103 protein-coding genes (2 of these 103 running past the window's edge) are annotated in these 115343 nt (G+C 44.5%); 30 read left to right on the top strand and 73 right to left on the bottom strand.

What is annotated here, in order from left to right; genetic code table 11:
• From QNO02_RS14600 to QNO02_RS14555, 10 genes are all read right to left on the bottom strand, one after another.
• Positions 1–1069, bottom strand: the 5' portion of a protein-coding gene (locus QNO02_RS14600) for an RICIN domain-containing protein (protein ID WP_249910694.1). It extends 635 nt beyond the left edge of the window; the window shows 1069 of its 1704 coding nt (coding positions 1–1069); it begins with the start codon at positions 1067–1069; its stop codon lies off the left edge, out of view.
• A gap of 274 nt (positions 1070–1343) precedes the next feature.
• Positions 1344–2291: a carbohydrate ABC transporter permease gene (locus QNO02_RS14595; RefSeq protein ID WP_289392560.1), complete on the bottom strand. Its 948-nt coding sequence runs from the start codon at positions 2289–2291 to the stop codon at positions 1344–1346.
• A 17-nt stretch (positions 2292–2308) separates the two neighbouring features.
• Positions 2309–3154: a carbohydrate ABC transporter permease gene (locus QNO02_RS14590; protein WP_289392559.1), complete on the bottom strand. Its 846-nt coding sequence runs from the start codon at positions 3152–3154 to the stop codon at positions 2309–2311.
• Positions 3155–3207: 53 nt separating this feature from the next.
• Positions 3208–5784, bottom strand: coding sequence for a DUF5696 domain-containing protein (locus tag QNO02_RS14585; protein WP_289392558.1), 2577 nt, complete (start codon positions 5782–5784; stop codon positions 3208–3210).
• Positions 5785–5801: 17 nt separating this feature from the next.
• Positions 5802–6437: a YIP1 family protein gene (locus tag QNO02_RS14580; protein WP_036670948.1), complete on the bottom strand. Its 636-nt coding sequence runs from the start codon at positions 6435–6437 to the stop codon at positions 5802–5804.
• A complete protein-coding gene (locus QNO02_RS14575; RefSeq protein WP_091030516.1) occupies positions 6421–7884 on the bottom strand; it encodes an NHL repeat-containing protein in 1464 nt (487 codons plus the stop codon). Before QNO02_RS14575 ends, QNO02_RS14580 begins: the two co-directional genes overlap by 17 nt.
• Positions 7885–7899: 15 nt before the next feature.
• Positions 7900–8775, bottom strand: coding sequence for a carbohydrate ABC transporter permease (locus QNO02_RS14570; RefSeq protein WP_026081082.1), 876 nt, complete (start codon positions 8773–8775; stop codon positions 7900–7902).
• Between the two features lie 2 nt (positions 8776–8777).
• Complete coding sequence (locus tag QNO02_RS14565) at positions 8778–9734, bottom strand: carbohydrate ABC transporter permease (protein ID WP_124114701.1); 957 nt, start codon at positions 9732–9734, stop codon at positions 8778–8780.
• A gap of 19 nt (positions 9735–9753) precedes the next feature.
• Complete coding sequence (locus QNO02_RS14560) at positions 9754–12651, bottom strand: extracellular solute-binding protein (protein ID WP_289392554.1); 2898 nt, start codon at positions 12649–12651, stop codon at positions 9754–9756.
• Positions 12652–12756: 105 nt separating this feature from the next.
• Complete coding sequence (locus QNO02_RS14555; RefSeq protein WP_289392553.1) at positions 12757–14112, bottom strand: extracellular solute-binding protein; 1356 nt, start codon at positions 14110–14112, stop codon at positions 12757–12759.
• A gap of 274 nt (positions 14113–14386) precedes the next feature.
• Between QNO02_RS14555 and QNO02_RS14550 the strand changes: the two genes are divergently transcribed.
• Positions 14387–15154, top strand: a complete 768-nt coding sequence (locus QNO02_RS14550; RefSeq protein ID WP_036670943.1) for a helix-turn-helix domain-containing protein — start codon at positions 14387–14389, stop codon at positions 15152–15154.
• A 124-nt stretch (positions 15155–15278) separates the two neighbouring features.
• Here QNO02_RS14550 and QNO02_RS14545 read toward each other — a convergent pair whose 3' ends face one another.
• The 5 genes from QNO02_RS14545 to QNO02_RS14525 all read right to left on the bottom strand — a co-directional run bounded on the left by QNO02_RS14545 (position 15279) and on the right by QNO02_RS14525 (position 23584).
• The gene (locus QNO02_RS14545; protein WP_289392551.1) at positions 15279–16904 is read right to left on the bottom strand and encodes a response regulator; all 1626 of its coding nucleotides are present in this window, start codon (positions 16902–16904) and stop codon (positions 15279–15281) included.
• Positions 16889–18655, bottom strand: a complete 1767-nt coding sequence (locus QNO02_RS14540) for a sensor histidine kinase (protein WP_502921883.1) — start codon at positions 18653–18655, stop codon at positions 16889–16891. Before QNO02_RS14540 ends, QNO02_RS14545 begins: the two co-directional genes overlap by 16 nt.
• Positions 18656–18703: 48 nt before the next feature.
• On the bottom strand, positions 18704–20383 hold the full coding sequence (locus QNO02_RS14535; RefSeq protein ID WP_289392548.1) for an extracellular solute-binding protein: 1680 nt from the start codon (positions 20381–20383) through the stop codon (positions 18704–18706).
• Between the two features lie 125 nt (positions 20384–20508).
• A complete protein-coding gene (locus QNO02_RS14530) occupies positions 20509–22059 on the bottom strand; it encodes a glycoside hydrolase family 43 protein (RefSeq protein ID WP_289392546.1) in 1551 nt (516 codons plus the stop codon).
• Between the two features lie 7 nt (positions 22060–22066).
• On the bottom strand, positions 22067–23584 hold the full coding sequence (locus tag QNO02_RS14525; protein WP_289392545.1) for a glycoside hydrolase family 43 protein: 1518 nt from the start codon (positions 23582–23584) through the stop codon (positions 22067–22069).
• A 163-nt stretch (positions 23585–23747) separates the two neighbouring features.
• Between QNO02_RS14525 and QNO02_RS14520 the strand changes: the two genes are divergently transcribed.
• Positions 23748–24617 carry an AraC family transcriptional regulator gene (locus tag QNO02_RS14520; RefSeq protein WP_289392544.1) on the top strand — a complete coding sequence of 290 codons (870 nt, stop codon included), beginning with the start codon at positions 23748–23750 and terminating at the stop codon, positions 24615–24617.
• 119 nt (positions 24618–24736) lie between these two features.
• On the opposite strand, the gene QNO02_RS14515 is transcribed toward QNO02_RS14520, so the two are convergent.
• The 4 genes from QNO02_RS14515 to QNO02_RS14500 form a co-directional block, all read right to left on the bottom strand.
• The gene (locus QNO02_RS14515; protein ID WP_289392543.1) at positions 24737–26431 is read right to left on the bottom strand and encodes an ABC transporter substrate-binding protein; all 1695 of its coding nucleotides are present in this window, start codon (positions 26429–26431) and stop codon (positions 24737–24739) included.
• A gap of 275 nt (positions 26432–26706) precedes the next feature.
• On the bottom strand, positions 26707–26982 hold the full coding sequence (locus QNO02_RS14510) for a barstar family protein (RefSeq protein WP_091030540.1): 276 nt from the start codon (positions 26980–26982) through the stop codon (positions 26707–26709).
• 14 nt (positions 26983–26996) lie between these two features.
• Complete coding sequence (locus QNO02_RS14505; protein ID WP_091030542.1) at positions 26997–27431, bottom strand: ribonuclease domain-containing protein; 435 nt, start codon at positions 27429–27431, stop codon at positions 26997–26999.
• Between the two features lie 263 nt (positions 27432–27694).
• A complete protein-coding gene (locus QNO02_RS14500; protein ID WP_289392541.1) occupies positions 27695–28456 on the bottom strand; it encodes an alpha/beta hydrolase in 762 nt (253 codons plus the stop codon).
• 138 nt (positions 28457–28594) lie between these two features.
• On the opposite strand from QNO02_RS14500, the gene QNO02_RS14495 reads away from it, so the two are divergent.
• From QNO02_RS14495 to QNO02_RS14485, 3 genes are all read left to right on the top strand, one after another.
• On the top strand, positions 28595–29206 hold the full coding sequence (locus QNO02_RS14495; protein WP_133384760.1) for a TetR/AcrR family transcriptional regulator: 612 nt from the start codon (positions 28595–28597) through the stop codon (positions 29204–29206).
• Between the two features lie 28 nt (positions 29207–29234).
• Complete coding sequence (locus QNO02_RS14490) at positions 29235–30116, top strand: AraC family transcriptional regulator (RefSeq protein WP_249910708.1); 882 nt, start codon at positions 29235–29237, stop codon at positions 30114–30116.
• 108 nt (positions 30117–30224) lie between these two features.
• Entirely contained in the window at positions 30225–31505 is a 1281-nt protein-coding gene (locus tag QNO02_RS14485) for a glycoside hydrolase family 27 protein (protein ID WP_289392539.1), read from the top strand.
• Positions 31506–31572: 67 nt separating this feature from the next.
• Here the strand turns inward: QNO02_RS14485 and QNO02_RS14480 are convergent, their stop codons facing one another.
• The 7 genes from QNO02_RS14480 to QNO02_RS14450 all read right to left on the bottom strand — a co-directional run bounded on the left by QNO02_RS14480 (position 31573) and on the right by QNO02_RS14450 (position 40005).
• A complete protein-coding gene (locus QNO02_RS14480; RefSeq protein WP_502921870.1) occupies positions 31573–32946 on the bottom strand; it encodes an MFS transporter in 1374 nt (457 codons plus the stop codon).
• A gap of 67 nt (positions 32947–33013) precedes the next feature.
• Positions 33014–33604, bottom strand: a complete 591-nt coding sequence (locus QNO02_RS14475; protein ID WP_133385963.1) for a TetR/AcrR family transcriptional regulator — start codon at positions 33602–33604, stop codon at positions 33014–33016.
• Between the two features lie 117 nt (positions 33605–33721).
• Positions 33722–34756: an NAD(P)-dependent alcohol dehydrogenase gene (locus tag QNO02_RS14470; protein WP_289392537.1), complete on the bottom strand. Its 1035-nt coding sequence runs from the start codon at positions 34754–34756 to the stop codon at positions 33722–33724.
• Between the two features lie 131 nt (positions 34757–34887).
• Positions 34888–35250 (bottom strand): hypothetical protein, encoded by a 363-nt coding sequence (locus QNO02_RS14465; protein ID WP_289392536.1) that lies wholly within the window; start codon positions 35248–35250, stop codon positions 34888–34890.
• Positions 35251–35388: 138 nt separating this feature from the next.
• Complete coding sequence (locus QNO02_RS14460) at positions 35389–36117, bottom strand: amino acid ABC transporter ATP-binding protein (protein WP_091030560.1); 729 nt, start codon at positions 36115–36117, stop codon at positions 35389–35391.
• The gene (locus QNO02_RS14455; protein ID WP_289392533.1) at positions 36110–37555 is read right to left on the bottom strand and encodes an amino acid ABC transporter substrate-binding protein/permease; all 1446 of its coding nucleotides are present in this window, start codon (positions 37553–37555) and stop codon (positions 36110–36112) included. The genes QNO02_RS14460 and QNO02_RS14455 overlap by 8 nt, the downstream gene beginning before the upstream one ends.
• Before the next feature lie 344 nt (positions 37556–37899).
• The gene (locus tag QNO02_RS14450; RefSeq protein ID WP_289392532.1) at positions 37900–40005 is read right to left on the bottom strand and encodes a serine hydrolase domain-containing protein; all 2106 of its coding nucleotides are present in this window, start codon (positions 40003–40005) and stop codon (positions 37900–37902) included.
• A 283-nt stretch (positions 40006–40288) separates the two neighbouring features.
• On the opposite strand from QNO02_RS14450, the gene pdxR reads away from it, so the two are divergent.
• Complete coding sequence (gene pdxR / locus QNO02_RS14445) at positions 40289–41719, top strand: MocR-like pyridoxine biosynthesis transcription factor PdxR (protein ID WP_289392530.1); 1431 nt, start codon at positions 40289–40291, stop codon at positions 41717–41719.
• Positions 41720–41764: 45 nt separating this feature from the next.
• Positions 41765–42385, top strand: coding sequence for an NAD(P)-dependent oxidoreductase (locus QNO02_RS14440; RefSeq protein ID WP_133384754.1), 621 nt, complete (start codon positions 41765–41767; stop codon positions 42383–42385).
• Positions 42386–42522: 137 nt separating this feature from the next.
• Here the strand turns inward: QNO02_RS14440 and glyA are convergent, their stop codons facing one another.
• The 10 genes from glyA to QNO02_RS14390 all read right to left on the bottom strand — a co-directional run bounded on the left by glyA (position 42523) and on the right by QNO02_RS14390 (position 52481).
• Complete coding sequence (gene glyA / locus QNO02_RS14435; RefSeq protein ID WP_289392529.1) at positions 42523–43767, bottom strand: serine hydroxymethyltransferase; 1245 nt, start codon at positions 43765–43767, stop codon at positions 42523–42525.
• A gap of 25 nt (positions 43768–43792) precedes the next feature.
• On the bottom strand, positions 43793–44998 hold the full coding sequence (locus QNO02_RS14430; protein ID WP_289392781.1) for a benzoate/H(+) symporter BenE family transporter: 1206 nt from the start codon (positions 44996–44998) through the stop codon (positions 43793–43795).
• A gap of 19 nt (positions 44999–45017) precedes the next feature.
• A complete protein-coding gene (locus tag QNO02_RS14425; protein WP_289392528.1) occupies positions 45018–45761 on the bottom strand; it encodes a YggS family pyridoxal phosphate-dependent enzyme in 744 nt (247 codons plus the stop codon).
• A gap of 323 nt (positions 45762–46084) precedes the next feature.
• Positions 46085–47017, bottom strand: a complete 933-nt coding sequence (gene rbsB, locus QNO02_RS14420; protein WP_091030579.1) for a ribose ABC transporter substrate-binding protein RbsB — start codon at positions 47015–47017, stop codon at positions 46085–46087.
• A 13-nt stretch (positions 47018–47030) separates the two neighbouring features.
• Complete coding sequence (locus QNO02_RS14415) at positions 47031–47993, bottom strand: ABC transporter permease subunit (RefSeq protein WP_371129067.1); 963 nt, start codon at positions 47991–47993, stop codon at positions 47031–47033.
• Positions 47994–48003: 10 nt separating this feature from the next.
• A complete protein-coding gene (locus QNO02_RS14410) occupies positions 48004–49485 on the bottom strand; it encodes a sugar ABC transporter ATP-binding protein (RefSeq protein WP_091030581.1) in 1482 nt (493 codons plus the stop codon).
• Between the two features lie 14 nt (positions 49486–49499).
• Positions 49500–49901 (bottom strand): D-ribose pyranase, encoded by a 402-nt coding sequence (gene rbsD, locus QNO02_RS14405; RefSeq protein ID WP_091030583.1) that lies wholly within the window; start codon positions 49899–49901, stop codon positions 49500–49502.
• Positions 49901–50779: a ribokinase gene (gene rbsK / locus QNO02_RS14400; protein ID WP_289392525.1), complete on the bottom strand. Its 879-nt coding sequence runs from the start codon at positions 50777–50779 to the stop codon at positions 49901–49903. Before rbsK ends, rbsD begins: the two co-directional genes overlap by 1 nt.
• A complete protein-coding gene (locus tag QNO02_RS14395; protein WP_289392524.1) occupies positions 50772–51761 on the bottom strand; it encodes a LacI family DNA-binding transcriptional regulator in 990 nt (329 codons plus the stop codon). Before QNO02_RS14395 ends, rbsK begins: the two co-directional genes overlap by 8 nt.
• Positions 51762–52073: 312 nt before the next feature.
• Positions 52074–52481: a cupin domain-containing protein gene (locus tag QNO02_RS14390; protein ID WP_289392523.1), complete on the bottom strand. Its 408-nt coding sequence runs from the start codon at positions 52479–52481 to the stop codon at positions 52074–52076.
• Between the two features lie 200 nt (positions 52482–52681).
• Between QNO02_RS14390 and QNO02_RS14385 the strand changes: the two genes are divergently transcribed.
• Together QNO02_RS14385 and QNO02_RS14380 are read left to right on the top strand one after the other, a co-directional pair.
• Positions 52682–53242: a TetR/AcrR family transcriptional regulator gene (locus QNO02_RS14385; RefSeq protein WP_289392780.1), complete on the top strand. Its 561-nt coding sequence runs from the start codon at positions 52682–52684 to the stop codon at positions 53240–53242.
• A 157-nt stretch (positions 53243–53399) separates the two neighbouring features.
• Positions 53400–54374 (top strand): DMT family transporter, encoded by a 975-nt coding sequence (locus QNO02_RS14380; RefSeq protein ID WP_289392522.1) that lies wholly within the window; start codon positions 53400–53402, stop codon positions 54372–54374.
• A gap of 97 nt (positions 54375–54471) precedes the next feature.
• Here QNO02_RS14380 and QNO02_RS14375 read toward each other — a convergent pair whose 3' ends face one another.
• From QNO02_RS14375 to QNO02_RS14365, 3 genes are all read right to left on the bottom strand, one after another.
• Entirely contained in the window at positions 54472–55614 is a 1143-nt protein-coding gene (locus QNO02_RS14375) for a DUF4309 domain-containing protein (RefSeq protein ID WP_289392521.1), read from the bottom strand.
• A 304-nt stretch (positions 55615–55918) separates the two neighbouring features.
• Positions 55919–57052, bottom strand: coding sequence for a serine hydrolase domain-containing protein (locus QNO02_RS14370; RefSeq protein ID WP_289392520.1), 1134 nt, complete (start codon positions 57050–57052; stop codon positions 55919–55921).
• Positions 57053–57268: 216 nt separating this feature from the next.
• The gene (locus QNO02_RS14365) at positions 57269–57463 is read right to left on the bottom strand and encodes a hypothetical protein (protein WP_017688524.1); all 195 of its coding nucleotides are present in this window, start codon (positions 57461–57463) and stop codon (positions 57269–57271) included.
• A gap of 166 nt (positions 57464–57629) precedes the next feature.
• On the opposite strand from QNO02_RS14365, the gene QNO02_RS14360 reads away from it, so the two are divergent.
• Positions 57630–58301 (top strand): cyclase family protein, encoded by a 672-nt coding sequence (locus QNO02_RS14360; RefSeq protein ID WP_289392519.1) that lies wholly within the window; start codon positions 57630–57632, stop codon positions 58299–58301.
• Positions 58302–58375: 74 nt separating this feature from the next.
• Here QNO02_RS14360 and QNO02_RS14355 read toward each other — a convergent pair whose 3' ends face one another.
• Positions 58376–59248, bottom strand: a complete 873-nt coding sequence (locus QNO02_RS14355) for a YitT family protein (protein ID WP_036670902.1) — start codon at positions 59246–59248, stop codon at positions 58376–58378.
• A gap of 90 nt (positions 59249–59338) precedes the next feature.
• Entirely contained in the window at positions 59339–59695 is a 357-nt protein-coding gene (locus QNO02_RS14350) for a MerR family transcriptional regulator (RefSeq protein ID WP_036670900.1), read from the bottom strand.
• Positions 59696–59806: 111 nt separating this feature from the next.
• Between QNO02_RS14350 and QNO02_RS14345 the strand changes: the two genes are divergently transcribed.
• On the top strand, positions 59807–60580 hold the full coding sequence (locus QNO02_RS14345) for an SDR family NAD(P)-dependent oxidoreductase (RefSeq protein WP_289392516.1): 774 nt from the start codon (positions 59807–59809) through the stop codon (positions 60578–60580).
• Between the two features lie 184 nt (positions 60581–60764).
• Here QNO02_RS14345 and nspC read toward each other — a convergent pair whose 3' ends face one another.
• The 4 genes from nspC to QNO02_RS14325 form a co-directional block, all read right to left on the bottom strand.
• Entirely contained in the window at positions 60765–61892 is a 1128-nt protein-coding gene (gene nspC, locus QNO02_RS14340) for a carboxynorspermidine decarboxylase (RefSeq protein ID WP_289392515.1), read from the bottom strand.
• 1 nt (position 61893) lies between these two features.
• Positions 61894–63132, bottom strand: a complete 1239-nt coding sequence (locus tag QNO02_RS14335; RefSeq protein WP_289392513.1) for a saccharopine dehydrogenase family protein — start codon at positions 63130–63132, stop codon at positions 61894–61896.
• A 939-nt stretch (positions 63133–64071) separates the two neighbouring features.
• Positions 64072–65331 (bottom strand): cytochrome P450 family protein, encoded by a 1260-nt coding sequence (locus QNO02_RS14330; RefSeq protein WP_289392512.1) that lies wholly within the window; start codon positions 65329–65331, stop codon positions 64072–64074.
• Positions 65332–65548: 217 nt separating this feature from the next.
• Positions 65549–66442: a TetR/AcrR family transcriptional regulator gene (locus QNO02_RS14325; RefSeq protein WP_091030609.1), complete on the bottom strand. Its 894-nt coding sequence runs from the start codon at positions 66440–66442 to the stop codon at positions 65549–65551.
• A gap of 236 nt (positions 66443–66678) precedes the next feature.
• Between QNO02_RS14325 and QNO02_RS14320 the strand changes: the two genes are divergently transcribed.
• On the top strand, positions 66679–67326 hold the full coding sequence (locus QNO02_RS14320) for a TetR/AcrR family transcriptional regulator (protein WP_289392511.1): 648 nt from the start codon (positions 66679–66681) through the stop codon (positions 67324–67326).
• A 20-nt stretch (positions 67327–67346) separates the two neighbouring features.
• Positions 67347–69671: an MMPL family transporter gene (locus tag QNO02_RS14315; RefSeq protein WP_289392510.1), complete on the top strand. Its 2325-nt coding sequence runs from the start codon at positions 67347–67349 to the stop codon at positions 69669–69671.
• A 107-nt stretch (positions 69672–69778) separates the two neighbouring features.
• Here the strand turns inward: QNO02_RS14315 and QNO02_RS14310 are convergent, their stop codons facing one another.
• On the bottom strand, positions 69779–70534 hold the full coding sequence (locus QNO02_RS14310; RefSeq protein WP_289392509.1) for a gamma-glutamyl-gamma-aminobutyrate hydrolase family protein: 756 nt from the start codon (positions 70532–70534) through the stop codon (positions 69779–69781).
• 217 nt (positions 70535–70751) lie between these two features.
• Complete coding sequence (locus QNO02_RS14305) at positions 70752–71951, bottom strand: MFS transporter (protein WP_289392508.1); 1200 nt, start codon at positions 71949–71951, stop codon at positions 70752–70754.
• Positions 71952–72196: 245 nt separating this feature from the next.
• On the opposite strand from QNO02_RS14305, the gene QNO02_RS14300 reads away from it, so the two are divergent.
• Positions 72197–73069 carry a helix-turn-helix transcriptional regulator gene (locus tag QNO02_RS14300; protein WP_249910725.1) on the top strand — a complete coding sequence of 291 codons (873 nt, stop codon included), beginning with the start codon at positions 72197–72199 and terminating at the stop codon, positions 73067–73069.
• Positions 73070–73149: 80 nt separating this feature from the next.
• Here the strand turns inward: QNO02_RS14300 and QNO02_RS14295 are convergent, their stop codons facing one another.
• From QNO02_RS14295 to QNO02_RS14285, 3 genes are all read right to left on the bottom strand, one after another.
• Positions 73150–75135 (bottom strand): methyl-accepting chemotaxis protein, encoded by a 1986-nt coding sequence (locus QNO02_RS14295; RefSeq protein ID WP_289392507.1) that lies wholly within the window; start codon positions 75133–75135, stop codon positions 73150–73152.
• Between the two features lie 243 nt (positions 75136–75378).
• Positions 75379–76905: a response regulator transcription factor gene (locus QNO02_RS14290; protein ID WP_289392506.1), complete on the bottom strand. Its 1527-nt coding sequence runs from the start codon at positions 76903–76905 to the stop codon at positions 75379–75381.
• Between the two features lie 16 nt (positions 76906–76921).
• Positions 76922–78685, bottom strand: a complete 1764-nt coding sequence (locus QNO02_RS14285; RefSeq protein WP_249910728.1) for a sensor histidine kinase — start codon at positions 78683–78685, stop codon at positions 76922–76924.
• Between the two features lie 206 nt (positions 78686–78891).
• On the opposite strand from QNO02_RS14285, the gene QNO02_RS14280 reads away from it, so the two are divergent.
• From QNO02_RS14280 to QNO02_RS14270, 3 genes are all read left to right on the top strand, one after another.
• Complete coding sequence (locus QNO02_RS14280) at positions 78892–80205, top strand: ABC transporter substrate-binding protein (RefSeq protein WP_289392504.1); 1314 nt, start codon at positions 78892–78894, stop codon at positions 80203–80205.
• Positions 80206–80272: 67 nt separating this feature from the next.
• Positions 80273–81145 (top strand): carbohydrate ABC transporter permease, encoded by an 873-nt coding sequence (locus QNO02_RS14275; RefSeq protein ID WP_036670879.1) that lies wholly within the window; start codon positions 80273–80275, stop codon positions 81143–81145.
• A 1-nt stretch (position 81146) separates the two neighbouring features.
• The gene (locus QNO02_RS14270) at positions 81147–81977 is read left to right on the top strand and encodes a carbohydrate ABC transporter permease (protein WP_017688542.1); all 831 of its coding nucleotides are present in this window, start codon (positions 81147–81149) and stop codon (positions 81975–81977) included.
• Positions 81978–82094: 117 nt separating this feature from the next.
• On the opposite strand, the gene QNO02_RS14265 is transcribed toward QNO02_RS14270, so the two are convergent.
• Positions 82095–82799, bottom strand: a complete 705-nt coding sequence (locus tag QNO02_RS14265) for an SDR family oxidoreductase (protein ID WP_289392503.1) — start codon at positions 82797–82799, stop codon at positions 82095–82097.
• A 222-nt stretch (positions 82800–83021) separates the two neighbouring features.
• The gene (gene helD, locus QNO02_RS14260; protein WP_289392502.1) at positions 83022–85436 is read right to left on the bottom strand and encodes an RNA polymerase recycling motor HelD; all 2415 of its coding nucleotides are present in this window, start codon (positions 85434–85436) and stop codon (positions 83022–83024) included.
• 367 nt (positions 85437–85803) lie between these two features.
• Here helD and QNO02_RS14255 point away from each other — a divergent pair, with 367 nt between their 5' ends.
• The 3 genes from QNO02_RS14255 (at position 85804) to QNO02_RS14245 (ending at position 88387) form a co-directional block, all read left to right on the top strand.
• Positions 85804–86121: a winged helix-turn-helix transcriptional regulator gene (locus QNO02_RS14255; protein ID WP_017688544.1), complete on the top strand. Its 318-nt coding sequence runs from the start codon at positions 85804–85806 to the stop codon at positions 86119–86121.
• Positions 86122–86267: 146 nt separating this feature from the next.
• Complete coding sequence (locus QNO02_RS14250; protein ID WP_133384728.1) at positions 86268–87146, top strand: SDR family oxidoreductase; 879 nt, start codon at positions 86268–86270, stop codon at positions 87144–87146.
• Positions 87147–87406: 260 nt separating this feature from the next.
• Positions 87407–88387 carry an aldo/keto reductase gene (locus QNO02_RS14245; RefSeq protein WP_249910731.1) on the top strand — a complete coding sequence of 327 codons (981 nt, stop codon included), beginning with the start codon at positions 87407–87409 and terminating at the stop codon, positions 88385–88387.
• Between the two features lie 72 nt (positions 88388–88459).
• Here the strand turns inward: QNO02_RS14245 and QNO02_RS14240 are convergent, their stop codons facing one another.
• The 3 genes from QNO02_RS14240 to QNO02_RS14230 all read right to left on the bottom strand — a co-directional run bounded on the left by QNO02_RS14240 (position 88460) and on the right by QNO02_RS14230 (position 90654).
• Positions 88460–88831, bottom strand: coding sequence for an iron chaperone (locus QNO02_RS14240; RefSeq protein WP_133384726.1), 372 nt, complete (start codon positions 88829–88831; stop codon positions 88460–88462).
• 128 nt (positions 88832–88959) lie between these two features.
• Positions 88960–89433 (bottom strand): HIT family protein, encoded by a 474-nt coding sequence (locus QNO02_RS14235; protein ID WP_249910732.1) that lies wholly within the window; start codon positions 89431–89433, stop codon positions 88960–88962.
• Between the two features lie 180 nt (positions 89434–89613).
• On the bottom strand, positions 89614–90654 hold the full coding sequence (locus QNO02_RS14230; RefSeq protein WP_249910733.1) for an NAD(P)-dependent alcohol dehydrogenase: 1041 nt from the start codon (positions 90652–90654) through the stop codon (positions 89614–89616).
• A gap of 192 nt (positions 90655–90846) precedes the next feature.
• Between QNO02_RS14230 and QNO02_RS14225 the strand changes: the two genes are divergently transcribed.
• On the top strand, positions 90847–91260 hold the full coding sequence (locus tag QNO02_RS14225) for a MerR family transcriptional regulator (RefSeq protein ID WP_091030638.1): 414 nt from the start codon (positions 90847–90849) through the stop codon (positions 91258–91260).
• A 98-nt stretch (positions 91261–91358) separates the two neighbouring features.
• On the opposite strand, the gene QNO02_RS14220 is transcribed toward QNO02_RS14225, so the two are convergent.
• Positions 91359–91937 carry a TetR/AcrR family transcriptional regulator gene (locus QNO02_RS14220; protein ID WP_091030641.1) on the bottom strand — a complete coding sequence of 193 codons (579 nt, stop codon included), beginning with the start codon at positions 91935–91937 and terminating at the stop codon, positions 91359–91361.
• Positions 91938–92227: 290 nt separating this feature from the next.
• Here QNO02_RS14220 and QNO02_RS14215 point away from each other — a divergent pair, with 290 nt between their 5' ends.
• Positions 92228–93151, top strand: a complete 924-nt coding sequence (locus tag QNO02_RS14215; protein ID WP_091030644.1) for an AraC family transcriptional regulator — start codon at positions 92228–92230, stop codon at positions 93149–93151.
• A gap of 131 nt (positions 93152–93282) precedes the next feature.
• On the opposite strand, the gene QNO02_RS14210 is transcribed toward QNO02_RS14215, so the two are convergent.
• From QNO02_RS14210 to QNO02_RS14190, 5 genes are all read right to left on the bottom strand, one after another.
• Positions 93283–94305, bottom strand: a complete 1023-nt coding sequence (locus QNO02_RS14210; RefSeq protein WP_249910734.1) for an NADH:flavin oxidoreductase/NADH oxidase — start codon at positions 94303–94305, stop codon at positions 93283–93285.
• Positions 94306–94417: 112 nt separating this feature from the next.
• Positions 94418–94762: a rhodanese-like domain-containing protein gene (locus tag QNO02_RS14205; protein ID WP_091030648.1), complete on the bottom strand. Its 345-nt coding sequence runs from the start codon at positions 94760–94762 to the stop codon at positions 94418–94420.
• 51 nt (positions 94763–94813) lie between these two features.
• Positions 94814–95458 carry an SDR family oxidoreductase gene (locus tag QNO02_RS14200; RefSeq protein WP_091030651.1) on the bottom strand — a complete coding sequence of 215 codons (645 nt, stop codon included), beginning with the start codon at positions 95456–95458 and terminating at the stop codon, positions 94814–94816.
• Positions 95459–95597: 139 nt separating this feature from the next.
• Complete coding sequence (locus tag QNO02_RS14195) at positions 95598–96023, bottom strand: MarR family winged helix-turn-helix transcriptional regulator (RefSeq protein WP_017688556.1); 426 nt, start codon at positions 96021–96023, stop codon at positions 95598–95600.
• Between the two features lie 184 nt (positions 96024–96207).
• Positions 96208–97236: an ABC transporter substrate-binding protein gene (locus tag QNO02_RS14190; RefSeq protein ID WP_289392498.1), complete on the bottom strand. Its 1029-nt coding sequence runs from the start codon at positions 97234–97236 to the stop codon at positions 96208–96210.
• A gap of 211 nt (positions 97237–97447) precedes the next feature.
• Between QNO02_RS14190 and QNO02_RS14185 the strand changes: the two genes are divergently transcribed.
• Positions 97448–98260 (top strand): undecaprenyl-diphosphate phosphatase, encoded by an 813-nt coding sequence (locus tag QNO02_RS14185; RefSeq protein ID WP_036608062.1) that lies wholly within the window; start codon positions 97448–97450, stop codon positions 98258–98260.
• An 87-nt stretch (positions 98261–98347) separates the two neighbouring features.
• Here QNO02_RS14185 and QNO02_RS14180 read toward each other — a convergent pair whose 3' ends face one another.
• Positions 98348–99526, bottom strand: coding sequence for an MFS transporter (locus QNO02_RS14180; RefSeq protein ID WP_289392496.1), 1179 nt, complete (start codon positions 99524–99526; stop codon positions 98348–98350).
• 138 nt (positions 99527–99664) lie between these two features.
• Positions 99665–100522 carry an arginase family protein gene (locus tag QNO02_RS14175; RefSeq protein WP_289392495.1) on the bottom strand — a complete coding sequence of 286 codons (858 nt, stop codon included), beginning with the start codon at positions 100520–100522 and terminating at the stop codon, positions 99665–99667.
• A gap of 105 nt (positions 100523–100627) precedes the next feature.
• On the opposite strand from QNO02_RS14175, the gene QNO02_RS14170 reads away from it, so the two are divergent.
• Positions 100628–100993 carry a winged helix-turn-helix transcriptional regulator gene (locus QNO02_RS14170; RefSeq protein WP_026081085.1) on the top strand — a complete coding sequence of 122 codons (366 nt, stop codon included), beginning with the start codon at positions 100628–100630 and terminating at the stop codon, positions 100991–100993.
• Positions 100994–101135: 142 nt separating this feature from the next.
• Here QNO02_RS14170 and QNO02_RS14165 read toward each other — a convergent pair whose 3' ends face one another.
• Positions 101136–101606, bottom strand: a complete 471-nt coding sequence (locus QNO02_RS14165) for a GNAT family N-acetyltransferase (RefSeq protein ID WP_074095010.1) — start codon at positions 101604–101606, stop codon at positions 101136–101138.
• Between the two features lie 218 nt (positions 101607–101824).
• On the opposite strand from QNO02_RS14165, the gene QNO02_RS14160 reads away from it, so the two are divergent.
• The gene (locus QNO02_RS14160) at positions 101825–102490 is read left to right on the top strand and encodes an MBL fold metallo-hydrolase (RefSeq protein WP_091030660.1); all 666 of its coding nucleotides are present in this window, start codon (positions 101825–101827) and stop codon (positions 102488–102490) included.
• Positions 102491–102557: 67 nt separating this feature from the next.
• Here QNO02_RS14160 and QNO02_RS14155 read toward each other — a convergent pair whose 3' ends face one another.
• Positions 102558–103181, bottom strand: coding sequence for a DUF8426 domain-containing protein (locus QNO02_RS14155; RefSeq protein ID WP_091030664.1), 624 nt, complete (start codon positions 103179–103181; stop codon positions 102558–102560).
• 16 nt (positions 103182–103197) lie between these two features.
• Positions 103198–103428 (bottom strand): DUF3888 domain-containing protein, encoded by a 231-nt coding sequence (locus QNO02_RS30290; protein WP_353959122.1) that lies wholly within the window; start codon positions 103426–103428, stop codon positions 103198–103200.
• Between the two features lie 286 nt (positions 103429–103714).
• On the opposite strand from QNO02_RS30290, the gene metE reads away from it, so the two are divergent.
• The gene (metE, locus tag QNO02_RS14150; protein ID WP_289392494.1) at positions 103715–106009 is read left to right on the top strand and encodes a 5-methyltetrahydropteroyltriglutamate--homocysteine S-methyltransferase; all 2295 of its coding nucleotides are present in this window, start codon (positions 103715–103717) and stop codon (positions 106007–106009) included.
• Between the two features lie 166 nt (positions 106010–106175).
• Here metE and QNO02_RS14145 read toward each other — a convergent pair whose 3' ends face one another.
• From QNO02_RS14145 to QNO02_RS14115, 7 genes are all read right to left on the bottom strand, one after another.
• The gene (locus tag QNO02_RS14145; RefSeq protein ID WP_289392493.1) at positions 106176–106718 is read right to left on the bottom strand and encodes a TlpA family protein disulfide reductase; all 543 of its coding nucleotides are present in this window, start codon (positions 106716–106718) and stop codon (positions 106176–106178) included.
• 11 nt (positions 106719–106729) lie between these two features.
• Positions 106730–107443 carry a heme ABC exporter ATP-binding protein CcmA gene (ccmA, locus tag QNO02_RS14140; RefSeq protein WP_091030676.1) on the bottom strand — a complete coding sequence of 238 codons (714 nt, stop codon included), beginning with the start codon at positions 107441–107443 and terminating at the stop codon, positions 106730–106732.
• The gene (locus tag QNO02_RS14135) at positions 107436–108257 is read right to left on the bottom strand and encodes an ABC transporter permease (protein WP_289392776.1); all 822 of its coding nucleotides are present in this window, start codon (positions 108255–108257) and stop codon (positions 107436–107438) included. Before QNO02_RS14135 ends, ccmA begins: the two co-directional genes overlap by 8 nt.
• Positions 108258–108285: 28 nt before the next feature.
• A complete protein-coding gene (locus QNO02_RS14130) occupies positions 108286–108867 on the bottom strand; it encodes a nitrous oxide reductase accessory protein NosL (RefSeq protein ID WP_289392492.1) in 582 nt (193 codons plus the stop codon).
• Positions 108864–110252: a right-handed parallel beta-helix repeat-containing protein gene (locus QNO02_RS14125; protein WP_289392491.1), complete on the bottom strand. Its 1389-nt coding sequence runs from the start codon at positions 110250–110252 to the stop codon at positions 108864–108866. Before QNO02_RS14125 ends, QNO02_RS14130 begins: the two co-directional genes overlap by 4 nt.
• Before the next feature lie 317 nt (positions 110253–110569).
• Positions 110570–111244 (bottom strand): bacillithiol biosynthesis deacetylase BshB2, encoded by a 675-nt coding sequence (bshB2, locus tag QNO02_RS14120; RefSeq protein WP_289392490.1) that lies wholly within the window; start codon positions 111242–111244, stop codon positions 110570–110572.
• A 23-nt stretch (positions 111245–111267) separates the two neighbouring features.
• Positions 111268–111612 (bottom strand): YojF family protein, encoded by a 345-nt coding sequence (locus QNO02_RS14115; protein WP_289392489.1) that lies wholly within the window; start codon positions 111610–111612, stop codon positions 111268–111270.
• 266 nt (positions 111613–111878) lie between these two features.
• Here QNO02_RS14115 and QNO02_RS14110 point away from each other — a divergent pair, with 266 nt between their 5' ends.
• From QNO02_RS14110 to QNO02_RS14095, 4 genes are all read left to right on the top strand, one after another.
• Positions 111879–112664 (top strand): DUF817 domain-containing protein, encoded by a 786-nt coding sequence (locus tag QNO02_RS14110; RefSeq protein ID WP_289392488.1) that lies wholly within the window; start codon positions 111879–111881, stop codon positions 112662–112664.
• Positions 112665–112889: 225 nt separating this feature from the next.
• Positions 112890–113477 (top strand): TetR/AcrR family transcriptional regulator, encoded by a 588-nt coding sequence (locus QNO02_RS14105; protein ID WP_289392487.1) that lies wholly within the window; start codon positions 112890–112892, stop codon positions 113475–113477.
• Position 113478: 1 nt separating this feature from the next.
• Positions 113479–114177 (top strand): ABC transporter ATP-binding protein, encoded by a 699-nt coding sequence (locus QNO02_RS14100; protein ID WP_289392486.1) that lies wholly within the window; start codon positions 113479–113481, stop codon positions 114175–114177.
• Positions 114178–114207: 30 nt separating this feature from the next.
• A protein-coding gene (locus QNO02_RS14095) for an ABC transporter permease (protein ID WP_289392485.1) crosses the window boundary here: on the top strand, positions 114208–115343 show its 5' portion. It continues 1114 nt past the right edge of the window; only the first 1136 of its 2250 coding nucleotides appear in the window; it begins with the start codon at positions 114208–114210; its stop codon lies off the right edge, out of view.

The raw sequence follows: 115343 nt of genomic DNA, 5'->3' as shown, positions 1-115343 counted from the left end.
TGCCTGCGGCGTTGAAGATTGTTTTGGTATTCGTCCCAAAACCTTCATTGCTGCCATTAAACAAGTTCCAATAGGCCGAATCGCCAGGTTTGTTTTTGAACCAGGTTACCTCGGTAATGTTAATCGGATATTTGTCAGCGGCTGCCTTCACGTTGGTATTCCACTGGTCTTGCAGGATGGAGAAGTTATCATATGCGCCATAACCAGGGTACCAGTGAACCGCATACCCATAGTTGTTGAGCGGGTCAGTCAATGGATGGCTTGCCGTCAAGCTGTAAAATTGGTTGTATCCCAGACCTGCCGCCCAGATGACATTGTCCGCACCTTTGCTGCGAATTGTTGAAATCATGGAATTTTGGAAATTACGCAAGTCATTCCAGTGATCCACAAAGTCATTTTCCCCGTTGTATCCACCCCAATGTCCATTGGCATAGGATTTCACCGGTTCGTTGATCAGTTCGAAGTGAACGTTGTCTGCACTTTTGATCTCCGGGCGTGAAGCGAGATAACCCCAGATTTCGTTGAATTTTTGCAGGTTGGCAGGTGTTGTCGCCTGATCATCCTTCAATGTGAAGTCTAGTCCCAGGACAACATAGACACCTTTTGTTTTGGCATATTGAATGTACGGAATAATTACATTTTGCGTAACGGTCTGCACACCGGCAAAGTTATATGTACCAGCAGCCACATCTCCCATGTCCTGACGATCGATGAACAGACGTACCTGATTCATATTCCAGCCATGATTGCTTCCGTACTTCGCGCTGGTGTCAGCAAAAGTATCGGTAATGTCTTTCAGATAAGCCAGTGTAGCTGCATGACGGTTATTTCCATGCAGATTGAGATAATAATTGCTGTCCTGATATGTCCAGTAGGCACCTGAGGGTTGATGCCAACCGTTCAGTAGCACAGGCTGGTTGTTGCTGTTCACCAGGTTTTTGCCGTTTACGTGAAGCTTGCCCATCGGCATGCCCACCCATGCTTCGGCACGGCTGCCTCCCCATGGAGCAATTGTGATCAATAAAGCCAGAATGAGTAAAAGTTTACAAGATGTCATGAACTTCTTCACTTTAATTCCTCCTGATCTGATATATTGCCTTGCAATAATGCGAGGTAAGCTCCGTCAGAATATCTCTGATCAAACAGATCGCTCAGGTCGGCGCCCGCTCCCGCAGCCCGTTCCACACCAGCAGGGGGATCCTGCGCAGGGAAGGATCGCGGTTCTGCTGTGAGCAGACGTTCATGAGATCGTTACATGCCCCTTTTCACAGATGGAATGTTGCATGAAGTTCCTCCTCCCTCTTCCAGACTGATCCCACTCCAAACGTACAGGAGAAATTAACTTAACCCACGATTCCCGTACGCTCTACACTCTCTACGAAATATCGTTGCACAAACAAATAGATGACGATCAAAGGCAGAATGGCAAGAAGGATTCCTGTATCCTGGATCATGCTCAGATAGAACGGATCGGCCTGGGAAGCTGCACCGTCAGTAACCTGCTGGGCCAAATTATACGGAAGGGACGATAACTGGGTCGACATGACTTTACTTGAAGTCAGATAAGTCGTCGTATAGAAGCTATCGTTCCACTGCCATACGAAGGAAAACAGCATGACTGTTACCATGGACGGAATGGCATTGGGCAACATGATTCTTGAAAATGTTCTTCCGATGCCCGCGCCGTCCACATAGGCCGCCTCCTCCACTTCCTTCGGAATACCCCTGAAGAATTGCCGGAAGATAAAGATGTACAAACCGGCTTTAAGTGAATTGGCCGTAATCGCCGTCAGAATAAACGGCCAATAGGTATTAAGCAAATTAACAGGTTTGCCGGCTATGAGCGTCATAAGCCCCATGAGATCAAAGCTTTTCAGATTCAGGTATACCGGAATGAGAATGGTCGTTGGCGGTACAAGAATCGTCAGAATTACACCAGCAAACAGCAAGTTGCTTCCCCTGAATTTCAGTCTGGCGAATCCGTATCCTGCAAGTGCACAGGATGCTGTAGTCAGCAGTGTAGTCGTTGCAGACAGGGCAAACGTATTAAACAGCGTTGCCCAGTAATCCATGACGCGTATCGCCTCTTTGAAATTGTTGATGGAGAAGTTCTGTGGAATCCACACCACCACTGCCGAATACAGATCACCTTTAGCTTTGATGGATGTGGAAACCTTCTGAAATATGGGAAACAGGATAACGAAGGAAAGACCGGTAATCAGAACGAATCGGATCATGGCCCACAGCCAGCCTTTCCAATGCTCCAGCGATAATAATCGTGATGTTGTCACGTGGGACACCCTCCTTTCTAATCTTGATAGAAGACTCGCTTCGAGAAAATGATGGATACGATAACCAGAATGATGGCAATGGCCAGAAAGTAGACCCATGCCATGGCAGAACTTAATCCAAAGTCAAATTTGACGAAGCCGGTATCCCGGATCAGTTCCGTCATGGCGTTATTGGCAAACGAATCAATGATCGTATAGATCGCATTGACAAAAATAAGCGGGCTGACCATCGGGAACGTAATTTTCCAAAAGGCTTCATAACCCGTCGCCCCTTCCATCTTCGAAGCCTCATACAGTTGAGGGGAAATCGTCTGGATCCCTGCCAAAAAGATCAAAATCTGTACACCGGATTGACTGACGATCTGATAGATCCGATCTACGGCGCTGCTCAGATACGTGACGATCCAATCGCTCACTCCAGCGTTAACCATCAGATTTTCGAGTTCAAATGTCCCGAGTGAGCTTCCACCTGTGCTGCTCTGATTAACCGCTTCAATCAGGCTGGTGCTCTCCAGTGTCATAATCACTCCCGATGCCAGAATAACGGGCAGGAAAAAGATCGACCGTGCTACAGCCCGGCCCCTGAACTTCTGATTCAGGATGACGGCAAGGAACAGACTGAATATAACGATAAGCGGTACGTTGATGAGTACGTCTGTAATCGCCTCAATTAACGCACGGTTAAAGCTTGTATTGACGGTTAGCGCCTGAATGTAATTCGCAACACCGTTGAACTGAATCGCTATGCCTTCCGCGTTAGCTTGAATTGTACTCATGCTGTATCGCAGAGAGGCTAACAGCGGGATGAAGAAAAACAACACAAAACCAATGAGCCAGGGAAGCACGTAGATTACGCCCCACATGGCTTTCTGCTGAGCATACGTACGACTTCCCCATTTCCATTTCAGGAGCGTCTTCAGAGCTGCTCACCACCAGTCACATAGCTTTGGGCTTCCACTGTATCGTTGTTAACTTCTACAGGGAAGTCGTTATAATTGACGATTACGAACCCGCCACCTTCATATGTTGTCCGGAAGACGCCCTCCTCCAGGGATTCATGAGATATCATGGAACGTCCGGCAAACGGTTGGTTCACCTGGTTCACCTCGTTGTAGATTTCGGCAGCCAGATCGATCCATTGTTCATAATTCGCCGCGTAGAGATCATCATAATCCGTTTCTTTCACAACATGGTTTGGCGCATTGAACCATGCAAAGTAAGGGCTGGCTCCATATTCAATCAGCTTCAGCACATATTGCCTTGCATTGGTATATGTGGAGAGATTGTATGGCGTCCCCGTATAACCGATGCTGCCGTGTACAACGAGCTGATAGAACGGAATCTCTTCATCCTCCAGCTTGAAACGACTGCTGGTCATCGGTGCATCTGTCAGACCAGTTACATACGGCAGGGCATAAGCGTTCCCGCCTTCAGCAACAAGCGAGCCAGCCTGCTGCCCGATCTGTTCCAGTGCCTTCTTCACGGAGCCGAGCGCTTGTGTTCGGTCCACCAGCTTTTTCGGATTCATATCGCTGTTTAACTGAGCTGCCAGATCATTCAGGCTTAGCGACAGTCCATCCTTTTGAAGGGACCTCAGCTCATCTAACATGTCTGCCGTCACGTCCTCCAGCATGTTGGGCGAAAGCACATAGGATGGTGAACGATCCCGGTCCCGCCGCTGGATGGCCTGGTTCATCGGATACAAGACCGCCGGTTCCTGAGTTAATGTGCGTGAAGCTTCTTTGGACGGTTTAAACCCTTTTTTGGATTGCACATTCAGCAGAGCGATATCGGGATAGAAACCGATGCCCGCTTCTTGTGTGTATGCGCTGAATTCCCGCAATCCCTTTTTCCCGCCTACCGCGCCGTCTACTTGGATGGAATCCGGCAGTCGATGATGAAGTCCGCCGTTAAGCCATCCTGCATAGCGCACCTGAATATTGGATACCTTCTTCTCCGTCAAGGCGGAGAGAATGTTTTTGGCTTCATCAAATGTGGTCAAAGCCTCCGTTGAATCATACGGTATGCCCAACATATGCTGTCTTGTTGTCATGCCACCGAACAGTTGCAGATAAAAGGGAACGTTACTCTGCTCCTTGCTGGCGTTCAACTCGGGAAGTCCGCCGTTTTGCATCAGATAATCCCGATAGAGAGATGCAAGCCCGGAGTATGAGGCCTTATCCGCCCCGACAAAAGCATATCGAACGACGAAATCAGACACGGTCGGTTTCTTCTGGAATTTCGGAAGTGTACGAACCATATCACTTGCCTGAAGCGTCACATCGCTCTTGTTCACCACATAGAAGCTGGGATATACGTTGTTGTAGCTGTTCAGCTTGCCGCTGATATCGGCATTCACAACTGCAACGGCATCCCCTTCTTCAATAATGCCCAGGAAAGCTCCCTCTTTCCGAATCAGTCCAAATACCGGCAACCTGGCTCTGGCTTCATTCGAACTTGCTTCCCGCAGTTTCATGGTCATATCCGGTCCATATATATCTTGTTGATAGGCAGGATACTGCAGCTTGCCATTGTTAAAATGGATCAGCGCTCCCGAACCGTCCGGCACCAGTATGGAGCCCTCTTCTTCTGAACCCCCGGCCCCGAAGTAATCCATTACAGATATGCTGTTGATCGGATATTCCTCCGGAAAATGAATGCCTGAGGACGGAACACGCACGAGCAGATCCTCTCCATCCAGCTCATATTCCATCGTAAGCATAAACAGCCGTGGTCCACTTCGTTCCTCTTCAATGCCAAACTCGGCATGATCCTGAGCCAGATCCTCCGATGTGTAACCGGCTGTGTCAAAAGCCTTCAAGGCCCGGGACAATTGCAATCCTTGCATCGCCTTATCAATCCGGACGTAAGCGCCTTCATCCTTATCTTCCGCATAACCGACCTTCAAGGCCCGCTGCCCGGCCTTATCTAGCTGTGCAAGCAGCTTTTGTTCAAATCGCTCCTTGCTGATCTTCATCGGCAAGTCTTCTATGGATCGCTCAGTGCTTCCAAACTGGTAGTGGACCCGCACGCCGCTTGGCAGCACCTCGTAGCTTATCTGCTTGTGTGCAACACTATCCGTGAAGGAATTCACGGTGCTGCTCTGTCCAAGGCTGTTGAAGAAGCTGAGCTTCGTTTGTGATGACAAAAGGTCTTTGTTTATCCCGGCCGCAACCCCATCCTGCTCACGATCTGCAGGATTGCTGCGCCAGATCTGGCCGCTCTGCGTGTGAATCACTGCAATCTCGGCAGTCTCTTCGTTAATGAACAACTGCAGCGCAGCATTCTGCGCAATGCCTACCATGCCGGGAAGGCGGACATCGCTGAAAGATGATTTCAGTTTCTCTCCGGGAGGCAGGGAGGGAAAGTCCGTCGGATCAGCGGCAGTCACTGTCTCGTGAGCGAGCGGTGTTGGCGAGAATTGACAACCGCCAAGAAGCAGACTGCCTGCGAGCAGCATTCCTGTTATTTTTTTGGCTACGGTATAATTCATAACAATTTCCTCCTCCCTTAGCCCCGAAGCACTAATTCCTGATAGATGGTTACGACAAACGATACAATCTGCTGTACAAGACTGAAGAATAACAGGCACAGAAATGCCATAAATGCCATTGCTACAAGTGTCAGCAGCATCGTGAGCACCGTTTTGGCTGGTGTGTACTGATGAACCGTCATATTCCCCACAAATAACAGATATACTGTCCACGCAACGGCGAGTGCATTGGAGAAATAATAAAAGGCAGTTTCCTGCGCAGAGATCACAAGACTCAGCCAGATCCATGGAAAATGAATGAGTAACAACGGTACCAGTGCAAAACACGTTGACATGAAAATTTCGGAGAACTTGCCTTCCCCGTCCATCAATGTGGTTAACGACCAGTTAGCCACACACCAAAACAGTACCGGTATAATGACATATAGCATTTCGAGCAGACTGTTCAGGTACTTTGGATTACTGAGATTAATGAGAAAACCGCTGTACTGGGCATGCAAAATTTTGGTGATGACCAGAAGCACCAGGATCATGAAAGCAATCAGCAGTGAGTTTCTCTGGTTCCGTTCATATTTCAATTCCCAGTATCCGTCAAACGGATGAAAAATCAGATGCAGCGGGTACTGGTATAGTTGCTTACTTGATGCCTGCATTCGTAGTCCTCCTTTTCTGCCTGCGAACAATGACGACGGTGACAATCGCAGCGACAGCCAGGAATATACCGGACATCATCCATGAAAAATGCTCACGCATCAGCTCTTTGCGGTACAAAAGAAAAGCTTTGGAATACCCTTTGGGCTCCATGCTGCGCTTGAAATATTTCGCAGACTCGGCGTATTCCTTCTGACGAAGCAATGCTTTGCCAATTCCCGCATACGCATATTCCAAGTTAGCGTTCATCTCGGCAGCTTGGGCAAACAGCACCGAAGATTGATCTTCATCACCGTTATAGTAGCTGCGCACCGCTTCGTGGAGCGTACGTCCGTATTCAGTTGTTTGAAAAACGGTGATTTCACCCAGCGCTTTATCCAGAACTAACATCCGGTCTCCCGCACGTTCCAGAGCAACAGGTGTATTAAATTGGCCCAGCCGGTTCCCGATGCCGCCATAAATATGGAGCAGGTATCCGTCTCCATTGTAGGTGAAGATTCGGCCCTTGCTGGAATCCAGTACGGAATACATGTCACTGTCACCCACATCGACATCAATCAGGCGGGATGGCCCTGCTTCCTGGGTATACAGCAAATCCCCCTGCGGAGTCTGATAGCCTTCTCTGCGCAAAATGTCTGTACCCTGGGCATTCAGCTTCTTGACCGGATCTTTGCCTCGATCCCCGCTAGTGGCGTAGATAAAGCCCTCTTCATCCATATCCAGATTGGTAAATTCCGTTGGAGTGAACATCACCATCTGACTGCGCTGCTCCCGTGTTGCAAACCGCTTCCACAGATATTCCACCGGGTCCACCTGAACTCTGTTTGCTCCAATGAAGGAAGAGAACGTACCATCGGCGCTGAACTCCATGAATCCATCAAATACGCCTTCGGCCATGACGTAGATACGCTCCCCCTTGTCCATAACAATCCGCATCGGTTTAAACTGGAAGTCTGCTTTTAAAAGATCCGATTTCGGTTCAGACACGATCTTGACCAGCTTCCCCTGTTCATCCAGATGCACCACCCGGTGATTATCCGAATCAGCGACCAGCAGATGGCCTTTTTCCGTGACGTACAATCCCTGTGGATTTTTAAAATGATCTTCCTTGCCTTCCTGCTCAAATGAATCAATCGTACGTACCAGCTTGAAGTTGCGATCCATCTCAATGATGCGGCCATTGCCCGAATCGAGCACAAAGACGTGCTGATTGGAGGTAACATGCATGTCGCTTGGCTCTTTCATAGGAGTTGTGTTCAGCTTCTTACCGGTGATAATGGTTGTTGCCTCATATGCCGCCGGTGCCGGAACTGCGTCACCCCAGAATGAATAATGATACGCATCCGTTTTACCGTCTGCACTCACGTAGGGCGCCTCTTGAACGAACAACAGGAGGCAGATCATGCCCATGATGATCGATTTACGTTTTTTCCATGTGCTTCTCCGCACCTCGCTGCCTCCTTTCTATTCTTTCATGCCCGAAGTGGCCATCGTCTGCATAACACTGCTCTGAGAGATGATAAACAGGGTGATCGGTACGATCATCAGCAGCAAGGCAACAGCCGCACCTACACCGGCTCTTGCAATCCCTCCCTGCACAATCTGACTGAGCGCATAATGCAGCGTTTTGAGATTTTCACTGTAAATGAAACTCCCGCCATCCGTTCCCCATAACGCTGGAAACTGCAGGATCATGAGCGTGAGCCATGCCGGCTTCACATTGGGCATCACAATGCTCCAGAATATCCGGTATTCATTGGCTCCGTCGATTTTGGCTGCCTCCAGCAAAGCATCGGGAATCTGCTCCATGAACTGTTTCATCAGGAAAAGTCCCAGCGAGAACGCAAGTGATGGCACAATAATGGACGCATGTGTGTTAATCCAGCCAAGCCAGGACATGACCATGTAGTTCGGAATCGCCGTAACATGCGGCGAGAACATCAGGGACAGAATGACAATGGTGAACAACACTTTGGAACCCGGAAAACGATATTTCGCCAGCGGATAAGCTGCTGCAGATGCAAGAAGGATATGCCCCGCTGTGCCAAGTATCGTAATGAGCAATGTGTTGGCAATATAGCGGGATAACGGCACCCAAGAATTGCCCATGAGGTTGATCAGATCGGCAAAATTCTCCGTTGTCGGATTGTTCACCCAGAAGCGCGGCGGGAAAATAAACAGCTCATCCAGCGGCTTGAATGCATTGTTGACAGCATAGATGAGCGGAAGCACCATAAAGGAGCCGAACACGCCCAGCAATGCAAATAACATCAGGCTGACGGTAAATGACCGATTAAGCCTTTTTGGCATGCCAAACACGGCACGTACTTTGCTGGTCATCGTCATTCACCTATCTTTCTAAGCATTTTTTGCGTGAAAACGTTTGTACCCAGCATCAAGGCAAACAGGACTGTTGCGATGGCCGAGGCATACCCCATCTCGAAACGAATGGTTCCGAAGTCCATCAGATGCGTGACAACTGTGTGTGCCGCATAGTTTACGCTCGGGAAACCTGCCAGTGCGATGGAGATCTCAGCCACGGCGAAGGAAGCAGTAATCTGCATTACCGCACCAAACATCAGCTGCGGTCTCATCGAAGGCAAGGTGATGTACCAGAGCTCCTGCCAGCGGTTTTTGATCCCGTCTACGGTTCCTGCTTCAACCAGAGAACGATCAATGGTTTGCAGTCCTGCAATAAAGGCCAGGAAGCTGGTTCCCAGGCTCAGCCACAGCTGTACAATAATGACGATTGCCAGTACATACTTCTCGTCTGCGAGCCATTGGATCGGTTCCAGTACGACGCCAAGGCGCATCAGGAAGCCGTTCATATACCCGTAGCTGTCACCAGAGAAGATGATCAGCCAGATGAAAAAGACGTTGCCCGATATGGATGGAGCATAGAAAACCAACGTCATGACCGCCCGAATTTTAGGAGACAGCTCATTGATGATCCACGCAAACAAAAAGCAGGCAATATAACTGATAGGGCCTGTAATTACGGCAAAAAGGAGCGTGTTTTTGAGCGCGATCAGAAATACGTCATCGTTCAGGAAAAGCCGGGAATAGTTCTGCCAGCCGACAAATCGCGGCAGCTCCAGCATATTGAAGTGAAAAAAGCTGAGCCCGAGTGAAATGCCGACCGGAATGACAGTAAACATGAAAAAAATCAGCATAAACGGTGCCATCAATACATAATAATGCCTGCTGAGATACAGATCCCGCTTCAATAGGGACCACCAGCCGACCTGGCGGGTATGGACGGCAGGAGCGGCGGCTGTCTTGGTAGTTTTAGCTTGCAACCGTTACCCTCCCTTTCCTCTATTTCAGATTAAATTCCTTGCGTTTTAACTCAATTTCATCATCAATGTACAACACATAGTCCGATAAGGCTTCACGCGGATTTTCATTTGCATTGACCACCTTGCGGAAGGCGTTGTCCAGATGTCGTCCCGTGAAATAACCTCCAGGAAGCTGCGGGATTCCCTGCACCCATTCCCATTGTTTCTCCAGATTTTGATAATCCTTCACAGGCCAAGGCAATTGCTTCAAGGCTTCGATATTGGCCGTCGGGTAACGGGCAGCCGCTCCCATAAGACCTTCCATTTCTCTCCCGTATTCAATCTGGGTCTGATCATCAGTCCACCACTTCATGAACTTCCACGCCGCTTCCTTGTTGTCGGCATTTTCGAGCATCATCACCGCGCTCGTAGCGCTGGCCACTTCATGCCGTATGGACCCATCCGGAAGCTGTGTACCCGGAACAATCGTAAAGTCCCAGAGATTGCGGATTTCCGGAGCCATAACCGTCAGCATGTTATACGTGGTGTAATCAGCAATCCCGATCGGCATTTCGCCGGTACGGAAGCGGTTCGGAAAGTCGGCTTTGAGCGGAAACTTGTAATTGGTATAAAATTGCGTCCAGCGCTTGAACGCGTCCATTGAAATCTCCGAATCCAGCGCACTTTTCTTCTGGTCTTCGGTGTAGAACGTTCCGTCATTCTGATATAACAACATCGCAAAGGTTGAATTCGGAACCAGGTTGGCATTGTTCAGCGTATCCTCTATCGGCAGATAAAACTCCATGTTATGCTTCTGCAGCACGGCGATGGCGTTATATACGTCTTGCCACGTTTTCGGCGGTTCGAGGCCCAGTTCATTCAGAATATCTTTGCGGTAAAAGAGCATTGGAAAATGCTGCTGCTCCGGAAGGGCATATACCCCGTCGTTGTAGCGGTAAGGCGTCAATCCGCTTTCACGGAACCTGCCCGAAATTTCCTCGAAATCGGGGAACTGGCTCAGATCCGCTGTTGCATTCCTCATCGCATAGTTCACCGGAATGTCTTCGCCCATCTGCATGGCAACATCCGGTCCTTCCCCCGAAAGTGTTGCGGGCAGCAAAATATTAGGCGGAACGAGACGTAACTGCACGGACACATCCGTATCCGGGGTAAACGAATCGTCGATCATACCTTTCAGTACTTGGGCCTGATCTCGTCCGGTTGTGATCCATACGGTGATGGCATCCTTCTTTTGTTCCACATTCCCAATGCTGTCGTAATCTTCGGTATACGAGGCAACATATGCACCCAGTTCGTGCTTCACCTGCTGGATGGTGCTCGCTTCCGCTTTTGGCAGCGATTCACCCGGCGGAGATACGACAAGGTAATCCAACGTAATCGGCTGTTCACGTACCGATAGAATCCATGTGCCGAGACCGCCTACGTTAATTTTGAACGTATCCAGCCGTTTGGGAACCGTCTCTGGTCTGGCCGCCATATCTTCAAGCTGCAATACCATGGCGTGCAGTACAGCCACTTTGTCACTTTGCTCACCCGTGGCCTTTTCCAGGTAATCTGCAACGGAGCGCAAGGTGTCAGCTTGTCGTTCAAACACCTCCGTCATCTCCGGAATACGCCGTTCCAGCTGGTAATCCCGCAGTGGGTCCGGACTGTTGGAGGTGATCATTAATATTTTGCGATACATCTCATTCAGTTCCAGCACGCTGGATTCCACGGTCCGCAGCAGCGGAGCGATGTCGCCAAGTGTAACCGTCATTCGGATTCGGTGTTTTCCTTTTTCCAGATGAAACTGATATGGCTGATCTTCTCCCGATCCCAACACCTGAGTTTGCCAGGCAGGGCTGTAGTTAAATCGAATGCGTTTCATTTCCTTAAACGGAACTTCGCCGTTAATCGTCAGACTGCGGGTGGCATAGATGCCACGCAATTGATCCTGCTTCACCTTAAGCGCCAGTTGATACAGTCCGTCTTCAGGCACGTCTATTTCCCATTCAATCCATTCGCCCGGCAGTTTCCAGTTAATGCCCCCGATGGCGTTCATCCGAATTTTCGATACATTATAAGGCTCCAGTGAAGGGCTTGATCGGTCCGAGATTGGTGCCAGTGTAGGGGAAGATTTGCTGACAGCTTCCTCCCCCTGTACTTTCAGCATGACAGGAGCCGCTTGTTTCAAGCCAAGTGAGGCATAGGTCTGCTCCAACTCTGCATAGGAAGGAACTTCGCCTTCTTGGTACAGCTCGATATAATCAATCGCCATGCTCTCTCTTAATGAAGTGAGCGATAACTGCTGACTGCCTTTTTCAAAATAAAACTGAAACGGTTCCTCGAAGTACCCTGCACTGTCCTTGAAGGAAGTCAGTTGCCATTCGGGCTGTTCCACTTGTCTTGGTCTAAGCTCGTTGCCACGATCGTCCTGCCGGACGTTATCCTCGCGATTCCCCCATACCCTGTCAAACAGAAGAATATCGGCCCCTCTGAACGGGACCTTACCGTTAAGCTCAAGCCTGCGTTCGATCCCGGAGCTTTTGCCTTCTACGGGATAATAGTGAATGCGAATGTTGTACAAACCGCTCACTTGAACGGGAACATCCCAGCGAATGGTTCCAGTTTCCGGCGTAATTACGGCACTTCCGTCTAATCCGGCGTACCCTTGCACAATTTCAAATTCCCCATCCTCTGCCTGAACATAAGATTCGCCTTCGATGCGTACAATTTCATCCGGTTTGGCCGTATTGTCATGAGCAGTCAGATAATGCTCATAACTGAATGAATCCTCGGTTCCCGATACCGCCTCAAAATCCTCAAGCGCATGTACGGTTCCCGGATTACGATCCCGCGATGGATATAGTGTCCATATGGAGAGCACCAAGGCCAGGACAAGCACCAGGATTAGTCCCTTTTTCTTACGTGACCGCATGTTTGAATGTATCCCCTTTCCTGTAAGCGTTGAGAGAACTGAACGATTGACTAACCCGGACAGACCGCACCTTCACTGGTGCGTTCTGCCCGTGTAACGTAATACTTATTTGTAAACCTCATCAATCGCAGCCTGGAAAGGAGCCTTGTATTTCTCGATCAGCGTAGATACGGATACCCCTTCTTTGAGTTCCCCATCAAAGTCCCAGAACGGCAAGGACGGGAATGTGTTATGGTCGAGAACCAACATACCTTCCGCGACCTCTCTGGCGTTGTTGATATCTGCTTCATCGGTCAGATGTGTCTCCAGTGTGGATTGTCCCGGATACTCATAGATCGAATCGATCTCGTTAATTTTCTCCCAGATGTACATCAGTTGTTCCGGATTCTCGACCGCTTTTGGAATTGTTATAGCCTGGTAACGTGACTCACCGGAGTGATACGCTGTTGCACTTGGACCTTTTGGAAACGGTACAAAACCAATATCGTAGTCCTGCATATCCGTCATAATACCTTCGACTTCGTACATAGCACCTGAATACATCAAGGTGTTGCCTTGACGGAAGAACGTGGATGGCTCTGTCCAATCGCCGCCCTCAGAAGCTCTGCCGACCTTCTCGGTAGCCAGTTTGGACAGGAAGTTCAACGCTTCTTTTGTTTTTGGATCTTCCAGGTTCTGCTTATCTTCTTTGGTCAGAGAAGCCTCGTTGGAATACAGAATCGGTTCCAGCAAGCCCGTTTGAGCGAGTCCCCAAGTATCCAGCTTGCCATCATTGTTTCGATCCTTGTTCGCTTGCTTGGCAACACTGATGAACGTATCCCAGTTCCATTCATCGGCATCGACATACTCTTGAAGTGGCTTCAAGCCGAGCTCTTGCATGAGTGTGCGATTATAGAAAATTCCGTTGATAAACGAGGACTGGTCCTCAGTAAAGCCGTAACCTTTACCTTCATACTGCATGTATTCCTTGGTTGTTTTCTGGTTGAATACCTTGTCGTTTTTAATATAATCATCCACCGGCCATAACAGATCCTGTTTGGTCAATGCCGGAATCGCATAGTTTTTGCCCAGTCTCACCAGATCGCCAAGCGGTTCACCGGCCATCAGGGAAGCAACTACTTTTTCCTGATATTCACCGAAATCGATGGAAACATATTCAATATTAAAGTTGTGTTTTTTCTTCAGCGCTTCGAGATTCTCAAGGCGTTGAATGTTGTCCGGGTTGTTCCCCTGTATTTCCATGTCCCACCAAGCAACAACCTTGATGGTTCTGCCGCCCATGTCAAAGTCCATTTCTGGCGTGGAGTTTTCATTCTTTGGCTCGGCTTCCGCGGGTTTTTGTTCCTCCTGTGGTGTTGTCTTTTCCGGCTCGGGTTGAGCAGTAGGTGCAGAACTACATGCAGCAATCACCAACAAGACCGCAAATACCAGGCTTAGTAGCATGAACTTGTTTTTTCTCATCGTCTTCCCCCCTGATTGTCGTTTGCTATCACAGTGTATCGTCCAAATGAAAGCGCAAACAACCTGCCAGAATACAGATGTTTACCCGGGCTGAATATAGATTTGCGTAATTTTACTCAAGCAAATTGCATTATAGGTTTTAATTGGTAAAGAAATGCACTGTCTACAAAAATATGCACATTGTATGCGCTTTCTTTTATTACCATAATGAAATTAAGTCAAATTTCAGTTAACCTAGCGCATTACAATTCAGCAGAAGGTGAGGTATTGCTTCATGTATGATATTTTACTTGTGGATTTCAGCCGTCGTTTGTGCGGGGAGTTGCAACAGATGTTGCTACGGAGCAAAGCTCAATATACTATCGCAAATTGTGTGTTCTCATCGGCCGAGGCTTTGACCGCATTGTCAGAACGAGACTTTTCCCTTGTTATGGTACATACAGAGAGGTTTGATACCGCGGGGCTCTGGTTATGCAACGACATTCGAAAAAAAAGTCAGATACCTATTCTCCTTATGGGTGGAAGAGATCACTTCAGGTTCGTACGCAAAGCCTTGACGTATCAGGTAAATGATTATCTCCCGTATCCTGTTAGTCCCTCTTCTTTACTTAACAGTCTGCATGCACTTAGATCTCACCTTGAAACCGACCCGGCACACAAAACGTCGTCGTTCTTCAAAACACCCGTTCAAATGAATGGTAAACCCATGCACTCCAGTCATGTTATTCGTATCGTCAAGGCCTATGTACGGGATCATTTGAGTGATGAAATCACGCTGAAGAAGATCTCTGACATGCTTCATTTTAACTGTGCGTACCTTGGACAGAAGTTCAAGCTGGAAGAGAAGATGTCTTTCAATGATTATATGCTCCAGCAACGTATGGAAAAGGCCCAGCAGTTGTTGTCTTCTACGAATTTGCGAATATATGAGATTGCTATTGAGGTAGGTTATAAGGATATTGACTGGTTCTATAAAAAGTTCAAAGCGTATGCCGGATCGAGTCCCAATGCTTATAGAAGACAAAAAATCCACACGGCCTAAAGGTGGATTGCCAAATCGGTTTGTTTATCAATTAGATAATAACCACAAAAAAACGCAGGATGTATTCTTCTTCCTGCGTTTTTTTGTGGTTGTTTGGGTTTGGTCAATTCCAGAGTATTCACCATTAACGTACCAAAAGGGATTCCCGGTATTCTTGGGGAGTCATTCCCGTTATTTTCTTAAAAAGTCGGGTAAACGAATGTGCAGCCTCATACCCCACTTGAAGTGCGACCTCACGTACCATAAGATTTGTGTTCTGAAGCAATTCTTTGGCTTTCCGTATTCGGCAGTCGTCAATGAACTCTGACACGTTTATTCCCATTTCCTGCTTAAAAAATCGTGACAGATAGGATGGATTAAAATGATGAAGTTCTGCCAATCTCACCAGAGAAAGATCTTTCTCCAGGTTCTCCTTGACGTAACTGCATAAGGAATGAATTACAACGTTAGCGCGTTCCTGTTCATTTGATCTTTTGTAGCGTACCAGTTCATCGGCAGCACGATATAGAAATTGTACTGCATCCTTCATGCATGTATACTCCCCTAAGTGCAACAAGCTTCGTTGATCCGGGATCTTCTGTTGAAGACCCCAGCGATTGATCGTTGAATGCAATAATAAGGCCAGATTGTAGTATGTCTCCATAGCACGTTCCATCGTAATATCCTGTTGCAGCAGTTCGCCTGCAAGCTCCTCAAATATATCGTAAAATGGCTGAATTCTTCCCGTTTCCAAATATCCTGACATAATCTCGATCCGGTTTGAGATCCGCATGGATTCTTTGGGTACATCAGATGAGAGATCATTACGATGATCCGTGAGTACCATGGATACACCATCCCCAATTTTCATCCACTGGAGTAATCGCAGACGTTCATATTGTTTGGTTAACTCGGACCAATTGCAGCTTCGACTACTTAATGAAAAAGCAATGGATACGCCAAGTGATACCATGCATGCTTCCTGTACCAGTTCCAGTGTACCTTCTAGAAATCGCACAAGTTTATCATTTGGCAACTCTTCCTCCTGCTTCGGCTGCAGCAGCCAGATCGTATCCCCATAATGGTCCGTTACACTTGCACACACTGTACGCTCATTCATCAGAGAAGAGCCGATAATACGAACAGAGTCCTGGACTTGTGTGAGGTCCGAACCTTTTTCTGGCGGATTATTAAACCGACCCAGTATGAGATAAACAGGCGAGTTGATCTGTAATCTTATATCTCGTTTGGATAATTCGTCCTGCATATCCTTAGTAGAATCTATAACCGCTGTACAGTCTTGAAGTAGCTTCCGCAAATACTCTTTTTGCTGTATCAGTGCAAGCTGTGAGTTGACTTTATGAGAATGTTCCAACAACTCAACCATGCTGTGACTTCGCCGGATCTCTTCCATCACATCTTCTACAACAGACATCACCTTGTCATAACCTTCCGTTTTGAGCAAGTAACGCACGTTAGCCATCTGAAAAGCTTGATATGCATAATCAAAATCGCTGTGTCCTGTCAGAAAAATGACGCGACAATTCGGCCAACTGGCTTGAATCCGCTCTGTCAGTTCCAAGCCACTCATGCCCGGCATGCGGATGTCCGTTAGAACAATGTCAATTCTCGAACGCTGCATCCAGGACAATGCTTCTGTTGCAGAGTAGGCTTTACATACGTCAAGCTGGTCGGGTATATGTCTGGCAAACGTTTCATAGAGACTATCCGTAATAATCTCCTCGTCATCTACAATCAAAAGTCGATACATTCGTTTTCTCCCTCTTTCCACTGGATTCGAATTGTGACTTTTAACCCTTGCAGTTCACTTCTGGATAGGAAAAGGCCACTTCCTTCTCCATACGTCAGGATCAGACGCCGATGAATATTTATTAACGCGGTCATTTCGTCTGTACCTCCGTCCTTATGCAAGCGTTGTTGAAGAGTTTGAATGTGTTGCTCTTCCAACTCATTACCATTATCCTCTACGGTGATCTCGGCATATGAACCTTCCATATTAAACCCAATAATTAGAAGTCCGGAGTCCGTATTCTTTTCAAGGCTGTGTTCGTAGGCATTCTCAATAATGGGTTGAATAATGAGTCTTGGAACTTTAATATGTTCCATCTCCGCAGGTAGTGACCCAAAATCAACTTTGATTCGTCTGGAGAATCGTAATTGTTGAATCTCTGTATAGATTCGTGAATGCTCAACTTCCACTTTCAACTTCACATGATCGGTTTCATTCCGGGTAATGAACCTGAAATACTCTCCGAGCATATTCGTGAATTGCTCAATACGTTCGGTTTCTCCTGTCCTTGCGAGTGAATTCAGAATAAAGAAGCTATTGTACAGAAAATGAGGATTAATCTGCGATTGGAGCTGTTTCAACTCGGCCCGTTGCATCATCAGTGTTTTCTTAAAATCACGGTCGATAAGGGATTGAAGATTTTCAATCATTAGATTGAACCGGGTGTATAGGAAGCCAAATTCATCCTTTCGGTTATGCGCAATGGGGACATCAAGCATGCCTCCCTCCATTTTTTTGAACCTTTTCACCAACAACAGTAACGGGATATGAATCAACTTGTAACTTGAATAGAGATACGCCGTGATGGCAACAAATGATGTAATTGCAAACAGCCAAGCCCAATGATAGAACTTGCTTAGTGGCTTGGTAACAATTTCCTCGGGTAGATATGTGGCTACGGATAAGCCCAGGGAGTCCATATGCAACTGACTAACATGGTACATGGTGTCCCCCACCTTCATCCGAAAGCCATCAAGTGTACCCTTTACACTGTGCTCGCGGTAATTCGCGAGAATAACACTAGCTTGATGTTTATCTGTGATGGCATGCCCCGTTTTGTCCTCAATCAGAAAAGTTGAACTCTCCGGGTACAAATTAAGCCGTGTGAGTTCATTCTGAAAATGGTATGTATCCAGCTCCACCTGAATGACAAAAAGCGGGGGTTCTCCTCTCGTGCCTGTCAATCTGACGGCACTTAAGTTCAAGGCGTCCTCTTTCACAGTGAAACGTGTACCTTTTCCTTGCATGCCTGAACTGAAATATAGATATGAACTTTTATTGAAATCATCGATGCCTTGGATCGCGGATATACTCTTGCCAACAGAAGGGATATGTACATGAACGTTTTTGATATAAGCAGTGCTATTCTTAAATGAAGCGAGTCGTTCAGTCAGGTAATTTAATGTATCACGCCGCTCAACCTGATCCATCATGTCCCAGAGAATGGCCAGACGATTGAGTTTTCGATCCTCAACGATATCAAACTGCTGTAATTCCATCCATTCTATCTCTCTGTTTAATTCCACCACATATTGGTTCAACCGTCTTTCCGTTGACAACGATATTTCCTGGCTTGCATTGTCATAACTCCAATGATACAGATACACGCCAAGAAGAATAAGGGGGAGCACAAATACCAGATAGGTGATTATTAATCGCGCAAATATACTGTTAAACCATGATTTAGCAGGGATCTTGATCAATTCATTCACCTCCAATGCCAAAGGCTGAGTGGGTTCCTTGTAAGAATAAAGTGAACATTAGCGCTCCTTTGGCTTGCTGGTGCGAAACCACGCGTTAACCTCCGATGTGATCTGATCTCCCCCCAGCTTGCGCCAGTTCTCAACGAATTGATCAAACTCATCTATCGACCTGCCTAGAATAATGTTCATATACGCTTCAAGCTGAAGATCCCGAAGAATAATTTGTCGATCAACCATCGTGTCCGTAATTCCGCCCGTGAATTGATCATAGAGAAGTTGGCCGTTCTTCTCGTAAGAATCTGCAATGCTAAAAGCACCCGAAGGCCCATAGGTTTGTTCCCAGCCCCATCCGCTCTCTACATCTTCCAATTCATAGGCCACAATGCGTTTGTGAATGGCGAGAGCTTCATTCTGCAGAGCCGAGAAGTCTCCTGTATTTCTGGCATCCCGAATTTGTTTGTATGCATCTATATTTTTATTACCGGGAAAAGGAGTTACCGGTGATAGCATCCACACAGCTCGGGAGTCGTCATTGTAGTATGTTTCATACTGTGCCTGATCCCCCCAGTTGATGTCCAGATGCAGATTCATGAGCTTTACAACAACTTCCGGATTAGAGAAGCCCTTTTTTACAGCAAAGTATTGCCCAGTGTTGGAACGTAGCGGTACGAACAGACTCCGGTCCGACTTGGCAACAATGGGATATGCCTGCCATTCTACATCTATACCTGTATCACGGGTGCTCTGAAGCATAAAGGATGTCCACTGTTCGCCGTAGAGCATCCCTATTTTTCCATCCTGAACTAAACGAAACGCCTTGCTTCCACTTTTATAGCCAAAATCCGGATCAAGTTGGCCTTCACGATACAACGTTTGCAGTGCTTTCAGAGCCTCTCGAACTTCAGGCTGTATACCTCCATAAGTGAGATTTCCTTCTGCATCTTTAACCCATATATTAGGGTAGGCACCGTAGCCTGACATCAAGCCTGCAGCTCCCATAACTGGATCCCATAGATGGTTTGTTAGCGCAAGTCCGTACGTATCCTGCTCTCCGTTCCCGTCGGGATCCCCTTCTGTAAACGCTTTCGAAACCTGGAGAAGTTCTTCCATCGTTTCAGGCGGCCGTAGCCCCAAATGCTCCAACCAATCGGTTCTAATCCACAGGTACTGCGCAGTCTCAATCGAGGAAGATGATTCGGGAATAGCCATGAGTTTGCCATCAATGGTTGCCGCATCAAATGCTCCTCTTCCCTCCGCCTCCAATATACTCTTTGTAAGTGGGGAAGCATACTCTTGGTACACATGGGTTAAATCTTCGATCATTCCAGCGTTGCTCAGTTGTCTAAGTTGATATGGATTAACTTTCACCACATCTGGAAAACGTCCTGCAGCAAGGGATACACCCAACTTCTGATTGTATACATCTCCATTAGCAATCCAGTCATAGTGAATTTGAATACCTAGCTCTTTCTCGTACAAACGAGTCCAGCGATTATCCAGTATCGTCTCACCGGGTAACTGACTAATCATGCGCTCAAGGTCATCTCCGGTTTCCCTGACAAAAGAGACTACGATGGGAGGAGAATACTTTTCATACGTAGCGGGAAATTGAATCTGCTGCCCCTCTTGCTGCGGATGATGTTGTTTGGTATTACCTTCGGTATGACCTGCTGGTATGGACACAGCAAGGAACAGAATGAAGGTCCATCTTGTTATGTCCAGACATCTCTTATACATGACGACATGCCCCCAGTTCGGTTTGAACAACTCTCTTCTCTCTGTCAATTATGAATCCATATCATTGTACAACAACTTGTACTCATTGAATACGAAAAGCCGCCGTTGGGCGGCTTTTACATATTTCATTGCTTCTCATCAGGATGAATCACACGATATTCGAAATTCGAAAAGTCAGCTGTTCCGCCAGCTATTTCAGTTGAATATACAAACAACCCCGTTCGGCAACCCATAAAATGATCGAGTTTATATACCATTTTATGGACAATCCCTATATTTCTCCATTCAACCCCATCGAAATAGGCAAAAGAGCACTCATCCAGATTGTTCTCAAAATTTCCGAATGCTTTCAGTTTAACGACTGGATCGGATACCGGGATACGTTCATGTTCAGTGGCTGGCTTCTGGTCGATCAGATTGCCAAATATGGTTGAATCCTCACTATCTCTGGCATGCATGACCAAATATAACTTGTTATCCTGCTTCGTAAGAGCGATCATACCGTACGAACCGATCAGAAAGCACAACCCGGCATAATCCCCATCATTCAGACGACTGCCATCAAGCGTAACCTTTGCTTCGCAAGCAGGCCCCATGGAACGCTGGGTTAGTGTGTTTACGGCGAATGTCAGATTGGGGCTGATCTGTCCAGTTCGAACACGATAAACTCCCGGTTTCTCCGTGACGGACCAGAGTTCATGATTAGGTGTATGATTCCATTGCCAAAAATCACGGAGTCGGATGTTTCCATCTTCTTCGGGTTGATAATTGAAACTGTCGCTACCTACTAACGGGTTATAACGGTGCTCTGGTCTTGTGCTTGGGATATCAATCTGTTTCGGCGCTTTGCTTGCAAAGACCGGTTTACCTTGATCAAAGTGTAGCGGAACCAAAACAGGAACCCGGCCAACAGCCCCATGATCCTGAAACAGCATGGCATACCAGTCTCCATCCGGCGTATCTACAATCCCGCCCTGAGCAACACCTGAATTGAAATAATCCATATCGTCATTAAATACTTCTCCACCAGTGAAGACATCTTCCAGAGAGTCTGCCATATAAAACGCCTGTGTTCTCCGTCCGGAAGCTTTCGTTATATGAATTAGGAACACAATATATTTACCATTGATCTTGTAAAAATGTGCTCCTTCATAACCAAGGTGATGAGGCTGCTCGTCTTTTACGATCAAGCGATGCACTCCACCAGGTTTGGGCCCGGACAGATCAGCGCTTAATTCGGTCAGATAGATCTCGGTATTACCGTACACGAGATATGCTCGTTCATCATCGTCAAAGAATAAGGAGCAATCATGGTAGAACCCTTCGACTAATTGTTTCTTCCAAACTCCCGAGATGGTGGGGGACGTATACAAGTATGTTTTTCGGGTATCATTTGCAACAAAGATCACATAGAACATCCCTTGATGATAGCGGAGTGATGCAGCCCACATGCCTTTGCTATAAATATGCTGACCATCCACCAGCCGTTGGGCAGGTGTATCATCTAATGTGTCGTATACATATGTGGCAACTTCCCAATGGATCAGGTCATATGAACGCAGGATGACACATCCCGGCATCATGTGCATGGTTGTACTGACCATATAATATGTGTCCTCTACACGAATAACGTCAAGATCCGGGTAATCGGCCCAAATAATCGGATTCGGATACATGCTTTAATTACACCTCATTTTTTCTATTAAACTTCCATTCTCTTAAAAGGATGGTTGGGCTGTCTGTTGAACTTTTAAGCTTAATATACAAGTCTTGCACACCTTTCGCACCCGTAACATTAGTTGTTAGTTCCATCCATTGAAGGGATTCGGTCGCAGGCGGAACAATGATTTCTCCAATTAACAGTCCGTCTGCACGATCAAGTCGAAGTTCTAACGTACCTTCGGTTCCTTGATTCGCAATCGTGGCTATGAAGGTTGTGGGTCCTTCACTTTCAAAGTCCACCTTGGATATAGCTATCCAACTGTCATTCTGCAGCTTAGCGGACATGATATTCGAATCGGATGCAGAACTCTCAGCAGAGTCAAGATATTGCTCTGTTGTTACTCTGCTGCTCCAGCCAATCGTCGAACCACTTACCCGCTCATAGGGATTGAAGCACTTGATCTGATCTACGCCCTGATAATCTGCATGTACCTTCTGAATCCTACCCGTGGCCTCATCATGCTCAACTCGATTCAGATGTGTTGAACGGTAACCATCGGGAATATTCATGGCCTGACTTAATGTCTGAGCATGATAGGCAATGTACCACTGATCGGCCAGTTGGAATATAGCATGATGGTTATTGCCGCCAACATCAAAAAAGTGGCCTGGATTCTGGAGCAACGTCCCCTGATATGTCCATGGCCCCATCGGCTGAACACTGGTCATATATGCAATTTCACCAGGTGGTGGGCTGCCCTCTGGCCGATTACCTTCCACAAAATTGGAGCAATACGTAAAGTAGTAACTATTATTATATTTATGTATCCCAGCATCTTCAAACATATAAGGCGCCTGAATCACCTTTGCTATGCCAACAACGCTGATCATATCGTCTCCCAATCTCATCACTCTTGCCGTATCAGGTCTTTCTGCTTTTCCCTGCGGAATACCACCACCAAAGTATATGTAGGCCTGATGATCATCATCTACAATGACAGCCGGATCGAATAACCAGGTTACTTCCTCCACTCCCGGTGTTTCTCTTGTAATAAGTGCTTTTCCTATAGGGTCTATCCATGGACCTGCAGGTGTCGGTGCAGACAGTACACCTATTCCACTGGCATTGTTGGCGAAATAAAGAAAGAAACAGTCCTTGCCATCCAAGGTTCGATGAGCAGCTGCCGGCGCCCAGGATTGCGAAGCCCATGTTGCAGCGCCTTGAGGTCCAGCAACTCTGATCTCCCCATGATCGGTCCAGTTGATTAAGTCATCCGAAGAAATGACCGTAATCCGGTTGATTGAACTGTAGCTGTTTTTCTGAGGAAGACCGTCCTTATCATATTCCAGCTTATCACTAGTCATATATAAGTAGACTCGATTGTTAAATACCAAAGCATAGGGATCGGCTCCGAATTTGTGGGCCACCAGAGGGTTACCGTTGGGACGAAGCTTTCCAATCTCCCCTGGAATATTCTCCAGATTTCCAGCTTGGTCTTGCTTTTGCTCACCAGCATGTGGTGTAGAATGATGATTCATGGAAAGAATCCCCCTATAATCGTTTTTAGTTGTGCCTTTTGACAAGAAAGCGTTTGCAATACAAAAGATATCATGATAGGATGATTACATTTTAAGGTAAGCTGAGTACAATTTCATTGCGTTAACCGCTCTATTTATTGCGTGAAATGACGGGAGGTACTTCATGAGTGGATCCTCTGAGTGTTTTTATGATCCCATCCAGCCTGAGCTCTTATATCTACACAGCGTAACGACGTATAAGCTGGAAACGATCTATCATCGCCATAATGCATACGAGATCTACCTGTTTCTTCGTGGCAACGTTCACTTTTATGTAGAAAATCGATGTTACCATGTACAGCCTGGCGATTTGCTTGTGATGTCACCCGAGGAGATGCACCGCGCCTTTATTCTGGATGAATCTGAGTATGAGCGAATTACCATCAATCTCAAAAAAACCTACCTTTATCAGCTGTCTACACCATCCACCAATCTGTTGTCATGTTTTGATCATCGCCCCAAAGGAACAGGCAACATCGTACATTTAGACGACTATAACATGAAGCAGATGCTGCAATGTACGAACGAACTGGAAGGATTGCTTGCTTCCGATGCTTATGGCACCGATATCAAAATAAATGCAGCCGTAGCCCAATTGTTGGTCATGATTAACGTCTGGTTCCATAACAATTCCTTTGTTCCCAATGACATTATGCCTGAACTTGTTCGTGAAACCATGGATTATATTGAAACACATCTCAATCAAGACATTACACTTCGCAAACTTGCCGAAGTGTTCTACATGAATAGTACTTATATCAGCCGCCAGTTCAAAAAGCATACTGGATTGACAATCCGTTCCTACATTTTGGGTCGACGTATTGAACGGGCCAAATTCCACCTGTCAGAAGGAATGAGTATTACGGATGCATGCTTTCAATCGGGCTTTAGTGACTATGCCAATTTTATTCGCAGTTTTACCAAAATGGTCGGCATCTCCCCCGGTAGATATATCAAACAAAGACGTGATGCAATGGAAGCTTTGCCAAAATAATGACAAGCTCATTCAATGTAAACTAAAAAACATCAAGCCATCCTGCATGGCTCGATGTTTTTTCGTTCTTGATATACTTCCGATCTGAAACAATTCATTATTGTGATTATATCCGCAAGTTAATTGATCTCTTTACCCGTCCACAATCGAACGCGATCTTTAATCCACTCCGTATACTGCTGTTCCATGCCTACTGCACCTGCATTATCAAGTTCGGTAATCATATTGTCGTATATGCCTTCAAAGGCACTTGGAGAGGATGTAATCGCTTCGGCGATCCGTTTCTGAATAATATCCTGCGTTTTCTGGTACACAACGTTATAATCCCCGCTATCCGAAGGAATCGGCATATTGTAAGCAGCTCCCCACTCTTTCACCGGGAACTCCTCTTCGGAAGGGAACAAGTCCTTCCATGTCGTGATGCCATAACCTTTCAAAGCTTCTTTCTCCTCATCAGAATAACTTTGCTGAATCTGTTCTGGATAATTCGTTGTATAGTAATTATCCGTTGAATCTTTAACGCCATCCCCGTAGTGAGCACCAAAAATGTAATACAAGCCTACTCCGGTTTCTTTGGTGAATGTGTTATTGTCTTTGTTTTTACGTTCCTGTACATCGGCCGGGATGGTGCGAACACCGTCTTCCACGTTATATTGCTCGCCTTCAACGCCCCAGTTTCTCAATACTTGCCCTTCTTCAGAAGACATCCAATCCAAAAATTTGATGGCACGGACAGGATCTTCACAATCGACTGTTATGCCAATGCCATAACCATCAAAGCCGATATTTTGGAAATCTTTCCGCTGAAAACTCTCATCTAACGTTACCGGATAGAATCCGTAGGTCATATCGTCTTTTCCTGCGCTTTTCAAAGCATTTTCCGCATCACTGAATCCCCAGCTTGGATCAAGCAAAGATAACACGCGACCACTGGCGATTTTGGACTTATACTGGTCATCCTTCTGAACAAAACTGTCCTTGTCCAGCAAGCCTTCATTGTACATCTTGTTCAACCACCGGAAATATTCCTTCTCCTCGGGACGTTTGTAATGCAGAACGGCTTCGTAGGTATCCGGATTGATGAAATATTCACCATCTCCAGGTCCTCCAGTAGACATGACAGCGGGATCAGTAACTGTGATCATTCGCCGCCAGCCATCTGCACTAAGCGTCAGCGGAATTGTGGGTTGGCCATCATCTGTGGTCGGATGTTTCTTGTAATACTCACGTAGCACTTTTTCGAAATCGTTTAAGGTTTTGATCTCAGGATACCCGAGTTCCTTGACTACACGATGTTGAATGGCAGTACCATTCGTCGCATCGAAGCTGACTTGATCGATCGCACCATTCGTTGGAATCCAATAGATTGAAGGATCGTCATTGCTGTATTTCAACCGATTGAAGTGCTCACCGTAAATCTTTTTCAAATTGGGGGCGTGTTCTTCGATCAGATCCGTCAAATCAATCATTGCCCCGGCATCAACGAGTCTGGTCAAGTTACCTTTTGGGAAGATCAAATCCGGATAATCGCCGCTGGCAGCCATCAGGGAAATGCGGTCGTTTCCACCTCCGCTCGAAATATCGAATTCTGCATCAATACTTACACCGGTTTCTTCCGTAATTTTCTTCCCTACAGCATCCTGCATTTTGTTCCAGTTCGGACTTGCATCTGCGCCGAAGAATGTAAATGTGATCGGGCTGTTGGGGTCACTCGTATTTGATTCGGAATTCTCTCCAGCGTTTCCGCAACCGGCGGAAACTAACACAACACTTGTTACGAGACATGCTCCTAGCATTTTTGAAACGGCTCTCATTATTTTTCTGCCCCCTAAATGGTGTTAGTCGTAATAACCAATCCAGACATTACGATGGTTCACTTTGAAATAGTATACGCTTACATATTCAACCGTTAATAAACGATTACAATCCTGCCTACCCTATTCCATGTTTAAAGTATAAGGAAGTCTAATAACCCCAACCTTGATTATTAAGCCATGAAAATAGCATGATCTAGACATAAGTCTCAGTAAAAATGTGAAGACCAAAAAAGCGATGGTTGCCCATCGCCTCATAAAGCCAAACCTACATTTCAATAATATAATTCCAACGTAAATCCTTGGATCTCACCTTCCACATCCCGCAACAATTCCATGAGTTGGTCAGCGTAATCTCCAAGAATCTCTTTGCTTTTCTCAAAACCAATCCATTGAACAGTAAGCGGCATACTTACAGCCCCAGTCAAGACATCCCATAGTGCGTCCAAATTGCCTCCATAGCTCTCGTCTAACTCAAGCTGGTTCTGCAAAATTTGATGAAGCTCTTCCTTACTGTGAAAGTCGTTTCCGTTAATCTGAATGATGCTCATATCATTTCCTCCGTTTATTTTAACTGTTCAAATGACTTGTAATGATCTGTCGTCTGGTAGATTAAACCGTCATTCGAGTATAGAATTCGGTCGCTTCCGCGCCGTCCTCCTGAGTAATTTATATCCGCTTCGTACCATATCCGGCCTTTTTTGTTGGGGAGTAATCCTTCCCGGTTCCTGAACACGTCGCCGCCGATGCTTTTGCCTGGAGCGACTTCATGTAAATTCCCTTCACTTGGTTCCCAGCCCAATTCTCTGGCCTCTTTCTTGGTAATGTAATTTGGCGGGAGTTCATTGTGCTCCGAGATATAATTGGCAACCTCATCAAATCCCATATCCTCCGAAACTTGAGGTGATCCGAGATCAAGCACAGACTCTGACGTACAACCTGAGAACAATAATGCAGCGAGGATGATCACTAATGTGTAAGCAAATTTTCTGAAAAACATAATCTTTTCTCCTTTTGATGTTCTTGCTCTTGCTGCCTTCCGTTTTGCTGCTATTTCGATGACAATGCTTCTAATGTTAACGATTTGTGGTAATTAAAGCAATTCTATAAGTCTATTATGGAGTTGAAATTCAATCATTAAAAGCTGTTACCCTACTTCATTGAAGCATTACTCTTATTCTGCAACAAAAAAAGTCGCTAAAATAGCGACTTTAATCGTACCACGATCACGATCATTACCATTCAATACATTCATTTAATACATTATTTTAATTTGCCCATCCAGTTCGCAAGGGCTATAACTACCTCTTCCAACTGCTTTTCTTCCGTAATTGCAGGTTGATTATCTCCTTTTTGCATGCCATATGAGCCAAATTGACCGTGATTTCCACCCTCAATACTCACATATGTCGTGTCTTCCGGAAGATTTGCTTTGGAGTTCTCCCAGTCTTCCCTGTTAAGCACTCCGTCATCCGAGCCTGTAATCTGTAAGATAGACAAGTCCGTATTCTTCAAGCTACCTCCTTCATCTGCATAAGAAGCCAAGAAAAAGACGCCTTCCAACTTCTCATTGTGCTCCGCAGCATACCGTGATGCAAATGACCCTCCCAACGAATGGCCACCAATAACAAACGCTTCGTTAGGATGTTCCTCGATAAAGGAATCAGCCTTGTTTTGACCGAAAATCGCCAAGTTTATTGGCATGTTTGCGATATATACGCGGTGCCCCTGTTCTGCCATTTCTCTGGCAAGTGGAGAATAACTTTCAGGTTCAACCAGACCACCTGGATAAAAAATAATATTCGGTTTGGTTATCTCTGTACCCACGGGTTCAAATCGGTAACCGTCCTTAATCTTAGTGACATTAACCTGAGCATCACTTGTCATCGCCGTTTCCGCTTGTTCAGAAGGACTATACGTAACCGAATTGAGATATACGAAAACGCCGGCCACGATGATAACGATGGACAGGATCGTCCACATGATTATCTTTTTCCATTTGTTTGTACGTTGTGCTGTTTTCAACCTTAAAACCACCTTAGTATGAGGATAATGATATGTCTTTTTTAACTCTTCATAATTATACTTACCGGTAAGTATAATTACAAGTTGATTTTGCTTACTATCGTTATTTGTCATAAAATATTCATGGAGGGAAGTCCAATGACAGAAAAATCACACAAACGATTGCCTGGAAGACCCAAACATAGCAACGACGATATCTCAATTCAGCAAACCATTATTCAAACTGCTTCAAAGTTATTCATGGAGTATGGCTACGAAACAGTCACGCTTCAGCAGATTGGCAAAACATGTAGCGTATCAAAACCAACCATTTATTATCATTTCACCAGCAAACCAGAGCTTTTTAAGGTTGCTTTTACAACAATGCTGCAGAATGTGAGCCGGTTAACCTCGCATATCCTTGATCAAGCCGAGAATCTGGAGTCGGGGCTTGTGCGATTGGCAGAGGCCAGACTGGGCAATCCACATGCGGAGATTGAAACCATGCTCAGAGAAGCTGAGCCTTTTCTTGAACCAGCTCAAATTCAGGATATACGCAACGCGGAGCATCAGATTCACGAAGTGTTAGCCTCCCATTTCCAACGGGCAATGGATGAAAACAGACTGCGGACGGACGATCCGTTTTTCCTGGCAGAGACCTTCTCGACTATGATGTTAATGGGTAATCGGGAAGATAACCTTCATAAATATGGTTCCAACTTTTCGCTTGGCCAGAAGCTAGTAGATATTTTCATTCGCGGAGCGCAGTAAAAATTTCAGGGCAACAAGGAGAGCTGACATGAATATCCCTAGAGGAACCTATGGGTTTCGATTCGCCGAAGACAAGGAGCTCCAACTGTGTGTACTGTATGCGGCAGGATGTGATTCAATAACCGATCCTTCTTATCATTGGGATGGACTCGAACGTTCGGACGGGCCTCTCCTGTTATTCCAATATACAATCTCGGGTGAAGGTGTATTTGAGTCGAACAATCGCATTCATCATGTTACCGCAGGACAAGCTTTTTTGGCAGAAATTCCAGGAGTTCATCGCTATTACTACCATTCAGCATCAAAAGAACCTTGGGCGTTTCTGTTCCTGCTGTTCAGGCCCACTCTTATTCTGCCCCATTGGCGTAAATTTCTTCGGGAAGCTGGAGAAGTTCCCTATCTTCCCGCTGATTGTACACCTATCCGACTGTTGCGGATGATCGTGACTGATGCGGCGGCAGGCAGAATCACCGATCCTCTGATCGCATCATCCAGCGTATATCAGTTCATGACAGAATTGACTCGATTACAGAAAACAACATTGCGCAACAGGGAGAATTGGTCTGAAAACATTCAAATAGCCGTTGAATACATAGAAAACAACTACTCCAAGATGATCAGTATCGATCACCTTGCGGAGCATGTTTCCCTTTCCAAATATCACTTTATACGTCGCTTTTCCTCCAGTACAGGTTTGACGCCTGGTGCTTATCTGACCCGTGTACGTACCGAGAAAGCAATGGAACTGCTGCGCGGAACTACGCTTAGCATTGAAGTCATCGCCGAGCAAGTCGGTTATTCCAGCGGAAGTTATTTTATCAAAGCCTTTCGCAGCATAACCGGCGTTACGCCAGGTGAATTTCGTAGTGGAGGAGAAAGCCTTGTGTACCGTAAATTGTTCTTCGACTAACCGCAATATTTTGCTATTTTATACTCAACATTACTGTAGATATTAATAAAATCCTTTATTATGATGAATTGAGCGAGAGCAATAATTAATCCATAAAGGAGCATTCCCATGAATCATACGCTTGCAGCATCAACTCCACCGCTTGGCTGGAACAGCTGGGATTGTTACGGCGCGGCCGTTACGGAAGACGAAATTCGTGGCAACGCCGAGTACATGGCAGAACATCTTAAAGACTTCGGCTGGAGTTATATTACGGTTGACATTCAATGGTACGAGCCTTTGGCCAATTCTTCGCAATATCGTCCGTTCGTTCCACTCATCATGGATGAATATTCGCGGCTTATGCCTGCTGAGAATCGTTTTCCCTCCGCTGCAGGTGGACAGGGATTTAAGCCATTAGCCGACTACGTTCATAGTCTTGGGCTGCAATTCGGCATTCACATCATGCGCGGTATTCCACGTCAAGCTGCACATGCGGCTACTCCGATTCTGGGTACAACCGCCACTGCGCGCGATATTGCTCATCCGAACTCCATCTGTCCGTGGAATACGGATATGTATGGTGTTGATAGCTCAAAAGAAGGCGCACAAGGCTACTACGATTCGCTTTTTGAACTGTATGCACAATGGGGCGTTGACTTGGTGAAGGTAGACGATATTGCTGCTTCAAGGCTCTATGACACCCATCAGCCTGAGATCGAAATGATATCCAAAGCGATTGAGCGCTCCGGTCGGCCCATGGTACTAAGTCTCTCTCCTGGCCCTGCCCCGGTGGAATACTCAGAATTCTTGGCTGATCATGCCAACATGTGGCGTGTCACCGACGATTTCTGGGACCTTTGGCCGCTGTTATTGGATATGTTCGACCGCTGCCGGACGTGGCAGGGCGTTCCCCAAGCAGGCTGCTGGCCAGACTGTGATATGTTGCCTTTGGGTCATATCGGTATCCGTTCTGTAGACGGTGGTGGAGCAGATCGTTGGACTCGGTTCACGCCTGATGAGCAGTTGACGATGATGTCGCTGTGGAGCATCTTCCGTTCCCCGCTCATCTTTGGTGGTGAACTGCGAGATAACGATGACTGGACACTATCCCTGTTGACCAATCGTGAGGTTCTGCGAATGCATCGCGAGAGTTATGGAGCCAAAGAAGCCTTACGTAAAGAAGATCTTATTGTGTGGACTGCCCAGCATGCGGATGGTTCCTCTTACGTCGCTGTATTCAACATCGGTGAGAATTCTCTACCTGTGGATCTATCCATTGATGAGGTCGGACTGTCCAGCATTACCGAAGGTACCGAATTGTGGAGCCGAGAAGCAGCTGAATTTACAGAGAATTCCTTAGTTACTACTGTACCTGCGCACGGCGTGCGTCTCTATCGGTTTTCCTAAGTTTGCAAAAGAAAAAGAGAGGTCTGTCGTTCATTAGACAGGCCTCTCTCTCATTTCATGTTCATCGTTAAGATGCACTCGAATGATGAACAGTTTTGGACTTACGCCCAAATTGCAGCATATATAGCATGGTCATCGCAATAACAAACAAAGCGAGCACAATAAAAATATTACTGTACACAAAAGCTGTCTTATCTTGAATCAAAGGGTTCAGTTGAAGCGTGGTTTTTCCCCCGTCAAGCACCTTTCCTAGGGCAGCAGTAGACACAGACACTGCAATGAAGTTAAACATGGATAGCAACCCCATCCCGATTCCAATTTGCTCTTTGGGAAGCGTCTGAGCAATGGTATTTGAGATCGCAATTTGCATATAAGACTGACCCAGAACACCAAAAACAAGAAAAAAGGAAATCAAGACAGGTGTAGCACCTACAACTAATGATAGGCTTATGAAACCAACAACAAGTAGTGAAGATGCCGTATACAGTAGAAAAGGATTCCCTTTTTCATCCGCAAGCCTTCCACCTTTGCGTCCGAGGAGTGCAGCTACGAGCGCAGAAGGGAGCATAATGACACCTGTCAATGCTGGGGATAGACCATGTACTTCCGAGAGCAATTGTGGCGTAGTAAATGGAATAGCAGGACTGATTGCGATCAGAAGGAATGCAATTCCCATTCCAGCTGAATATGCTTTGTTTTGAAAAACAGCGGGTTTCACAAACGGCACTTCCGCATAACGAATGCGCATGATGAACAGTATTAATAAGACCATCCCGATTAATAGGAACCATGCATTAGATTGGGTTAATGCGAGCAAAAGTGTAGCAACCGTTCCTGCTAGTAACGCTCCGCCCAAATAATCCATTTTTTCACTGCCGCCTCTTTCATCATCCATGTATTTTCGATAAAAAGGTAGCGCAGCAAGAGAAAGCAATGGGATTACAAAAAGAAATTGCCAACTTAAAGCACTCGATACAAATCCGGCTACGATCGGAGCAAGAGCATTTCCAAGAGCGATACCAATGGCGGAGGTACCCAACGCTTGCCCGCGTTTCTCCGGTGCGAAGTATCGAACGGGAATAATCATGGCCAATGCAGGTATGACCGCTGCACCAGCAGCTTGTACGATCCGTGCAACAATAACCATCCAATACTCTGTAGCCACAATCCCCAGAAGAGAGCCTGCTGCCAATATCCAAAGACCAAATGAAATTAGACCCTTTATGCTGTATTTATCGGTAAGTTTCCCGTAAGTAACTGTACCTATCGCATATACAATCAAATACCCTGTAACGATCCAACTCGCTTGAGAAGTAGTAAGTTGGAACTCTTTGCCAATCACAGGTAATACAACATTAAACATCATTCCATTCATGACTGATATGATCAGTGTGAAAACAAGAACACGGAGCAATAACGCTTCTTTATTGGTGTTCATCATACTCTCCTCAATTCTTTTGAATATAAATTGTCTGTCAGTACTTACTGTCATTAAAACTTTAAAAAAACTAGGGAGTTAATGCCCTAGTAAACGTCCACACACTCTCTGTAATGATGCCTTCCAATGAGAGCCCTGGAAAAAGCACATCTTCTTCGAGATTATTTATGAATACGCCATAATTCAATGACATGAATGAAAAAGCTTGCAGTTCAGGATTGATTTGAACCAACTTTCCTTTATCAAACATGATATTAAAGTAATTGGTTAGAATCTCCAAAAGTTGTTGAGGATGCTTTACCGTTCTCTCTCTATAACCGGGTAGATGCTCTACTTCCTTCAGGCTAATCATAAACAATTTGCGGTTACGGTTCATGATATTATGATATGTCTTGCTGATCAGCAACAAATCTGTATACAGATCCCATACGAGTTTTTCATTGAAGATCCTTGTCATCTCTTCTGCATAATGATATTGGTCAAAGGCAGTCTCTAACAAGTTTTGTTTGGTTCCAAAGTGCCGAAACAAGGTTTTTTCACTTAGTCCGGCTGTTGTAGCTATTTCCTGTGTCGTCACACTTTTATAGCCTTTTTTTGAAATTAAATCGATGGCCGTCAACATTAATTTTTCTTTACTGCTTAGATTGCTGCTAATGGACATGTCTATATCCCCTCCTTCCTGAATGTCAGTAAACACTGTCATTGATGCAATAATAACTAAAGAGTTTTTTGTTGTCAAGGTACGAATCGACAAGCTACCTTCATGATGCCCTTCTGTTCATACGTCCGTTTTCTTGATGGAGACGACGGCTTTTCCTTTCACACGACCTTCTCCAATATCCCGAATGGCTTGAGCCGCTTCACTTAATGCATACTCCCGATAAACAATCGGCACGACTTGGCCTGATTCAACAAGTTCTTTCCATACCTCTTGATCCTCATGATTCGGTTTATGAATGAGAAGTATTATTTGTTTATAATTAAGCCTGGCAACAATAGGAGCTGTCATCAGATTGAGAAGAATTTGCCACATTGGACCTCCAATCATCACATATCTGCCCCCCTTAACTAATGCACGTTTCACAGCAAAAACCGAATGCTTGCCAATAACATCCAGAATCAGGTCGTATTGTACTCCTTTTGCAGTGAAATCAGCTTTCCTATAATCCAACACATAGTCAGCTCCCACAGCGAGTAACATATCGAGCTTTTCAGCACTGTCAACGCCAGTCACCTCAGCCCCAAGCAATTTGGCATATTGGATGGCAAATGTTCCGACTCCGCCACCGGCGCCATTAATCAGAACACGCTGTCCCTTTTGCAGCTCCCCCCGATCACGTAGACCTTGCAAAGCCAGAACGGCTGCCTGAGGAATAGCTGCTGCCTGCACATAGTTGATACCCGCAGGTTTGGGTGTCAAGGCATTCTCAGCCGCACATACATATTCCGCTAATCCACCCCACCCGCAACCGGAAAGATCTCCGAACACCTTGTCTCCTGGTTTGAACCGTGTAGCTGAAGCTCCAACGGCGATTACACGCCCTGCGACATCTGCGCCAAGAATTCGATAACGAGGCTGTCGGACCGCGCCGATGCGGTTAACGAATGGCTTCCCATGAAGGAGATCCCAGTCCCAGGAGTTTACCGAAGTGGCATGGACCTCAATTAACACTTCATGATCCTTGGGCATAGGGATGGCTAGTTTTTCTAATCGAAGGACTTCTGGTGTTCCGTAGGTATCATATACCAATGCATTCATGGTGTTATTTCCCCGTTCTTGGGGTAATCCAGCATTATTCGTTTTTTCGCCCATGATCAGTCTCCATTCGATAGACATATGTGTATCCATGGTCCATTACGCATACCCAATCTTCCTGTCAAACAATGGATACGTTGAATATATTCAGCGGTTTCATTTGTTGAAGATTTAGAATGTTGAAATGATTAAATTGCGAGATCATCCATGGCTTGAACAGCTAGCCGGAAGGCTTTAATCCTTCTCTCCAGTAGAGTCTTTTGAGGGCTACCTTCTTTGGACTTGAGATACATGCTCTCAAGGGATGGAAACAATCCAATCAAGACAAGGCGGGCTTCTGCTATATCTTCCTTGGTGTATGAATGAGCTTTTTGATTCCAGACATTTTCCAATAACGCTGCGCCGATACGCAGAGCTTTGAGGCGTTTTTGTAATAAGGTAGTATTTGAACTTTTCTGGATCATATTTGCTAGAGCATTTTCCGATTTGCGGATGGTTGATTGAAAGGCTTTGATGGATTCCAGTTGAACTTCTTGTGACACATTTTCCATGGAGTACAGACCTCGCTTTCTTCGCTTATTTGGTTGATCTTTTAAGAAAGGAGCGCTACCTATAATATCACCTCATAAATATAACAAAAAAAGCCGCTTAAAATAGCGACTTTCAATGTGTTCATTCTCGATTCAGTTCTAGAGTACCTTCTCCAAAAAGCTGATCGTCCGTTCATTCTTCGGATTTCCAAATATCTCTTCCGGAGTGCCCTGCTCGACGATATAACCACCGTCCATGAAGATCACACGATCAGCTACTTCGCGGGCAAAACCCATCTCATGGGTAACGATCATCATCGTCATGCCTTCGCTCGCGAGGTCTTTCATAACACCAAGCACTTCTCCTACCATCTCAGGGTCGAGCGCCGAAGTTGGTTCATCAAATAACATAACGTCCGGATTCATAGCAAGCGCACGAGCGATAGCTACACGTTGTTTTTGTCCACCTGACAGTTGTGTTGGGAAGCTCTCTGCTTTATCAGACAGACCCACACGCTCAAGTAATTTGAGTGCTGTATCACGCGCCTGCTGGGCATTTAATATCCCGAGTTCTCTGGGCGCAAACATGATGTTTTTAAGTACACTAAAATGAGGGAACAAGTTAAAATGTTGAAATACCATGCCAATATTTTCACGAGCCTTGTTCAGGTTGGTTTTAGGGTCATTCAGATCCTGATCATCCACGATAACCCGGCCTGCCGTAATGGCATCTAATTGATTGATACAGCGCAAGAAGGTACTTTTTCCCGAACCGGAAGGCCCGATGACACAGACAACTTCTCCTTCGTTGACCGCCACATCAATTCCCTTGAGAACCTGATTTGTGCCGAAACTTTTCTTCAAACCTTCAACTTTTATTTTAGCCACGACGAACCTTCACCTCCAGATAATCAGCAATTTTGGTCAATGTGATGATAACAATCAGGTACATAACCGCAACCGTTAACCAAATATCAAAAGAGGAGAACGTTCTTGCAATAACAATTTTACCCGATTGTGTCAACTCTACGAGACCAATAACGGACAAGATTGACGTATCCTTCAACGTGATAACCATCTGGTTAATGAAGGACGGAATCATAACCCGCACTGCCTGCGGAATGACGATCTTTATCATCGCTTTGCGATAAGGAAGGCCCAATGAACGAGCAGCTTCCATCTGACCACGATCAATCGATTGAATCCCGCCTCGGATAATCTCGGTTACGTACGCCCCTGCATTCAGACTAAGTGTCAGAATCGCCGCCAGGAACAATGGCATCGTGAAGCCCATCGCCTGTGGAATCCCGAAATAGATAAAGAATGCCAGGACAATCAGCGGAATGCCGCGGAAGATATCTACAAATACAGTGGCAACACCACGAAGGAATTTGTTCTGTCCCACCTTCATAAATCCGAAAATCAGACCGATGATAAACGCGAAGAACAGGGACACAATCGTGTATAAAAGTGTGTTTCCCAGACCTTTAAAAAGTGCAGGAAGAGATTTCTGTATTAACTCCCAACGCCCCAGACTTGCGACTTGGGCATTCTCTCCAACATATTCTTCGATAATGCGCTTGTACTCACCGTTAGCTTTGATATTCACAAGACCAGCATTGAACATCTCCAGAAGTTCCTGATTTTTACCCTTACTTACCGCAAATCCGTAGGAAGCCCCGTCTTCTTTGTCGGTAACGATTTTTAAACCATTATTCTGCTTTACCCCATACCTTAGAACGGGTTCATCTTCAAAACAGGCCACCGAATTGCCGGTCTTTACATCATCATACATTTGATATGATTCATCAAATGGAACAACGGTAAAGCCATATTTTGAGGCGATGGACTCAGCAAAGCTGTACCCTTCTGTTCCCGTTTTTACAGCGACCTTTTTACCACGAAGATCTTCGTAACTTTTAATGGTATCATTATTGGCACTAATCCCCATAACAACGCCTGAATCATAATATGGCTCTGAGAAATCAAATTTTGCTTTTCGCTCATCCGTAATACTCATCCCTGCGATCACACCATCGACTTGATTCGCCTCAAGTGCCTGTACAGCTGCGTTAAATCCCAGGGATTTGATTTGATACTTGAAATTTTGATCTTTGGCGATGGCATCCAGCAAATCCATGTCGATACCAACAAAATCACCATTCTCATCTTCATATTCGAATGGAGCAAATGTGACATCAGTTCCGATAACATAGGTTTTACCGGAATCGGACGCTGCTGCAGCGTTCCCTACCCATCCTGATAGACCGCTCACCAGGAGCAGCATCAGTGAAAGTATAAAAAATGAGATCTTCGTTGTTTTCATGTGTCCTCCCCGTCTCGGTGTTGTCCGAATAATCATTATTTTCTTTGGAATCGGTATTACTGTTATGCTTTTTGTCGTTCTTCTGCCCATTTGATTGTTATTATTTACTGTATATTAACAATCAATGCTTTGCCTTTCCACTTGCAACATTTTCCTCCATCATTTTTTTCCAACCAGTAAAAGTCCTCTTAATACTTACCCTTTAGGTAAGCTTTACGAAACCCAATATTACATTGTGAATCTGAAAAAAGGTACATTTACTTTAAAACGTATTATTTAAAATTTAAAACTCAAAAAAAGCCGCGATTTCCGCGACTTTTTGTTATACAGTTTTTTATCATCCATTAATTTGCTCTGGTTGTCAATACAATCTCGAACTTCGAACCAGCTTCACCCGCGAACACAATGGTTCCGTTCTCAGGCAATACAATTTCGTTTTGTCCACTGACCACTGTATGATTAATGCCTACACCCGCTTGGTTGTATACAGCAAATGCGCTGTTTGCAGACATCTTGACGGTCATTTCTTTACCTGCAGCTGATGCCGGAATCGAGTACCATGTGGCATGACCATTCGCCTGAATCGTAGTCTTCGATTGTTTTCCCGCATAGATCGGTTTGATGATGTCTTGAGCAGCATAAACGTTGCCTCCAGCTGTAACATATTCCACGCCTTTTTCCTCATAGAAATTAAACTCCATCGTGTCACGGCCCGCTAATCCAGGAATTTGCAATTGGTTCACGGCTTGGTTAGCTCCAACAATTTTGTTGGTGTAGATATAACCAGGCAGCTCATTAAAAGTATGAATGGGAATCATCGGCATCGCTGCGTTGTACAGTGTTGATGTGTATTTTTCATTGACCAACACGTAGGCTTTGCCTTCCCGTTTCTGCCATGCGGCCTTTACTTCTGCAGACAATTCATTGGTTTCAAGCTTTTCTGCTTTATATTCCGACGAAGCAACTTGTCCAAGTCCAGGAATAGACTGATACAAGCGAGACCACAAATATGTGTTCCCATTGACTTCCTGAACGAACTTCAGCTTTTCCGTAGCCGCATCATTAACAAATGAGCCATCATTGGTGTACGTATAGGTCTGATCAGGACTGTTAGGAGAGGACAGATTAGATAGCGTTAATTGCCCATCATCTTTTACGTCCATCTTCATTAACATGTTTGCCCCACCAGCGTATATGCCAGTGTGCTGTGTAAGTTCCTTCGGCATGGTTGTTTTCACCGGTGCATCATAAGACTTCTCCGGCTTACGCTCTGGAATGATATTTTTCTCCTCAAGCGCGCCAAGCAACAGCTCAGTTGCCAGCAATTGATCCGTTGAGCTATGACCACCCGAAGAGGTTACCGCAGCAGCCATATTATATTCCGGTAACACAATCAAGGAGGAATGATAGGTTATTGTATTGCCGCCTTTGCTTACTGCCTGGATGCCGTAATCATTAAAAGGAAACAGGTTCACGCTATCCCAGCCCAGGCCGTAACCAATAGACGAATCGCCTTCTTCCGGCCACATACCTCTCTTGTATTCTTCTTGCTCCATGGCCTCTACGGATTCCTCCGAAAGAACACCTTTAACCTCACCTGTAAAGATTTTCGAGAACTGAACCAGATCTTCAGCAGTGGAATAGATGCCTCCCGAGGCAATCATATTTGTAGTCTCTAATGGGAGTTGCTCCTCATGCAAAGGGGCATATGTTGCTGCCATCTGGCTAAGGTCCACAATATCCTGCGGTGTTTTGGTATGCGCCATACCAAGAGGTTCGGTTATGTACCGGTGCATGAAAGTTGTGAAGCTCATGTCACTAACCCGCTCAACCAGAATCTCAGCTAATGTAAAACCGTCATTACTATACACCGAGTATGCGCCAGGATCGGCCTTCAAATGTTGCGTCGCCAATTGTTCCAGTAACGTATCATGCGCGTAGGTATCATTATCTCCAAACAGTATTGCACTGTTACTTGACGTTCCGAGAAGTCCGGATGAATGATTCAGTAACATGCGTGGTGTAATCTGTTGGTAACGCTTGTCTTTCATTTTAAAGTCTGGAATATACTTCACGACAGGCTCATCAAGATCGATCTTGCCCTGATCAACGAGCTTCATTACGGCGGTGGTGAGCACCATTTTACTGGTTGAACCAATGCCATACATGGTATCTGAAGAAAGCGGGATGTTGTTTTTCAGATCATTTTTGCCTGCCTGACCAGAGATCACAATCTCGCCATCATCCATCAGCGCGTACTGCACACTTGTCGTAGCGTATGATTCAGTGAGTACCTTGGCCTTTGCACTTACTGCTTTTTTAGTTAGATCATACGTAGGGCTACTACCGTTACTGGTAGCGGGTGTGGCCATGGCCGACATTGGGGACATCATTGCAAACACCAAAGTTATGGCGGCGATAGAAGTTCGTTTCTTTCGTGTCAATCTCATCTTCTCCTGTCTAGTCTATGGATTAGGAATCTCTGTGTTCGTACTCCCGTAGTGTAACCGAAGAAGATGAACTGTCTGTGGCTTGAATATGAATCGAGTATGAACCAAGCAGGACCAACCCAAATAGGTTGGACACACGGTGAAAATCGCTTTAGTCCAGCTTTTTTTGTTTGCAAATTAAACATTTGCTATAATGGTATATCAATCAATGGAGTGCCAATAACATGGCTAGTACATAAATAAATGCAATCCATAATTCAGCATGAGTAATGGAGTTGAAGCAATGCTAAAAGTTAATCGAAATGATCAACGCCCGATCTGGCAGCAACTTTTGGATCAAGCGATTCATAATATCACAACCGGGAAATGGCAACCAGGCGAATTGCTACTCCCCTCACGCGAACTTGCTCAATTAATTGGTGTTTCACGCTCAACCATACAGATTGTGTACGAGGAATTATTCAGCCGAGGGTATACGGTAACCTCCCGACGAGCCGGGACAAGAGTTAGTGATTGGACCTATGCACCTCGTTCATCAGAAGACGTCACGATGCAAGGGCCTATTCCGCCCGATCTGCCTACACTAAACGAATCGATTGGTCATCTGCATAGTTGGTTTGGCAATAGAGACAATCGCAAAATAGAAATTGATTTTAATCCCCACGAGCCTTATCTGGATGAAAGTTTCACAAAAGCCTGGAGGCAATCCTTTTTACAAGCTTCTACTGAACCCAATCTGGATCTTTGGGCTTATGGTGATGCCAGAGGGTTACTGGCGTTAAGAGAACAGATTCAGCGTTATTTGTCACTTGAACGAGGCATTCATATCGATGTTGATCAAATCTTGTTAACCTCAGGTGCACAACATAGCATTGATTTAATTGCCCAGGCACTCTTAAGTGAGGGTGACACAGTTTCCGTAGAAGATCCCGGCTTCCCTGCTGCTTGGATGGCGATGAAATACCGCCGGATGCAAGTCGATCCCGTTCCAGTCGATGAGTATGGATTATGTGTAGATCATATTCACCCACAGACAAAACTCGTATTTGTCACACCTTCTCATCAATGCGCCGTTGGTGTTATTATGTCGGAGCCACGCAGGCAACAATTGATGCACTTGGCAGCTCATCATCGATATTGGATTGTTGAGGATGACTACGATAGCGAATTTAGGTACCGTGGAGATCCGCTTCCGACTATATTCAGTCAACAACCTCAGAATACGCTTTATATGATGAGTTTTTCCAAAATGGTTGCACCAGGCATTCGACTATCCGCTATCATTGGCCCCAAAATAGCTATCGATCGCCTTACTCAAGTTCATGAATTAACCTATCGTCATCTGCCGATTATGGAACAATTAACGCTAACTCATTTTATTGAACGTGGTCATTTCATGCGCCATATGAGAAGAGTTCGGAACATATATCGACGCAGACACGAAGTCATGACCAAAGCCATTGTTGCTTCTGGGCTAGGCTCACGATTTACATTAAGTGGTGTGGAAACGGGATTACATATGCTTCTAGAATCTGAAACGTCATTTGACGAAGAAGCGCTGACGAATGCTGCCCTTGATCAAGGTGTACGCGTGTATCCGCTTAGTAAGTATTGCTTGGATAGTCACCGAAAAGGATGGATATTAGGTTTTGCGAAAGTGGATGAGAAGCAGATTGAGGAAGGCATATATCGGCTTGCAAAGATTGTATTATGATGGAGAAGATGCTCTCCAATCGGATTCGAAAGGATGTTTTTTGTAATGAAAATTTTAGTATTAGGAGCCACCGGACGGGTTGGAAGTCATTTCGTCTCTAATGCCCTACGTTCCAATCACCATGTAACTGCACTGGTTAGAAGCCCGGAAAAGGTACAAATCAGCGATGACAATTTTGTTCTGCATCAAGGAAACGCTTTAGTCAAAGAGGATATTCATCACGCCATACAGGGTGTGGATCTCGTTGTTAGTTCCTTAAGTACCGACGGAACGACTACATTATCGCAATCCATGGGACATATTGTTGAGGTTATGGCTCAGGAGCGTATCAAAAGAATCATTACCATTGGTACAGCAGGAATATTGGAAAGTCGAACGGATTCTGGCTTGCTACGTTTTCAATCCCCTGAGTCCAAACGTAAGTCCACGCGAGCCGCTGAGGAGCATCTGGAGATGTACAACATTCTCAAGGCTTCAGAGTTAGAATGGACCATCGTGTGTCCTACCTACTTATTTGATGGAGAATCTCTCGGTAAATACCGGGTTGAGCGTGACTATTTGCCTGACGGCGGAACTTCTATATCTGTAATCGATACTGCGGAGTTTGCTTATCAGCAATTAATGTCTGATGACTATGTGCAGTCTCGTGTAGGTATAGCCTACTAAGAGCGTGTCCTAAATCTCACTTATGGTACATCTCTACTGTTCAAAAAAGTAAGTTTTAATATAAACAAGCAAATTACGAGCCTGCAATTGTTATCCATTAGGAACAATTGCAGGCTCTATTTGTGTCTGCTGTTGAGCTATTTAAGTCCTTCATATAGAGGAAATTGCGAAGTGATTTCACGGACATTACCTAATATTTGATTTTTTACATCCGAGTTCTTTGGATTTTTAAAAGCAAGCCCTATCAGCTGAGCAATTTCTTTCATTTCCCTGGATCCAAGCCCTCTTGAAGTCATAGCCGGAGTTCCAAAACGAATACCGCTTGTAACCAAAGGACTTGCCGTATCGTGAGGGATTGCATTTTTATTCGCCGTAATCCCTACTTCATCCAGTAAAGCTTCGGCTTCTTTGCCTGTAAGGCCCATAGTTCGTAAGTCAACCAACACGATATGATTATCTGTTCCTCCCGATACAAGGGTGAGCCCTTCATTCATCAAAGTTTCTGCCAATACATTGGCGTTATTCAGAACACCTTCAATATATGTTGTGAAATCGGATTGCAATGCCTCGCCTAATGCTACCGCTTTCCCCGCGATAACGTGCATGAATGGCCCACCCTGGGTTCCCGGGAATACAGCTTTGTCGATCGCCTTTGCCCAAGAGCCACGGCACAAAATGGCTCCCCCTCGTGGTCCTCGTAAGGTCTTGTGTGTGGTAGTTGAAACAAAATGGGCATGTGGTACCGGGTTAGGATGCAAACCTGCTGCGACTATTCCTGCTATATGCGCCATATCTACAAAGAAAAGAGCTCCCACCTCGGCGGCAATCTGGGCAAATAATTCAAACTCAATGGTCCGCGGGTATGCACTTCCACCTGCAACAATCATGCGTGGACGATACTTATAAGCAAGTTTACGTACTTCGTCAAAGTCAATGCGGCCCGTCTGTGCATCGACACCATATGGAACAAAATTGTAAAACCTACCTGAAAAATTAACAGTACTTCCGTGTGTTAGATGACCACCTTGGGATAGATTCATGCCAAGGATCGTGTCACCAATCTCAACCGAGGCAAAATACACAGCCATGTTGGCCTGAGAACCGGAGTGAGGCTGCACATTCGCATGTTCAGCGCCAAAAAGTGCTTTAAGGCGACTATTTGCTATCTCTTCGACTGTATCGACATGCTCACACCCGCCATAATATCTTCTGCCCGGATACCCCTCCGCATATTTATTGGTCAATACCGAACCTGTTGCTTCCATCACAGCTTGACTTACAAAATTCTCTGATGCAATCAGTTCTATCTTATCCCGCTGCCTTCCAAGCTCTTGCTGGACAGCCATTCCTATTACTTTATCTTGCTTCTCCAAATGTTTCATGAACATCTTCCTCTCAATATTACGGTTATTTATTCGTTCCAAACTGTTTTTTGGGAAATTTACTATTCATCAGTAGATGTGCCATCATTCCTGCAAACAGTCCCCAAAATGCACCACCCACGCCAAGCAAAGTCACATTCGCTGCTGTCGCCAAAAACGTGATCAATGCAGTTTCACGTCCCTTAGGGTCCGTTAATGCATTGGCAAGACTACCACCGATGGTTCCAAGTAAGGCCAATCCCGCTAATGTTGCAATAAAGGTAGCAGGAAGAATCAAAAACAGAGCAGCTAATGTTACGCCAAAAATGCCGACAAAAATATAAAAAGCCCCACAAGCAATACCTGCAATATAACGTTTGGTTGAATCCTCATGTGCATCCTTTCCTGTACAAATCGCTGCTGTAATAGCTGCCACATTAAAAGCATGTGATCCAAATGGGGCTGCAAGAAGCGAACCCAAACCTGTTACAGCTAAAATAGGATTGGCACTTGTCTTGAATCCATCATTATGCAGAACAAGCATTCCGGGCATATACTGCCCTGTCAAAGTAATAATGAACAGCGGTAGCGCAACGCCAAGTAAAGCTTGTAACGAAAATGCTGGAACAACAAATACAGGCGATGCTACAGCCAATTGGATCGTACTGAAGTCTGTTTTTCCCATGCATATCAAATAAATCAAACCAATTGCCAATATGCCAACAATGGCGTAACGGGAAGTAAACCTTCTTAGCACGATATAGGCTGCAAACAGTACAATCACAAGCAAAGGATCTACCTTTGCCCCTCCAAAGGCCGAAATACCAAACTGTAGTAAAATACCGGCTAACAATCCGGAAGCGATGCCTGGGGGAATAAGTCGAACGAAACGTTCAAACATACCTGACCAACCTAAAATAATAAATCCGACTGCTGAAATCATGTAAGCGCCAATAGCTTCTGGATAAGGGGTTACCGCTAATGCTGAAACGAGAAACGCCACACCCGGTGTAGACCAGGCTGTAATAATCGGTTCCTTATATCGATAACTGAGCCAAATTCCTGTTACTCCTACCCCAATCGAGATGGACCAAATCCAGGAAGCGGTCATTTCCGGGCTTAAACCAGCCACTTTTGCAGCTTGAAAAACAAGGATAAACGTACCCCCGTAATTAACAATTACGGATATTAAAGCGGCGATCACCGGCGATATCAAATCACGGCCACGTAACGAAGGGGATGCTGTCTTCATATTTAACACTACCTCTCACTTAATCATCGATGCGTGTGTTTTCATTCCAGTAATACTCGTCCGGTAAGTAGCGTTGACCAAATACACTTGTCCCTACACGTATCATTGTAGCTCCTTCTTCAATGGCGACTTGGAAGTCACCAGACATACCCATCGATAAAATATCCATTTCTACGCGTGGAATATTTTTCTCTTTAATCTGTGTACGGATCTGGTTTAACAAACGAAAACAATGTCGTGTTTCTTCGTTCGTCGCATTCAGTTTTCCAATGGTCATTAAACCTATCACGTTTAATGTCTCGAATTGAGACAACTGTTCTACAAGCTCAACGGCTGTTTCTGGAGAGGCACCAAATTTACTTTCTTCGTAGGACGTATTAATTTGCACAAGAATGTCTAAGGTCTTATTCTCTTTGAGAAGCTGGTTATGTATTGCTTGACCCAGTTTCAGACGATCTACGGAATGGATGAGCGTAACATATTTAACAACGTCCTTTACTTTATTAGTTTGCAGATGTCCGATAAAATGCCATTCCACCTGCTTGCTTTGTTCCATGAGTGGGAATTTGTCTCGGAGTTCTTGAGCTTTGTTTTCTCCAAACAGGACCTCACCTGCTTGAATAGCTATTTGTAATTTCTCTAGCGGTACCGTTTTGGTCGCGAGCAACAACTTGATATCCTCTATGTTGCGACCTGAGGCCTGGCAAGCCAGTGCTATTTGCTGTCTGACCGATTGGAGATTTTCTTCTACTAGATGTTTCATGTCAGCCACCTTCTTTCTATTCCAAAACAGGAATGAATCAATGAGATTAGCTCCTCCTTATGTATTGTGAAGAATGTGTGGAACGTCATGCTAGTATAGCAACGGATGGATTGGTTATAAATATCCAAAGACTCTATATTGGAGCAATCCAAAACTACAAAATGGACTACAATTCAATTGGGTACCTTTCTGTTGCTATTAAAAGCCAATAATCTGTTTGATATGATGCCCACGCACTTTGAAAATGAAAAAAAGCCGCTATATTAGCGGCTTGGTTTAATTCTAAGTTTATTTCCAAAACGAGAAACATGTTTTATGAGGATTTACTCGTTCACATTTTCCTTGGTTACCAGCTTCAATTCAGCAGGAATCGATGACTCCACCTGCTTGCCACTGAGCACATCCAGAGCTGCTTGCAGCGCCAGTTGGCCAATCAGTATAGGCTGCTGAGCGACTGTTGCCGTCAATTTCCCATCCTGAATGGATTTGATTGCATCATCATTGCCATCGAATCCGATGACCGGAATGTCTTTACCTGAGCTTTGAATCGCTTCAATCGCACCAAGTGCCATCTCATCATTGTGGGCAAATACTGCCTGCACGTCAGGATTACCCTGGAGCAGATTCTCCATGACATTCAATCCTTTGGACCGATCGAAATCAGCAGATTGTTTGGAAACTACATCGAGTTGCTTGTCAGCCACTTCATGGAAACCTTTACCCCGTTCTCTTGTTGCGGAAGCGCCAGGTACACCCTCAAGTTCAATGACTTTTGCTCCCTCACCCAGTTGTTCAACAAAGTATTCAGCTGCCATGCGTCCGCCTTTAACGTTATCAGATGCCACTAGTGCCGCCACTTCGCCTTTATCTGCGGAGCGATCCAGCGTGATTACAGGAATGCCCACACTATTAGCGGATTGAACCGCTGTGGAGATCGCTGCAGAGTCCGCAGGGTTAATCAGAAGTGCACTAACGCCTTGCTGAATGAGATCATCCACATCATTGGTTTGTTTGGCCGAATCATTCTGCGCATCCACCACGATGACCTGTACTCCCTGTTTTTTGGCTTCAGCCATGACTCCATCCTTCAGTGATACAAAGAATGGATTGTTAAGTGTAGATATCGACAAACCTATTTTCTTCTGTCCGTTACTTTTGTTTGGGTTAGGTTTGGCCCATTCCGGTGGCTCCAGAGAGCACCCGGCCAGAACGATGATCATCAGCATACTTATGAGTGTTACAGTCCACTTTTTCATATTCGCTTCTCTCCTATGCTGTTTTCTTGCGGTCCAGCAGGACGGCAATGGCAATGACGATACCTTTTACAACCATTTGATAAAATGAGTTTACTTCAAGCAAGTTCAATCCATTATTCAACACGCCGATAATCAGAACACCGATCAGTGTACCAACGATGCGTCCTCGTCCTCCAGCAAGACTTGTACCACCCAATACAACCGCTGCGATCGCATCCAGCTCGTAGGATGTACCTGCCGTTGGTTGCGCTGAATTCAAGCGTGATGTCAGAATTGCACCTGCAAGAGCAGCGAGCATACCTGTCAGGGAGTAGATCATAATTTTCACGCGATTCACTTTGATACCTGAGATAATGGAAGCTTTCTCATTACCGCCGATAGCGTACGTTTTGCGGCCAAAAGCCGTTTTATGCAAAACAATCCATAGAATCATGAAGGTAATCAGCATCGTAATTGCAGGTACGGGAATGCCAAGCAGGTAACCACGGCCGAACAGTTGGAATAACAGGTTATCCCCAAGTCCTGTAATTGGATTACCGTTCGTGTACACCAACGTCAGTCCTCTGAATATGGTCATCGTTGCCAATGTAGCGATAAACGGAGCCATTCTGCCTTTGGTAATCATCAGTCCGTTCACCATACCCATGACACCACCGAGCGCTACACCGATAATGATGGACAAGATCGGGTCCAGTCCGGACAACATCATGTTTGCTACAAAAGCACTGGATAAAGCCAGGATCGAGCCGACCGACAGATCGATTCCACCCGTCAGGATAACAAACGTCATACCGAAAGCAATCAGCGCATTAATCGAGACTTGACGCAATAAATTTAAGATATTAAGCGGTTCCAAGAAACTTGGATTCAACACCGATACGATGAGAATAAGAATGATTAAACCGAGCAGCGGTCCTAATTTTTGTATCACACTTGAGAAACGGAAGCCGCTTTTAGCCGTTTTGTTTTCCTGCATTGTTGTCATATCACTGTCCCCCTGTGGCCAATGTCATAATGTGTTCTTGTGTTGCTACTTCCCTTGCAACCTCGCCACTGATGTGTCCTTCATGCACAACTGCGATTCGGTCGCTCATGCCAAGCACTTCAGGTAGCTCCGACGATACCATGATGATTGCAACACCACGGTCTGTCAGTTCATTCATCAATTCATAGATTTCGCGCTTCGCTCCGACATCCACTCCGCGTGTGGGTTCATCCAGGATAAGTACGCTTGGACCGATACCAACCCATTTCGCGATAACCACCTTCTGCTGGTTACCCCCGGATAGATTCCTTGCTGCCGTTTCGGAGGATTGTGTTTTGATCTGTAGACGTTTGATCAGTGTATCTACGAAGTCTTGTTCTTTCGAAGCTGAAATGAAACCTTTGTTTGAGAAACTGAACAGATTCGTCAACGCCATATTTTCGCGAATAGAAAAGTCTAATACCAGCCCTTCATCCTTGCGGTCTTCTGTAATAAATCCGATTCCATGTTTCACGGCATCTGCCGGTTTACGAATGTTTACTTTTTTCCCGCGGATGAAGATTTCACCGCTATCCAACGTATCCAAGCCAAAGATGGTTCTCATGATCTCTGTTCGTCCAGAACCCATAAGTCCTGAGAATCCGAGGATCTCCCCCGCTCTCACGGTGAAGTTAATATTCTCGAATAACCCTTTGCTGCTTGCATTCCTTACTTCCAGGACAACTTCACCATAAGAAGGATTCCGGACAGGGTAACGCTCGGTAAGTTCACGACCTACCATTTTCCGAACGACTTCATCAAAGCTTGTCTGTGGAATGGCTTGGGTGTCTACCGTTCTTCCGTCACGCATGATGGTAATCCGGTCACAGATCGTGAATATCTCCTCCATTCGGTGAGAAATATACACGATGGATACGCCTTCCTTCTTCAGCGAGCTGATTACACCAAACAACTTCTGGATCTCGCGCTCCGTAAGTGCTGCTGTTGGCTCGTCCATAATGATGACCTTGGCATCAGTCATTAGTGCTTTGGCAATCTCGATCATCTGTTGCTGCCCGACAGAGCACTCTCCCGCAGGACGTTCCAGTGGTATGTCTACAGAAAGTTTAGCGAACTGTTCTTTGGCGAGCGCTTTCATTTGTCTTGTATTAAGCAACCCGATGGATGATGTCAGTTCCTTACCGATAAAGAGATTATCCAGCACCGTCATTTCAGGCCATACGTTCAGCTCCTGATGTATGAATGTGATACCCAGTTTCTCGGCTTCCTTTGGACTTGCAAAATAGTTTTCTTCTCCGTCTATGGTGATGGTTCCCTGATCACGCTGATGAAGACCAATCAGAATGTTCATCAGCGTGGATTTGCCGGCTCCATTCTCCCCCATCAGGGCATGAACCTCACCATCTTTTAGTTCAAAATCCACTCCGCTCAGCACCTGATTCGTTCCAAACGCTTTATGAATGTCTTGCATCTGAATGTGCATTACGCAACCTCCTTTTAACCGAAATGGACTCCCGATTGTAAAATGCAATTGGCATAGGGTGTGGCTTCACCTGTGCGGATGACCGCTTTCACCTGCCGAGTTAATGCTTTGAATTGTTCATGGCTGACGGAAGCATCGATGGCTTCTACCCCGAATTTCTCTGTGATGAATTGAATGGCTACGGGATTGCCTTCGCGAATCTCTTCAGCCACAATGACTTTCTCAATGACCATATCTTCTGCGATCACTTCCACCACTTCGCGAAAACTTGGTGTTCCCAGTTTGAGTGCCAGATCAATTTTGAGTACCCCATCCGGTACTGGCAGACCTGCATCCGCAATCGCAATCATGTCTGTATGGCCCAGATCAGACAAAATCTTGGAAATGTGACTATTCAACATGCCATTTCTTTTCATTACAAGCTCTCCTCTACTTCATCACGCGTTGGCATACCGCCCTGCGCTCCGAACTTGGTGACGGACAACGATGCAGCCCGATTGGCGAATCGTATACTCTCTTGCAACGCTTTTCCTTCAGCCAAAGCAACTGCAAATGCGGCGTTGAACGTATCTCCTGCCCCAGTAGTATCGACAGCCTCAACTTTATAAGTTGGGACTAGAATTTCCTCAGTGCCATCAAAGTAACGTACACCTTTACTGCCCTCCGTGATGAACAACTTGTTAGGATACTGACGTAATGCCTGTGCCGGACTCATGCCCTGAAACAAAATCTCGGCTTCATGCTCGTTCGGCGTGATATATGCGGCATTGTCGATCACTTCTTGCGGCAATGTTCTTGCCGGTGCGGGATTAAGCAACAGCGGTGTTCCGAATTCTGCACATAATGTACTTACATGAACAACCGTTTCCTCCGGAATTTCCTGCTGAATCAGCACGATATCTGCGTTTCGAATTACTTCAGCTGCCTCATCGACATATGCAGGAGTGACTTCTCGATTGGCCGCTTCAACCACTACGATACTATTATCACCTTCTGCCAGAATGATATGAGCCGTTCCGCTTTCTAAATGTGTAACCGGTTTCACATTTTGCGTATTTACAGCATTTGCTCTGAAGTTCTCTAAAATATCTTTGCCAAAAGCATCGTCGCCTACCCGGCCGATCATCGCAACCTCGGCACCCAGTCTTGCAGCGGCAACAGCCTGATTGGCTCCCTTACCGCCAGGGACCGTTTTGAAGCTGGTGCCAAGAACGGTTTCACCCGCCCCCGGCCGTCTTGACGAAGTAACTACCAGATCCATTGAACTGCTTCCTATTACACATATTTTAGCCATCTGATTTCACCTTTCTCGTAGTGCCCCGTTCGATGAAACTTACGGGTAACTGTATGTTTTTATTCTCTATTGCAGCTTGTTCCACAAGCTGGATAAGTAATCCCGCCGCTTCTCTTCCCATCTCGTATGCTGGCTGATGGATAGTCGACAACGCCGGCGACAGCAGACTGCTCATTGGAATATCATCGAAGCCAATCACTTGTACATCATCGGGAACTTTTCTTCCAATTCGTGCTGCCTCATGCAGTACTGCCATGGCTGCGATGTCATTGCTGGCAATGACCCCGTCTGTGTCCGCATACTTCCTGAATAATTCTTCAGCCCATACACCTGCCTCGTTAATTGAAAATGAGGTCGTCTGGATTACCTGGTAGTCTAACCCAGCATCACGGATGATTTCAATCGCTCCTTCAAAGCGATCTTGAGCGGGCCTGATCTGTGACGGTCCTTGCATAACCGTGATTCGGCGACTGCCGCGGTTGATTATCTCCCTTGCAGCTAGTCTTCCACCTTCCCTGCCGTCCGCATACACGGATGGACGATCGAGTGAAGTTCTGTCCAGAAACACAACGGGAATCTTCAGGTTTTCATATATTGAAGAATGAGGATAGTTCGTTGAAGAGATTACACCGACCACATTGTTCTGGATAAACGTCTGGATGTAATCCTGCTCCTTCCGTTCATCCTCATCACTATTTCCAAATATCAGTCTGTAATCCTGTTCCTGCATCCTGTCCTCTACACCGCGGGCCAACTGCGGGAAGTAAGGGTTGGCAATATCCGGCAACAACAGGCCAATCAGTTTGGACTTGCGCTTATATAATGAGCGGGCCACTTCATTTGGCGAAAAATTAAGCGCCTTCACAGCATCTTCCACTTTCTTGCGTGTGTCGGCATGAACATAACCTCTATCATTAATGACTCTGGATACGGTGGCAACAGATACGCCAGCCAGTTGAGCTACGTCTTTAATTGTTGTCATGAGTTGCTCTCCTCTATGTGTAACCGGTTACAGACATTAAATTATCATATTATTTTCAATTTGACAAGCGTTTTCATTCTGGAAATTTCTCCAAGTATACATGAATGTGCACTGGAATCCATCTGTATCATGGTTTTTCACCTGGCAGGGAGATCGATACTTCATAGACGTAAAAAGGCCAACACTCGATTAAAACTTAGAGTGATGGCACCCAGATCAACATAAAAATCAGCAATCTCGCTGAACTTAATTAGCTTTAATTTAACAAATGAGGAGTAACCTTTTCGATAAAATCAATTCATAGCTTTTATTTTACAACTTCTCGTATACTTCATCTGTAACAGGTTCCAACCATTCCGGTGTACCTGCAGTGATCGCAATGTGTTCAAACCAACTATCTTTAGCGGCCCCATGCCAGTGTTTCACACCATCATGAGTCACAATAACATCGCCGGCTTTTAGGAATTGAGCAGGTTTTCCTTCTTCCTGATACCAACCTTCCCCACCAGTCACTAACAACAGCTGAAATCCACCGCGATGGATATGCCAGTTATTTCTGCATCCCGGTTCAAACGTTACATTCCCAACACCCACATTCACTTTGGGATCAGCAACCAAGGATTGGAGATAACTTTGCCCTACAAAATATTGTGCAAATGCTTCGTTTTTTTCTCCTACCGGGAATATCACTCCATCTTTAACTTCTTCATGTTTAGCCATTTCATTTCCTCCAATATGATCTTATTGATTAATGCGTCCTGCTCCTATGTTGACCTAAAAATGATTACACACATACGTGCGATATCGCACATTCGTGTATAATATAAAATAATTGCACTGCCTCTGCAAGGATCAAATGAACCCGATCTGTGCCTTATGGCGCAAGGAGACAACATTTGTGCAATTACTCTCTGGAAAGAATGGTGATTACTATCGTTTCTATTACAGATCGAAGAATACTAAAGTCTCAGGAAGCGATCAAATCCGCTTTTATCAAACTCATGAACGAGAAACCTTTTGATAACATTACGATGCAAGATATCTCTGATCATGCAAATGTCGGCCGCAGAACGATATATCATCACTATTCGGACAAATTTGACTTGCTGGATAAATTAATTGAAGAACATATTGATGAACTAAGAAGATTGTGCAAAGAAGCATCCGATCTGGATTTTATAAAAAGCAATGTACTTTGGTTCGATTATTTTGAAGTTCATTATTCATTCTTCTCGGCTATGTTACTGAGTAAAGGAGCCCCTTTTTTCCGCAATCGCTTCCTGGCTCTCGTCATTGAAGAACTGGAAGATGAGGTGAATGTAACGGAGGGCAAAAATAAAGGACTAACGAAAGAAGTTATTCTTACGTTCTTTGGTACAGCAATCGTTGGTATCGTGGAATCCTATTTCACGAATGGATTACCTCGGCAACCTCACATTGTCGCAGAACAAGTTGGGATTTTATTAGAAAGGAATCTATGACATAGACTCCTCATGAACCGTTCCTTCTTTATAATCTTACCACCTGGGGAGCGGTTTATTAATTATCATTACAAACATTGGCGTTATGTGATATGGTCAGTGAGGATATTAGATACGTACATACATATGTGCATGAAATGTGAGGAGAAGATTGAAAGTGATAGAAAGAAATACCCTTGAAAATCAAAAACCGAGTAAATTTAGTGATCCCATTTTTGTCATGCTCGTGGCAAGCCTGTGTTGTTTTTTATGGGGAAGTGCGTACCCATCCATCAAACTTGGATATATCGCGTTTAACATTCTGCCGGAAGATATTGCTTCCAAGTATGTATTTGCCGGATACCGATTTACACTGGCGGGCTTGCTGCTCTTGCTCCTGTCTCGTATCGTTAGAAAAGAGAAGCTCCAATTGTCCAGACCACAGTGGACAAGCCTCATCATGCTAGGTATATTGCAAACCGGTTTGCAATATATGTTTTTTTACGTCGGTGTAGCCAATACAACGGGTGTCAAAGGCTCCATTATGAATGCAACGACGACCTTCTTTAGTGTTGTTCTGGCCCATTTCATCTATAAAAACGACAAGTTAAGCAGAAATAAAATCGTTGGCTGCTTGCTCGGATTTGTCGGTGTAATCATCGTAAACTTCCATACGGATCTGCTTGCTTTTTCCTTTTCGTTCACAGGTGAAGGGTTCGTTATTATAGCTGCACTTGTTTTTTCCGTTACGGCCCTTTACGCAAAACGTCTCACTGCTACAATCGATGTTCTGATTATCACAGGTGTCAGCTTATTCGTCGGGGGATTGGTACTTACGCTGTTAGGTCTCTTACTCGGCGGTCAGGTTACCCATTTCACCCTGGAATCCACCAGTAACTTGATTTACTTGGCCTTGCTGTCATCCGTTGCATTTTGTCTATGGAATCTGCTTCTCAAATACAATAAGGTCGGAAGAGTGTCTGTCTACAACTTCCTTATCCCTGTGTTTGGAGCATTATTATCGGCTTTATTCTTAGGCGAAACGATTTTCGAGCTAAAAAACCTGGCTGCATTACTGTTTGTGTCGGTCGGCATTTATTTAGTCAATCGTGTGCGTTCTGTGCAAAGCTCTAATAACACTCCAATAAAATAGACTACAGTCCATCTCATGGAAATCAAAAAAGCCGCTATTTAGCGGCTTTTTTGTAAATAAAAATACGATACACTTTTGTTTCTTACGATGTTATAGCTTAATATATACTCGTAAAGTCAATCAAGTCCTCTTCTTCCTCATAATTGAATACAATGGCGTGATTACCCAATTGGTATACCATCTCATAACCACCAACGACTTCATTGTAATACTCTGAGGAAGGTTTCCCCATCCATATTTTCACATTCCATGGTGACAGATTCTGCTTCTCATTGTACAAATCAAAAACGGCAATACGTGATTTATTGGTAAGCTCGTGCATGTATGAATCAAATCCGACGCCGAATTTAGAATAATAATAGAACGCTCCCCATTCCTCATTTGAACGAGAGGTTGGTTTCCCCAGCTTTTTTTGCGCATTTTGAAGCGTCATGCCAATCTTGATGTCCATCCGGCCTGGTAATGCACCCTTTAAAGCAGCATCCTTCAAGCTTTTCAGGTAAGCGCGATCGCCAACACCCGAGTTCGGCCAAGCTTTTGAACGGAGGTTACGCGTATCTTCCAAACGCAATTCCAATTTGTTCACATTCAGCTTAAACGTATTAACTCCATAGACAAATTGCAGGTTGTTGTAATTTTTGAACTGTACTCGGGCACCTGAAAGAGTACGAATTCCATCATCTCTGCTTGCAGAGTAGGAATCGTCGATTTTTTTACCCTTATTATCAACATATGTTACACGGCGCAATTCCCCGGAACGAACAATATAGGTTTTCACTTCATTAAAATTAGAAGTTCCCCAATCGGTAATCATCAGCATGTCTGGTGTACTAGCCTCTTTGCTTTTCACAACGAAGTTCCAGGTTTGCGGCAAAATAATCGTATTCAGATCCAGTTTTGCTGCTTGGACTGTTCCGTATGCTGCACCTTTTTTCAGCAAGGCTGCACGATACGTTCCTGAATAACTCTTGTCGCCTTTTTTATTGTTTGTCCAACCATTTTCTTCGGTCAGCGTGCTCTTCTGTTCATCATAAGCGAAAATATAAACGGTGTAAGCCGTTTGTTTGGCATCACGAAGCGTAAATGAAAGCCGGCTCATACTTGCGAGCTGTTTGGCAGAGATTTGCTCTCCTTTGGCAGCGGCATTAGTAGGTAGCAGGAGCAATGCGCTCAGAACATAGCCGATTAAGGTAAGTAAGGCCAGAGAAGCCCATTTTGCGTTGTGTTTAGGGTGTATCATCGTTGACTCTCCTTTTAGTAAAAAAATAAAAATCTAGCAGCTCTTTTCTAATTTTAAATCGTATACCATCTCAACTTTCAAACAGGTACTTGCTAGAGTCCTAATCTTGATCAAGCTATGTAATTAATATAAGTTAATGTTCAATAAGCATATCCTCCTACTAGTACTATTTTCCTAAGAATGATAACATACCCTTTCTAATAAAGAAATATATAACAATCTAAATCAATAGTTTTCGATCTATATAACATAAAAAAAGCCGCTAATATAGCGGCTCTTCAAGTAACTACGAATACGATATGAGTTATAGGCAGGAGTATACCACATTACGTAAGCGTCGTTGAACATATGGTTCCTGACTGTTGAGCAGATGCTGGGCATACATGACCGTAAGCTCTGAATCCGGATCAATAATGGCCATACAACCAGCAGCACCACTCCATCCAAATTCACCCAGTGGGCTCAGCGAACCACTGCCTGCTTTGGAGATATGTGTACGAATACCTAGTCCATAGCCGTATCCATACATATGATCCCACGAATAATCACCGCGAGTCATCTCGTTCAGGTGATCCGTTCGCATCAGTTCCACTGAAGCTTGTGACAAAATGCGTACACCTTCAGGACTTGTACCAAGCCCAGTAAGTGCGTTCAGAAAACGTGCATAATCACTAACGGTTGACAATAACCCAGCACCGCCGCTCTCCAGCTCGGTACCCACACGGAATCCATTACCATCCATACGTACAGCCTTTTCAAGCTCATCATTATAAGCATACTGCGGAATCAGGCGCTTCTGCTGCTCATCGTTCAGATTAAACGCTGTATCATTCATACCCAGTGGTCCGGTGATTTCGTCCCGGAGATACGTACCAAAGCTTTTACCACTGACCACTTCAATCAAGGCTCCCAGCACATCATGGCACATGCTGTAATTCCAGTGTGTTCCTGGTTCAAACAGCAGTGGTTCTTTTGCAAGCGCTCTCGCGAAGTCACGTGTCGGCAATGTTCCGTCGGTTCTTTTGACAGCTTCCTGTATGCTTGGACTACCCACGTCATAGGAGAACCCGGCGGTCATGGTGAACAAATCGCGCACTGTAATGGCTCTTGTCGCCTTTTCCAGCCGAATCTCTCCGTTCGCCATCGTTTTCTTCACGGTCATATCAGCATACTCTGGCAGATAATCGGACAGTGGATCACTTAACAGCATTTCACCTCTCTCTACCAGTTGCAATCCTGCCACGCAGGTCATGATTTTGGTCATGGAGTATAGATTGAAGATCGCTCCATCACCGATAGGTGTTTTGTCTTCCAGATTGGCGTATCCATTACGATAATGGAAAACGGTATCATTTCGATGCATAACCAGCACCTCTGCCCACGGTATACGCCAGGATGTAATGCGGTCAATAAATGAAGCAAGCGGTTTAAAATCCATTTTTTCCCGTCCTTCTATGTAAAATCGTTTATCATATTGCGATGTGGTCCATATTCAATCCCACAATCGACATATTAATAATATACGACCTTTTACAACGATTGACCACCACCTATATACTCTCCTATGTGCAATTACAATACATATTCTTTGTGCATCACACTGCTCCACACGAATAAACCGATCCATGAAAGGATCGGCTTATGTTGTAACGTTTTAGACTTCGCCGCGTCTGTTCTCAACCGATTTCATACGGTTTTGATCATCTGGTACCCGGTCAACACTGAACTCTTGACCAGCTTCAACCTCACCATGACCAGAAATATTCCGCGAAAAATTAGTGAACTGTCTTTTTTGTTCATCCAGCTCGTGTTTTTGCTTCAAAAGCTCTTGCGGGTCTTGTTTTGTCACTATGCTAACCTCCCATACATGAAATCATGCATTGTATTCGCACTATAGAAGTTTTCCATAAGAGAGCTGTACTTATGCATGAAATACCGATTCCTTTCATAATATGAGTCCATACATTCACCAAACATTATATAGAAACTGTGTGACATAAAGGAGAGAACAACAGATGAAGCGGATCCTCTTGTCCTATCCTCTTAGTGTAAATACTCCCGTTTATAAAGATAACCCTCCTGTTGAGATTCAGCAGCAGTCCAGCATAGATCAAGGAGATCTGTATAACCAATTTATCATCACATCTCTCGACCATAATGGAACTCATATTGACGGGCCTTGGCATTTCAATCCGCAAGGTCTAAAAATAAGCGAGATTCCAATAGACTACTTTATCTTTACTCATCCAACAATCCTCGATATTCCCAAAGGAGATGATGAACTTATTACAAAAGCTGACTTGGAGCCGTATGAACACCAGATCGCTGGCTCTGATCTACTGCTCATACGCACAGGTTTTGGAAATTTTCGATCATCTGACCCTGTTCGTTATAGTGATCATAACCCAGGGTTTGCAGCAGATGCTGCAAGTTACCTGATGGTTTTTGATTCATTGAGAGCAGTTGGAATGGATATGATCTCTTCTGGGTCTGTGATTCATGTGGATGAAGCTATCACTTTTCATCAGATTATGCTCGGGAAAGGTCGGGTTGATGGCAAGTTCATTCTACTTATAGAGGATATGAATTTAAACCATGATTTATCTGGAATTGAAAAGGTATATGCTGTTCCATTGTATATTGAAGGTGTTGACAGTAGCTTCAGTACAGTTTTTACGGAAGCTTGATTTTTTTTATATACATATGGTAAAACAAAAACGCGCTGGCAAGAGTATTCCTCCTGTCAGCGCGTTTTTGTATGTTAGTGAATATCTTTCTTTTTGAAATTACCACCTCTTACTTCAGCTACATCGTATACGACTACAAAAGCAGTTGGGTCAATTTCGTGAATGATATCTTTAATTTTACTCTCTTCCATCCGGTTAATGACACAAGTAATTTCCTTGAATTGCTCATTAGAGTAGCCACCGTAAGCCTCAGTATACGTTGCTCCACGGCCTAAGCGGTCCCGAATGGTTTCAACCATAATCTCAGGTTGATTCGTAATAATTTTAAACGTTTTGGAGCCGCTCAAGCCCTCTTCAACAATATGTATTACTTTAGAAGCAATAAAATACGCAAGTCCTGACAAGATCGCACCTTGCAGACCAAACACGGTAGAAACGACAATAAATACAAACATGTTGAGGAACAGAATGAGATCACTGGTTCCAAAAGGTACTTTTCGCGAAAGGAGTACAGCCAGCATATCTATGCCATCCAATGCGCCACCATTACGTAATGCAAGTCCCATACCAAAACCGATAATAATCCCGCCGACAACCGTAACAAGCAAGGTATCACCTTCAATGATAGTTGGTACATGGTGCATCAGACTCGTACTGATTGCCAGTGAAGCAATACCGATGATCGAATATAACGCAAAGCTTTTTCCGATTTGCTTGTACCCGAGCCACACAAATGGAATGTTAATAATCCCGATGAGCATCCCCAGTGGTAATCCGAACAGCTGTGATCCTACGATACTCAGACCTGTGACACCACCATCTGAGACATTATTCGGGATCAATATGGCTTCCAGGCCATATGCCGTTATAAATCCCCCAATGATAATCAATAATACTTTGGAGAGAATCTTTAACTTGTTTGACTTTTGTTTTCTGTTTTGATGCATTGCATTTCCCCCTTGATGAACAACCGATAAAAAACAGTCTATAATAAAAATCACTGTTTTGGCAATAGATCGTCATTTGTGTGTGTTAGTTCATTGTCCGATGAGCGTTCGATACGACGAAATTTTATGCTCAAGCATCTCATCTGCTGTGTTAAGTATGTGCATCTGTTTTTGAATCGACTCTTTATGCTCCTCCAGCAGCTTTAAACGATCCGCCGCCGTATGCTCCCCTTCCTGAAACAAGGACGCATATTTCTTAATGATAGCAATGGGCATTTGAGTCTCTTTTAATTTGATCACAAATTGTAGCCACTTCAGGTGTGACTCGTTGTATCGCCTGTCTCCACTGGCATCTCGGAGAGGAGTTACAATCTGTTCCTTCTCATAATAACGCAACGTATGTGCACTGATATGGAGTAATTCTGCCACTTCACCTATGGTATGCATGGTTAACCTCCCCTCCATTTTCCCGCTTGACTTAGAGTAAGCTCTAATCAGTATAATCAACTCGTGGTCACATCACAATAAAAAATGAAATCAGATTCAGGAGGAATTCCCATGAAATATACAGTGATTACCGGTGCCAGTTCAGGCATTGGATATGAAGCGGCTTTAGCTTTTGCAGCTCGTGGCAAAAATATGATCCTGGCTGCACGCAGAACCGATGAATTGGACAAATTAAAAGCAAAAGTAGCTGAAATCAATCCTGATCTGGATGTTGTCATTCGTACAGTGGATCTGTCCATTGCAACTAATGTGCATGATTTCTATGAGAGTCTTCAAGCTTACTCCATTGAGACGTGGATTAACAACGCCGGATTCGGGAATTTTGCTTCCGTGGGCGAACAACACCTCCCCAAAATTGAGCAGATGCTTCATCTAAATATAGAAGCTCTTACGATTCTTTCTTCCCTGTATGTACGTGATTATGCAAATGTTGATGGCACACAGATCATTAATATCTCCTCTGGTGGTGGATATACGATTGTAGCCGATGCAGTAACCTACTGCGCAACCAAGTTCTATGTAAGTGCGTTTACGGAAGGGCTTGCGCAAGAGTTGAAAGGCAAGAACGCAGCAATGCAAGCCAAAGTGCTCGCACCGGCTGCAACCGAGACGGAATTTGCTAAACATTCCTTTAATGTAGAGGAGTTTGAATATGAGGGCAGAGTTCCCAAATTCCATACGGCAGAACAAATGGCTGGTTTTTTGCTGCAGTTGTATGACAGTGAAAGTGTAGTCGGCATTGTGGATGGGTTGACGTATGACTTTAAGCTCAGAGAACCGATCTTTCCATATGCAGCAAGAGCAGCCTCGAAACCACAAAATTAACCCGAAAACTGAAGTCGAAGCCAAGTCGGCTCAATACCTGTAAACATTCATCTAACCTCACTGATAAACATCATTAAATCTAATCGTTAAACATCAGTTAACGTAAAAAAGGGAACCTGTCTCCAGGTCCCCTTCTTTGTTTTATTTTCAATTCTATATTAATGTTTACTATATAATGAAGTAATTATGCCAGCCTCATTTTGAAATCCTGATATCCGAATTCGCGAACAACTTCGCAATCGCCGTCTTTTCTTTTGACTGCAATCGCTGGAAGCGGCATGCCGTTGAACGTATTGGTTTTCACCATGGAGTAAATCGCCATGTCCTCGAATACCAGACGGTCGCCTTCCTGCAAAGGCTGATCGAATGAATAATCCCCAATCACGTCACCAGACAGACAGGTTTGTCCACCTAGGCGATACAGATGAGCCTTCTCACCCACTTCTCCCGAACCGATCAGCGGCGGGCGATATGGCATTTCCAACACATCCGGCATATGACACGTAGCTGAAGTATCCAGAATAGCGATGTCCATACCGTTTTTATGGAAGTCAAGCACAGAGGTCACCAGATAACCCGCGTTCAGCGCAACAGCTTCTCCCGGCTCCAGATATACTTCCAGGCCATAGTCGTTCTGCATACGCTTGATGCATGCTTCCAGTCTTGGAATATCATAATCTTCACGTGTGATATGGTGCCCACCACCGAAGTTGATCCATTCCATTTGTGGCAGCCATTGTCCGAACTTCTCAACAACTGCGTTCAGCGTAGTCTCCAGATCATCTGAATTTTGCTGACACAGTGTGTGGAAGTGCAGTCCGGAGACACCTTCCAACAGATCTGCTTGGAAATCCTCTTGTTTCGCGCCAAAACGCGAACCCGGAGAACACGGATCGTAGATCTCGTGTCCTTCTTGAGTAGAGCATTCAGGATTAACGCGCAAGCCGACCTTACGGCCAGCTTGAAGCGCCTTATCCTTGAATTTTGCAAGCTGTGAAAAAGAATTAAAAATAATATGGTCGCAGATGGAGAGAATCTCGTCGATCTCTTCTGCGCGATATGCCGGAGCAAAGACATGGTTCTCTTTGCCCATTTCCTCGTGGCCCAGGCGTGCTTCATACAAACCGCTCGCCGTTGCACCGCTCAGGTATTCTCCAATCAGCGGATACATCGCAGTCATGGAGAATGCTTTTTGAGCCAGCACGATTTTGGCACCTGTACGCTGCATAACACCGTTCAGGATTTGCAGGTTTTTCTCAATAAGCGCCTCGTCAACAACAAAACATGGTGTCGGTAATTGCTCGAACCGCATTTTAACGAACAAGCTCCGATTCTTTAACTTCTTCTGGCAGCTCATCAACGAGTATCGGGTTGAAGTCTTCTACCCATGGGAGGCCCCATTTGTTCAACTCTTCCATGAATGGATCTGGGTTGAACTCTTCTACATTATATACGCCTGGTTTGTTCCATTTGCCTGTCATGACCATTGCTGCACCGATCATAGCTGGAACGCCTGTTGTGTACGAGATTGCTTGGGAACCAACTTCTTTGTAGCACTCTTGGTGATCACAGATATTGTATACATAATATGTTTTGTCTTGACCATCTTTTTTGCCTTTGAAAATACAACCGATGTTTGTTTTACCTACAGTACGTGGTCCAAGGGATGCTGGATCAGGCAGTACTGCTTTCAGGAATTGCAGTGGAATAATTTGTTTACCTTCATATTCAATAGGCTCGATTGAAGTCATGCCTACATTTTCAAGAGCTTTCAAGTGAGTCAGGTAGCTTTGACCAAATGTCATGAAGAAACGGATACGTTTCAGACCTGGCATGTTTTTTGCCAAAGATTCCAATTCCTCATGGTACAACAGGTACATGTCTTTCTCGCCAACTTCTTTGAAGTCGTAGACACGTTTGATTTCCATCGGTTTTGTTTCGATCCATTCACCATTCTCCCAGTATCTTCCGTTCGCAGATACTTCGCGAATGTTGATCTCAGGGTTGAAGTTGGTTGCGAACGGATAGCCGTGGTCGCCGCCATTGCAGTCCAAAATGTCGATGTACTCAATTTCGTCAAAGTAGTGCTTCAGGGCATAAGCGGAGAATACGCCTGTCACGCCTGGGTCAAATCCACTACCGAGCAATGCAGTGATGCCTGCTTGTTCAAAACGCTCTTTGTAATCCCATTGCCAGCTGTATTCAAACTTCGCTGTATCATGTGGCTCATAGTTTGCTGTGTCCATGTAATTTGTTTTAGTTGCAAGGCAAGCATCCATGATTGTCAGATCTTGATACGGCAAAGCAAGGTTCATTACGATATCCGGTTTAACTTCGTTGATCAGAGCGATCAGTTCGTCAACATTATCAGCATCTACTTGTGCTGTCGTGATTTTTGTTTTTCCGCCGTCCAGCTTGGCTTTGAGCTCATCACATTTGGATTTTGTACGACTCGCGATGCAGATTTCCTCAAAAACTTCGCTGTTTTGAACGCATTTGTGTACTGCCACGGAAGCAACGCCGCCGGCGCCGATGATTAGTGCTTTTCCCATTTTACATTCTCCTATCCCAATATGTATTTTTTTTTATTGGTTTAATACGATGACAACAACAAGACAACAAAAAAAGCAAGGTGAAAAATGCCCGCAATCGCGCATCATCACACTTGCTTATCGATATACATCATAAAAAAGACGTGAAGTCTCCATGACCAAAAAAGTTCACAAGAACTCCTTTGGCGGAAAGCTCCTTCATGTATATCAATATTGGATCAGAGTCTATATAGCAAATAATTCGCCTTTACCACTCTTATTGACCGTTTCACAAGTTGATGTGCAATTGCACTGGTTGTAAAGTAACCAACTTATAAAATTTGAGCTTTGAACTCAATCAATAAAGCAACGTAAGTTGCCAATCGGCGTTTGACCCGGCTGTCCGTATGGCCTTAACTTCCTGGTGAAGTGGTCAAAATTATCTGCTGGAAAGCTCTAATTCATATTGATAAATTAACTTCCCAAAATCACAGGTCTTACACTATCAGACGTTGAAAAAAAAATCAAGCAATTATCAAAAATTATTTTTTTGACCGGATTACGACTTGGAATGAAATTGATATCCCTCGAAGACTTTCAAGCCCTCTGTATTAAGTAATTCCCCTGTTACTTCAGGCTTTTGAGGACTTTTGTCAAATACTCCTTCACACGCGATCATGATGTTGCCACCAGCAATTTCCGCTAATTGATCATGGGCCGAATGGTTCGTTTCCTTCTTTGCGAGCTTGCAGAGCAATCTCAATGGTTTTATGCATAAAAAACTCATCTTTATTCATATAGTTTACCTCTACAACAAAAAATTATGTACTCATTTTATCCTTCACATTAAGGATCGTTCAATGACACGGCTAACCTCTATTCATTCCATTCTATCATCAATACAAATAAAGAGTATGACGAAAATTCGTCATACTCAGTGAGTCATACTAAGTTCATCTATTAAAATTTAACAGGCAAAGATGCCAATCCTTGTGATGACAAAGCAGAGTGCCAATGAATCTCTTCCTGAGGAATGCTGAGCTGAAGATCCGGTAGCCGACGTAAAAGCGTAGTAAACGCCACGTCCCCTTCTACACGAGCAAGTGGAGCGCCAAGACACATATGGATGCCGTGTCCAAAGGCCAAATGCCGTTTTATTTTGCGTTCAATATCCAATTCTTCTGGATCAGTGAATTGGTGCTCGTCCCGATTCGCTGATTTCAGAAGGGGAATCACAACATCTCCCTTTTGAATTAATTGTCCATCCAACTCCGTGTCCTGTGTTGCATAACGAGGACCTGAAGAAGTGGCGGGTCCGTTATATCGTAGCAACTCCTCCACTGCAGAAGGAACCAGATTCAGATCTTGTTTCAGTTGTTCCAGTTGTTCGGGATGTGTCAGAAGAAGATAAGAGCCGGTTGCAATCAGATTGGAAGTTGTCTCATGCCCAGCAAATATTAATAACGTGATCATGGATATTAATTCATCTTCATTCAATCGATCACCCTCCTCCTCAATCGCAATTAATTGACTGATGAGGTCATCAGAAGGTTCTACTCGTTTGTTCGCCACAAGCTGTGAGGTGTACTCTGCAAATGATCGCAAGTGCTGCGCTACTGCAGGGTCCTGTTTACCAAAACCAAGACCTTTTGCAATGGCTTCAGACCATACATGGATTTGAGGTCGGTCTTCCTGAGGTATACCCAACATCTCGGAAATAACGTTGATTGGGAAAGGATAGGCATAGTCTTTTACAAGATCCATCTCTCCTTTTCCTTCGAATTGGTCAATCAACTCATCGGCAATTTCCTGGACGCGTGGACGCAGGCTTTCCATATATCTTGGAGTGAATGCTTTGGAAACCAGGCTACGCAGTCTACGGTGATCCGGTTCATCAACAAAGAGCATCGACTTTCCGGTAAAAAAAGTCTGGGGTTCCGACGAACCAAGCTCGCCTGAGAGATTCTTTCGAATATCATTGCCACTATCAATAGAGTTCATATCTACCGTAAATCGAGAGTGATCTTTCAGCACTTCCATGGCAACGTCCATCCGAGTTACAATCCAGGTTCGCCCTGCTCCACCCATTGGATTAGGTATAGGAACAACGGAACCTTTGGCACGCATCTGTGCAAACATGGCAAATGGATCTTTACTATTTTCTTCGCTAAATAAATTAAATTCTACTTTTTCTGAGGTCTGGTTATTCGAATGATTCATTATAATCTTCCTTTCGAAGTGAAGTTATTCAAATCTATGGAAATATATGTTCATTTCGATTATATACTACTAGTCTATTTATTTTCAAATATTATAGATTTAACGGCAGTAAACAACTGTTATAACACTATTTCATTTATATACGATTAGTATAATATTTATAATTACAAGCATAAAAAGTATAAAAAAAGAGGTCGGCTATTAGCCAACCCCCATATTAATTACGTTGTTTCACCAGTTCCAAATACCACCAACAGGCTTCGGTCACTCTATTGGCTTCCGATTGAAACGCACTGGATTTGTACTCTTTGTGAAACGCTTGAAGTACCACTTCGATTACAGGAATATTTAAATCCTCTTGATCCTGTAATAACGCTAAAAGCCCCTTCGAAAGTTGCTTCAATGCTGCAGATTCCTTGGATTTTTGAACACGGTTGTTGAACTCATCAAATTCGATCAATACATTATCGATGTCCAGACCCATATCATGGTTACGCTCATCGGCATTCAGGAAATAGAGAGACTGAAAGTCGAAAATATGTTCATTTCTCTGGTGCATTGTTCTTAGGATCACTTCAATGTACGTTAGTACTTTTGGAACCACTTCGCTCCATACCGGTTTTTGCGTATTTAGACTTCTTGATGTGTTGGCAATCTGATGTAATATGCCATAGCACAATATTGCCCCTTCGTTGGCATATAAGCTAATATCGTTTCCGTACACCTGAATCAGGCGTGTGGACAGCCATTTTAGGTGAACTGTAGCCAGTTTGGCTGAGTTGATCTCCCCGGAATAAAAGCCCGTCCAATATAATTCCCATACTCGCTCTTTATTAGGTACAGACATAGGAATCGCAATCTGGTCTACGAGCAGATCATAATCCGATGTATAGTGATTTTGTTCAAGTTCTTTGCGAATGAAAACATCCTCTTGCATGCGCTGATCAATAATCGAATATAAACAGTCTTCTTTGGAACTGAAGAATTTGTAGAATGTGCCTTTGGATACACCTGATTGATCCAGGATCATCTGGATTGTTGTATTTGCATAGCTATGCTCTAAAAATAGTGCAAGTGCTGTTTCCAATAAACTTTGTTTACGACTACTCATGTCTCGTTATCGCCCCAAGTTTTTCTATTGATTTTAACACTCATTCCTCAGGAGTTGAAGTATTGATTCGCACTATAGCCATCATATAAAATAATTGCACAATGAGTAAATTTGCACAATGGGCAACTTGTTGATATGATAAACCTCACAAAGTGCATATTCAGTAAGTGTGCTCTTCTTAAAAAGAATTAAACCATAGTCATTGGTGTTGGAGGTGAACGCATAAGCGGAGAATAATGATTAAAAGAAACTTGCGACATTTGAAGAAAGAAGCCACTGAAAAAGCACTTGCTGGTGCTGCATTTGAACTTACCCTTGAACATGGGCTTGATGGCTTTACGGTCGAAGATATCGTGCATCAGGTGGGTTGTTCACGTAGAACATTTGCAAACTACTTCACATGTAAAGAGGAAGCCGTAGCAAGAGGTGCAATATCCGTTCAGAATACAACGGAACTCGAAGAGTTACTTACCGAAATGCCCGACAACGTCTCCTTGCTTGACGTACTGTATAACCTGATCAAGATGCAGCTTACAACAGAACTAATTGGAAGGCTTCATCAGCTGCTCTCACTATCCCAGACTTATCCTGTGCTTGAACCGCATTACCTTGGAGCCATGCACCGGATGCAGACGCAGGCACAAGATACCTTATTAGACTTATCTAACGGGAAATATGACGAGATCTATACTTATCTTCTGATTAACGCACTATATGGATCGATACTGCCATTAATTGATGGAAGACTCAATGTGTTGCTGCCCGGACAAGTCATGACTGAAGATACCAAGCCCGGCGCTTTAACCTTCGATCAATTTTTGGAAACCACGTTTAATCATTTACGGGCAGGATTCGAACATGCCAACCATCCACATTCATCATAGAGGGAGTGTAAAATAGAGAAATGTCTACATTATTATACAGAGTGGGGAAAACCGCTTTTAGCAAACCTGCCTACTTCATCATTGGCTGGGTTTTAATTCTGGGAATTGTCATCTCCATGATCAGCATCAATGGTATTCACATCAGTTCTGAAATGAAGATTGAAGGCACAGAGTCACAGAAGGTTCTGGATCAATTGGCAAAAGAACTGCCAGCCGCCTCCGGCGGTCAAGGAAGTGTTGTGTTCAAAGCTCCAGACAGCGAGCGTTTGGATACGCCTGAACGTTTGGCGGCCATGATGAAAGGTGTTAATGAAGTTTACGGATTAGACAAAGTCATTAACCCCGCGGACTATGCAGCTGAAGCAGGTAATTCGGGTGCTCAGGCGGAAATGGCTCAGAATGCTCAGGCTACTGATACGGCGCAATCCGCAACAACCACGCCTCCTCCCTATGGACCTTTGATGGTGGATGGTGTTCCTGTACCTGGAATGCTGATCTCTTCGGACGGCAGTATTGCACTGTTCCAGTTCCAATTTACAATTGAGCAGTCTGCCATAACACAGGATGTATTTGATTCCGTTATTCAATCTGTTATGACGGTAGAGCAAGGAACCAATATTAAGGTGCTGCCGGGCGAAACGCTCAAAACGGTATCGATTGGAGTCGGCTCGGCAGAGATTGTCGGACTGGTCATTGCTGTCATTGTATTGCTGATCACCCTTGGCTCCGTTGTTGCAGCAGGTCTACCTCTGATCACTGCACTCCTCGGTGTTGCCATTGGAGTTGGTGGTGCGTTCTCCATCTCCAAATTCATCGAAATGCCTAGTGTCACTTCCGTCCTAGCTCTCATGGTTGGATTGGCTGTCGGAATCGATTACGCTCTCTTCATTGTTAATCGTCAACGTCGAATGATTATTGATCAGGGCTTGAGTGCAAAAGAAGCAACAGCAAGAGCCATTGGCACATCGGGCAGCGCAGTGTTTTTTGCCGGATTAACCGTCATTATTGCACTGTGCGGTATGCTTGTCATCGGTCTCACATTCTTGTCTACGATGGCTTTGGTCGCAGCTGCCACCGTACTCATCAACGTATTCGTTGCTTTAACCCTGTTGCCAGCTTTACTCGGATTGGTAGGAGAACGCATCTGTTCCGCCAAAGCTCGTGAGAAAAGCACGAAACATCCTAAATCCACTAGCCGCGGAGTCGCGGACAGATGGGTGAAATTCGTTATCAAAAATCGTTGGGCTACCATTATCGCCATCATCGTCATTCTTGGTTTTGCCGCGACGCCGATTACCAAAATGGAAATGGGTATCCCTGGCGCTTCCTCAGCGAATCTGGATACAACAGCAAGACAAAGCTATGATGCCATCTCCGAAGGCTTCGGAGAAGGATTTAACGGGCCACTTATTCTGGTCGCAGAGCCTAATCAATCATCCGCAAAAGTTACACCGGAACTCTTGGGCGGTCTGGTGATGGAACTCCAAGGACAGAATAACGTTGCACAAGTCACACCGCTTGGTATGACAGAAGATTTAGCTATTTTCAGTCTCATTCCAAAAACGGGTCCTAACGATAATCTCACTAAAACACTGGTCACTGATCTACGCGCGGCTGATTCCAGCATCGCACAGACCTATGATGTGAAACTTGGAGTTACTGGACTTACAGCTGTAAACATCGATATGTCAGCCAAACTGGCGCAGGTGTTCCCTATTTATGTAGGTATCATAATCTTGCTCTCGCTGATCATCCTGTTACTCGTTTTCCGTTCGATCATCGTTCCCATCAAAGCAACAATTGGTTTCCTGCTTAGTATCCTGGCTACATTCGGGATCACAACTGCTGTATTCCAATGGGGCTGGCTGCATTCGCTCTTTGGTTTCGATACAGGCGGTCCGCTGCTGAGCTTTATGCCGATCATCGTGACAGGTATCCTGTATGGCCTGGCGATGGACTATCAAGTCTTCCTTGTTAGCTCCATGCGGGAATCCTATGTGCATGGTCATCGCGGGACTGAATCCGTTGTTCATGGATACAATCAGGTAAGTCGCGTGGTTGTTGCCGCAGCAGTGATTATGGTCTCTGTATTTGCAGGATTTATCTTCACTGATGATGTCATGATCAAGCAGATTGGTTTCACTTTGGCTGTAGGCATTCTGATTGATGCTTTCATTATCCGAATGGGATTGGTCCCTGCCATCATGGCTATTTTTGGAGACAAAGCTTGGGCACTTCCAAAATGGCTGGATCGCATTCTGCCAAACCTGGATGTTGAAGGCGAGAAGCTGATTGCTTCCCTGAATGCTGAAGAGCATGCCAACACGAAGTCTGGATTAAAATAATCCTACCAATAGAATGGTGATACCACGATTAATATCACGACTACATTCACCAATACAAAGACCTCCTCTGTTTTTATAAACAGGAGGTCTTTTTTCTTTTTCACATTTTATGCGGTTATGTCTTCAATATGGATAGTATAGGACGGGGATTTAGAAGCATTAACAAACGCCGCAAATAACTTTTGACTATAGTCATCTACTTTGTAGCTGTACTCTGGATGCCATTGCACAGCCAAAACAAATGAACGGTTTGGCATGACCACGGATTCGATGAGTCCATCTTCAGCGACAGCCACAGCAGTTAACTTATCCGACAACATTTTGATTCCCTGATGGTGATAACTGTTCACTTTTATCGTATCTGTTAGCAAAATATCGTATAGGATATTATTTTTCTCACTATGTACATTATGTACAAGATTCGTATACGGCGGACTTTGCTTATGATTAACGAACTTGTTCCCATGAAGTTGAAAACTAGTCGGAATGTCTTGATACAACGTTCCACCCAAAATAACGTTAAATAGCTGTAGTCCACGGCATATGCCAAAGGCAGGCTTATCAAGCTCAATTACCTTTTGTAATAATATCGACTCCATCATATCGCGCTCAATACACAACTCTCCACAGGTAACCTCTGCATGCTCATGATACAGCTCAGGATTGAGATCATGTCCCCCGGTGAACAGGAACCCATCGAACTGATTAGCCAGCGTTGCTATGATCTCGGTATCCGTTGTCAAAGGCAGCATAATTGGAATCCCACCTGCTCCTTCTATCGCGTTCATATATTCTGGAAGCATCCAGTAACTTTTTTTGTCAGTATCATATAAAGGCAGTACACCGATCATGGGCTTTTTCATGGCTTTACCTCCCAGCTTTTCATTCATTTTATCAGATCTCTTCATTTATAAATTCACTGAATTATTGCATTATCCTACCTCTATCATCTACGAACCCGTTTCATCCGGAATGCTGGAAAACTAAAAAAAACAAACAAAGCCGCATAAAAGCGACTTTGTTTGTACTTACAAATACCACGGATATGGATTCATCTGATTAGTTTAAACATCATCTCATCTAAGCTGCTTTTACAGTGGTTGTTTCGTCTGAATTCACTTGGATGAAACGCTGGCATATCAGGGTAACGACAAAAGCCAACAAGGCAAGCATCACAGCAACTGGAGGCACCCACTGGACACCACCCATATTGACGGCAATTCCCCCGACGCCGGATCCTAACGCTATACCCACATTGGCCGCCACAGGCAACAGTGTAGATGCAAATGCTTTGGACCCCGGCGCGATCGCCCCTGACACATCAAACAAATATAACTGGGATGCCGCGCTCATGGAGGATGACAGACATCCAATCAGGAACAGAAAAGCCAAGCCGATCCACAGATTGGTAACGGTAAAACTCAGCCCTAGGAAGATGATGGCTTGAATTACGAAAAGTCGCTTGAGCTTGGGCAGGAAGTCACCCTTGGCTATTTTGGCACCAATCCAGTTACTCAGGATACTGCAGGCTCCATAGATCAGAAGTATGGCACTAATCCATTGTACTGGCACACCCATCGTCTCACTCAGGAGTGGCGTAATGTACGTAAAAACGACGAAAATACAGCTGTTTCCCAGTACAGGGATCAGACAGGCAAGCAATATGCGTGGCTTCACAAAGAGAGACATCTGATCACTGAACGAACCGGCAATCGTAGTTGTTTGGCGTGGCAGAATACGGAACATGAACAGCAATGGTACAACACCTATGCACGCCGTAACAACAAACGTCATGGACCAGCTTAGATGTTGTCCGATAAATGTACCGAGTGGAACACCTAGCACATTTGCAATTGAAAATCCGCCCAAAATCCAGGCAATAGCTTCCCCTCTTCGCTCCCGGTTCACTGCGTCACTTACGATTGAGATCGAGAGTGATATCGTAAGTCCACAAGCAACAGCCGAAACAATACGAATGGCCATTAGAGAATAAAACGTTGTTGAGAACACGGTCAACAGATTTAATGCTAGGACGATTGCAAATCCAATCAATATGGAACTTCTTCTGGATATTTTGGCCAAGAAGGCTACAGCAAACGGTGTACCCACCGCGTATGCAATCGCAAAACCGGAGACAAGCATACCCGCGGCAGCAAGCGATATCTTCATGTAACTTTCAATTTCTTTCAACACACCCACAATGACATACTCGGTTGTTCCCAGTACAAAGCTAACGAGCGTAAGCGTTAAAATAAGCAGGTTCTCTCTATTTCTAGTCATAAATCAATTCTCACTAATCCTTTCCAATGTTGCAAGCGCTTCAATTCTGTCTACGATCATTAATTCATGTATTTTCTGCTTTCCCATCCCTCCACTTTCGATATATAGTACATTTTGGATAGTGAAATTGTACTGTCAGATACGCCATGCCGACAATCAAGGTTGTTGTGGTTTTGTTCCAAAACATTATATATGTTGTCATTTCAGCACAGACTTTCATTACATATTTTGAAGGGAAGACATAGATGAATACACATCACGAACCCGTCCAACTGCATCCAAATCGAGATTGCACCATTATTTATGTAGGCAAACTGGCCGACAATCCCCATTGGAGCTTTCCGACTCATAAACATGACGATCTGCATGAGATTATCTACGTAACTGAAGGCAAAGGATTGTTCACCATTGACGGCACCAAACACTGGGCTCAAAAAGGTGACATGCTCATTTATAATAAGGGTACTCTTCACGAGGAAAAGTCCAATCCTGAATTCCCGTTATCCACCTTTTATTGCGGCTTTCGTTTTACAGAAGGCACTCACACCCTTGGGGATTGGGTCATCCCTCCCTCTAACAAACCGATCATTCGAGCAAACCGATATTCCGATGAGCTCCATTCGTTAATGCAGACTCTCTTCAATGAATTTTCAATCCGGGAACATGGTTATGAATCTATCTCTGGGCATGTCCTGAAAGCCATACTTCTGATCATCGATCGGCAGTCCCGTCAACAGCATCCTATTGGGGAGCGTAATGGGAGTAACAACCTTGCTGAGAGCATTAAAGACTATTTGGATACCAACTATCGTCAAAACATTAAACTTAAAGAATTAGCAGATCAATTTCATATCGATTTTTATTACTTAATTCATATGTATAAAAATCACTATGGCACTTCTCCCTATCATTACCTGATTCAACGAAGAATGGGGGAAGCTACCCGATTATTAGTATCAACCAACAAAAAAATATGGGAAATCGCCAAACTGGTCGGTTACGATAACCCCAATTACTTTACGATTTTATTTACCAAAACGGTTGGTGAATCACCACGAAGTTTCCGAAAAAAGAATCAAAAGGATATGTTTGGGGATGAGGCATCACATTCTTACTAATCCCTCCACACGCAAAAAGACGCTCCATTTGGAGAGCGCCTTTTGCTTAACACGTTTCCTTACATTTACTTACTTCTACTCTAGAGCTTAAACCGGCGAACCAACTCTTGCATGTTCTCAGCTGTTTTGGATAGCTGTGCAGAGGATGCAGATATCTCCTCCATTGCCGCCATTTGCTCTTGGGCTGCTGCTGAAGTTGTCTGAGCGCTATCTGCCGACACTTTAGAGATATGACTCATCGCGGCAACTGTAGCCGAGACTTCTTCCGTGCTGGCTGACAACTGTTCGGAGACAGCGGAAATATCCTGAATTTGATCCACGATATGAGCTGTATATTGTTCAATGTTGGATATGGTTGCGGAAGCTTCTTGGCTGATCCGCATTCCCTCACCAACTTGATTGCGAACTTTATCATTCATAAGGGACGTGGATTTTGCAATCAGATCGAGCATTTTGCCAATGGTAGCACCAATGTCGTCCGCACTCTGTTTGGATTGCATGGATAACGTGCGCACCTCACCAGCAACGACAGCAAAACCTTTACCGTGTTCTCCTGCTCTTGATGCTTCAATAGAGGCATTCATTGATAGAAGGTTGGTTTGCCGAGAGATATCCGCAATCGCTTCATTCATTCGATTGGCTTCGGCGGATAGACTGGACAGCTCGTTAATCAATGCCGAGGTTTCTTCAACAGCTCCGAGGATGTGTTCCATTTGTTCTCCGACCTGGTTTATGGTTTTTCCACCATTAGCAACAGCGCGCTCCGTCTCTTCAGCCGAATCAACGATGGCACTCGCAGATTCTGCAATTGTACTGATGCCTCTCGCCATCTCTTCTACGGCGTTTGCTGTTTGTACCGAATTTTCCGCCCCAACGATAGCTGATTCAGCAGTCTGGTGCATCGTTTCCGCCACATGTTGAACCGATTGGGTGGTTTGTTCTGTACTTTCCTGAATCATTTGGGAAGAGTGGCTTAACAACGATGACGTCTGATGAAGTTCAGCAACCACCGATTGAAGGGAACTGGTCATTTGGTCAAAATCATTTGCCAATATACCAAATTCGTTTTCGGTTTTAAGATTCACTCGTTCCGACAGATTCCCTTCGCTTACACTGCGGGTGGCCTTTCGCAGTTTTTGCATAGGTACAATAAAAGATCTCAGAATGAAGAAAATAATTACACCGGCAATCAATACAGATACAGCAATGACCGTTAGACTCGACACCATGATGGGTTTCGCTGCGACGATAAAATCTTCATGGCCCATCAAAGCAATGACATTCCACCCCGTCAAAGCATTAACACCGTTATAAACCTCTAGATCATACGCCAGATCTGTTCTGACAAATTGAGAAAATGCCATCGGCTCATCGGAACTTGAAGCCGTATTTGGATGAACTGGAATTCCCTCGATGAGCGCTCCGCCGAGTTCTCCTCCGCCACCTTTTACAATGGCACCAGACCAAGCTGCGATGGTTCGATTGGAGTCAACCACAATCAGGCTCCCATTACCTCCTACATCCACATTCGATATTTCATTTGCTAATCGCTCCAGATCAAGTTTAATACTTGCTACACCTTGAGCATCTGAAAGAGCCTTTGAAATCTCTACATAAATCTTCGCGGATACCGGATCTTTCATAATACTCGAAAAATAGAGTGATCCATTGTTACTTATACCATTGGTGTACCATTCTGTGCTGCGTGGATCAAATGTTGCATCCTCTACTGCTGGAGAAGATATAACACTGCCTTGGTCGTTGCTTACGGTAATGGCAAGAATATCAGGATATGTATCAGCTAACTGGTCGATTCCTACTTGTAGTGCTTCGTTGTTCGCCTGACTGGGATCGGAGCCATACATGCTGTCTATGTAACTCAATAATTCTGCTTTTTCCCCCACCAGATTGTTAATATGTTGTCCGGTCATCGTTAATATGGTATTGATGGGATCTGTCATTTTTTGTTGTACCTGATCTTTAGCACTATGATATGAGAAATAACCGATAAGTGCAGTAGGAATAATAAGTACCGCGAGGAAAGCTGCAATGAGTCTAGTGCTCATTAATCGTAAACCGGCTCCTCCTCTCTTATAAAATGACCTTTTTTTCTTTTCCTTTTTCAATTTCAATCTTCCTCTCTTTATTCATTTTTGGTAGAATCAATCGGCCAGTAAACGCAAAAAAACCCATATATATGCACACCCAAAGAAACTTTGAGCATGTATATACATAGGTATTGCCTGAATGAATTCAGTAACAAGCCGTATTTGTTTAGTATTATAGCATAAGTAAAAAGGGTTTGTTAACTATGATTGGGTCTTTATACCAGACATCTGTTGTTTATAATCCGTAGGACTTAGCCCCGTATACTCTTTGAACACCTTCGAGAAATAGTGCTGATCGCTAAACGACAGCAAATCGGATACCTCCTTAAACTTCATGTCCGGTTGACTTTCCATCAGTCTGCAGGCTTCCTGAATGCGAAGCTGGGTGTAATACTGAACAAACGTAATTTGGGTTGCATTTTTGATCACTCTGCTGACGTACGACGGGCTAACGTGAAACTTCATGGCAATGTCGTTGATAGACAATGGAGAGTATTTATTTAGTTTTACGTAATCGTCAATCTGTTCGAACAGGATCGCCTTGCTTTTTCGAACGTGGGATTGCAGCATATCGAAGCACTGTCCCGTCCATTCCGTCATTTCTCGGCAAAAATCGGCATAGGACTGTGCATGGGCGAATTGTCTTGACCGAAGCTCCAGACCCAATCTCATGCCCGACCCCTGTTCTTCGTAGAGATGAGCAAACGTGTCTACAATCAATCCGATAAACCGCTCCACCTCGGTCATATGTACATTTTCCTCTGCCCATCGATTCAGCAATTCAGATAACTTAAGAACAAACCGTTCTTTCTGCCGAGCCTGTATCATCTGTACAAAAGCAGATTCCTGCACCGGATCCAGACAGCCTGTCTCAGATCTGGCCATCGACACCGGATTCCCGGTATCCAGCACTATTCCTTGTTTCAACCGTTGCTGCTCAGACAAAATGGACGACATGCGGTGATAGAGCTCCGGCAGATTACCAGACTCAGCGAATAGAAGTTGTCCTCCAATGATCGCATCGATGTCATGCGCAACCAAATGCCGTCGCAACGATTCAAGACATTCATGTACGGAAGAGTACACCTCAAGTGCACTCTTGTTAACAAAAGCAACAAATTGATATGGGGTTTGACTGGTGTACACACGACAAGGATGGAATGCAAAAAAATCCTGCACTATGCCCTCAAGTTCCACCTGTACCCAGCGTTCATGCCCTGCGGTAAAAGGCTGTTTGCTCATAATGATCATCATCTGGCTGAATAAAGGCGGAAACTCCTCCCCCTGTTTCGGCGTAGTCTCACATTGGGGATGAATGATTTCCTGCAAATCCAGCAGTTCCTTGGACATCTGTTGATCAAGTTGGTCAATTACCCGACCCATGACTTCTTCAAGCGCCTCTCGCTCGACAGGTTTTAACAAATAGTCAAACACTTGCAGGTTCAATGCTTTTCTTGTGTATTCAAAATCGCTGTAACCGCTAATCAAGATGACCTTCAGATCCGGATTGGCAATTTTGGCTTGCTCAATCAGGGACAGGCCATCCATTTTTGGCATTCGAATATCTGTCAACAGCAGATCAATCGGTGACTGCTTTATCGCTGCCAAAGCTTCCTCTCCATTCGTTGCCGTAGCCGCTACACGAATCGGGAAGTTGAGCGTTTCCAAGAGCATTTTAATATTACGTAATATCGGTTTGCTATCCTCAACGATCATAACGTTATACATCGCCTATGCCTCCTAGTTAGTAAAAATCCTTTGTCAGTGAGCCGATGATTTGAATTGTTGCTCCATGTTGCTCTTCCGCATGATTGTTAAATATATTAATAAAGAGCCGGTTGTTATACATTAGTTTGAGTCGATTGACACTGTTGATAATCCCCATGTTACCAAGGGCTGTGGCACCATCGGCCGTCTGGTTCATTCCGGAAGCCGATGCCTGAATATTGGCTAAAATCTCCTGGATCTTATCCGGTGGAAACCCCTCTCCGTTATCCTTGATCTCCAAAGCCCATAATCCGTTATATTGCTTCACGGTAATCTGAATACGCCAAGGCGGCGCGGTGTTGGCAAAGGCATGTTCGATACAATTTTCCACAAACGGCTGAATAACCAACCGTGGCAACCGGATTTCGTTCGCCAGCTCGTCAGCATGGATGTCCCATTCCAGATCCTCTTCGTACTTTTGTTGTACAAGGGACAAATAATGTCTTGTATGTTGAAGCTCCTCAGCCAATGTCACATGCGCGTATGGTGAAGAGACAATATAACGCAGACTGTCCGAGAGATGTTTGCACATATCCGATACAACTTTGGTCTTCCCCTCTTGGGCGGCAATACTGATCAGGTATAGAACATTATGAATAAAATGAGGTGCAATCTGGGCTTGCAGCGCCGAATTACGCGCCTTTACTTCTTCATGAAGCGCCGATTTTTCCCGGTCAATGGATTGTTGCAGTCGCTCCATCAGATCCTGAAAGGCTTCATTCAGTAATAAAAGATCGTTATTCTTGGGCGTTTCATCCACTTTCAGATTCATATTGCTGTAGTTCATGCGCCAGATCTGACCGCGGAGCTTGCGGATGGGTAACAGCAGGTTACGTGTCGACAGGAAGATATACACAAATGAAACCAGCATCAGTGCTGTAATCAGCAGAATGGACATCGTCTGAACCGAATGGATCGAGCCCAGAACGGATTTTTTTGGCGTTATGATATACGTGATCCAACCTGTATTGGGTGAAGTGGAATGTGTGATATAATTATTGTCTTTGTCCACATCTAGTCCCTCGTCTGATGAAGGTTTCGTCCAATTGGCAAATGTCACACCGTCTGCCGTGCCTGTCATCTGCTCCCCATGTTCATTCAGAATATAGACATCCCCTGCTGTGATACCTTCCGTAAGGTTCTGTATATAGGCCTGTTCCATCTGAATGCTAAGATAACCGTACACCTTGCCGTTCTGATCATTAATCGTGCGCACAAAGGAGATGGTATCGTCTTGGCGCAGCAGAACAAAACCATTTTCCATCCAATCTCGTCCGATCTGACTACTCTCCATCATGGTGTTCAGGATTGCGGGAGGATTGCCCGAACCCAGATATGACGTCAAGAGAACGCCTTGCTTATCATAGATGGACATGTCCTTGATATTCATGCTCGGCCCGATGGCTTGGAACATGATGTCTTTGATGATCCGAATCTGTTTCAGCCTTTCATAATTACTATGCGCTGAGGAGCTCTTGTCCATGGCCGCAAAAATATTTTTGCTGGATAATATTCGCTGCGACATCTGGTTCTGTTGCTCCACGTAGAGATCAACTTGCTCTCTTACCTTTGTAGCGGTCACGAGCGTATCCTGCTCCGTTTTCAGTTTGAGTGGGCGGACAACGATCACATTCACATAAACGATAAAACAGCCCAGCACAAACAAAAGCAGAGCCAGAAACGTCAAAAACACCTTTGTTTGCAAACTGAATTGAGTTGCTTTATGTATGAGCTTTGCCATTCTTAGAGGTGCCCTCCTGTTCTGACATGATGTGAAATCCCTTACATTCATGTCTACTCTATCACGGTACTTCATGAAATGATAGCGATTTCAAGTTCAGAATTTTACACATCAACGTTCAAGCACAGACATGTACCGGGGCGAGAAAAGAATCTATAATCGGACTTGTAAACGGATTCACTAAACGTTTTAGAGGGGGATTTGCATTGAAAACAATAAAAAGAAAAAAGGCGATTTCCATTATTCTGGCCAGTTTATTATCGGTCTCGTTAACGGCTTGTGGATCAGGAGGTACGGATTCCGGCACAGCTGCTGGCGGGGACAGCAAGAGTGGCAAAGTCACATTGGAGCTGGCCATCTCTAAAAGTTCTCAGGACTCTGCTTTCATCCAGCAGGACATTCTTGATGCATTCGAAAAACAAACGAACATTCGTGTCAATTTGCAGCTGATTCCAGCGGAACAAACAACAACGGTACTGCAAACCAAACTGGCTGTAGATGAAACGCCTGACATTATTCAGTACAATCTGGCGAGCGCAGTCACAGACCTGAACCTTGAACGTAACTTCGAGATTCTGGATAACGAGCCTTGGGCGAGCAGAATTGTGAACAAAGACGTCCTCTCTTCTGGTGGTCATCTCTACAGCTTCCATGTCAGCCAAGATACGGGGATGCAAGGGGTCGTTTATAACAAACAAATCTTTGAAGAACTCGGGTTATCGATTCCAACCAACTACGAAGAATTCCTAGCAATATGTGAAAAAATCAAAGCAAGTGGCATTACACCTGTATTCATGCCTTATAAAGATGCCTGGGCTGCCAACATCTGGCCTGCTGCAGCTTTTGCCGATTTTGTAGCCAAAAATGAACCGACTTTTTTTGATGAGTTGAACAGCAATAAGAAAAAATGGTCTGATATCCCGGAATTCAAAACATTCCTGGAACAACAATACGAGATTTACACCAAAGGGTACACCAACACGGATGTGCTTAGTGACAGCTATGACATGGCCGTAGGTAAATTCCTGAACAAGGAAGTTGCCATGATGTTTATGGGCGATTGGTTAATTGAAGGCGTTGCCGAGCAAGATCCAAATATGGAACTGGGCGTATTCCCGATTCCATCGTCGGATAATGCCAGTCTGGGTGCAAGTCCACTGGGCGGACAACTGTTCATTCCGAAGAAATCCAAACATCTGGATGAAGCCAAACAGTTCCTGGACTATATTGCTTCCAAGGATGTCGCACAACAGATCGTCGATTCCAAAGGATACGTATCCAATTTCAGTGACGTCACCACACCAGAATTGCCGGCTTACAAGCAGGATATTGTAGACAACTATATTACGCCGAAGAAAACCGTGCTGACAACGGATGCATACATGCTGGTTGATCGCAGCGAACTGTACCGATTGTTGCAGGATCAATTTGCAGGTGGATTGTCACCTGAAGAAGTGCTGAAATCCTGGGATGAGAAGTTCAGTCAGCTGATGCAGGATAAAGGTGTAGAAGGTTTCTAAAGAGTGAAATATAAGGCAGCATAACAGATCGACCGTTATGCTGCCTGGCTATAACGGAGTGTGAGACATGAAAAGGACTAAAAATCTGTACTCGTATTACATGATATTTCCCGCACTGATTATCTACTCCATCTTTTTTGTTGTGCCTGCTCTCGCCGCTTTCTATTATTCATTCACGGATTGGCGGCTGGATCGGCTGGAGCTGAAGTTCATTGGGTGGGATAATTTCCAGAAAATTTTCTCGGACAAAACGCTTATTCTAGCGCTGAAAAACACGGCGATATTTGCAATTGTCACCGTTGTTGGCAAAAATGTCATCGGCTTATTGCTGGCTGTAGGACTTAACATGCGATTAAGAACAAAGAACCTGCTGCGTGCGATCTTCTACTCCCCTTCCATTCTCAGCATCCTTGTGATCAGTATTCTGTTCACTCCCATGTTGCGTACCGAAGGTACAATCAACAATTTGTTGGAATCTGTAGGGTTACATTCATTAAGCCAAGCTTGGCTTACTAACCCCTCGATTGTGATCTGGACAATTGCCATCGTATCAATCTGGCAGAGCGCCGGGTTTCAGATGGCTATCTATCTGGCTGGTCTGCAGTCCATTTCTCAAGAATATTACGAAGCCGCCAAGATTGATGGCGCAAGTTCGTGGAGAAGTTTTTTCAAAATCACACTCCCACTCTTGCTGCCCGCGATTAACATTAACCTGATGCTGACATTGATCGGTGGACTCAAAGTGTTCTCCGAAGTATATGTCATGACCGGTGGTGGCCCGGGTAACGCTTCCCAGGTCGTAGGTACGATCATTCTGCGATCTTTCGGCGAAGGAAACTGGGGACTCGGTACCGCGGTCAACACACTTCTCTTCGTGGTCGTTACCATTATTGCTATACCGCTATTGATCTTCATGCGGCGTAAGGAGGTTACGGAATAACATGGGCTATACACGCAAACTCGCCATCCGCAACTATATCGTGGAAGGTTTCCTGATTCTGGCCTCTCTTATCGTTCTGTTGCCGCTTGTCATTCTGATCTTTGGTTCATTCAAAACCAGTGCTGAAGTACTTAGCTTCTCCTTGAGTTTTCCGGAAACATGGCAGTTCTCGAACTATGTTCGTGTCTTCCAGGAAGGCGGACTGTCGCGAGCGTTCTTCAACAGCATTTTGATTACTGGCGTATCTTCCATCATTAATATCGTTGCTTCTTCGGCAGCGGCATTCATTCTGGCACGTCGGGAAACCAAACTATCCGGCACGATCTACATGTATTTCTTCATGGGATTGATTGCGCCAATGTCGATTATTACGACCATACGTGTTGTACAGGGATTGGGATTCTACGGCAGCATCACAAGTGTTATCCTAATCTACGCCGCGTTAAATACAGCCTTCAGTGTATTCTTGTATAGTGGATTCATCAAAACCATTCCACGAGCACTGGACGAAGTGGCATTTCTGGAAGGAGCAAGTGTGTTCGGGGTGTTCTTCCGCATCGTCACACCGCTCATTCTGCCCGTTAACGCAACGGTAGCGATCATGGTGTTCATGTCCGTCTGGAATGACATCACGATTCCGGTATACTTCCTGACAGACAGTTCCACATGGACGATGCCACTGTCGATCTACAATTTCTACGGCAAATATAGCCGGGACTGGAACCTGATCTTTGCCAATCTCGTGCTCACTTCGTTGCCTGTATTCATTCTGTATCTATTTGGGCAAAAATATATTGTCAGCGGCCTCACAGCCGGTGCAGTTAAAGGCTAAACCTTATATTGTCACCGTTCTTGAGGGAATAGAATTGGAGTATTCATGACGTACTCAACCCCCACCATATCTGGTGGGGGTTGTTTATTTATAGCGAGAAAATGTATCTACACCTCTCTATTTTTGAAACAATTGTGGGTAAAGGGCTGCAACACCACCAGCAAGACCCTGTTGTACATTCCGACTGGTATCATCAGCAAGAATCTCGTAGAGATCCGCTTCGATGGAATCTATTGCAATTTTGGCAATATCCGTTGGGTTCGTTTTTGGTGCGTCGATACCTGCCGTCATATCCGTATCCATGAACGCTACGTGCAATCCGGCAACGCTAACGTTCTTAGGGGCTAACTCCAGACGTAATGCATTCGTAATTCCCCACTGAGCGGATTTTGCAGCTGAATATGCACCTGAGTTACCAAGGCTGAGCCAAGATAGAGCGGACAAGATATTCAGTATCGACCCTCCCCCATTCTTCTCTATCAACGGTGCAAACGCACGAATCATTGAAAGCGTCCCGAAAACATGTGTATTGAATTCCAAGTGAATATCGTTCAGCTCACCCGTGAGCAGAGAAGCACCCGTAGCGGAACCAGCATTATTGATTAGAAGGGTTACATCACTAGCTACCTCAGCTGCAGCCATGACAGATTGTGAATCAGTAATATCGAGTTGCAGTGGAATAACCCCCGGCAGATCAATGGATTCAGGGTTTCGTGCGCCAGCATACACTTTGGTTCCCCTCGCCAGCAGTTCAAGAGCAAGTTCCTTGCCCAACCCTCGATTAGCCCCACTTACTATAGCAACTTGTTTGGAAATATTCATTTATTATTACTCCCTCTCATTGAGAATGTATTCATTTTTTGAGCTGTTATGGGAATGATCATTCTCATAACTCCCAATAACAATCTATCACATCGGGAACGATCAGTAAAGAATAACTTTTATGTTTCATGTCTTTATAAAAAGAAGATGCCCGATAACCTTTGAAATAAGGCTCCGAGCATCTTTCTTTGGTCCTTCATTGAGAACGGATTTACATATGGATTATGATTTTATGTCATACAGATTCGCAGGTAACGCCTGCACAAATGGTGACCAGTCACTCACTGTATATAGATGAAGTCGGTGCATGGCTCGTGTGCAGGCCGTATACAGAAGCTTGCGATCATATTCCTGGCTGTAAGCAACGGGTGAAGCATCATAGACCAGGACAGCATCGAACTCAACGCCTTTGGCGAGATACACAGGAATAACCATGATTCCTTTTTCGAAAATCTGTGTATCCTTTGTTATGAGCTGTAACCCTTCGCCGCCTTGACTTTGCAACCTTTCATAGGCATCACGACTTTCAGCCGCGGTTTTCGTAATCACAGCGATGGAATCAAACCCCTCCGCCTTAAGCGCGGCGATGTCTGCGAGAATCTGTGTACCACGCAGATTTTCGTCCTTCAATTTTGTTAAAAGAGGCTTCTGATCTCCCCTTTCAAACGGTCTTATCTCTTCTCCCCCTGGTAACATCTGTCTCGTGAATTCAACAATCTCTTTGGTTGAACGATAACTGCGTACAAGGCGTATCAATGTAGTTTCGCCTTCTCCGTAAAGGTGAACCAGTGGCGAGTTGGATGCTGCCAAATCCGTAGCCTGCATAAAGATCGCTTGCCCGAAATCCCCCAGCACCGTCATGCGGGCACGAGGAAACAGCTTTTTAAGATATTCATATTGAAACGCCGAATAATCCTGGCCTTCATCGACAAAGACATAACGAATCTCTGTGTTCGTCCGGACGCCTTCGATCATCTCTTTTACATATAAATACGGAGTAGCATCCTCATGGAACAGCTTGTTCTGAAGGATCATGGCCTTGGTCTGTTTACAAATCTCAGGCCAGTGCTGTGGGGGGATTGCCCCATTCGTTTGTTCTCGATAAGCGGCTTCATCTACAAATAGTTGTTCGTAAATGCCTTTCACATCCACGAACTGGAATTTCCGCACACTCTTTCTTAAAGGCTTAAACATGTCTTTCACCAGTTTCTGACGAAGCAACTCCTCTTCCTGCACTCCAAAGTTAAAGGCACCCTCATCTTGCACTGCACTGTTATTCCCGTTATCTCGTGCTGCGTATTTTTCCGCCACATCAAACACAGGCTTTTCTTTGTGCAGCATGCGGAAAGCTTCCACGTACTCTTCTGTGTCCAGATAATTCAACTCCTCCAGAACCCAGTCTGCTTCCCGTTCCAGACGTTCCAGCGAAACAAGTTCTCTCAGCAACCATTCCTGCAAAAGAAGTATACGGTTGGACAAGGTAAGATTTTGATCCAAACTGTAAAATTGGGTCTTGATTCGGTCCGCAGTGATGAATTCACGTCCCCGAAATTGAATGCCGTTGAACCGCATGCCCTCCCGCCCCAGCCACGTGCCGTAGTAGTGTAGCACTTGCAGGAATGTCTCGGAAGCTTTGTACTTGATCGCCTCCAGACGAGCTTCATAACCCGGATCTTCTTGGGCTGTCAGCACATATTCAATCTGATCAAAGGCATCCTCTGGTCGTAAGGAGGAATCTAGCCAATAATTCAGATATTCCTGAAAAGTGGTCTGCTGCATGTTCTCTTCGCCAAGTTCCGGGAGTACGGTGGAAGTATAACTGGTAAACATCGGATTCGGCGAGAAAAGCACAATCTGATCTGCTTTGACAGTCTGGCGGTGTTTGTATAGTAAGTAGGCGACTCGCTGTAACGCAGCGGACGTCTTGCCACTGCCAGCTGCCCCTTGAACGATAAGCATTCGGCTTCGGTCATCACGGATAATGGCGTTTTGTTCCTTCTGGATCGTTGCTACAATGCTCTTCATTTGTGAGTCTGCACCCTTGGCGAGCACTTGCTGCAACAATTCGTCACCAATCGTCTCAGTTGAATCAAACATGCTATGAAGCTGCCCATGTTGAATCTGGAATTGACGTTTGAGCTCCATCTTCCCGTCGATTCGTCCTGAAGGTGTGTCATAACTTGCTGGCCCGGGAGAGTGATCATAGTACAGACTCGCAATTGGCGTACGCCAGTCATAGATCAGAAAGTTCAATCCATCTTCATCCATGAAGGATGATACGCCGATGTAGATCTGTTCAGTCAATGTCATGCCTTTTTCCTTATAGTCGAAACGGCCAAAATACGGCGTTGGAAGCAGTCTCTTTGTATTTTTCCATTGTTGTGTTAACAGCTTGTGTCCGCGCTCCCTCTCGGCCAACACTCTGGACTGCTGATTAATGGTATAAAATGCATCTTCAAAATCCGTGTACGAACCCGTATTAATCGTCACTTCTTCCCAGAACCGTTTACGAATTTCGGCAGCCTGTTCATGCAGTCCGGCAACCTTCGGTTCCAACTCGTCGAGTCTTGCCTGAAGCTTGTTCCTCACCTGTACTAATCTTTCCTCTTCCAACTTCCAATCGTTTGTTTTATCCATGAATAAGTCCACTCCCTTTTCCATTTATTAGGACCAAAAAAAGAGCATTGACAAATCGGAATGTCGGATGTAAAATTAAATTAGGAGAAATAATGATTCACCCTTTATATTCAATAGAAATGTCAATTGCGCTATAGATTATATCATGGCTTTTTTTCACGTTCAATGCTTTTTTCTGTTCTGTCTGAGTTGAAAAATAATTTATATTAAATAGATGTCCCTCGAGCTACACTGGGGGCATCTTTTTTTGTGTCCTGGGCATGGTTCATACCTTGAATGCGCTGTAAGCTATACACCCTTTTATAAATTCGATAAAATGAACGAAACATGAAACATGAGTTGATGCTTTTGGGAGGGATACATAAATATGAATATAGAACCTGTGGAGGACCGGTGTCCTGTTGAGTTTGCAGTCAATATGATTGGTGGGAAATGGAAGCTATTAATTATAAATCGGCTCATCCGCCATTCAACAATTCGATTCAATGAATTACAGAAAATGCTTGACCCCATTACGCATCGCACGTTAACCAGGCAATTACGAGAACTTGAAGAAGCTGGTTTGATAAACCGTGTTACCCACCCTGTAGTTCCGCCTAAAGTCGAATATTCCCTTACAGAAAAAGGACAAAGCCTGACTTCGATCTTGTTTCAGCTAGGTGATTGGGGATCGAAACATATGTAAAACGCCTTCCCATAGTATCCTAAGGGATACTCTATATCATTAATGTGCGTACTTACGCTCCTATTCTAAATTCGTTATGCTGAGGTCATTGCTGAGTGTTAACTCATTCATTCCAATCACATATTGAAAGGAAGTTATTGACCACTATGACACAGAATGATCGATTTTTAGTATATGGGGCATCGGGCTCCCAAGGCGGCGCTGTCGCTCAATTACTCGTTCAACACGGTTGTGAGGTTCGCACGATTACTCGAAATGAGGCAACAGCCAAAACACTAAAGGAACAAAACATTGAAGCTTTCATCGGGGATCTATCAGATGTGGAACAGCTCCATACCGCACATGAAGGTGTAAGTAAAGTATTCCTAAACCTGCCGGTGGAGTTCAATCCGGATAAGATCAGACAATATACTAAAAATGCAATTGATGCTGCTATACAGGCAAACGTTAAATTGATTGTAGTTAACACGGGTACCTATGTTCCTGACCCTATCACCCATTCCAAAGGAATTGAATTGAAACGTGAAGTTATCCATGAATTGCAGCAAAGTGGTCTTCCATATATCATTGTGGAACCCATTGTATACTTGGAAAACTTCCTGATTCCCGGAATACTGAACAATGGCGTTTTGTCCTACCCGGTACCAGCAGACAAGCCGATCTCCTGGATTAGCTTAAACGATGCAGCTCAATTCCACTATTATGCCTTGACTCATTCGGAATTGGCAGGAAGCATTATCCCTGCACCCGGATTAGAAGCCCTGACAGGTGCACAATTAGCGGAACAATTCAGTGCTGTATTAGGTGAAAAGATCAGCTTCATGTCTCTACCTTTTGATCATTTTGAAGCAGCGATTCAGCCTTTGTTGGGAAGTGAGACAGCAGCAGGACTTAAAGGATTGTACCAATGGATTGATGGGCATACAGATCTTCTTCCACGGTATGAAGAGTTGGAGGATAACATCAAAGCCAATCTTAAATTAACCAAAATAAGCGATTGGATTCATCAAACAATGATTAAATAATATTTTTCATTTAAAATCCCTCTCGCCTACTATTCATGAACAAGCCATTTGAATCTCCACCGGAGAAACGAGTGGCTTGTTCTTTTTATATGAGAACTTCAATGGACTCAACTGATTCAGATTCAGAGATTATGATAGGAATAGGCAAAAGTTTGATAGAAATGTGGTACAGGTTGTTACATTTGTTATGACATAATAATGTGTAAATAGATCACCATACAGGTGGCAATAATAAACATTAGAAAGGATTTGAACATAACATGGAATATACGAAACTTGGTAACACAGGCTTGGACGTATCTCGATTTTGCCTGGGATGTATGGGATTTGGGGATGCCAGTAAATGGGTTCATGAATGGGTACTGAATGAAGAAAATTCTCGCCCTGTGATCAAAAAAGCGTTGGATCTAGGCATTAATTTCTTTGATACAGCGAATATATATTCTCTGGGTACAAGCGAGGAGTATCTTGGTCGGGCGTTAAAAGATTACGCAAATCGGGATGAGGTTGTCATTGCAACCAAAGTGCACGGACAAATGCATCAAGGACCCAACGGTTCCGGGCTTTCCAGAAAAGCCATCCTGAGTGAGATTGATAAAAGCCTTAAACGATTGGAAACCGATTATGTGGATCTCTATATCATTCATCGTTGGGACTACAATACGCCTATTGAAGAAACCATGGAAGCCTTACATGATGTGGTGAAGTCCGGGAAAGTGAGATATATTGGCGCTTCAGCCATGTTTGCATGGCAGTTCCAAAAAGCATTACATGTAGCAGAGAAACATGGTTGGACCAAGTTTGTCTCCATGCAAAACCACTTGAACCTCATCTACCGTGAAGAGGAACGTGAAATGTTGCCTTTATGCAAGGAAGAAAAGATTGGTGTAACTCCCTACAGTCCTCTTGCTTCAGGCAGATTAACCCGTGACTGGTCCGTATCAACACTCCGATCCGAGACAGACAAAATTCAGAAATCCAAGTACAATGCGACCAGTGATGCAGATCGACTTGTTGTTGAACGAGTTGCATCCATTGCAGAAAAATACGGTGTCCCTCGCACACACATTGCACTTGCGTGGTTGCTACAAAAAGACACTGTAGCGGCTCCAATTATCGGTGCCACCAAAATATCGCATTTGGAAAATGCGGTAGGCGCTCTTTCCGTTAATCTGACCTCAGAAGATGTTACGTTCCTTGAAGAGCCCTATGTACCTCACCCTGTTGTAGGTGCTCAATAATCGCTTTTGCTTAAAATATAGAAGACCTCATCTTTCCGTATCCGGAAGTTGGGGTCTTCTTTTTATCGCGATTTATTTACGCCAAAATGTTGAACATTCTGCCTTATCCGCTATATTGAACTCAATCATTCTCTCAAGTAACTCAAAATCAATCTCCTGTTTCCACTTCATCCGTATCAATTCTTTGGTATGATCGTAACCCGCCTGCGTGATCTCTTCCGAAAAACGATTAATTCCTGCTTTCTCGGGAGCAACAGCCAAATGTTGCTTGGATACACTAAAACCAATGATGAAGGTCTCATGGTCGGTAAACATCGGTTGGTTCCAGGCTATTTTTTGTTTTAAATTCGGGAATTTTTCAGTGACCCAGTTCAAGACTTCTTCCGTTCGTGCCTGGTGTTCCGGGTTATCGATGCGTGCTATAAATTCTGCAAAGGTCTCCATTGGTTCCCCCTATATCATGAAATATACTATTTAATTTGCCCCATTCAAACTCATTCTATCATGAATATCAAATTCAAAAACCCTTATCTGCCCGATAACTCAACAAAAAATGAGCAGCCTGCTAGACTTTAAATGTTTTCCTTTATCCAAGAACGCAACTTATTCGCATAGAAAGCGCGTTCATCTGGATCGGACTGAGAACCATTTGACAGATACAGTTGATCATTCACGTATCTAGGGTAAACATGCTGATGGTAATGCCACACGTCTTGATTGCCAGCAGGTTCATTATGTTGCCGTGTCGAAATCCCATCACATCCATATGTACTTTTCATTGCAAATGCTGTAAGCTGAGCCGCGCAGTGAATTTCAACAGCGTAATCCGCAGGGAGTTCAAAGATGTTCTCGAAATGTTGATTCGGAATAATAAGAACATGTCCTTTATTGTTTGGCCACCATTTGCCTGCTATAAATGCCGTTACCTTTTCATTCTGATAGATGATATCCCTTTGTTTAGTTCCCTGATCAGGTCGCTCGATACCCCAAATACGACAAAATGGACATTCATACCCTTCGGGCTGATGTGAAAATAATACTGTCATCTTTCTCCTTACACTCCTTTCATATTTTTCCAACTAGTTATTAGACGCAGGTATCTTCTGTTCGTTGCGACAAGAGCGCGGGTAGTAGAACGAATCAGCAATTAACAAACTGATAAGCAAAAAGCAGCTGACCTTGGCGGTAGCTGCTTTCTTCTATCTTTAACTATCAATATTACACACTTAGATTGTGCTGTTATCAATAACAAAGCGATATTTCACGTCGGAAGCCAATACACGTTTGTATGCTTCGTCAATCTGATCGGCGGAGATGACCTCAATGTTAGGTGCAATATCATGTTCTGCACAGAAATCGAGCATTTCCTGCGTCTCACGAATGCCACCAATCATGGATCCTGCGAATGAACGGCGATGACCAATAAGAGAAAATACGTTAACAGCTAAAGGCTCTGCAGGAGCACCCACGTTCACGAGTGTACCATCCAGCGTGAGCAGGGAGAAATAAGCGTTAATATCAATATTCGCACTTACTGTGTTAATCATCAGATCAAATGTGCCTGCAAGTTTCTCGAATGTTTCCGGTTCACTTGTGGCAAAGTAGTGATCTGCACCAAATTGCAGTCCATCTTCTTTTTTGCTCAAGGATTGGGAGAGGACCGTTACTTCCGCGCCCATCGCATGTGCAATTTTGACAGCCATATGACCAAGACCACCCATACCTACAACGGCAACCTTCTTACCTGGGCCAGCTCCCCAGTGATGAAGTGGTGAATACGTCGTAATACCGGCACACAGCAAAGGTGCAGCAGCATCAAGTGCAATGTTATCAGGGATGCGAACGACGAAATCCTCTACGACAACAATATGAGTTGAATATCCACCTTGCGTAGGCTCACCGTATTTGTCTACTCCAGCGTAAGTTTGAATATTTCCTTTGAGACAGTATTGCTCTTCACCTTTGCGACAGTTAACACATTCACCACAAGAGTCCACCATACATCCGACCCCTACTCGGTCACCAACCTTATATTTGGAGACTCCGGTTCCTACATCGGTTACAATCCCGGCAATCTCGTGTCCAGGAACGAGTGGATAATTCACAGGACCCCATTCACCGTGGGCAGTATGGATGTCAGAATGGCAGATACCGGCATATTTAATCTCAATTAATACATCATTGGTATCCAGATCACGTCGTTTAATTTCAGCACTTCTGAATTGTTGGTCTGGTCCGTCAACGGCTCTAGCTTTAGCTATAATCAATGGGATAACCTCCTAGTAATTTAAAGTTCAAAGTTATCTTACCCCCTCTAGTTAACTCTAGGTCAAATGTTTATCTTATTTTTTTATCTCCAACCTACTTTGACATCCAGTTATCCAACATGTTAGAATTCACTCGGATCAATCCTAGAGTTAACTCGAGGTCTACCCCAAGTAGAAAGGAATTCATTCTAAATGCCCTATTCAATCGGTGAAGTTGCCAAAAAATTAGACCTTACGGTATATACATTGCGTTACTATGATAAGGAAGGACTCATGCCTTTTGTAGAACGTACTACGAGCGGAACACGGTTGTTCAAAGATTCAGACATCGACTTTTTAAAGATCATTCAATGTCTGAAGCTGACCGGGATGCCTATTAAAGACATTAAGGACTTCATTGTATGGTGCTCTGAAGGGGACTCCACACTGAAGCAAAGATATGACATGTTTACGGAGCGAAAAGCTATTGTGGAAGCACAAATGGAGGAACTAAGAAAAACCATGGAAGTCATCGAGCACAAACGCTCCTACTATGAAACAGCTTTGGAGGCTGGGACCGAAGAGATTCATAAAATTAAACCGATAGAAAATGCCATCACCAATTGATGGTTTAAGCTTTCTCTTTTCTAAAATTAGCGTCAAAAAAAGTAGCTTGAAGTCCTCTAACGGATTTCAAGCTACTTTTATGGGTACGTCTCTGCTCATCATTTCTCCAAAAGTTTCATCGATACATCGATAATCCGGTTTAATTTTTCCTTATCGGTCGAGGTTCTCGCCATGGCTCTGATGCCAACGGAAATATTGTGCAGGTACTCTGCCATTTCCTTCGCATCATGATCAGAGGAGAATTCTCCCTCCCGCTGTCCCCATTGAATAATCTGCTCGAACATTCGCTCAGCTTCGCTAAAAGATTCAAGAGATCGGATGTCCACGTCCGGATCACGTGTGCCTAACTCTACCGCCGAGTTCACGATCAAGCAACCCGATGGTGTATCCTCTGCTTCACTGATCATAACATCGAAAATTTTATGCAGTGCTTCCACTGCCGTCTTGGATGCCTTGATTTCTGCAAGTAATGTGGTGCTGACCTTACCGCTGTAACGATCCATTGCCTGCAAGAACAGCGAATGTTTGTCGTCAAATGTATCATATATACTTCTGCGATGAATTCCCATATGCTCAACCAGGTCACTCATCGACGTTTTCTCGTAACCTTGTTCCCAGAAGATCTTCATTGCTTTATCCAACACTTCGTTCACTTCAAACTCTTTACTTCTAGCCATTCGACTTCCCTCCTAAAATCAATCTAACACATCGGGAACGATCAGTAAATAAAAGATGCAGATACCTCTTTTCATTCTCATCTGATCATGTATTAGCTGATCCGTAAGTGTATATCTTCTGTACTTGTTGTATATCATGACCTGTGTACTTGTGAATATGTAACCAACAATCAGCATGTCTTATCCATTCACATCAAATGTTTGCCTATTCCTATCCGTTTTCTACCGCCCAGGGTCTATATACGATAGAATGTAACTTATTATGTTGTGTCGAAAAAGGAGAACTACGTATGTCTGATCAAATACACGAACAACAAAACGAATTAGCCACACTCATTGACCGTTTGTCTGACAAGGACGGGGTGCACCCTACGGCTATCCCCTCATTATTTCTAATCCGTGAATCGGTCGTTACTGAACCTATATTTAGAGTTAATGAACCATCCTTTTGCATTATCGTTCAGGGTGAAAAAGAGGTCCTGCTGGGACAGGATCGTTTCCGGTATGGTCCAGGAAGTTATATCGTGGCAACCGTTGACTTGCCGGTTAGTGGACAAGTGATTCAAGCCTCGTCTGAGGCTCCCTATCTGGCGCTGAAACTTGAATTCACATCCAGTGAGATTCTGGAAGTATTGAACCATTCTGATTTCCCAGCAAGACCGCGGAAAACGACGAGACGTGCGATGTTTGTCAGCCAAGCCGAGCCATCTCTGCTGGATGCAGTCATCAGGTTAGCCCGTTTGTTGGAAGATCATTCGGAAGATATTCCACTACTCGCTCCTTTGTTCAAAAAGGAAATTCTCTATAAAGTTCTGAAGGGCCCACATGGGATTGCCCTGGAACAAGCTACCATGGAGGGCAGCCATACCTATCGAATCAGAGACGTTATTGAATATATTATGAATCACTCTGATAAAAATTTTCGGGTCGAGGATCTGGCGGATTTGGCGAATATGAGTACTGCTTCGCTGCACAGACACTTTAAAGAAGTGACTGCCATGAGCCCGATTCAGTTTCAAAAACAACTGAGGCTGCAAGAAGCTCGCCGCTTGTTATTATCCAAATCCACCGATGCAGCAGATGTAGCATTTCAGGTAGGTTACGAGAGTCCTTCCCAATTCAGTCGTGAATATTCTCGTATGTTCGGATATCCGCCCAGAGAAGATATTAAACGCTTGAGAGGCAGAGCCGATGAAACGACTACCATCTCTTGACTGGTTACTGGTTAGTATCGTTCCTTCATCTTGCTTGGGTTAACCGCAGAAAGGACTCCTTCTGTTTTGTCAGAGGAGTCCTTTCTTATTCATGTATTAATGAAGATCATTAATCGTTAAATTATCAATAATTAAAAACCAGTCGTATATTGTTTTGGAACTTCCGTTGTCTTGCGCAAAGCAGTCGCAGCTTCCAAGGCCCAGTAAGGATTTCTTAACAGACCTCTGCCAACTGCAACGAGATCAGCTTCTTCATTGCCGATGACTGCATTTGCCAACGTAGGATCATCGAGTCTTCCAACAGCAATCACAGGCACATCAAGAGCCTCTTTGATTGCTTTAGCGAGAGGTACTTGATAAGCCGCGTGAGTTCCTGGTCTGCCCCATGCAGCAATAGGTCCCTCGCCACCAGATGAGATGTCAAATACGTCAACGCCTGCCTGTTTATATGCTTTGGCAAACTCGGAACTTTCGTTAATGCCATAACCACCTTCTACATATTCTTTGGCTGAAATACGCATCATCAAGGGCATATCCTCGGGCATCTCTGCCTTCGCAGCCTGAATAATCTCCCGGCCGAATAAAGTTAAATCTTGACCATATTCATCTTCTCGCTTGTTTGTTAGTGGAGAATGGAATTGATGAATTAAGTAACCATGTGCACCATGAATCTCAATTGTATCAAAGCCCGCTTTTACAGCACGAGCTACAGCACTCCGGAATTTTTCAACCATTCCTTTAACTTCATCCGTTGTGAGCGCTCTAGGTTGCTTGGAATTCTCATCAAAGGCGATCGCGGATGGAGCAACTGGAACTTCGGCATCTTCTGCTTTGCGGCCCGCATGAGCAATCTGAATACCGACCTTGGCACCATAACTGTGACACGCATCGACGATCCGCTTCAGAGCTGGGATCTGTTCATCCGACCACAGTCCAAGATCATAATCTGAGATCCGGCCATCCGGTTCCACATCTGTCATTTCAATGATAATGAGACCTGTTCCTCCCACGGCACGACTAACGTAGTGCATATAATGCCAATCTGTTGCAATACCATCTTTTTGCTCAACTGAATATTGGCACATTGGAGCCATTACGACACGGTTTTTAAGCTCTAGGCTTTTAAAAGAATATGGACTAAACAAATCTGTCATCAAAATAAAACTCCCCTTTTCATGAATCACGTATAATAAAAATGCATGCGCAAGCATCGAATCAATGCCTACAATTAATAACTCCGTATGATTTAGAACTCACATTTAACTTTTACTTCATCACATAAAGACATTCAAATCCATGCTTTCGCAAAATACGGACAGCCTTTTTGGATTGAAGCATACCAGGTGACATTATAATTACGTTATCTTCTCGAAGAAGGTATTTTTCCCATGTGAAAGCAAGCCGTCCCAATGAGATGTTAATCGTATCCGGAGTAGGATTAGCCATATAATCCGTCGCATCTCGAATATCAATCACTTTATACTGCCGAAAATCACGCTCATGTCTGAGAAATACTTCATAATCTATATATTCAAGATTGCGCAATGGCCAAATTTGACGTACAACGATGAAGATACCTAATATGAAGGTCAAAAGCATCAACATAATCATTGTAAAGCCCTCTCTTAACTCTTCTCATATCGTCGAAAATTTTGTTTTGCATCAAAGCCTAATCAATGCCTCAGATATTGTATCCTCACCAGCGATTAGATCAAATGAACGCTTGTAGGTATTCTTCTCACTCAAACTGGCCAAAATCACATGAGCTACATCTTCACGAGCAATGTTACCGGTTGTGATATTCTCGGCAGCAGAAATTTTACCTGTTCCTGGTTCATTCATTAGAATCCCTGGACGTATAATGGTATATGTTAATCCACTGATCTCTAACAATTTATCAGCATAGTGCTTCGCTGCATAATATGGAAGGGTGTTATCATGCCAGTTCTCACGATTATTGGCTTGGATCGCACTCACCATAATAAATCGATCAATACCCGCTTTTTGAGCCGCTTCAATAGTTTTCCCGGCACCATCCAGATCAATGAGGAGTGTTTTATCATATCCCGTTGTACCACCAGAGCCAGCTGCAAATACAATTGCGTCACAACCCGTTGCAGCAGCTACAAGTGAGTCAACCTTACCTTCCAAGTTGGCAAGCACCGTTTCCACACCCTGTGCTGCAAATGAATCTACCTGTTCTTGTTTTCGTACCATGGCAAGAACGGTGTGTTCTTCACTATTCTTCAAAAGATGAATAAGCTGTTGACCAATCTGTCCATTTGATCCAACGACGAATACCTTCATGTTCAAATACCCCCTTTATACATGAATCACCGCATCCACATTAAATTCATGCGCATGCATTTAATTTAATGGATATTTTAATGAGTGTCAAGTCTTCTTATAGGGTAAATGATTACATTACCCTATATTCACCCTAGCCTTAGAACAATTCTTTAGTGAGGTTCTCTAATCGAGTCTCAAATCCATCCTGTTCCAATTCAGTTTGCAAGACCTGATTAAACGTTTGAAGTGCTTTCTTGTATTTATTCTCTCCAAGCTCCGTAATACGAGTGTAAATGCCACGCCGGTCATCTTCACATGCATGTCTTTCCAGAGCCCCACAGTCTTTGGCTTCCATCCTAACGACGAGCCTGGAAGTAGCACTTTGGCTCAACCCCACTAGTTCTTGAAGTTGCTGTAGGCGTAATTCCTTACCCTCCGCATTATATATGAAGTTTAACACATAAAATTCCTTCAAAGATAAGTCATATTGTTGAAGCAGAGCTTGTTCCAGCTTCTCGTTCAGATGGGTATGAATGTTAGAGAAAGCCAACCAAACATTCAAACGTTCACTCTTTTGCTGCAATCTGGATCACCCCACTTGATATTTAATGTTCATCAGCTGTTATCCTATTGTATCAAGCTTAATTACATTGGTCAAAATCCATCCAAGATCGACGTATATAACATTCTAATCTCATAAGAAGAGCATTTCCCCATCTTGTAACGATTTTTGGAAATGCTCCAGTATTACCATTTATGCAGTAATCTTACTTCGCGGTAAGCAGGCTATCGGAAATAAATTGCAGCTGACCTTCCAACGTTAATGGATCGTTGTATGAGTCTGAGGTCGGGTCAAGCTGGAACACATGATTTGCCTTCACCGCAGGCAAGTTCTTCCATAATGTATTGTCATATACAATCTTGGGATCAGTTTTATCTCCCGACCACGGGCTGGTAAAGATGATATCACCTGCATACTCCGGTAATAGTTCCATGGAGATTGAAGCCCATCCAGTTCCGCTGTCAATCGCTTCAGCTTGGGCCTTGGCTGGTGCCTTGAGACCAAACTCCCCGTAAATAATTTCACCGCCTCGACCATAGTTATGACCGAATACAAATAATCCTTTGGCGTATGGATTCAGTATGGAAACGGTGCGATCGCCTACAGCTTCCTGGACCTTGGGCTTCAGTTCGTTGATCTTCGCTTCCCATTTAGCATTCCAAGCTTTAGCTGCGTCTTCTCTATTGGTGAGCTTGCCCATTTCAAGCATCAGATCCTTGAAATTGCGCTTACCATATGCAATCTGTACGACAGGCGCAATCTGCTCCAGCTTGTCGATGCCCTCTGTTCCAGTGTACACGATAAATAAGTCCGGTTTTAAACTGATTAGTTTCTCTGGTGTAGGCTCTTGACCCAGATCACTGGTGCCCGCTGCTACAAGTTGATCCTTGATATATTTGTTGTTCATCGCTCCTGATAAAGCGCCGACTACTGGTGCATCCAGGGCAACAAAGTACCCTGTCGAAAATGATGTCAAATCAATAATGCGCTTAGGATTCTTCGGTACCTGTACTTCTCCTGCATCCGATTGATATGTAACAAGTTCCTCTTCGGCAGTTGCCGCTTTATCAGCTGAAGAAGCTGAATCCGAGTTCGTCTTGGTTTCTGTCTCCGCAGCTGCATTCGCGCTATCACCGGTTGTACTATTGGTCGTCGCAGACTGACCACATGCACTAAGTACAATCAGGAAGATGAGTGCCATCATGATCCATATTGATTTTATCTGTTTACACAAAATAAACCCACCTTTTCGTTGATATTGATAATCGTTATCAACGATATCATGCTATGCAGGATTTGACAAGCTATGTTTATTTCCCTCTCTCTATGAACTCTAACTTGCAAGTCACCAAGTTAAACAGCTATCATCAATAGAGTAGACAAGTCATTTTTATTAAAAAGAGAGATCATTGGAAAGCCAATGAAACGTATTCAAGGAGGACAACATGGAAGAGATTATATTGTGGTTAAAGTATTTATTTTTAGGTATTGTTCAAGGTGCAACGGAGCCGATTCCCGTCTCCTCAAGCGGTCATCTGATCATCGCCCAGAAACTGATGGGCATCAAGCAGAATGGATTGTCATTTGAGATTTTAACAAACACAGCATCACTTATCGCTATTATTTTTATTTTCCGGGAAGATATCAAAAAATTGATTATTGGTGCATTAGGTTACCTGCGTACTCGTAAAGAAGAATATCGAGCAGACTTCATGTTTTGCTTATACATAATTATTGGTACGATCCCTGCTGCTGTCGTTGCGGTCCTGTTCAAGGACCGGATTGAAGAAATATTCTCGTCCGTATATACCGTTTCCATCGCGCTATTAATCACCGGGGTTGCCTTGTGGCTTATTCGTAATCTTCGTGGTCGCAAGCAAGATGGTGATCTGTCTACGAAAGATGCATTGTTGGTAGGACTGGCTCAGGCGGTCGCTCTTATTCCGGGCATAAGCCGCTCAGGGGCAACTGTAATTGCGTCCATCGCTGTCGGCATGAAACAGGAAACCGCTTTGAAGTTCTCCTTTATGCTGTACATTCCCATAAGTATTGGTGGACTCATTATGGGTGTATCCGACATTGCCAATGATCCGAATCGATCACAACTCGCTATCCCTTATCTGATCGCATTCATCACGACACTTTTTGTCACCTATTTCTCCATGAGATGGTTTATGGGCATTATGGCCAAAGGCAACCTGAAATACTTTTCGTATTACTGTTTTGCCGCAGGAACATTGTTGCTGATTTTCTTATAAAAAAAGTCCACACACCAAAAGGAACAACCAGAGATGGTTGTTCCTTTTGTTATATAGTGGCAGAGCCTTAATGACCTGTAGCAAGAGCTACACCGTCAGGCGCGTAGCCTTGGTACTTCTGTTAACCAGCTCCGTAGCCGCGAACATGACACTGAACAGAATCAGCAGAATCAGGGGTACCATTGACATTCCCCATTCGCTTGCAATGAGCCCCATACCTAACGGGATGAGTGTTGAACCTGTGTAGGCACTGGCCATTTCGAGTCCTATTACACTTGGGGATGCCTTCTCGCCGAAGCGTTCCGGTGTCGCATGAACAATACTCGGATAGATCGGTGCTCCTCCCAATCCCACGATAAATAAAGCCCCAGCGGCAATCCAGTAAGGAATGGGCATAACCAGGATAACCAATCCGAAGCATCCAATGATTCCACCATACCTGATGAGATTTTTGCTGGATACATGAGTCGAAAGAAAACCTGAGATTATGCGTCCCAAGATAATGCCAATGAAAAATAGAGAGGATAGTGCTGCGGCAGTACCTGGAGAAACTCCTTTGCTAACAATGAAGAAAGAAGCCATCCACAGACCGGCAGCAGTTTCGGAACCGTTGTAACAGAGCATCGCAAGCATCGACATTTTCACGCCGGGGATACGTATGGCCTCACGGTTGCTTACGCGTTTCTTCTCATCGCCTGACCCCTCTACTCTTCCCTTCTCAAAAATCTTCCATAGAGACAATGTTGATAATAAGATCACCACGATCCCAAGCAAAATCAATCCCACAGTAACGTATCCTGCACGCCAGTTGTTTGCTTGATTCAGCCAATATGCCATAACGAGTGGGCCTGTCACTGCGCCAATTCCCCAGAAACAATGCAACCAGTTCATATGCTTGGCCTTGAAATGCAAGGCTACATAATTACTTAGTGCCGCATCCACCGAACCTGCACCTAAGCCGAGAGGGACCGCCAGAATCAGTAAAAACACAAAATTCTCAGAGAATGAGAATCCCAACAGCGCGATCGTTGTTGAGAGGATACTGAATAATGTGACTTTACCCGTTCCGAACCGGTGTAACAATCGGCTGGCGGACAGACTGGACACTACTGTACTAAATGAAATGATTAGCGATATGTAACCAGCCATTTCTGTTGTCGCATGTATATCGTTTTTCATAACGGACCAGGCACTGCCAAGTAAAGCATCAGGTAATCCCAGCCCTATAAATGCGAGATAAATAATGATTAACAATAACGTGACCATCTGGGTGTCTCTCCTCAGTTTGTTTAATTTCTGATTCGCTTTGAACCACCCATATAATAATATTGATATTTTTATCTGTAATCTTCCTATATTTTGACTCGTTATATCAGTATTCTGATATATTTTTGTTATCCTACATCACTGGTTCAAAATAGGAATTTCTCCAAGCAAATTCTTCAAGTTAATGGCATCCCACGGCATATGCTCAGTTATCCCTAATCCCACCACATCTGTTTCTTTAGACAGTTCTTTGATCAGATGAAGCAAGTGAGGTAATTGCATGGTTCCCGCCGGTGAAAACACATAAGGTTCCCCTGGTTTGGCGAATAACAATGAACGGAACATGTTGGGATCAAGCACATCCAGATCAAGGTGAATTGCCAGATGTTTGAACCCAGTCTCTTTAATCCACTTCTTAATCGAATCCATGCCATGGGTTAATTCTTCAGTTCCAGCCGTTCGGATACCCAATCTTTGAATTACTTCGGTTTCCTGTTCCGTAGGGGTTGTCAACCCGGCCATGAAGACATGTTCAGGCTTCAAGGGGACACTCACATGTTTGGCAAACTCCGGATCGCCTTCCCCAAGAAGGTTCCCAAGCGGTAAAGTATGACCGTTGTCATAGCCCTCGTATCTAACCAAATCACCATGTGCATCAATCCATATCAAACCAAGTTCTCCGCCATATCGTTCATTTAAATAAGCAAACGGGGCTTGTTCAACCAAACAGTCACCGCCAAACATGACAATGCGATCCGGCTGGTGAGCTTGAATAATATGCTGGGCAGCCTGCAATTGCTGAAGTAGCTGTGTTCTGCCTTTTATCCCGTTCTCGCTTACCAGAGATGTTCCATCATAAGCCTCAACAGGAACATGAATGAGAGGTTGATCATTGTCAGGTGCAAGCCATGCAAGCAGCTCCGCTCCAAAAGAGTAGTTAGGATTATCTCCACCTTGCCATTGTGGCATAAGTAAACGTATTGTTTTTTGAGTCATCGTAAATCCCCTTTACTTCAAAGTAAGGTTAGTATAAACTGAGCCCAAACAAATAAATAGTACGGTCTTTTAGGATAGGTACTACCCGGAAGGATAGTGTGAATGATGAGTATGGCTGAATACCACGGTAAAGTTAAAAATATTCAAGATACCCCTTTTGGATACACGTTGTCCGTTATTGGTGGCAAATGGAAAATGGTGATTATGTATCTTCTGGCTGATAACCAGCCTGTCCGCTTCAATGAACTTAAAAGACAGATCGGCGCCATCACGTATAAAACGCTGAGTTCACAGCTCAAAGAATTGGAAGCAGATGGTATGGTGGAGCGGAAAGAATATCCCCAAGTCCCTCCTAAAGTCGAGTACCGTCTGACAGCCAAAGCTGAAACGTTATTGCCCGTTTTGGAAGGACTATGCGAATGGGGTGTCCAACACCAAGAACCTTCGATCAATAATAGCGCAACGGATTAAACGCTTTTGTCTGTATTTTCAGATGAGATAATTGGAGTAAATGCAGTATGTTAAAATGCAAAAAGTCGCCAATCGGCGACTTTTTTACTTTTATCTTGTGTTCCTCTGTCCGTTCAGGAAATAAAAGCTGTAATTCGTAGAATTATACTTTTTCGTGTACCAGATCTTTCTGGTAGGCCAACACTCTGTCCCAATTGCCACTGAAAACAGGAATTCGGTAATACCCTACACGCTCATACAGCGCTGCAGCTTCTGGCTGCAAGGGCCCTGTTTGCAGTTTCAGATTGGTATAACCAAGTTCGTTCGCAAGACGCTCTGCCTCGGCCAATATCGCCTGGGCAATCCCCTTACGGCGGTAACCACTGCGTGTATACATGCGTTTAACTTCTACAGATGTATCATCAAGGGGTCTAAGTGCTCCGCAACCGACCGGATACCCGTCGATCCTGGCAACGATAAAAGCCGCACGTGGCACCTCAACGTCTGACAGTTGAAATCCCGCCGTTCCATCACCGCCATATAACAAACCGAGTTCTTCACTCAGTTCCTTGATCAATAACAGCGAATCTTCGCTCCGAATATCTTCAGCTGCTGCATGCACGATATGTGTCATCCCACATACCCCCTTTATCTTATTGGACTTATTGGTTTAAATGATATATCTAAATTATCATTCCCAACAGCAAGCGTCAATTCCCCAATTCATTGAATATTTCTATAAGTACACCCTATAAATACCCGAACGTATCTTATTGCCGTCTTTATTCGTTTACATAAGAAATATAACAAGCAACGATGTATATGAATTTCAACTCTCGGAGGTCTGATATTATGGAAATTTCAAAGGGAATAACGATGCTTCAGCTTGATTTTGAGGGGAATTTGATTCACCCTGTTCTAATATGGGATGAAGAAACGGCCGTGTTAATTGATACCGGATTCCCTGGACAATATGACGATTTGCGTATCGCACTCGAAAAGATTGGTGTGCCGATCAGCCGACTCAAAGCAGTGATATTGACGCATCAGGATGTGGACCATATCGGGTGTCTTCCCGAGATTTTGCAGGAGTGTTACTCACAAGTCAAGATATATGCGCATGAGCTGGATAAGCCATATATTGAGGGACAGCTCCCTCTTCTGAAAGACAGTCAGCTTGAGCATCCTCCAAAGGGCAAAGTAGATGAAACTCTAATTGATGGTCAGGAACTGCCGTTTTGCGGCGGAATTCACGTGATTCATACACCTGGTCATACGCCAGGTCATATCAGTCTATATTTGATGGGCAGCAAAACGCTCATCGCCGGAGATTCAATGTATAGTGTAGACGGCAGGCTTGGAGGCATTCATGAACCTACTACGCTGGATATCGAAACGGCTCGTTGCTCCTTGAAAAAGTATATGGAACTCGACATTTCATCTGTGATTTGTTACCACGGTGGACGAAGTCATGTGAATGTAAATGAACAGATCTCAGAACTTACTCAAGGGTTATAAATAGTAAATTTGCTGATCCGCGAATGGTTACCGTCTAAACCCAGAAACCATTCTTAGCATAGTCTTCCTATTGTTTGGCATACTGCAAAATGGCTGTAGCCGCACGAATTCGAAGCTCTTCTTCTTCACTGTGTAACGCTTCTCTCAGCACCTGGAGAGCTGTTTGAATCGTGGCTTCATCTACCCCTGTTGAGAGAGAGTTGGTTGCTTCGGCTGTTATACTGACTGCAAGACCTCGATCCAGCTGTGCTTGTGATATGGGATACTCAAACTTCGCAAGGATGGCTGAATCATTTTGCAGTGCCTGCACTTTGTCATTCAGCTCAGCGAGAGGAATACGACCCAACCATGTAATTCCCCGACGGTGACAGATCAAGTCGTTTTCTGTGCCAGCGGAATCGTCGTAATAATAATCCCCGATATCCCCAACATACGTCCATTCATCATCGCTAATTAATACATAATCTCCATCCTGCATGAGGTTAGCAAACATATGTAGTGTCGCGTGTGTGCTCGCCAATTCTGCTTCATCCAAGCTATAGTGTTGAACTAACTGTTCCTTCCATAACTCCGGGGGCGTTTGCTCCAGATCCCCTGTACCTGACCAAGCAATACCAATATAATTGTCTTCCAGAAATGATGCTACTCTGTTGACTCCGTGTACGGTGGACTGGATGTGATACAGATTCATGCGTACCGCCTTCCTTTCAATCATTCGTATGAACATAGTTAATCATTGTAACATTAGTGGGGTCTATTTCAAACGTAATGATCTCTTTCGCATTTGGCGGGTTATGTGGACCGTAGAACGTACTGATTTCCAGAACCGTTCGAAAATTATAACCACCTTGTGTGCACCTTTTAAGTTCCAATACGTGGATATCATATAGCCCGTAGCTAGGTACCGGCATATGATTTTCCTGATAATAGTTGGTAATCTCACAGGCAATTTACCATACTCATCCACCTTTTTACTTTCTATTATCCCGAGCGAATGCAAAAGCATACAAAATATGATTACGATCTATTATTTATCCTTAGCTGAGTTGGAAGGTTATTCTGTCATCGGAGTGGCAAGTGTAAATACTCGTTAATTCAACTTATGAAGCATACACCTTTGGATATAGCCTCAGGCTATAACTAGGTATAATTTAATGGAATTACATTATAACTCTGAATCTGTGATAAATTTTGTGTAACATAAAAGCAGAGGGGTTTTAAACGATGACAAAAAGCAGTGTATTGGGATATCCGCGTATTGGTGCTGATCGGGAATGGAAGAAAGCGTTGGAAGCGTTCTGGGCAGGTAAGCTGGAGGAAACAGAATTTCACGCACGTTTGCAGGAGATTCGTATCGATCATTTGCGCAAGCAACAAGCGAAAGGCATCGACATCATTCCGGTTAATGACTTTAGCTATTATGATCATATCCTGGATACGGCCGTGATGTTTGGCATTATTCCTAAACGTTTTGCTTATGATGGTGGTTCCGTTCCGTTGTCCGTATATTATGGCATTGCCCGGGGAACAAAAGATGCCGCAGCAAGTGAAATGACAAAATGGTTTAACACCAACTACCACTACATAGTACCTGAACTGGACGGGGCTTCCCCAACTCTGACGGAAAACAAACCACTTCTCGCTTATCGTGAAGCAAAAGAAAAACTCGGCATTGAAGGAAAACCGGTTATTGTTGGACCGTTAACCTTCCTGAAGCTCTCCAAGGGCTATGATAAATCCGAGACAGACGCTTGGTTGGACAGTTTGCTGCCACTTTACACTCAATTGCTTCAAGAACTTGCAAGCGAAGGCGTTCAGTGGGTGCAGGTCGACGAACCTATTCTGGTAACCAAATTAAGCGATGAAGACGTACAGCGTCTGAATAAAATATATAAAACATTTGCCACAGCCGTTCCAGGCCTGAATATTATGTTGCAAACGTACTTTGAATCTGTCGAAAACTACAACGATATTGTTGCACTGCCAGTTCAAGGTGTAGGACTTGATTTTGTACACGGACTCTCTGGTAACACACAATCCATTCGGACATCCGGTTTCCCGGCAGACAAAGTGCTCGGTGCAGGTATTATTGATGGACGTGGGATCTGGAAAGCTTCCCTTCAAACAAAACTGAATTTGCTGAATGAATTGACTGAGTTCGTGACGCCTGAACGTATCATCGTGCAATCATCTTGCAGCCTGCTGCATGTGCCAGTAACCACAGACCGTGAGGCAAAACTTACATCTGAACTGAAGAATGCTCTTGCATTTGCAGATGAAAAGCTGGATGAGATTGTTCTTTTGAGTGCAGCCTTATCTTCACCAAGTGCAGAGATTACCGCCAAAATAGACGAAGCTGAGCTTCCTCTTCTGGCGCTTCAGCAATCCGAAGATCGGAACCGTACCGCTGTACAGAAAGCCGTTGCTTCTATCAGTGTTCAACAGCCGGAGCGCTCCCGTCCTTTTGCAGAGCGTCATGAAGCCCAACAGGCCAAATGGCAATTGCCACTCTTCCCAACTACAACGATTGGTAGTTTCCCGCAATCTGCTGAAGTCAGAAAAGCTCGTCAGTTGTGGCGCAAGGGTGAGTTGAACAACGAACAGTATGCTGCCTTCATCCGGGATCAGATTGATATCTGGATCAAGATTCAGGAAGAGATCGGAATTGACGTACTGGTGCATGGTGAGTTTGAGCGTACCGACATGGTTGAATTCTTTGGCGAGAAACTTGCCGGTTTTGCCTTTACACAGTTCGGCTGGGTACAATCATATGGTTCCCGTTGCGTGAAGCCACCTATCATCTTCGGAGATGTTGCGTTTACTGGTGAAATGACGGTTGAAGAAACGAAATATGCCCAATCGCAGACTGAGCGTCCTGTCAAAGGCATGTTGACTGGCCCGATTACCATCATGAACTGGTCATTCGTACGCGAAGACATTGCTCGTGAGCAGATTGCCTATCAATTGGCGTATGCGTTGAGACAGGAAGTCGAAGCACTTGAACAGGCAGGCATTGGTATGATCCAGGTTGACGAGCCGGCTGTTCGTGAAGGGCTTCCTTTGAAAGAAAATGAACAAGCTGATTACCTGGCTTGGGCAGTCAAAGCGTTTCGTATCTCCACGTGCACGGTGCATGAAACGACTCAAATTCATACGCATATGTGCTATTGCGAATTCCATGACATGATTGATTCCATTGAAGCTATGGATGCGGATGTTATCTCCATTGAGACATCCCGTAGTCACGGTGAACTGATTCATAGTTTTGAAGAAAATACGTATGAGCTCGGTATCGGTCTTGGCGTATATGATATCCATAGTCCACGTGTTCCGAGTATAGATGAAATGAGCAGCATGATTGAACGTGCCCTGCGTGTTCTTGATCCGAAGCTGTTCTGGATTAACCCGGACTGCGGATTGAAAACCCGTGGACAGGAAGAAACGGTTGCTTCCCTGCGCAATATGGTTGACGCAACTAGAATCGCTCGTACCAATCACGCTTCAACTGCCGTATTGTAATTAGCTGCGAAGCAGCATAACATCAGAAGTAAAGCCGGACACCCCTTCGTTAAATGGGTGTCCGGCTTTTTATATAGTTACTTTTTTAACATACATTCATTTCACTTGTAACATGGCGATCTCTGGCGTTCCCTCCCCTTTTCTCACCACCATCCAACGCTTACGACTAGATACTCTCTTCCAGCCATTGCTGCAATGGTGTATCTTCTGTCAGTTCACCGAGCAGTATGTGACGGAACTCCCCCTCCCTATCAATGACCATTGTTGCGGGCAAACCCGTTATACGATACATACCTGATATGTTGCCCGTCACATCAATGATCACCGGAAAATCAAACGCCTGCTTATCCATAAACTCACGGATCGTGCCCTTCGATTCCCCCACGTTAACAAACAGGGTTTCCACGTCGTTCTGATAGTCCTGAGCGATCTGGTGAACGAGTGGCATCTCCCTTACACAAGGTGTGCACCATGAAGCCCAAAAGTTAATCATGACGGCTTTGCCCCGATAATCCGACAGCTTGACTTGTTCGCCTGCTGAATTAACCGCTGTGAACTCAGGAGCCACGGCACCAGCTTCAATGGCGTTACCTCGCTGAGATTCGGGTGTCGATACATTTTCGAAAATGGCCCATGTACCTGCTAACAATGCGATCACACCAATCAAAATTGTAAGTGTACGTCTACTTTTAAAACTCTTTTTCTGCAATTAACTCACCTTCACTTTAAACCAAGACTTTGATGAAATGCTGCATGGAGCGAACCGAATTGATCACAAAAGTCATGAGTGGAGCCCTCTCCAACATTACGTCCATGGTTCATGAATATCACCTGATCCGCAATATCGTCTGCGATCTCCAACTGATGGGTAGAGAATACGACCATGTGGCCATCCTGCTTGATACCCTTAAGTAGCTGAGCTAATTCCTGCATCCAGAATGGGTCCAATCCATTTGTAGGCTCATCCATGATGAGCAGTGGAGGTTTGGACAGTACAGCCTGGGCAAATAACACACGTTGGCGCATGCCTTTGGAGAAGGTCGTAACCCGGTTTTTCTTTTGATTTTCCAAACCTACCATGGTCAGTACTTCCTGTACTCTTTCCTTGGGAACTTTCCTCAGAGAAGCCCAGAACAGAAGCATTTCCTCCGCACTCAGTCCCTGATTAAATTGATAATCATCCGGCATATATCCAATCTGCTCTGAATAACGCTTGCGCTCCTTCAACCATCGCACATTGTTCACCGCAACCTCACCGGAGGTAGGCCGAAGAATTCCAGCGATCATTCGCAGAACCGTGCTTTTCCCTGCGCCATTCCCTCCACAGAGGGCAAGCACTTGGCCAGAATTCATGTGAAAGGAGATATCCTCAACAATCGGTTGCTTTTTAATGGATTTGCACAATCCCATCACTTCGAGCCCCGCTTTATCCATGAGAACGCCCCCTCTCCCAGATCGCGTATACCGCCAGGACAGAGCAGGTGATCCAGAACAGGCATATCCCGATGAAGATCCAACTGCCACTTGGTTGCTGCACCCACTCCACCCATCGATAATATTCTGGTCCCAGAATGGAGCCGCCTCCCAGTTTGATCACGACATACAAACGTACCAGCTCGGCCGGATTGATAAGTGTTAGTATAATCAACAGCGGTTTGACCCAAAGATAAGGCATTAATCCCAGCACAGAGAGCAATAACGTCGGCCATCCAATGACAGCGAAAAACCATACGGTCACGGCGATCGTCAAAGCCTGCCACCGATTGCGCGACAACGAACCGATAAATAGCGCCAGCGTTAGGAATAACAACACCAGTCCACAGGAAAATGCCACAAAAAGAAGATATGTCACGGCATCCAGTGGATTCCCGATTACTCCGCTAATGACCCCCATCAGGCCGTATCCAAACGCAACAATGGTGATCAAAACAATCGACAGCCCGAGATACTTGCCCACAATAAAAGACATCGTGCCAATGGGATACGTGGATAGAAGTTGCCAGCTGCCGTCTTCTTTTTCGGATGTTAATGAGAAGGAACCGAGGAACAGCGTCATTAATGGCAAAAGGTAGAGAATGAGATTCAACATGGAACCTGTGGTGCCCGAATATCCTTCAACCAGATTCTGTGAATTCAGAAGTAACAAGCTTAAGCTAAAGGTACAAAAAAGGATCAGAAACGAATACGCCCAAGGATTGCGAAATCCCATTTTCACTTCTCGTCTTGCAATCTGTATCATATCTGACATCATTAATCACCATTTTCTATTGTCATTCCTAGTGGCCTGACTCTTCTTTCATCTCACCTTCCTGATGCATCTCATTACCGTCTCCTTCTTCACCATGTCCGTGCTCACCATGCCCATGTTCACCCATCATGTCCATATTCTCTGTATTCTGTTTCCAGTCATGAGAGGCAAGATCCTCAGCGGTCATAATGGTTCCGACACCTTGCTCTGCAATGAAAGCTTCAGCGGAGGGCTTGTCCTTAAAGTTAAGAATTCCATAGGCCATAGGCGTACGCAATGAAGCATCGTATACATACGTGGCTTTGCTATATTCAATCCATTCCTTGTCATTGTAATCACGTACATAGTCCATGCCGATGTTATCTGTGCCATTTTCTGTTTTCCACTGGTTCATGCAACCGATGTCATCGAACTTGTAATTTTGGCCGTCTTTCGTAGTGAGCTGTGTTGCATATGCATCGTCCTTCACCTGCATTTTACAGATCGCACAGATATCCACGTCTTCATTGATCGGCAATGCCGTGTATTTTGTTCCGCAAGCGGTTAACAGCACCATGCCAAACATAAGTACCATGACCATGGACCATCTTCTGTTCAAGCTTTTGTTCATTTTCGTAATACCCCCATATAGATGATTATATAAGTAGCCATACCCAACAGAACTAACCCGAACATCCACACCATCTTGGAACCTGTAGCACTTTCCACTGACATGTTCAGATCAGATCCCGTATCCATGCTCATTCGTGGCGATTCGTCGGTAGTCCATTGTTCTCTGCCCTCTGTAAATAAGTCACTCAGAAAGACCATACCCGGCGATTGAAAAAAGAGCTGATACGCTGAATTCCGACTGACCAGTTGCTCATAAAAAGGATTGATCGCATAGGATATTTCACTGATCCCATCCTGATTCAGATCGAGCCCCTGAAAGGAATCCCAGTAATTCTCCATGAGGACATTATTGGGACTATCCAGCGCCGAAGCTTCAATGACATTAGACACCAATTGGTTACGTGTAAACTCATTAGCTTCTGCCAGAACAAGCTGGATGCCAACAAAATTCCGAAGCACCGCATTGCCACGGATTTCATTGCCCGATGACTCTGCAATATTCATGCCGACACGATTACCCTCCACCACATTGTTATGAATTGAGGATTGATGCACGTCATACAATAAAATCCCTTGGGAATGAACTTTAGTACTCTGTTTGCGAAAAGAATTGCCCGAGATTACCGTATTCTTGACGCCCATAATCATGGCACCTGTCATGTTCTCTTCTCCGGTATTATCCATGACAGAAGAGCCGTCAATGTACATACAGTGGATGCCATACCTTGTATGTAACAGCCTGTTATTTTGCACGATAGACTTGCGACTGTTCTCCAGATAGATTCCATCCCTCATGCCGGTGATCTCATTGGCTTCAATGTAGCTATCATGGGAGTTGTACAGATCAATGCCATTTCCCTTCTGGCCACTGGAAGCAGAATCAGCCCCCATCCAAGTAATGTTGTTCCGCTGAATCGTTGCATGACTCGAATTTCGGATGATCATCCCGTACCCCTGGGTCTGAATATGCAGATCCGTGATCTCACTGTCTTTCCCTTCAATCTGAATGGCTGCAGTCTGTTCATTCGTATCATGTTCAATTGTAAAACCGCTCAATTTCACCCCATCCGAGCGAATCATTATCGTAGAGGTGGCTTCCGCATTAACAACTATGACCGTAGGATCACCCTGAATGGTGATGTTCTTGTCAATCGTCACGGGTCCAGAATAACGACCTGATGCAAGTTCAATGACTTCTCCAGGTGCAGAACGGTCAATCATAGGTTGAAGGGGAATGAGATCACGATGTCCGGAAGAGGCAATGATTGCACCGTGCGGAAGAGATAGTAGGAGCATCATCATTCCGATTAGAAAAAGTAAACCCGTAACCCGACTCTTCTTACAACTGTCGAATGCACCCAATCCTGCCTGAGGATTACTCATGATTCAAACCGCGCAATTCCGGCTTCTGGTTACAGTTGCTTATTGCTGTGACAATGTATTCAACGGGTCTTACGTTAATCCAAAATATACGTTGGTTGTACACACCATCCCTCCATTCCACTTAAAATCAACTCTCCATGTTCCTCATCCATTGAAGCAACATAATAAATGAAGCGTTATCACTATCCTGATCACAGTGTACTTAAAATGATATTTATTCCATATAGCTCAATTAGGCTATAGACGCTACATTTTTGTGTCGATATTGTGATGTAAATCAAAAAAAGCCGCCATATAGGCGACTTCTAAGTAACATATTATTCAAATGGATAGGTCCAAAATGTTTCTCTGCCAAAACGTTTCTTGATTTCTTCATTATTCAGCTCACGATTTCCTACAAGCTCTGCTGCCTGGAATTGTGAACGATGGGCACGAATGGACGCCATTTTCCGATCCAAAAATTCGGATACGTCAACAAATACGTCCGGTTTGCCAATGTACTGTTCCTGATTATTTGCGAACGCAACACAGTGAACAATCGGACGTTCATCCACAGGAAGTTTAGCGATTGTACGTATAACAGCGGCTCCTGTTGCATCATGATCAGGATGAACACTGTACCCTGGATAGAACGTAATGACCAGCGTGGGGTTTAACTCTTTAAGCAGCGACATGATGGTGTCTTCCAGTAACTGTGGGTCTTCGAACTCCAGCATTTTATCGTGGAAACCCAGCATTCTCAGGTCCTGAATACCAATCGCTTCAGAAGCTTCGATGAGTTCCTTTTTACGGATGGCAGGCAACGTCACTCGGTTGGCAAATGGAGGAATCCCCATGTTGCGCCCCATCTCGCCAAGGGTTAGACAAGCATAGGTTACATGGGCACCGCCATCTATGTATTTGGCTAACGTTCCCGATACAGAGAAAGCTTCATCATCTGGATGTGGATATACCACCAAGATGCGCTCATGCTCATTGTGTGTAGTATTCATGGTTATTCAATCCTCCGCTTTCATCAGAACATCTCTCGGCTTAATTGTAACGCCACAACTAGTTTACCTTGGCTGTCGTGACCGGCGAGAATCAGTCTTTCTTGTTCCTGCTCATCAATATGTGTAAGACCTTCGGCGTAAAGCCATCCCTGCGTTGTTTTCAGACCAACACGGTATGGACCTGTACCTGAAATGGACCCCTGCGTATATCGTATGGCCGCATTAGTAATGAATGCCGATGCTGGATGTTTTGTACTGTCCATGTGTTGTGCGTAAGCACCTGACGTAAGTTCTAGATGTACGTATAAGTCCTGATCAGCAAAATTATTGATCCGGAGCTGAATATCTTGAGGTTTAATTGGTTGCATAGCGGCCTCCTTGTCTAATGTAATTGTACGAATTTCATTTTAACATAACCTGAAGAGAATATACATGGAGTGACCCTGTCGCCTCTTATAGAACATTCTCATGATGATTCAGGTTTGAAAACAAGAACAGATTTGCCCGTTTTTTTCTCTTTTTATTCATGGACCATATCTATATTATGAAGTGTAGGCAAAAACGCCCGTGATGAAGAACCTTTAATCTTAAATGAATCTTGCTCCAACATGTTTGGAAAGGAGTTAAACTCGACTTGAAATCTCTAATACAACTACTTCATTTTGGCTATCATCAAGCAATGAGTTGCATATTTCCCGTAGCGATCTTTGGAACACTGGCCCTGTCCAGCGTAATTCCTATTCCTTTCCTTCATCGGTATGATGCCATTCTGCTCGTATTATTTGCTGTGCAATACCTGATGTATCGAAGCGGCTTGGAAACCCGAGATGAAATCAAGGTCATCTGTGTATTTCACATTATTGGCTTGGTGCTGGAGATTTATAAAGTATGGATGGGATCTTGGTCTTACCCTGAGCCAGCTTACACCAAAATCCTGGGTGTCCCTCTGTATAGTGGATTCATGTATGCAAGTGTAGCCAGTTTTATGTGTCAAGTGTGGCGAAGACTGCGAATGGACATGACCGGATGGCCTGGTTTTGTACCTTCCATGCTGCTGGGAGCAGCCATCTATATTAACTTTTTCACTCATCATTTTATTCCCGATTTTCGCTGGTGGCTGACGGCGCTTGTATTTATTGTCTTCTGGAAAACCTGGATTATCTACCGGGTACGAGCAACGACCTATCGAATGCCGTTATCACTCGCTTTTATCATTGTCGGTTTCTTCATCTGGACTGCCGAGAATATCGCTACATTTTTCAATGCCTGGAAATACCCTGATCAGCATGATGCCTGGCAACTGGTTAGCTTTAGCAAAATTAGTTCATGGTTCCTCCTGGTCATCATCAGTGTCATCATCGTTGCGCAGCTCAAATATGTGAAAGCCAATCGAACCGCAGATGATTCAAAGTCCAGTTAACTATTTATTCCCTAACCGTAAAACAGCAGCAATCTTAGACTCGTACCTAAAGTCTTCGAATGCCGCTGTTTTTTTACTGTGCCAATACACCTCGAGATATACATTACATATATCCCCAACCTGATCGATGACACTTTCATTTGACAAAAGCGACATTGGTGTCATAAAATGATCAAAAAGCGACATTAGTGTCACTTTTTGATTTTATTACATTGGGAGGAAGCTATGACTCAGAAATCGTTGTCCAAAAAAATGATGATCCTTGCAGGTGCACATCAGGTATTTGTGCGAAAAGGATTCCATGCTGTCACGATGACAGATATTGTGGAGCAATGCGGAATTAGCCGCGGCGGTCTCTACCGATATTTCAACTCTACAGAGGAGATATTCAGAGCCTTACTGATGGAGAACAACAAACAGACGCAAGAAGCTTTCTCAGCTCAGATGAAAGCACATATGCCATTTCAGCAGATCATGGATGCATTCTGGACAAGTCAACGGATCGAGCTAACTGAAATCCATGACAGTATTATGACCGCTGCGTACGAGTTTTTCTTGTCACACCGCAATGCAGAGGATCGTGAGTTGCTGCACCGCCAACAGGATCATAGCATCACGGAGCTCAGTCGACTGATCGACTATGGGGTCCAACGTGGTGAAATACAGGTTGAGGCAAGCCGCACGGCTGCTGCTCATATTGTTATTTTCCTGGAGGGACTAAGAGTGCTTGCCCTGTCTACCGATCTAACTGAAGATTTTATTCAAGAACAGCTTGATTTCATCCAAATTCATCTTTATGAAAGAAGTGTATAAGATGAAGATCGCCATCTCCGTTCAGAATGTAACGAAACATTTTAAGAAAAATGAAATGATACTAGGCGAAATCAGTCTGGATCTCGCTGAAGGTGAATTTACAGCCATCATTGGCCCAAGTGGCTCCGGAAAATCCACGCTGCTAAATCTAATGTCAGGACTGCTCAGACCCTCGAACGGTCACGTCTTCATCAATAACCAGGACATTACTGAACTGAACGAGGATGCACTTGCCGACTTTCGCAGACTGCATCTGGGGCACATTTTCCAACACTACCATCTGCTCTCTCATCTTACGGTTCGAGAAAATATATACATTGGGCTCTCTGGAACTAGTGAACACCACACGGTTGAGGAGCTTGCTGCACTTCTGGGGATTGAGGGCATACTGAATCAGTTTCCCGGTCAACTGTCTGGTGGGCAACAGCAGCGGGTAGCCATTGCACGTGCATTAATTAAAAGGCCTCGTATCTTGTTCTGCGACGAAGCCACGGGTGCATTGGATGAGACGAACAGCAAAAATGTGATAACCCTTCTTCATCTTGCTCGGCAGCAATATGGAGTGACCATTGTGTTCATCACCCATAACCCTGAAATTGCCAAGACTGCTCAGCGCGTAATTACAATCAAGAACGGCTCCATCTATCAGGATCGTTTGAATGAGCACCCCATTACTGCTGCGCAGATGCATTGGGCATAGATATACTCACAATGGGAAGGCGGAAGACTAATGCGCTATCTTAACAAGCATGTGTACCGTGTATTGAAGCAAAACCGTGGATACACCATCCTCTTGTTTCTCATGGTAGTGCTGACTTCGTTTATGTATTTTTTTGTGGAATTCTCGGTGGATCGTAATCAGGTTCATATTCAAGAATACGCTGAGACACAACATTTGGAGGATTTCCGCTTCCAATTGCAAGAAGATGCAGATCGTTTACATGTTTTAGAGGAGATACATACAGAAGCTATTATCGAAGAAAAAAGATTCAAAAAAGTTACACAAGACAGTACAAATTATTATCTACTATCTCCACCCAAGAAGCTTAATGTACCTTATCTATCGGAAGGCCGACTACCGGTAGCTTCTACGGAAATTGCCCTAATGCCGCAGTATATGGATAAGCATGCCCTGACTATAGGAGATTCGATTACCATTAAAAACCGTGATCTCACTATTGTTGGTTCCATGTTTTTGCCAGACTATCAATCGTTTATTCCTTTTAATGACCTGAAACAGGATTACAATCAAGCGACATTTGGAGTCGTTACTCCTGATGTGTACCATGAGATAAACGGACAGGAAGAGCGCTATTATGCAGCTCAGTTCAAACCAGATGTGGACTCCGGCTCAGCTGAAGTGCGTATAAGTAGTGATCCCGCCTTCTCATATTTGGCTTTCGATTCTGGACTTGAGAGCAGCACCGAACCACTGACCGCAATCGATTCCAATCAAAGTCTGGCCCAGAGCTTTCTCTTCTTGTTTACATTCATTACTTTGTTTATCTTCTACATGTTCTACACCCGTTTCGTCCGCCTTCACCGTCAAGATTTCGGTTGCTTCAAGGCAATGGGATATACGGCAAGACAGATCAGCCACGCACCACTCGTTTATTCACTGATCCTATCGACAGCAGGAGGACTCGTCGGGATGATTTTGGGTTTCTTCGGTTCCTCTGTCCTAATCCATATGTATGCTCAAATGTACTCCTTCCCCTTCTGGGAACGAGGCCTTGAACTCCGTTCTATCTTGTTTGGGCTTTTGATTCCTATCATCGGAACGGTGCTGGTCACCTGGATGTCTATCGTTCCTTTTTTGCGCCAAGAGACCTTTCATGTCATGCATAACACGATTAAGCCTCTTCC

Origin of the sequence: Paenibacillus sp. PK1-4R (assembly GCF_030369595.1) — a bacterium.
Taxonomy (GTDB): domain Bacteria; phylum Bacillota; class Bacilli; order Paenibacillales; family Paenibacillaceae; genus Paenibacillus.
Note: the sequence above shows the minus strand (reverse complement) of the source record. Positions and strands in the feature narration are given on the sequence as shown.

Coding starts and splice junctions, on each gene's coding strand:
- QNO02_RS14310 (WP_289392509.1), bottom strand. CDS start 70,534: ATGAAAAAGCCCATGATCGGTGTACTGCCTTTATATGATACTGACAAA.
- QNO02_RS14215 (WP_091030644.1), top strand. CDS start 92,228: ATGTCTGATCAAATACACGAACAACAAAACGAATTAGCCACACTCATT.
- QNO02_RS14295 (WP_289392507.1), bottom strand. CDS start 75,135: ATGAGCACTAGACTCATTGCAGCTTTCCTCGCGGTACTTATTATTCCT.
- QNO02_RS14245 (WP_249910731.1), top strand. CDS start 87,407: ATGGAATATACGAAACTTGGTAACACAGGCTTGGACGTATCTCGATTT.
- QNO02_RS14545 (WP_289392551.1), bottom strand. CDS start 16,904: ATGTATCGACTTTTGATTGTAGATGACGAGGAGATTATTACGGATAGT.
- QNO02_RS14360 (WP_289392519.1), top strand. CDS start 57,630: ATGAAGCGGATCCTCTTGTCCTATCCTCTTAGTGTAAATACTCCCGTT.
- QNO02_RS14415 (WP_371129067.1), bottom strand. CDS start 47,993: ATGCAGGAAAACAAAACGGCTAAAAGCGGCTTCCGTTTCTCAAGTGTG.
- QNO02_RS14490 (WP_249910708.1), top strand. CDS start 29,235: ATGAATATCCCTAGAGGAACCTATGGGTTTCGATTCGCCGAAGACAAG.
- QNO02_RS14285 (WP_249910728.1), bottom strand. CDS start 78,685: ATGGCAAAGCTCATACATAAAGCAACTCAATTCAGTTTGCAAACAAAG.
- ccmA (WP_091030676.1), bottom strand. CDS start 107,443: ATGGATAAAGCGGGGCTCGAAGTGATGGGATTGTGCAAATCCATTAAA.
- QNO02_RS14385 (WP_289392780.1), top strand. CDS start 52,682: ATGGTGATTACTATCGTTTCTATTACAGATCGAAGAATACTAAAGTCT.
- QNO02_RS14125 (WP_289392491.1), bottom strand. CDS start 110,252: ATGAGTAATCCTCAGGCAGGATTGGGTGCATTCGACAGTTGTAAGAAG.
- QNO02_RS14200 (WP_091030651.1), bottom strand. CDS start 95,458: ATGAAGGTATTCGTCGTTGGATCAAATGGACAGATTGGTCAACAGCTT.
- QNO02_RS14515 (WP_289392543.1), bottom strand. CDS start 26,431: ATGAGAGCCGTTTCAAAAATGCTAGGAGCATGTCTCGTAACAAGTGTT.
- QNO02_RS14325 (WP_091030609.1), bottom strand. CDS start 66,442: ATGAGTAGTCGTAAACAAAGTTTATTGGAAACAGCACTTGCACTATTT.
- QNO02_RS14495 (WP_133384760.1), top strand. CDS start 28,595: ATGACAGAAAAATCACACAAACGATTGCCTGGAAGACCCAAACATAGC.
- rbsB (WP_091030579.1), bottom strand. CDS start 47,017: ATGAAAAAGTGGACTGTAACACTCATAAGTATGCTGATGATCATCGTT.
- QNO02_RS14255 (WP_017688544.1), top strand. CDS start 85,804: ATGAATATAGAACCTGTGGAGGACCGGTGTCCTGTTGAGTTTGCAGTC.
- QNO02_RS14205 (WP_091030648.1), bottom strand. CDS start 94,762: ATGATTATGTTGATGCTTTTGACCTTCATATTAGGTATCTTCATCGTT.
- QNO02_RS14290 (WP_289392506.1), bottom strand. CDS start 76,905: ATGTATAACGTTATGATCGTTGAGGATAGCAAACCGATATTACGTAAT.
- QNO02_RS14560 (WP_289392554.1), bottom strand. CDS start 12,651: ATGCGGTCACGTAAGAAAAAGGGACTAATCCTGGTGCTTGTCCTGGCC.
- QNO02_RS14470 (WP_289392537.1), bottom strand. CDS start 34,756: ATGGGCGAAAAAACGAATAATGCTGGATTACCCCAAGAACGGGGAAAT.
- QNO02_RS14535 (WP_289392548.1), bottom strand. CDS start 20,383: ATGTATAAGAGATGTCTGGACATAACAAGATGGACCTTCATTCTGTTC.
- QNO02_RS14375 (WP_289392521.1), bottom strand. CDS start 55,614: ATGATACACCCTAAACACAACGCAAAATGGGCTTCTCTGGCCTTACTT.
- QNO02_RS14485 (WP_289392539.1), top strand. CDS start 30,225: ATGAATCATACGCTTGCAGCATCAACTCCACCGCTTGGCTGGAACAGC.
- QNO02_RS14530 (WP_289392546.1), bottom strand. CDS start 22,059: ATGTATCCGAATCCGATTATTTGGGCCGATTACCCGGATCTTGACGTT.
- QNO02_RS14240 (WP_133384726.1), bottom strand. CDS start 88,831: ATGGAGACCTTTGCAGAATTTATAGCACGCATCGATAACCCGGAACAC.
- QNO02_RS14525 (WP_289392545.1), bottom strand. CDS start 23,584: ATGAATCATCATTCTACACCACATGCTGGTGAGCAAAAGCAAGACCAA.
- QNO02_RS14555 (WP_289392553.1), bottom strand. CDS start 14,112: ATGAGAAAAAACAAGTTCATGCTACTAAGCCTGGTATTTGCGGTCTTG.
- QNO02_RS14455 (WP_289392533.1), bottom strand. CDS start 37,555: ATGAAAACAACGAAGATCTCATTTTTTATACTTTCACTGATGCTGCTC.
- QNO02_RS14170 (WP_026081085.1), top strand. CDS start 100,628: ATGAGTATGGCTGAATACCACGGTAAAGTTAAAAATATTCAAGATACC.
- QNO02_RS14590 (WP_289392559.1), bottom strand. CDS start 3,154: ATGTGGGGCGTAATCTACGTGCTTCCCTGGCTCATTGGTTTTGTGTTG.
- QNO02_RS14390 (WP_289392523.1), bottom strand. CDS start 52,481: ATGGCTAAACATGAAGAAGTTAAAGATGGAGTGATATTCCCGGTAGGA.
- QNO02_RS14450 (WP_289392532.1), bottom strand. CDS start 40,005: ATGAGATTGACACGAAAGAAACGAACTTCTATCGCCGCCATAACTTTG.
- QNO02_RS14225 (WP_091030638.1), top strand. CDS start 90,847: ATGCCCTATTCAATCGGTGAAGTTGCCAAAAAATTAGACCTTACGGTA.
- QNO02_RS14165 (WP_074095010.1), bottom strand. CDS start 101,606: ATGACACATATCGTGCATGCAGCAGCTGAAGATATTCGGAGCGAAGAT.
- QNO02_RS14520 (WP_289392544.1), top strand. CDS start 23,748: ATGAGTGGATCCTCTGAGTGTTTTTATGATCCCATCCAGCCTGAGCTC.
- QNO02_RS14345 (WP_289392516.1), top strand. CDS start 59,807: ATGAAATATACAGTGATTACCGGTGCCAGTTCAGGCATTGGATATGAA.
- QNO02_RS14300 (WP_249910725.1), top strand. CDS start 72,197: ATGAATACACATCACGAACCCGTCCAACTGCATCCAAATCGAGATTGC.
- QNO02_RS14270 (WP_017688542.1), top strand. CDS start 81,147: ATGGGCTATACACGCAAACTCGCCATCCGCAACTATATCGTGGAAGGT.
- pdxR (WP_289392530.1), top strand. CDS start 40,289: ATGCTAAAAGTTAATCGAAATGATCAACGCCCGATCTGGCAGCAACTT.
- QNO02_RS14395 (WP_289392524.1), bottom strand. CDS start 51,761: ATGACAACAATTAAAGACGTAGCTCAACTGGCTGGCGTATCTGTTGCC.
- nspC (WP_289392515.1), bottom strand. CDS start 61,892: ATGCGGTTCGAGCAATTACCGACACCATGTTTTGTTGTTGACGAGGCG.
- QNO02_RS14430 (WP_289392781.1), bottom strand. CDS start 44,998: ATGAAGACAGCATCCCCTTCGTTACGTGGCCGTGATTTGATATCGCCG.
- QNO02_RS14355 (WP_036670902.1), bottom strand. CDS start 59,248: ATGCATCAAAACAGAAAACAAAAGTCAAACAAGTTAAAGATTCTCTCC.
- bshB2 (WP_289392490.1), bottom strand. CDS start 111,244: ATGAATACTACACACAATGAGCATGAGCGCATCTTGGTGGTATATCCA.
- QNO02_RS14105 (WP_289392487.1), top strand. CDS start 112,890: ATGACTCAGAAATCGTTGTCCAAAAAAATGATGATCCTTGCAGGTGCA.
- QNO02_RS14585 (WP_289392558.1), bottom strand. CDS start 5,784: ATGAATTATACCGTAGCCAAAAAAATAACAGGAATGCTGCTCGCAGGC.
- QNO02_RS14410 (WP_091030581.1), bottom strand. CDS start 49,485: ATGCACATTCAGATGCAAGACATTCATAAAGCGTTTGGAACGAATCAG.
- QNO02_RS14155 (WP_091030664.1), bottom strand. CDS start 103,181: ATGAATCTGTATCACATCCAGTCCACCGTACACGGAGTCAACAGAGTA.
- QNO02_RS14425 (WP_289392528.1), bottom strand. CDS start 45,761: ATGAAACATCTAGTAGAAGAAAATCTCCAATCGGTCAGACAGCAAATA.
- QNO02_RS14265 (WP_289392503.1), bottom strand. CDS start 82,799: ATGAATATTTCCAAACAAGTTGCTATAGTAAGTGGGGCTAATCGAGGG.
- QNO02_RS14350 (WP_036670900.1), bottom strand. CDS start 59,695: ATGCATACCATAGGTGAAGTGGCAGAATTACTCCATATCAGTGCACAT.
- QNO02_RS14580 (WP_036670948.1), bottom strand. CDS start 6,437: ATGCAGGCATCAAGTAAGCAACTATACCAGTACCCGCTGCATCTGATT.
- QNO02_RS14160 (WP_091030660.1), top strand. CDS start 101,825: ATGGAAATTTCAAAGGGAATAACGATGCTTCAGCTTGATTTTGAGGGG.
- QNO02_RS14320 (WP_289392511.1), top strand. CDS start 66,679: ATGATTAAAAGAAACTTGCGACATTTGAAGAAAGAAGCCACTGAAAAA.
- rbsD (WP_091030583.1), bottom strand. CDS start 49,901: ATGAAAAGAAATGGCATGTTGAATAGTCACATTTCCAAGATTTTGTCT.
- QNO02_RS14220 (WP_091030641.1), bottom strand. CDS start 91,937: ATGGCTAGAAGTAAAGAGTTTGAAGTGAACGAAGTGTTGGATAAAGCA.
- QNO02_RS14115 (WP_289392489.1), bottom strand. CDS start 111,612: ATGCAACCAATTAAACCTCAAGATATTCAGCTCCGGATCAATAATTTT.
- QNO02_RS14130 (WP_289392492.1), bottom strand. CDS start 108,867: ATGAACAAAAGCTTGAACAGAAGATGGTCCATGGTCATGGTACTTATG.
- QNO02_RS14480 (WP_502921870.1), bottom strand. CDS start 32,946: ATGATGAACACCAATAAAGAAGCGTTATTGCTCCGTGTTCTTGTTTTC.
- QNO02_RS14210 (WP_249910734.1), bottom strand. CDS start 94,305: ATGACAGATTTGTTTAGTCCATATTCTTTTAAAAGCCTAGAGCTTAAA.
- QNO02_RS14175 (WP_289392495.1), bottom strand. CDS start 100,522: ATGACTCAAAAAACAATACGTTTACTTATGCCACAATGGCAAGGTGGA.
- QNO02_RS14305 (WP_289392508.1), bottom strand. CDS start 71,951: ATGACTAGAAATAGAGAGAACCTGCTTATTTTAACGCTTACGCTCGTT.
- glyA (WP_289392529.1), bottom strand. CDS start 43,767: ATGAAACATTTGGAGAAGCAAGATAAAGTAATAGGAATGGCTGTCCAG.
- QNO02_RS14135 (WP_289392776.1), bottom strand. CDS start 108,257: ATGTCAGATATGATACAGATTGCAAGACGAGAAGTGAAAATGGGATTT.
- QNO02_RS14510 (WP_091030540.1), bottom strand. CDS start 26,982: ATGAGCATCATTCAGATTAACGGAAACGACTTTCACAGTAAGGAAGAG.
- metE (WP_289392494.1), top strand. CDS start 103,715: ATGACAAAAAGCAGTGTATTGGGATATCCGCGTATTGGTGCTGATCGG.
- rbsK (WP_289392525.1), bottom strand. CDS start 50,779: ATGGCTAAAATATGTGTAATAGGAAGCAGTTCAATGGATCTGGTAGTT.
- QNO02_RS14440 (WP_133384754.1), top strand. CDS start 41,765: ATGAAAATTTTAGTATTAGGAGCCACCGGACGGGTTGGAAGTCATTTC.
- QNO02_RS14185 (WP_036608062.1), top strand. CDS start 97,448: ATGGAAGAGATTATATTGTGGTTAAAGTATTTATTTTTAGGTATTGTT.
- QNO02_RS14315 (WP_289392510.1), top strand. CDS start 67,347: ATGTCTACATTATTATACAGAGTGGGGAAAACCGCTTTTAGCAAACCT.
- QNO02_RS14180 (WP_289392496.1), bottom strand. CDS start 99,526: ATGGTCACGTTATTGTTAATCATTATTTATCTCGCATTTATAGGGCTG.
- helD (WP_289392502.1), bottom strand. CDS start 85,436: ATGGATAAAACAAACGATTGGAAGTTGGAAGAGGAAAGATTAGTACAG.
- QNO02_RS14330 (WP_289392512.1), bottom strand. CDS start 65,331: ATGAATCATTCGAATAACCAGACCTCAGAAAAAGTAGAATTTAATTTA.
- QNO02_RS14335 (WP_289392513.1), bottom strand. CDS start 63,132: ATGGGAAAAGCACTAATCATCGGCGCCGGCGGCGTTGCTTCCGTGGCA.
- QNO02_RS14235 (WP_249910732.1), bottom strand. CDS start 89,433: ATGACAGTATTATTTTCACATCAGCCCGAAGGGTATGAATGTCCATTT.
- QNO02_RS14100 (WP_289392486.1), top strand. CDS start 113,479: ATGAAGATCGCCATCTCCGTTCAGAATGTAACGAAACATTTTAAGAAA.
- QNO02_RS14505 (WP_091030542.1), bottom strand. CDS start 27,431: ATGTTTTTCAGAAAATTTGCTTACACATTAGTGATCATCCTCGCTGCA.
- QNO02_RS14465 (WP_289392536.1), bottom strand. CDS start 35,250: ATGGAAAATGTGTCACAAGAAGTTCAACTGGAATCCATCAAAGCCTTT.
- QNO02_RS14275 (WP_036670879.1), top strand. CDS start 80,273: ATGAAAAGGACTAAAAATCTGTACTCGTATTACATGATATTTCCCGCA.
- QNO02_RS14250 (WP_133384728.1), top strand. CDS start 86,268: ATGACACAGAATGATCGATTTTTAGTATATGGGGCATCGGGCTCCCAA.
- QNO02_RS14475 (WP_133385963.1), bottom strand. CDS start 33,604: ATGTCCATTAGCAGCAATCTAAGCAGTAAAGAAAAATTAATGTTGACG.
- QNO02_RS14550 (WP_036670943.1), top strand. CDS start 14,387: ATGTATGATATTTTACTTGTGGATTTCAGCCGTCGTTTGTGCGGGGAG.
- QNO02_RS14370 (WP_289392520.1), bottom strand. CDS start 57,052: ATGGATTTTAAACCGCTTGCTTCATTTATTGACCGCATTACATCCTGG.
- QNO02_RS14570 (WP_026081082.1), bottom strand. CDS start 8,775: ATGACCAGCAAAGTACGTGCCGTGTTTGGCATGCCAAAAAGGCTTAAT.